Source organism: Fluviicoccus keumensis, from assembly GCF_004217445.1.
Lineage (GTDB): Bacteria > Pseudomonadota > Gammaproteobacteria > Pseudomonadales > Moraxellaceae > Fluviicoccus > Fluviicoccus keumensis.
Map to the genome: position 1 here is coordinate 369,260 of NZ_SHKX01000011.1, position 113,334 is coordinate 482,593.

Annotated in this window: 107 protein-coding genes, 1 other RNA gene and 2 pseudogenes (1 of these 110 running past the window's edge); 62 read left to right on the top strand and 48 right to left on the bottom strand. The window is 60.0% G+C overall.

Features of this window, described 5'->3' with window-relative positions; translation table 11 throughout:
- Together EV700_RS16820 and mutL are read left to right on the top strand one after the other, a co-directional pair.
- Positions 1-285, top strand: a 285-nt coding sequence (locus tag EV700_RS16820) for a LysM peptidoglycan-binding domain-containing protein (protein ID WP_165391365.1), incomplete at its 5' end; no start/stop codon positions are given.
- Complete coding sequence (gene mutL / locus EV700_RS06990) at positions 282-2,129, top strand: DNA mismatch repair endonuclease MutL (protein ID WP_130412149.1); 1,848 nt, start codon at positions 282-284, stop codon at positions 2,127-2,129. The genes EV700_RS16820 and mutL, both read left to right, overlap by 4 nt.
- Before the next feature lie 58 nt (positions 2,130-2,187).
- On the opposite strand, the gene EV700_RS06995 is transcribed toward mutL, so the two are convergent.
- Complete coding sequence (locus EV700_RS06995; protein ID WP_130412151.1) at positions 2,188-3,225, bottom strand: hypothetical protein; 1,038 nt, start codon at positions 3,223-3,225, stop codon at positions 2,188-2,190.
- 181 nt (positions 3,226-3,406) lie between these two features.
- On the opposite strand from EV700_RS06995, the gene miaA reads away from it, so the two are divergent.
- The 3 genes and pseudogenes from miaA to EV700_RS07010 all read left to right on the top strand — a co-directional run bounded on the left by miaA (position 3,407) and on the right by EV700_RS07010 (position 5,861).
- Positions 3,407-4,384 (top strand): tRNA (adenosine(37)-N6)-dimethylallyltransferase MiaA, encoded by a 978-nt coding sequence (miaA, locus tag EV700_RS07000; protein ID WP_130412153.1) that lies wholly within the window; start codon positions 3,407-3,409, stop codon positions 4,382-4,384.
- A 73-nt stretch (positions 4,385-4,457) separates the two neighbouring features.
- Positions 4,458-4,751 (top strand): annotated as a pseudogene (gene hfq / locus EV700_RS07005) (RNA chaperone Hfq); the annotation flags it as partial.
- A gap of 159 nt (positions 4,752-4,910) precedes the next feature.
- Complete coding sequence (locus EV700_RS07010; RefSeq protein WP_130412155.1) at positions 4,911-5,861, top strand: transporter family protein; 951 nt, start codon at positions 4,911-4,913, stop codon at positions 5,859-5,861.
- Positions 5,862-5,882: 21 nt separating this feature from the next.
- Here the strand turns inward: EV700_RS07010 and EV700_RS07015 are convergent, their stop codons facing one another.
- Positions 5,883-6,401, bottom strand: coding sequence for a TlpA disulfide reductase family protein (locus EV700_RS07015; RefSeq protein ID WP_165391366.1), 519 nt, complete (start codon positions 6,399-6,401; stop codon positions 5,883-5,885).
- A 125-nt stretch (positions 6,402-6,526) separates the two neighbouring features.
- Here EV700_RS07015 and hflX point away from each other — a divergent pair, with 125 nt between their 5' ends.
- Both hflX and EV700_RS07025 read left to right on the top strand, forming a co-directional pair.
- Complete coding sequence (gene hflX, locus EV700_RS07020) at positions 6,527-7,855, top strand: ribosome rescue GTPase HflX (RefSeq protein ID WP_130412159.1); 1,329 nt, start codon at positions 6,527-6,529, stop codon at positions 7,853-7,855.
- 3 nt (positions 7,856-7,858) lie between these two features.
- A complete protein-coding gene (locus tag EV700_RS07025; protein WP_242610201.1) occupies positions 7,859-8,215 on the top strand; it encodes a DUF3147 family protein in 357 nt (118 codons plus the stop codon).
- A gap of 67 nt (positions 8,216-8,282) precedes the next feature.
- Here the strand turns inward: EV700_RS07025 and trhP are convergent, their stop codons facing one another.
- Positions 8,283-9,626 carry a prephenate-dependent tRNA uridine(34) hydroxylase TrhP gene (trhP, locus tag EV700_RS07030; RefSeq protein ID WP_130412161.1) on the bottom strand — a complete coding sequence of 448 codons (1,344 nt, stop codon included), beginning with the start codon at positions 9,624-9,626 and terminating at the stop codon, positions 8,283-8,285.
- A 411-nt stretch (positions 9,627-10,037) separates the two neighbouring features.
- Here trhP and EV700_RS07035 point away from each other — a divergent pair, with 411 nt between their 5' ends.
- The 3 genes from EV700_RS07035 to EV700_RS07045 all read left to right on the top strand — a co-directional run bounded on the left by EV700_RS07035 (position 10,038) and on the right by EV700_RS07045 (position 15,306).
- A complete protein-coding gene (locus EV700_RS07035) occupies positions 10,038-14,333 on the top strand; it encodes an NACHT domain-containing protein (RefSeq protein WP_130412163.1) in 4,296 nt (1,431 codons plus the stop codon).
- 155 nt (positions 14,334-14,488) lie between these two features.
- Positions 14,489-14,959, top strand: coding sequence for a transposase (locus EV700_RS07040; protein ID WP_130412165.1), 471 nt, complete (start codon positions 14,489-14,491; stop codon positions 14,957-14,959).
- A gap of 62 nt (positions 14,960-15,021) precedes the next feature.
- Positions 15,022-15,306 carry a hypothetical protein gene (locus EV700_RS07045; protein ID WP_130412167.1) on the top strand — a complete coding sequence of 95 codons (285 nt, stop codon included), beginning with the start codon at positions 15,022-15,024 and terminating at the stop codon, positions 15,304-15,306.
- A gap of 119 nt (positions 15,307-15,425) precedes the next feature.
- Here the strand turns inward: EV700_RS07045 and sph are convergent, their stop codons facing one another.
- Complete coding sequence (gene sph, locus EV700_RS07050) at positions 15,426-16,940, bottom strand: sphingomyelin phosphodiesterase (RefSeq protein ID WP_130412169.1); 1,515 nt, start codon at positions 16,938-16,940, stop codon at positions 15,426-15,428.
- Positions 16,941-17,151: 211 nt separating this feature from the next.
- Between sph and EV700_RS07055 the strand changes: the two genes are divergently transcribed.
- The 6 genes from EV700_RS07055 (at position 17,152) to EV700_RS07080 (ending at position 23,269) form a co-directional block, all read left to right on the top strand.
- A complete protein-coding gene (locus EV700_RS07055) occupies positions 17,152-17,496 on the top strand; it encodes a CidA/LrgA family protein (protein WP_130412171.1) in 345 nt (114 codons plus the stop codon).
- Positions 17,489-18,181 carry an LrgB family protein gene (locus EV700_RS07060; RefSeq protein ID WP_130412173.1) on the top strand — a complete coding sequence of 231 codons (693 nt, stop codon included), beginning with the start codon at positions 17,489-17,491 and terminating at the stop codon, positions 18,179-18,181. Before EV700_RS07055 ends, EV700_RS07060 begins: the two co-directional genes overlap by 8 nt.
- 163 nt (positions 18,182-18,344) lie before the next feature.
- Positions 18,345-19,514 carry an ATP phosphoribosyltransferase regulatory subunit gene (locus EV700_RS07065; protein WP_130412175.1) on the top strand — a complete coding sequence of 390 codons (1,170 nt, stop codon included), beginning with the start codon at positions 18,345-18,347 and terminating at the stop codon, positions 19,512-19,514.
- An 86-nt stretch (positions 19,515-19,600) separates the two neighbouring features.
- The gene (locus EV700_RS07070) at positions 19,601-20,920 is read left to right on the top strand and encodes an adenylosuccinate synthase (protein ID WP_130412177.1); all 1,320 of its coding nucleotides are present in this window, start codon (positions 19,601-19,603) and stop codon (positions 20,918-20,920) included.
- A 193-nt stretch (positions 20,921-21,113) separates the two neighbouring features.
- Positions 21,114-22,895 (top strand): clostripain-related cysteine peptidase, encoded by a 1,782-nt coding sequence (locus tag EV700_RS07075; RefSeq protein WP_165391367.1) that lies wholly within the window; start codon positions 21,114-21,116, stop codon positions 22,893-22,895.
- A complete protein-coding gene (locus EV700_RS07080) occupies positions 22,892-23,269 on the top strand; it encodes a hypothetical protein (protein WP_130412181.1) in 378 nt (125 codons plus the stop codon). The genes EV700_RS07075 and EV700_RS07080 overlap by 4 nt, the downstream gene beginning before the upstream one ends.
- Before the next feature lie 15 nt (positions 23,270-23,284).
- Here EV700_RS07080 and EV700_RS07085 read toward each other — a convergent pair whose 3' ends face one another.
- From EV700_RS07085 to rppH, 3 genes are all read right to left on the bottom strand, one after another.
- Complete coding sequence (locus EV700_RS07085; protein ID WP_130412183.1) at positions 23,285-24,037, bottom strand: class II aldolase/adducin family protein; 753 nt, start codon at positions 24,035-24,037, stop codon at positions 23,285-23,287.
- An 87-nt stretch (positions 24,038-24,124) separates the two neighbouring features.
- Positions 24,125-26,425 (bottom strand): phosphoenolpyruvate--protein phosphotransferase, encoded by a 2,301-nt coding sequence (gene ptsP / locus EV700_RS07090; protein WP_130412185.1) that lies wholly within the window; start codon positions 26,423-26,425, stop codon positions 24,125-24,127.
- A 33-nt stretch (positions 26,426-26,458) separates the two neighbouring features.
- A complete protein-coding gene (rppH, locus tag EV700_RS07095; RefSeq protein ID WP_130412187.1) occupies positions 26,459-26,947 on the bottom strand; it encodes an RNA pyrophosphohydrolase in 489 nt (162 codons plus the stop codon).
- A 113-nt stretch (positions 26,948-27,060) separates the two neighbouring features.
- Between rppH and EV700_RS07100 the strand changes: the two genes are divergently transcribed.
- Both EV700_RS07100 and EV700_RS07105 read left to right on the top strand, forming a co-directional pair.
- Positions 27,061-27,717 carry a histidinol-phosphatase gene (locus EV700_RS07100; protein ID WP_130412189.1) on the top strand — a complete coding sequence of 219 codons (657 nt, stop codon included), beginning with the start codon at positions 27,061-27,063 and terminating at the stop codon, positions 27,715-27,717.
- A gap of 152 nt (positions 27,718-27,869) precedes the next feature.
- Positions 27,870-28,109, top strand: coding sequence for a hypothetical protein (locus EV700_RS07105; protein ID WP_130412191.1), 240 nt, complete (start codon positions 27,870-27,872; stop codon positions 28,107-28,109).
- Here EV700_RS07105 and EV700_RS07110 read toward each other — a convergent pair.
- The 4 genes from EV700_RS07110 to EV700_RS17025 all read right to left on the bottom strand — a co-directional run bounded on the left by EV700_RS07110 (position 28,088) and on the right by EV700_RS17025 (position 29,602).
- Positions 28,088-28,711, bottom strand: a complete 624-nt coding sequence (locus EV700_RS07110; protein ID WP_130412193.1) for a 5-formyltetrahydrofolate cyclo-ligase — start codon at positions 28,709-28,711, stop codon at positions 28,088-28,090. The genes EV700_RS07105 and EV700_RS07110 overlap by 22 nt on opposite strands.
- 1 nt (position 28,712) lies before the next feature.
- A non-coding RNA gene (ssrS, locus tag EV700_RS07115) (6S RNA) lies at positions 28,713-28,915 on the bottom strand.
- Positions 28,916-28,979: 64 nt separating this feature from the next.
- Entirely contained in the window at positions 28,980-29,267 is a 288-nt protein-coding gene (locus EV700_RS07120) for a cell division protein ZapA (RefSeq protein ID WP_130412195.1), read from the bottom strand.
- 17 nt (positions 29,268-29,284) lie between these two features.
- Positions 29,285-29,602: a hypothetical protein gene (locus tag EV700_RS17025; RefSeq protein ID WP_242610202.1), complete on the bottom strand. Its 318-nt coding sequence runs from the start codon at positions 29,600-29,602 to the stop codon at positions 29,285-29,287.
- A 74-nt stretch (positions 29,603-29,676) separates the two neighbouring features.
- On the opposite strand from EV700_RS17025, the gene EV700_RS07130 reads away from it, so the two are divergent.
- The 4 genes from EV700_RS07130 (at position 29,677) to EV700_RS07145 (ending at position 33,311) form a co-directional block, all read left to right on the top strand.
- The gene (locus tag EV700_RS07130) at positions 29,677-30,258 is read left to right on the top strand and encodes a UPF0149 family protein (RefSeq protein WP_130412197.1); all 582 of its coding nucleotides are present in this window, start codon (positions 29,677-29,679) and stop codon (positions 30,256-30,258) included.
- Between the two features lie 12 nt (positions 30,259-30,270).
- Positions 30,271-31,590: a Xaa-Pro aminopeptidase gene (pepP, locus tag EV700_RS07135; protein ID WP_130412199.1), complete on the top strand. Its 1,320-nt coding sequence runs from the start codon at positions 30,271-30,273 to the stop codon at positions 31,588-31,590.
- A 35-nt stretch (positions 31,591-31,625) separates the two neighbouring features.
- Positions 31,626-32,867: a UbiH/UbiF/VisC/COQ6 family ubiquinone biosynthesis hydroxylase gene (locus tag EV700_RS07140; RefSeq protein WP_130412201.1), complete on the top strand. Its 1,242-nt coding sequence runs from the start codon at positions 31,626-31,628 to the stop codon at positions 32,865-32,867.
- Positions 32,868-33,002: 135 nt separating this feature from the next.
- Positions 33,003-33,311: a hypothetical protein gene (locus EV700_RS07145; RefSeq protein WP_130412203.1), complete on the top strand. Its 309-nt coding sequence runs from the start codon at positions 33,003-33,005 to the stop codon at positions 33,309-33,311.
- Positions 33,312-33,354: 43 nt separating this feature from the next.
- Here the strand turns inward: EV700_RS07145 and EV700_RS07150 are convergent, their stop codons facing one another.
- Genes EV700_RS07150 through lptM form a run of 6 tightly spaced genes read right to left on the bottom strand, consistent with a single transcriptional unit; the run spans position 33,355 to position 37,726 of the window.
- Positions 33,355-33,840, bottom strand: a complete 486-nt coding sequence (locus EV700_RS07150) for a YaiI/YqxD family protein (RefSeq protein ID WP_130412205.1) — start codon at positions 33,838-33,840, stop codon at positions 33,355-33,357.
- Complete coding sequence (locus tag EV700_RS07155) at positions 33,837-34,544, bottom strand: HAD family hydrolase (RefSeq protein ID WP_130412207.1); 708 nt, start codon at positions 34,542-34,544, stop codon at positions 33,837-33,839. Before EV700_RS07155 ends, EV700_RS07150 begins: the two co-directional genes overlap by 4 nt.
- Complete coding sequence (locus tag EV700_RS07160) at positions 34,541-35,473, bottom strand: tyrosine recombinase XerC (RefSeq protein ID WP_242610203.1); 933 nt, start codon at positions 35,471-35,473, stop codon at positions 34,541-34,543. Before EV700_RS07160 ends, EV700_RS07155 begins: the two co-directional genes overlap by 4 nt.
- On the bottom strand, positions 35,460-36,302 hold the full coding sequence (gene dapF, locus EV700_RS07165; protein WP_130412209.1) for a diaminopimelate epimerase: 843 nt from the start codon (positions 36,300-36,302) through the stop codon (positions 35,460-35,462). The genes EV700_RS07160 and dapF overlap by 14 nt, the downstream gene beginning before the upstream one ends.
- 44 nt (positions 36,303-36,346) lie before the next feature.
- Positions 36,347-37,591 (bottom strand): diaminopimelate decarboxylase, encoded by a 1,245-nt coding sequence (gene lysA / locus EV700_RS07170; protein WP_130412211.1) that lies wholly within the window; start codon positions 37,589-37,591, stop codon positions 36,347-36,349.
- Between the two features lie 15 nt (positions 37,592-37,606).
- Positions 37,607-37,726, bottom strand: a complete 120-nt coding sequence (gene lptM / locus EV700_RS07175) for an LPS translocon maturation chaperone LptM (protein ID WP_130412213.1) — start codon at positions 37,724-37,726, stop codon at positions 37,607-37,609.
- Between the two features lie 80 nt (positions 37,727-37,806).
- On the opposite strand from lptM, the gene EV700_RS07180 reads away from it, so the two are divergent.
- The 3 genes from EV700_RS07180 to EV700_RS07190 all read left to right on the top strand — a co-directional run bounded on the left by EV700_RS07180 (position 37,807) and on the right by EV700_RS07190 (position 39,608).
- On the top strand, positions 37,807-38,172 hold the full coding sequence (locus tag EV700_RS07180) for an Mpo1-like protein (protein WP_242610204.1): 366 nt from the start codon (positions 37,807-37,809) through the stop codon (positions 38,170-38,172).
- A 92-nt stretch (positions 38,173-38,264) separates the two neighbouring features.
- Positions 38,265-39,284 (top strand): bifunctional nicotinamide-nucleotide adenylyltransferase/Nudix hydroxylase, encoded by a 1,020-nt coding sequence (locus EV700_RS07185; protein ID WP_130412215.1) that lies wholly within the window; start codon positions 38,265-38,267, stop codon positions 39,282-39,284.
- Entirely contained in the window at positions 39,285-39,608 is a 324-nt protein-coding gene (locus tag EV700_RS07190; protein WP_130412217.1) for a cupin domain-containing protein, read from the top strand.
- A gap of 52 nt (positions 39,609-39,660) precedes the next feature.
- Here the strand turns inward: EV700_RS07190 and panD are convergent, their stop codons facing one another.
- The 13 genes and pseudogenes from panD to EV700_RS07245 form a co-directional block, all read right to left on the bottom strand.
- On the bottom strand, positions 39,661-40,041 hold the full coding sequence (panD, locus tag EV700_RS07195) for an aspartate 1-decarboxylase (protein WP_130412219.1): 381 nt from the start codon (positions 40,039-40,041) through the stop codon (positions 39,661-39,663).
- Between the two features lie 144 nt (positions 40,042-40,185).
- Positions 40,186-41,046 (bottom strand): pantoate--beta-alanine ligase, encoded by an 861-nt coding sequence (gene panC / locus EV700_RS07200; RefSeq protein ID WP_130412221.1) that lies wholly within the window; start codon positions 41,044-41,046, stop codon positions 40,186-40,188.
- Positions 41,047-41,061: 15 nt separating this feature from the next.
- Positions 41,062-41,856, bottom strand: a complete 795-nt coding sequence (panB, locus tag EV700_RS07205; protein WP_130412223.1) for a 3-methyl-2-oxobutanoate hydroxymethyltransferase — start codon at positions 41,854-41,856, stop codon at positions 41,062-41,064.
- Between the two features lie 17 nt (positions 41,857-41,873).
- Positions 41,874-42,377 (bottom strand): 2-amino-4-hydroxy-6-hydroxymethyldihydropteridine diphosphokinase, encoded by a 504-nt coding sequence (gene folK, locus EV700_RS07210; protein WP_130412225.1) that lies wholly within the window; start codon positions 42,375-42,377, stop codon positions 41,874-41,876.
- On the bottom strand, positions 42,374-43,705 hold the full coding sequence (pcnB, locus tag EV700_RS07215) for a polynucleotide adenylyltransferase PcnB (protein ID WP_130412227.1): 1,332 nt from the start codon (positions 43,703-43,705) through the stop codon (positions 42,374-42,376). Before pcnB ends, folK begins: the two co-directional genes overlap by 4 nt.
- 543 nt (positions 43,706-44,248) lie before the next feature.
- A complete protein-coding gene (locus EV700_RS07220; RefSeq protein WP_130412229.1) occupies positions 44,249-45,673 on the bottom strand; it encodes a sigma-54-dependent transcriptional regulator in 1,425 nt (474 codons plus the stop codon).
- Positions 45,674-45,675: 2 nt separating this feature from the next.
- Positions 45,676-47,952 carry an ATP-binding protein gene (locus tag EV700_RS07225; protein WP_242610205.1) on the bottom strand — a complete coding sequence of 759 codons (2,277 nt, stop codon included), beginning with the start codon at positions 47,950-47,952 and terminating at the stop codon, positions 45,676-45,678.
- Positions 47,953-47,984: 32 nt separating this feature from the next.
- On the bottom strand, positions 47,985-48,644 hold the full coding sequence (locus EV700_RS17030; protein ID WP_242610206.1) for an SLC5/6 family protein: 660 nt from the start codon (positions 48,642-48,644) through the stop codon (positions 47,985-47,987).
- On the bottom strand, positions 48,634-48,810 hold the full coding sequence (locus EV700_RS16825; protein ID WP_165391369.1) for a hypothetical protein: 177 nt from the start codon (positions 48,808-48,810) through the stop codon (positions 48,634-48,636). The genes EV700_RS17030 and EV700_RS16825 overlap by 11 nt, the downstream gene beginning before the upstream one ends.
- Positions 48,811-48,926: 116 nt before the next feature.
- Entirely contained in the window at positions 48,927-49,838 is a 912-nt protein-coding gene (gene gluQRS, locus EV700_RS07230) for a tRNA glutamyl-Q(34) synthetase GluQRS (RefSeq protein WP_130412231.1), read from the bottom strand.
- Between the two features lie 8 nt (positions 49,839-49,846).
- Positions 49,847-50,254, bottom strand: a pseudogene (gene dksA, locus EV700_RS07235) (RNA polymerase-binding protein DksA); the annotation flags it as partial.
- A 161-nt stretch (positions 50,255-50,415) separates the two neighbouring features.
- Positions 50,416-50,745 carry a Rieske (2Fe-2S) protein gene (locus EV700_RS07240; RefSeq protein ID WP_130412235.1) on the bottom strand — a complete coding sequence of 110 codons (330 nt, stop codon included), beginning with the start codon at positions 50,743-50,745 and terminating at the stop codon, positions 50,416-50,418.
- Complete coding sequence (locus EV700_RS07245; RefSeq protein ID WP_130412237.1) at positions 50,745-51,737, bottom strand: adenosine kinase; 993 nt, start codon at positions 51,735-51,737, stop codon at positions 50,745-50,747. Before EV700_RS07245 ends, EV700_RS07240 begins: the two co-directional genes overlap by 1 nt.
- Before the next feature lie 30 nt (positions 51,738-51,767).
- Here EV700_RS07245 and EV700_RS17205 point away from each other — a divergent pair, with 30 nt between their 5' ends.
- The 3 genes from EV700_RS17205 (at position 51,768) to EV700_RS07255 (ending at position 56,066) form a co-directional block, all read left to right on the top strand.
- A complete protein-coding gene (locus EV700_RS17205) occupies positions 51,768-51,890 on the top strand; it encodes a hypothetical protein (RefSeq protein ID WP_278044900.1) in 123 nt (40 codons plus the stop codon).
- A 106-nt stretch (positions 51,891-51,996) separates the two neighbouring features.
- Positions 51,997-53,037 (top strand): hypothetical protein, encoded by a 1,041-nt coding sequence (locus tag EV700_RS07250; protein ID WP_130412239.1) that lies wholly within the window; start codon positions 51,997-51,999, stop codon positions 53,035-53,037.
- Positions 53,038-53,135: 98 nt separating this feature from the next.
- Entirely contained in the window at positions 53,136-56,066 is a 2,931-nt protein-coding gene (locus tag EV700_RS07255) for an insulinase family protein (protein ID WP_242610207.1), read from the top strand.
- A 63-nt stretch (positions 56,067-56,129) separates the two neighbouring features.
- Here EV700_RS07255 and EV700_RS07260 read toward each other — a convergent pair whose 3' ends face one another.
- The 4 genes from EV700_RS07260 to EV700_RS07275 form a co-directional block, all read right to left on the bottom strand.
- Positions 56,130-57,233 (bottom strand): PAS domain-containing sensor histidine kinase, encoded by a 1,104-nt coding sequence (locus EV700_RS07260; RefSeq protein ID WP_130412243.1) that lies wholly within the window; start codon positions 57,231-57,233, stop codon positions 56,130-56,132.
- Between the two features lie 105 nt (positions 57,234-57,338).
- Positions 57,339-57,881, bottom strand: coding sequence for a GTP cyclohydrolase I FolE (gene folE, locus EV700_RS07265; RefSeq protein ID WP_242610208.1), 543 nt, complete (start codon positions 57,879-57,881; stop codon positions 57,339-57,341).
- A gap of 85 nt (positions 57,882-57,966) precedes the next feature.
- Positions 57,967-60,321, bottom strand: a complete 2,355-nt coding sequence (locus EV700_RS07270; protein ID WP_130412247.1) for a hybrid sensor histidine kinase/response regulator — start codon at positions 60,319-60,321, stop codon at positions 57,967-57,969.
- Entirely contained in the window at positions 60,318-60,980 is a 663-nt protein-coding gene (locus EV700_RS07275) for a Smr/MutS family protein (protein WP_130412249.1), read from the bottom strand. The genes EV700_RS07270 and EV700_RS07275 overlap by 4 nt, the downstream gene beginning before the upstream one ends.
- 167 nt (positions 60,981-61,147) lie before the next feature.
- On the opposite strand from EV700_RS07275, the gene EV700_RS07280 reads away from it, so the two are divergent.
- The gene (locus EV700_RS07280) at positions 61,148-62,230 is read left to right on the top strand and encodes a hypothetical protein (RefSeq protein WP_130412251.1); all 1,083 of its coding nucleotides are present in this window, start codon (positions 61,148-61,150) and stop codon (positions 62,228-62,230) included.
- Positions 62,231-62,435: 205 nt separating this feature from the next.
- Here the strand turns inward: EV700_RS07280 and EV700_RS07285 are convergent, their stop codons facing one another.
- Entirely contained in the window at positions 62,436-64,190 is a 1,755-nt protein-coding gene (locus EV700_RS07285; RefSeq protein WP_130412253.1) for an N-acyl-D-amino-acid deacylase family protein, read from the bottom strand.
- A gap of 158 nt (positions 64,191-64,348) precedes the next feature.
- Here EV700_RS07285 and EV700_RS07290 point away from each other — a divergent pair, with 158 nt between their 5' ends.
- From EV700_RS07290 to aroC, 3 genes are all read left to right on the top strand, one after another.
- Complete coding sequence (locus EV700_RS07290) at positions 64,349-65,131, top strand: dienelactone hydrolase family protein (RefSeq protein WP_130412255.1); 783 nt, start codon at positions 64,349-64,351, stop codon at positions 65,129-65,131.
- A gap of 96 nt (positions 65,132-65,227) precedes the next feature.
- A complete protein-coding gene (prmB, locus tag EV700_RS07295; protein WP_130412257.1) occupies positions 65,228-66,175 on the top strand; it encodes a 50S ribosomal protein L3 N(5)-glutamine methyltransferase in 948 nt (315 codons plus the stop codon).
- Positions 66,175-67,266 (top strand): chorismate synthase, encoded by a 1,092-nt coding sequence (gene aroC / locus EV700_RS07300; RefSeq protein ID WP_130412259.1) that lies wholly within the window; start codon positions 66,175-66,177, stop codon positions 67,264-67,266. The genes prmB and aroC overlap by 1 nt, the downstream gene beginning before the upstream one ends.
- 95 nt (positions 67,267-67,361) lie before the next feature.
- Here aroC and EV700_RS07305 read toward each other — a convergent pair whose 3' ends face one another.
- The 3 genes from EV700_RS07305 to EV700_RS07315 form a co-directional block, all read right to left on the bottom strand.
- Positions 67,362-69,716: a hypothetical protein gene (locus EV700_RS07305; RefSeq protein WP_130412261.1), complete on the bottom strand. Its 2,355-nt coding sequence runs from the start codon at positions 69,714-69,716 to the stop codon at positions 67,362-67,364.
- Between the two features lie 191 nt (positions 69,717-69,907).
- Complete coding sequence (locus EV700_RS07310) at positions 69,908-70,798, bottom strand: alpha/beta hydrolase (protein ID WP_130412263.1); 891 nt, start codon at positions 70,796-70,798, stop codon at positions 69,908-69,910.
- A 233-nt stretch (positions 70,799-71,031) separates the two neighbouring features.
- Positions 71,032-72,165 (bottom strand): PilT/PilU family type 4a pilus ATPase, encoded by a 1,134-nt coding sequence (locus tag EV700_RS07315; RefSeq protein ID WP_130412265.1) that lies wholly within the window; start codon positions 72,163-72,165, stop codon positions 71,032-71,034.
- 149 nt (positions 72,166-72,314) lie between these two features.
- Between EV700_RS07315 and EV700_RS07320 the strand changes: the two genes are divergently transcribed.
- From EV700_RS07320 to nqrM, 9 genes are all read left to right on the top strand, one after another.
- Positions 72,315-73,481, top strand: coding sequence for an MFS transporter (locus EV700_RS07320; RefSeq protein WP_130412267.1), 1,167 nt, complete (start codon positions 72,315-72,317; stop codon positions 73,479-73,481).
- A 123-nt stretch (positions 73,482-73,604) separates the two neighbouring features.
- Entirely contained in the window at positions 73,605-74,939 is a 1,335-nt protein-coding gene (locus EV700_RS07325; protein ID WP_130412269.1) for a Na(+)-translocating NADH-quinone reductase subunit A, read from the top strand.
- A 6-nt stretch (positions 74,940-74,945) separates the two neighbouring features.
- Positions 74,946-76,217, top strand: a complete 1,272-nt coding sequence (locus EV700_RS07330; RefSeq protein ID WP_130412271.1) for an NADH:ubiquinone reductase (Na(+)-transporting) subunit B — start codon at positions 74,946-74,948, stop codon at positions 76,215-76,217.
- Positions 76,210-76,995, top strand: coding sequence for a Na(+)-translocating NADH-quinone reductase subunit C (locus EV700_RS07335; RefSeq protein ID WP_130412273.1), 786 nt, complete (start codon positions 76,210-76,212; stop codon positions 76,993-76,995). Before EV700_RS07330 ends, EV700_RS07335 begins: the two co-directional genes overlap by 8 nt.
- Position 76,996: 1 nt before the next feature.
- Positions 76,997-77,674, top strand: coding sequence for an NADH:ubiquinone reductase (Na(+)-transporting) subunit D (locus tag EV700_RS07340; protein WP_130412275.1), 678 nt, complete (start codon positions 76,997-76,999; stop codon positions 77,672-77,674).
- Between the two features lie 10 nt (positions 77,675-77,684).
- Complete coding sequence (gene nqrE / locus EV700_RS07345) at positions 77,685-78,302, top strand: NADH:ubiquinone reductase (Na(+)-transporting) subunit E (protein WP_130412277.1); 618 nt, start codon at positions 77,685-77,687, stop codon at positions 78,300-78,302.
- 12 nt (positions 78,303-78,314) lie between these two features.
- A complete protein-coding gene (gene nqrF / locus EV700_RS07350; RefSeq protein WP_130412279.1) occupies positions 78,315-79,553 on the top strand; it encodes an NADH:ubiquinone reductase (Na(+)-transporting) subunit F in 1,239 nt (412 codons plus the stop codon).
- Positions 79,554-79,558: 5 nt separating this feature from the next.
- On the top strand, positions 79,559-80,584 hold the full coding sequence (locus EV700_RS07355; protein ID WP_130412281.1) for an FAD:protein FMN transferase: 1,026 nt from the start codon (positions 79,559-79,561) through the stop codon (positions 80,582-80,584).
- A complete protein-coding gene (gene nqrM / locus EV700_RS07360; protein ID WP_207224602.1) occupies positions 80,584-80,814 on the top strand; it encodes a (Na+)-NQR maturation NqrM in 231 nt (76 codons plus the stop codon). Before EV700_RS07355 ends, nqrM begins: the two co-directional genes overlap by 1 nt.
- A gap of 1 nt (position 80,815) precedes the next feature.
- Here the strand turns inward: nqrM and EV700_RS07365 are convergent, their stop codons facing one another.
- Positions 80,816-81,556, bottom strand: a complete 741-nt coding sequence (locus tag EV700_RS07365; RefSeq protein WP_130412285.1) for a glycerophosphodiester phosphodiesterase — start codon at positions 81,554-81,556, stop codon at positions 80,816-80,818.
- Positions 81,557-81,559: 3 nt separating this feature from the next.
- The gene (locus EV700_RS16830) at positions 81,560-81,871 is read right to left on the bottom strand and encodes a hypothetical protein (RefSeq protein WP_165391370.1); all 312 of its coding nucleotides are present in this window, start codon (positions 81,869-81,871) and stop codon (positions 81,560-81,562) included.
- Between the two features lie 144 nt (positions 81,872-82,015).
- On the opposite strand from EV700_RS16830, the gene EV700_RS07370 reads away from it, so the two are divergent.
- The 4 genes from EV700_RS07370 (at position 82,016) to EV700_RS07385 (ending at position 85,224) form a co-directional block, all read left to right on the top strand.
- The gene (locus tag EV700_RS07370) at positions 82,016-82,711 is read left to right on the top strand and encodes a TetR/AcrR family transcriptional regulator (RefSeq protein ID WP_165391371.1); all 696 of its coding nucleotides are present in this window, start codon (positions 82,016-82,018) and stop codon (positions 82,709-82,711) included.
- A gap of 66 nt (positions 82,712-82,777) precedes the next feature.
- Entirely contained in the window at positions 82,778-83,494 is a 717-nt protein-coding gene (ung, locus tag EV700_RS07375) for a uracil-DNA glycosylase (RefSeq protein WP_242610209.1), read from the top strand.
- The gene (locus EV700_RS07380) at positions 83,491-84,606 is read left to right on the top strand and encodes an enoyl-CoA hydratase/isomerase family protein (protein ID WP_130412291.1); all 1,116 of its coding nucleotides are present in this window, start codon (positions 83,491-83,493) and stop codon (positions 84,604-84,606) included. The genes ung and EV700_RS07380 overlap by 4 nt, the downstream gene beginning before the upstream one ends.
- 3 nt (positions 84,607-84,609) lie before the next feature.
- Positions 84,610-85,224 carry a class I SAM-dependent methyltransferase gene (locus EV700_RS07385; RefSeq protein ID WP_130412293.1) on the top strand — a complete coding sequence of 205 codons (615 nt, stop codon included), beginning with the start codon at positions 84,610-84,612 and terminating at the stop codon, positions 85,222-85,224.
- A gap of 1 nt (position 85,225) precedes the next feature.
- On the opposite strand, the gene ygfZ is transcribed toward EV700_RS07385, so the two are convergent.
- Positions 85,226-86,197, bottom strand: coding sequence for a CAF17-like 4Fe-4S cluster assembly/insertion protein YgfZ (gene ygfZ, locus EV700_RS07390; RefSeq protein ID WP_130412295.1), 972 nt, complete (start codon positions 86,195-86,197; stop codon positions 85,226-85,228).
- 103 nt (positions 86,198-86,300) lie between these two features.
- Here ygfZ and EV700_RS07395 point away from each other — a divergent pair, with 103 nt between their 5' ends.
- Positions 86,301-86,564 carry an FAD assembly factor SdhE gene (locus EV700_RS07395; protein WP_130412297.1) on the top strand — a complete coding sequence of 88 codons (264 nt, stop codon included), beginning with the start codon at positions 86,301-86,303 and terminating at the stop codon, positions 86,562-86,564.
- A gap of 37 nt (positions 86,565-86,601) precedes the next feature.
- Entirely contained in the window at positions 86,602-86,958 is a 357-nt protein-coding gene (locus EV700_RS07400) for a protein YgfX (RefSeq protein ID WP_130412299.1), read from the top strand.
- On the opposite strand, the gene nadB is transcribed toward EV700_RS07400, so the two are convergent.
- Positions 86,959-88,572 carry an L-aspartate oxidase gene (gene nadB, locus EV700_RS07405; protein WP_423201212.1) on the bottom strand — a complete coding sequence of 538 codons (1,614 nt, stop codon included), beginning with the start codon at positions 88,570-88,572 and terminating at the stop codon, positions 86,959-86,961.
- A 120-nt stretch (positions 88,573-88,692) separates the two neighbouring features.
- On the opposite strand from nadB, the gene EV700_RS07410 reads away from it, so the two are divergent.
- The 9 genes from EV700_RS07410 (at position 88,693) to EV700_RS07450 (ending at position 99,650) form a co-directional block, all read left to right on the top strand.
- Positions 88,693-89,124, top strand: a complete 432-nt coding sequence (locus EV700_RS07410; RefSeq protein ID WP_165391372.1) for a SoxR reducing system RseC family protein — start codon at positions 88,693-88,695, stop codon at positions 89,122-89,124.
- Positions 89,125-89,245: 121 nt separating this feature from the next.
- On the top strand, positions 89,246-90,664 hold the full coding sequence (locus tag EV700_RS07415; protein ID WP_130412305.1) for a DegQ family serine endoprotease: 1,419 nt from the start codon (positions 89,246-89,248) through the stop codon (positions 90,662-90,664).
- A gap of 29 nt (positions 90,665-90,693) precedes the next feature.
- A complete protein-coding gene (locus EV700_RS07420) occupies positions 90,694-90,888 on the top strand; it encodes a hypothetical protein (protein ID WP_130412307.1) in 195 nt (64 codons plus the stop codon).
- 223 nt (positions 90,889-91,111) lie between these two features.
- Positions 91,112-93,940, top strand: a complete 2,829-nt coding sequence (locus EV700_RS07425) for a 2-oxoglutarate dehydrogenase E1 component (RefSeq protein WP_130412586.1) — start codon at positions 91,112-91,114, stop codon at positions 93,938-93,940.
- A gap of 18 nt (positions 93,941-93,958) precedes the next feature.
- Entirely contained in the window at positions 93,959-95,176 is a 1,218-nt protein-coding gene (gene odhB, locus EV700_RS07430) for a 2-oxoglutarate dehydrogenase complex dihydrolipoyllysine-residue succinyltransferase (RefSeq protein ID WP_130412309.1), read from the top strand.
- A 58-nt stretch (positions 95,177-95,234) separates the two neighbouring features.
- Positions 95,235-96,671, top strand: a complete 1,437-nt coding sequence (gene lpdA, locus EV700_RS07435) for a dihydrolipoyl dehydrogenase (RefSeq protein WP_130412311.1) — start codon at positions 95,235-95,237, stop codon at positions 96,669-96,671.
- 80 nt (positions 96,672-96,751) lie between these two features.
- On the top strand, positions 96,752-97,909 hold the full coding sequence (sucC, locus tag EV700_RS07440; protein WP_130412313.1) for an ADP-forming succinate--CoA ligase subunit beta: 1,158 nt from the start codon (positions 96,752-96,754) through the stop codon (positions 97,907-97,909).
- A 10-nt stretch (positions 97,910-97,919) separates the two neighbouring features.
- Entirely contained in the window at positions 97,920-98,798 is an 879-nt protein-coding gene (gene sucD, locus EV700_RS07445) for a succinate--CoA ligase subunit alpha (RefSeq protein WP_130412315.1), read from the top strand.
- 240 nt (positions 98,799-99,038) lie between these two features.
- Positions 99,039-99,650 (top strand): OmpW/AlkL family protein, encoded by a 612-nt coding sequence (locus tag EV700_RS07450; RefSeq protein ID WP_130412317.1) that lies wholly within the window; start codon positions 99,039-99,041, stop codon positions 99,648-99,650.
- A gap of 62 nt (positions 99,651-99,712) precedes the next feature.
- Here the strand turns inward: EV700_RS07450 and slyD are convergent, their stop codons facing one another.
- Together slyD and EV700_RS07460 are read right to left on the bottom strand one after the other, a co-directional pair.
- On the bottom strand, positions 99,713-100,201 hold the full coding sequence (gene slyD, locus EV700_RS07455; RefSeq protein ID WP_242610224.1) for a peptidylprolyl isomerase: 489 nt from the start codon (positions 100,199-100,201) through the stop codon (positions 99,713-99,715).
- Between the two features lie 103 nt (positions 100,202-100,304).
- Positions 100,305-101,252, bottom strand: coding sequence for an alpha/beta fold hydrolase (locus tag EV700_RS07460; protein ID WP_130412321.1), 948 nt, complete (start codon positions 101,250-101,252; stop codon positions 100,305-100,307).
- 44 nt (positions 101,253-101,296) lie between these two features.
- Here EV700_RS07460 and EV700_RS07465 point away from each other — a divergent pair, with 44 nt between their 5' ends.
- The 3 genes from EV700_RS07465 to EV700_RS07475 all read left to right on the top strand — a co-directional run bounded on the left by EV700_RS07465 (position 101,297) and on the right by EV700_RS07475 (position 105,174).
- Entirely contained in the window at positions 101,297-103,069 is a 1,773-nt protein-coding gene (locus tag EV700_RS07465; RefSeq protein WP_130412323.1) for a M61 family metallopeptidase, read from the top strand.
- A gap of 19 nt (positions 103,070-103,088) precedes the next feature.
- The gene (locus EV700_RS07470; protein ID WP_130412325.1) at positions 103,089-104,750 is read left to right on the top strand and encodes an AMP-binding protein; all 1,662 of its coding nucleotides are present in this window, start codon (positions 103,089-103,091) and stop codon (positions 104,748-104,750) included.
- 178 nt (positions 104,751-104,928) lie between these two features.
- The gene (locus tag EV700_RS07475) at positions 104,929-105,174 is read left to right on the top strand and encodes a cysteine rich repeat-containing protein (protein ID WP_130412327.1); all 246 of its coding nucleotides are present in this window, start codon (positions 104,929-104,931) and stop codon (positions 105,172-105,174) included.
- Positions 105,175-105,214: 40 nt separating this feature from the next.
- Here EV700_RS07475 and EV700_RS07480 read toward each other — a convergent pair whose 3' ends face one another.
- Both EV700_RS07480 and EV700_RS07485 read right to left on the bottom strand, forming a co-directional pair.
- Positions 105,215-105,556, bottom strand: a complete 342-nt coding sequence (locus tag EV700_RS07480; protein WP_130412329.1) for a zinc ribbon domain-containing protein YjdM — start codon at positions 105,554-105,556, stop codon at positions 105,215-105,217.
- 79 nt (positions 105,557-105,635) lie between these two features.
- Entirely contained in the window at positions 105,636-105,986 is a 351-nt protein-coding gene (locus EV700_RS07485) for a hypothetical protein (protein ID WP_130412331.1), read from the bottom strand.
- 114 nt (positions 105,987-106,100) lie between these two features.
- Between EV700_RS07485 and EV700_RS07490 the strand changes: the two genes are divergently transcribed.
- From EV700_RS07490 to EV700_RS07500, 3 genes are all read left to right on the top strand, one after another.
- A complete protein-coding gene (locus tag EV700_RS07490) occupies positions 106,101-106,442 on the top strand; it encodes an FKBP-type peptidyl-prolyl cis-trans isomerase (RefSeq protein WP_130412333.1) in 342 nt (113 codons plus the stop codon).
- A 52-nt stretch (positions 106,443-106,494) separates the two neighbouring features.
- Positions 106,495-110,376, top strand: coding sequence for an ATP-dependent RNA helicase HrpA (gene hrpA, locus EV700_RS07495; RefSeq protein WP_130412335.1), 3,882 nt, complete (start codon positions 106,495-106,497; stop codon positions 110,374-110,376).
- 167 nt (positions 110,377-110,543) lie between these two features.
- Entirely contained in the window at positions 110,544-111,665 is a 1,122-nt protein-coding gene (locus tag EV700_RS07500; protein ID WP_130412337.1) for a beta-ketoacyl-ACP synthase III, read from the top strand.
- A gap of 95 nt (positions 111,666-111,760) precedes the next feature.
- Here the strand turns inward: EV700_RS07500 and EV700_RS07505 are convergent, their stop codons facing one another.
- Entirely contained in the window at positions 111,761-112,999 is a 1,239-nt protein-coding gene (locus EV700_RS07505; protein WP_130412339.1) for a DUF3108 domain-containing protein, read from the bottom strand.
- A 9-nt stretch (positions 113,000-113,008) separates the two neighbouring features.
- Positions 113,009-113,334 carry the 3' portion of a glutamate-1-semialdehyde 2,1-aminomutase gene (hemL, locus tag EV700_RS07510; protein WP_130412341.1) on the bottom strand. 961 nt of this gene lie beyond the right edge of the window, so the window shows 326 of its 1,287 coding nt (coding positions 962-1,287); its start codon lies beyond the right edge, outside the window; its stop codon occupies positions 113,009-113,011.

Below are 113,334 nucleotides of genomic sequence, written 5' to 3' on the forward strand. Positions count from 1 at the left end.
GACAAGTCGGACAAGTCGGACAAGTCGGACAAGTCGGACAAGTCGGACAAGTCGGACAAGTCGGACAAGTCGGACAAGTCGGACAAGTCGGACAAGTCGGACAAGAAGCCTGCCGTGGCGGCGGAAAAACCCGCCAAGGCCACCACGCATACCGTCAAGGTCGGTGACAGCCTGTCCTCTATCGCGGTGCATTACGGCGTCACGGAAAAGGCCCTGCGCGAGGCCAACAAGTTGAAGGATGACAACGTCATGCTGGGTAAATCCCTGAAGATCCCCGCGCCATGACCGGTCGAATTCATTTGCTGGATACCCGGCTGGCCAACCAGATCGCCGCCGGAGAAGTGGTTGAGCGTCCGGCCTCGGTCATCAAGGAGTTGCTAGAAAACGCGCTGGATGCCGGAGCTACCCAGATCGATATCCAGGTCGAGGAGGGTGGAACCCGGCTGATCCAGATTCGAGATAATGGCGGCGGCATAGACCGTGACGACCTGCCCCTGGCGCTGGCCCGTCACGCCACCAGCAAGATTTCAACACTGGAAGATCTGGACGCCGTAGCGACGCTGGGCTTTCGCGGCGAAGCGCTGGCCTCGATCGCCTCGGTCTCGCGCCTGACCATGACTTCCAGCACCGATGACAGCGGCGTCGGCTGGAGCGTGCATACCGAGGGGCGTGACATGGAGCCGGTGCTGAGCGCCGCCAGCCATCCGCGCGGCACCACCGTTGCTGTCCGCGACCTGTTTTTCAACACGCCCGCGCGCCGCAAGTTCCTGCGCACGGTGAACACTGAGTTGGGGCACCTGGAAGAAGTGGTGCGCCGGTTGTGCCTGTTCAACTTCCAGGTCGGTTTCCGGTTAACGCATAACGGCACGCTGCGCTGGCAATTCCGCCCCGCGCCGGATGAAGCCGAGCAGCGCCGCCGTATCAGCACCTTGTGCGGTCAGGCCTTCATGGACGCAGCCACGCCGTTGCTGGTGGAAACGCATGGCCTCAGCCTGGGCGGGTGGCTGGGCAGCCCGTCCGTGGCGCGCGGTCAGGCCGATATGCAGTATTTCTATGTGAATGGTCGTGTGGTGCGCGACAAGGTGGTCACCCACGCCATCCGCTCCGCCTACAGCGATGTGCTGGCGCACGGTCGTCATCCCGCGTATGTCCTGTTCTTCGAACTGGATCCCGCCGCCGTTGATGTCAATGTCCACCCCACCAAGCATGAAGTGCGTTTCCGTGACCAGCGCGTAGTCCACGAATTTCTGGCGAGGACCATCCATCGCGCCCTGGCGGGGTTGAAAACCGTCGCCCTGACGCCGGAAACCCAAGCCGCTGGCTCCGTCGTTCCGTCAGTTGTGGCCGAACAGTCGTTGTTGTCATTAGCGGTTTCTCCCGGCGCGCCGGGCGCAGGGGTGGCTTGGTCCCCGCAACCGGCAACACCGGTTCCGCGTGAACTTCGCGACAGCCTCTCGGATTATCTGGCTCCGTTGCGGGATTTGCCCGATGACGCCCCGATGCCCAGGCCGGAAGCCTTGCCCGATACGACAGCCGTTCCCGGCATGCCGCCGTTGGGCTATGCGCTGGCGCAACTGCATGGCATTTATATCCTGGCTCAGAATGCCCAGGGGCTGGTGATTGTGGATATGCACGCCGCGCACGAGCGGCTGGTATATGAGCGCCTGAAAGTGGCCTGGGAGACCGGTCGTCTGGCCTCGCAGCCGTTGCTGATTCCGCAAACGGTAGCCTTGTCCCGCACCGAGGCCGAACTGGCCGAGCAGGGTCGGGAATGGTTCAGTCGGCTGGGTTTCGAGGTCGATCGTATTGGTGAAGAAGCGCTGGCGATCCGCGCTGTGCCGGCGTTATTGCCGAAGGCGGATATTCTGCCGCTGGTGCGGGATGTGGTGGCGGACTTGCGGGAACACGGCCAATCCACGCGCGTGGAGGAGGCGATCAATGAGCTTTTCGGCACCATGGCCTGTCATGGCGCGGTGCGCGCCAACCGTTCGCTGACCTTGCCGGAAATGAACATGTTGCTGCGCGACATGGAAGCCACGGAATTCAGCAGCCAATGCAACCACGGCCGTCCGACCTGGCGGCAAATGTCGCTGGCGGAGCTGGACAAGTTGTTCTGGCGGGGAAGGTAGCAGGGCGGGGCGGCACGAATGAAAAAAGGGGCGTACCTGGGTACGCCCCTTTTGATTTTTACTTCACCGAGTCAATGATGTCATTGAATTGGTTGACGTTGATGTTCAGCTTGCGCTCGTCCCAGAACTGGCTGAAGCCGATGGTCGGGGCGCGGCGGCCTTCATAGCGCATCCAGTAACGGTCGGCGATTTCACGCACCTGCATGGAGGCCATTTGGTCCAGCAGCCGGTATTTCGGGTTCAGCGCATCGGCCGGAATGGCTTCAAAACGCTTCAGGGCGTCGCGCAGCAGATCCTGGCGATCCTTGGCGGCGGCCATCGAAGCATAAATGGCGTGGGTCAGGCGAACGCCGCCCTGCAAGCCGACATCGGTAGAAGCCTGCAGGTCTTCCCAGGCCTTGGCCTCGGCGGCGGCGTTCTCGGGCAGGATGGTTGTCAGCGCGGCGCGGATGGCCTTCGGCTCACCCCACCATTTTTCGTTATCCAGGCACTTCATGGCGCGGCCCACCTTGGCGGGAATCCCCATGTCCACATCGATCAGGCGGCCGGAGGCGATATCGTTCTGCAGGGCTTGCAGAGCAGAGGTCGCGCCGACCAGCATCACGTGTTCTTCAAAATCCTTGCTGAATTTCGGGCACTTGTCATCGCCGATTTCATAGCCGTATTTGGTGCGGAAATAGTTGGCCATGTAGGTGTACGACTTCAGCTGGCGGTTGCCGGCGTCGCGGTTCAGCAGTTGCTGGGCAATCCGCGCATCGGTGGCGATCTTCACCCAACCCTGGTTTTGCGCCAGGCTGGACCACAGTTCCTTTTCCACGGCTTCGTGCTCGGTGCACATGGCGGCGCCCGCATAGCTGACGGACAGCATCAGGTCGCTGTTCACATTGAAAGCGTTGTAGCCCAGCAGCAGGGGGACGAAGCTTTCATTGGAGTGACAGATCAGGCTGATGTCGTCCAGCTGCATGGCGGCCGGAACCACATGGTCCTGCGAGAACTTGTTGATTTCGGAGCCGATGAGGTGATTCACCGAGCATCCCGACCCGGCCAGAACGACTCCGGCCAGTGCGGCAGCCTTGAAGAGGCGGACTATTTTCATATTGTTATTCCGTTGGGGGTAGTGTTGTGCAAAATGAAATGAATGTAACAAGACCGAGCCGGTTCGACAATCTTTTTACTGTCAAGTTGTGAGGGTATTACCAAAAATGATGAGATGGAAAACAGGCGGATGGGCTGTCCTGCCATTACAATAACGCCAGTCAATATTACGGAACGCTTTCATGCCTCTCGCCTTGCCGGATCAGCCGCTGCCTCCCGCCGTTTTCCTGATGGGGCCGACCGCCAGCGGCAAGACCGAACTGGCCATTCAGCTGGCGGAAACCGGGCGCTTCGAGCTGATTTCAGTGGATTCCGGCATGATCTACCGGGGCATGGATATCGGCACCGCCAAACCCGATGCGGCCGAACTGGCGCGTGCCCCTCATCGCCTGATCGACGTGATTGATCCGGCCGAGGCCTGGTCCGCCGCCGATTTCCGCCGCGCCGCGCTCTCCGCGATGGAGGAAATTCATGCCGCCGGACGCATTCCGCTGCTGGTCGGCGGCACCATGCTCTATTTCAAGGTGCTGAAGGACGGTCTGGCCGACATGCCCGAAGCCGATGAGGGCGTGCGCGCCGCCATTCTGGCGGATGCCCTGCAAAACGGCTGGCCGTCCATTCATGCGCGCCTGGCCGAAGTGGACCCGGTGACGGCGGCGCGCCTCAAGCCGAACGACTCCCAGCGGTTGCAACGCGCGCTCGAAGTCTGGCTGGTGACCGGCAAGCCGATGTCGCAATGGCACGCCGAACAGCAAAGCCAGTCCCTGCCGTGGAGCGTGCTGGAGCTGGCGCTGATGCCGGATGACCGCGCCGTGCTGCACGAGCGCATCGAGCGCCGTTTCGACCTGATGCTGGAGCGCGGTTTCATTGAAGAAGTGGAGCGCCTGCGCGCGCGTGGCGACCTGTCACCGGATCTGCCGTCCATGCGCTCGGTGGGCTACCGGCAAGTCTGGGAATATCTGGACGGCCAGATGGACCGGGAAGAAATGCGCTATCGCGGCATTGTCGCCACACGGCAGTTGGCGAAGCGCCAGTTCACCTGGCTGCGCGGTTTTGGCGATTCCGTTCACTTTTTGACAACAGAAGCGGTGCCGATTGTTCGACAGAAAGCCTTGCAAAAAGTGGAAAACCACCTCAAATTAGACACTGGCAAGTGCTGATTTTGTCTTGTCTTTTATTTTTGCGCTGATACAAAACCCTTAATGTCTGCCATTTGGCAGAGGAGAAAACATCATGTCGAAAGGGCAAACTTTACAAGACCCGTTCCTGAACGCCCTCCGCAAGGAGCGTATCCCCGTCTCCATCTTCCTGGTGAACGGTATCAAACTGCAGGGCCAGATCGAATCCTTCGACCAGTACGTCGTACTGTTGAAGAACACCGTCAGCCAGATGGTGTACAAGCACGCCATTTCCACCGTCGTTCCGTCGCGCAACCCCCGTCCGGTGGGTGCTCCCGCCGCCGGCGGCGCCATTGGCCCGATGACCAGCGGCACCATGGGCGGCGGTTATCCGTCGCCCTATGACGGTGATGACCAGGATGCTCCGTACTGATCCCGGCCCGTCCGTGGTGATACGCAAAGCCGCCTTCGGGCGGCTTTGTCGTTTCCGGGGTGCGACAACATGTCGCAGTTTGTCGCGCCGGGGCAGCCGGTAGAATCCGCGCATTCAATTTCCCGGTATTCCTTCATGCATCCGCGTTCCTTTGCCTTGTCCTTGCTGGTCCTGAGTCTGGCCGCCGTCAACGCTAAGGCCTGTTCCAGTTGCGGGTGCACACTGAATTCGGACTGGGTCAGCCAAGGGCTGGACAGCAAGCCGGGTTTCGCACTGGATCTGCGTTACGACTTTATCGATCAGACCGCGTTGCGCGAAGGCAACGGCTCGGCCACCGCGCCCGCCATTCCGGCGGCGGAAGAGGTGGAACAACGCACCACCAACCGCTATATCACGGCAACGCTGGGTTATAACCCCAATCGCGCCTGGGGTTTCAGCGTGGTGCTGCCGTATCTGGATCGCTCGCACAGCACCATTGTTGACGGCGATACCGACATCACCACCTCGCATACCCGTAGCCTGGGTGATATCAAAGTGATGGCCCGCTATCAGGGCTTTTCCACAGACGGCGATTCCGGGCTGATTGTCGGTCTGAAGCTACCCACCGGCAGTCGGGACTTCCGGTTCAACGGCGGCCCGCAAGCCGGCACCGATCTGGACCGCAGCCTGCAACCGGGCACAGGCAGCACCGACCTGATCATTGGCGGCTTTCGCACCGGCAGCCTGAACCGGGATTGGGATTGGTATGCGCAAGGCTTGGTGCAAGCGCCAGTTAAGATTCGTGATGAGTTTCGTCCGGGCGCGGTGTTCAGCGTGAATGGCGGTTTCCGCTACATGGCGCTGACCCGGTGGGAGCCGCAGGTGCAGGTCAACGCACTGGAGCGTCGGCCGGATGGCGGCGCTAATGGTGACGCGGCCACCAGCGGCGGACGGTCGTTTTATGTCAGTCCGGGTCTGGCCTATACGCCCGGCAAGAAGCTGAGCGTCTATGGTTTCGTGCAGCTGCCGGTAGTGCAGCATGTGACCGGCCTGCAGCTGGCGCCGCGCTGGTCGGCGGCGGTCGGGGTGTCAACGCATTTCAATTAACGATGATCGGGAGCGTCCACCTCAGGAGGGAGGCGCTTCCGCCAGCAGCGACTTCAACAGTTTCTCCAGCGCCGGAATATCCTCGCTTTGCAGACCCTCGCGGCCGTCCAGTCGTAATTTGCCTTGGCGGTCAATCACAAACAGGGTCGGTACGGCGCGGATCCGCCCGAAACCATCCACAGCGGCGGCATCTTCCAGCGCTACCGGGAACGACAGCCGTTCGGCCACGTGCCGGGCTGCGGCAATATCGTCCTTTTCCTCATCCACACTGACCGCCAGCAACTCCAGCCCTTGTCCGTGATACGTACGGTACAGCTTTTCCAGTTGCGGCAACTCCTGACGGCAACTGGAACACCAGCTGGCCCAGAACACCACTATCCGCACCGGGCCGCGCCCGGCGTTGAAATGCAGCCGTGTCTTGCCGTCGAGCAGGGTCGCCGAAACAGCAGGCGCGATGCCGCCGGTTTGCAGGCGCGCGCTCACCGGCATGGCCAGCAACATCAGCAGGCTGCAGAGGGCGGTGGTTCGAAAGAATGTCATTGCGGAATCCGGGGGAGTGCAGGTGTGCATGATAACCCGTCCTCCGCCAAAAAAATCCCATCCCCGTTTGGCTTTCGTCCGGGCAGCGCTCATAATCGTTTCACGCCTTATCAACGGATATCCCTGTGGAATTTTTTGAACGACATCAGGGTGGCGAACGCGCCATCCTGGTTCACCTGGACCTGAAACAACAAGCCGCCAGTCTGGATGAAGACCTGGAAGAGTTCCTGCTGCTGGCTAAGTCCGCCGGCGCGGAAATCCTGGCGACGGTCACCGGCAGTCGCCAGAAACCTGATGCCCGCCTGTACGCCGGCAGCGGCAAGGTTGCCGAGATCGCCGCGCTGGTGCAGGAAAAGGAAGCGGAGCTGGTGTTGTTCAACCACTCGCTGACGCCCGCGCAGGAACGTAACCTGGAAAAGGAACTGCAATGCCGGGTGCTGGACCGCACCGGTCTCATCCTTGATATTTTCGCCCAGCGCGCCCAGACCTTTGAAGGTAAGTTGCAGGTGGAACTGGCGCAGCTGAGCCACCTCAGTTCGCGGCTGGTGCGCGGCTGGACCCACCTGGAACGGCAGAAGGGCGGTATCGGCCTGCGCGGCCCCGGTGAAACGCAGCTGGAAACCGACCGCCGTCTGCTGAAGAACCGCGTCACCATGCTGAGCGAGCGGCTGGAAAAAGTCCGCCAGAACCGTCAGCAGGGCCGGGCTTCGCGCCAGAAAGCCGCCATTCCCACCGTGTCGCTGGTGGGCTATACCAACGCCGGAAAATCCACGCTGTTCAACCGCGTCACCCACGCCGAGGTGTACGCCGACGACCGCCTGTTCGCCACGCTTGATCCAACGTTGCGCCGCATCGACATGCCCAGCATCGGGCCGGTGGTGCTGGTCGATACCGTCGGTTTTGTGCGCCATTTGCCGCACCAGCTGGTCGAAGCCTTCCGCGCCACCCTTGAAGAAACACTCGAAGCCGATCTGCTGATGCACGTGGTGGATGCCGCCAGCGCCGAGCGCGACGCCCAGATCGAGGCGGTCAATGAGGTGCTGCATGAAATCGGCAGCACCACCCGCATCCTGATGGTCTACAACAAGATCGACCTGATGGGCTCGCGCGAGCCGCGTATCGACGTAGACGACCAAGGATTGCCGGTGGTGGTGTGGATGTCGGCAATGACCGGCATCGGCGTGCACGAATTGAAGATGGCCGTTACCAGCCTGCTGGTGGGCGACCTGCGCGAGTTCACCCTGACGCTGCCGCCGGAACATTCCCGCCTGCGCGCCAAGTTCTATGAATTGGGTGCGGTGCTATCGGAAGACAGTGATGAAGACGGCGTTAACCGTATCCGCTTGCGCTTGACGGCGGCCTCGCTGGCGGAATGGCTGGGTCGTAACGGCATTGCCCCGGAAACGGTCGGCCTGACGGCCGAGGAACTGGGAATGGCGAAGGAAGCCTATTGAACGATGGCCATTCCCTATGTGCTGGTGAAGTATCTGGTGACGGCCGCCGTAGTGGTGGCGGTTTCCGAGCTGGCGAAGCGCAGCGACAAGCTGGGTGCGTTGCTGGCCTCGTTGCCGCTGGTGACGGTGCTGACGCTGGTCTGGCTGTATGTGGAACAGCAACCGACGGACAAGATCGCCAATCACGCCTGGTATACGTTCTGGTACGTGGTGCCAACCTTGCCGATGTTCCTGCTGTTTCCGCGCTTGCTGGGTCAGTTGGGATTTGTCGGGGCGCTCGGGGTGTTTGTGCTGGGAACGATGGTCATCTTCGCCCTCTATGCCTGGCTCATGGCCAAAGCCGGTATCGACCTCCTGTAGGTCGGGCTTCAGCCCGACACTATCCTTTGATCGGAGAGAGTTGTCGGGTTGAAACCCGACCTACACATCAAACCAGCCGCGCCAGCAAAGCTCCGTCCAGCGCCTTTTCCAGCGGCATCTTCACCAGAATGCCGTTGCCGGGCGCCACGTCCAGCGCATGGCCTTCCGCGTGCTGCAGTTGCTCCAGCGTGATTTCCCGGTTGCCGGACGGATGGATGATCTCCAGCCGGTCGCCCACCGCAAAGCGGTTCTTCACATCCACCAGCGCCCAGCCGTCGTCGATGGACAAGACTTGCCCCACGAACAGGCTGCGCTTGCTTTCCGAATGCCCGGTCAGGTAGTTCTGCGTGTCTTGCGGCACATGGCGTTGCAGGAAGCCGGGGGTAAAGCCGCGATTGGCCAACCCGTCCAGATCGGCCAGCAGCGACGGGTTGAAAGGCTTGCCCGACCGGGCGTCATCAATGGCCTGACGATAGGCCTGCGCCGTGCGCGCCACGTAATACAGCGACTTTGTCCGGCCCTCGATCTTCAGCGAATCAACCCCGATCTGCACCAGCCGCTCCACATACTCGATCGCGCGCAAATCCTTGGAGTTCATGATGTAGGTGCCGTGCTCGTCTTCCATCACCGGCATCAGCTCGCCGGGACGGTTGGCTTCCTCGATCAGGTAAACGCGGTCGGCATCCGGATGCCGCTCCGCACCGCCGCAAGCGGCAAAACGGCTGTTGGCTTCTTCCAGTTCCTGCGTGAAGTCGAAGCCTTGCAGCCTCACCACATCGCCCTGTTCGGTCTCGGCGGCGTCATGCACCTTGTAGTCCCAGCGGCAGGCGTTGGTGCAGGTGCCCTGGTTGGGGTCGCGGCGGTTGAAATAGCCCGACAGCAGGCAGCGACCGGAATAGGCGATGCACAGCGCGCCGTGGACGAACACTTCCAGCTCCATCTCCGGGCATTCCTGCCGGATTTCGGCAATCTCGTCCAGCGACAGTTCGCGCGACAGGATGATCCGTTTCACGCCCACTTTCTGCCAGAACTTGACCGAGGCGTGGTTCAGGGTGTTGGCCTGTACCGAGAGGTGGATGTTGAGGTCGGGCCAGGCTTCGCGCGCCAGCATGATCAGGCCGGGGTCGGCCATGATGAAGGCGTCGGGTTGGAGGTCCACCACCGGCTGCAGCTGACGGACGAAGGAGCGCACCTTGTCGTTGTGCGGCAGGATGTTGGCGGTGACGTAGAACTGCTTGCCGCGTGCGTGGGCTTCGCTGATGCCTTGCGCCAGTTGTTCCTGGCGGAATTCGTTGTTGCGGGCGCGCAGGGAGTAGCGGGGCAGGCCGGCGTAGACGGCGTCGGCGCCGAAATCGTAGGCGGTGCGCATTTTTTCAAGGCTGCCGGCGGGCAGGAGCAGTTCGGTTTTCATGCGGGGGATCGGGGTAGCGGGGAAAGGCGCGTATTCTACATGGGTATTATGGGAAAGGGGATGGAGGGATGGAGCTGATTTGGCGGGAGGAATTTCGAGGGGGTTGGGTTGACGGGGGTGGGGTTGGCTGATAGCTTTCAAGCAAGTCGTCCCATGGATTTAGTTCGCTTAGCAAGGAAGCAATATATTGCAGGTTGCTAATTTTAAAAGGAACGTATGGGATTAAACCCTTTTTGGTCGAGCGCTCTGTTATGCGAAATCTGTCGCCTAAACATAGTTATGTTTTTTGGCATGGCGGGTTTCGATCCGAAGCGGACAGCTGTGCTGAACGATGCTCTCTTTTGATAGACGGGGTAATTTTATCACTCTGATCCATAATAGCTCTTCATGGGCGGACCATAAGGATATTAAATGGAAGGCCATGTTCCGTTAGATCGCGAATTCTCACCTGTCTACAAAAGTGAAAAAGAAGCGGAGAGTGAGGAATTCCTCTTGGCTTGGGGGCACGCTAAACCGATAACTTGGGACGTGATGGCGGAAAAATACCGCTGCGTCATATTAGCGGAAGCGGGTGCGGGGAAGACGGAGGAGTTGCGGCATCGGGCCAGCTCCCTCGCGGGCGAAGGAAAAGCAGCCTTCTTTCTCCGAATTGAAGATATCGAAACTGACTTCTATACCGCGTTTGAAATAGGTGCAGAAGCCCAGTTTCACGCATGGCTGCAGTCGACGGACGAGGCATGGTTTTTCCTGGATTCTGTAGATGAGGCTCGACTGGAGCACCCGAGAGCCTTTGAAAAGGCTCTTCGCCGCTTTGCCAGGGGGGTCGCAAATGGTGCGCACAGAGCGCATATTTACATCTCAAGTCGGCCCTACGCATGGCGGCCAAAGGAAGACCAAAGACTGGTAGATGAACTTCTGTATCTCCCCGCTGCACAGACAGTAGAGGTTGGGGAAGGTGATCGGCGATCCACTCCGCAAAGCGCCCTCACAGTTTTCACTTTGCGCCCTTTAGATGAAGGGCAGATTCGGCGTTTCTGCGTTGCTAGGGCGGCAGAGAATGTCGACGGCCTGATCAGGGAAATCGATCGTGCCGACCTTTGGAGTTTGGCGGAGCGTCCATTTGACCTTGAAGGCATATTGGCCAAATGGGCTGTGGACAACGCTCTAGGCGGCCGCTTGGACTTGCTCCGTCACAACATCGATAAGCGCCTACGCGATACGCACAGTACTGACAGGGCGCAACGTCAACCCCTGAATCTTGAACAAGCAAGAGAGGGCGCGCGCTGCTTGGCCGCTGCTGTCGTGCTGTCCGGACAAGCGGGTCTTAATGTTCCAGACGCTACGCCGCTTAAACCTGGGATTGACGCAGAAGCAGTCCTTGCTGCTTGGAATCCCGAGGATGTTCGGGCGCTACTTGAGCGCGGAATTTTCAATGACATCATTTATGGGGCAGTACGATTTCGTCACCGGGAGGTCCGCGAGTTACTTGCTGCCGAGTGGTTCTCAGGCTTATTAATGGCGGGCAACAGTCGCCATTTGGTCGAAGCGCTCTTCTTCCGTGAGCAATATGGGCAAGAAATTGTTACCCCTCGACTTCGAGCAATATTGCCTTGGCTCATCCTGTTTGACGACGAGATTCGGCGCAAAGCGCTTCAGATTCACCCTGAAATTGCTGTCGAAGGTGGCGATCCATCACACCTACCATTGGCAGAACGACAGGGGATATTGGCAGAAATCGTCCAGCGCATCACTTCGGATCAGGATGATCGCTCCGCACGAGACAATAGTGCAATCGCGCGAATCGCCAATCTAGACCTCTCGGACAACGCTCAGCAGCTCATAACCGCCTATGCCGACAATGATGATGCCATCTTCTTTCTAGGCCGGCTGGTCTGGCAAGGAGAAATGGCAAGTTGCGTGGCCTCTTTGCTTCCCATTGCAGCAGATGGTTCTCGGGGAATTTACGCCCGAATAGCATCGGCACGCGCGGTGATGACTTGCGGGGCTGCAGAGCAAAAACAAAGTTTGTGGCAACAACTCATCGATGGCGTTGACCCGATTCCCCGTGAACTGCTCGCAGAGCTGGTGGTAGAAGCTTCGCCTGATAGTGAAGTTGTTGGAATGCTGGTGGTTGCACTGGGCAAGTTGTCGCCCGATGAAAGGTACAAGACCTCCGGCCTTGCTGGTGCTCTACACGGCTTTGTGGAACGCTTGTCGATTGCTGAGGAGCATCAGGCCATCGCTCGATTGATAAGTGGCCTACATGCTTATCTGGAACAGTCACCTTATGTCGAGAGGCGAGAGTGCCATGTCTCGAAGGAATGTGCATGGTTGCTAGGACCAGCCTCTCACGCAGTAGAAAAGCTGGTTGCCGCTCGAAGCGACGCCGCTTTAAGCGAAACATCTCTCTCCATCATGCTAATGGTCACAACCTTGCGTCATTGGCAAGACGAAGACCTCAGGGAGTACAAAACCAGGCTTCATGCGCTTGTACCCGCATGGCCGGAGCTTAACGATTCCCTTTATTGGTTCAGCATTGAACAAGCTCGATTAGCGCAGGCGGAGCGTACAGGTGACTCCTTGACTGATGATTGGCCAGCTTCATGGCTAGGCCCATTCTGGAAGTTCGATTCTGACAGTTTCCCAAGGTTACTCGAATATATTGGCTCCCGCGCGGTGCACGACGATAGATTGGTCGCGCTTAGTACAGCGTTTCAAGTTTATGCGCGAAATGACCTGCCGGTGGAAATTCTTGCCCAACTAGAAAGTGTCGTTGCCGTAGATTCTGAATTGACAAAGAAATTGGGACTGCTGGTCAATCCGCCGGTATCGGAGACGGTTCGGAGGCATGAGGAGGAACATGCAGAATACCTACAGAGGCGCAGTGAGGAGGAAGAGCGACAAAAGCAGCAGCGAGCCGAGTGGATAGCGGAGTTACGTGCCAACCCAGAGCGGGTCCGCACCCCGCCTGAAATGGAGCCCGGTACGTTCATGAACGATCAGTACTGGCTTATGCACGAGTTGCAGGATAGTGGCTTAGCTACAAGCCGCTCTGAGTACGCTAACTGGAGGGCGCTGACTTCAGATTTCGGCGAGAGCGTCGCGCAGGAGTATCGTGATGCAGCCTTAAACCATTGGCGGTGCTACGTACCATCCCTAAGGTCCGCGGGAGCCCCAGGTAACAGCACCCCATGTTCTCTAATCTTTGGACTGGCCGGACTGGAAATAGAGGCCACCGAGAACGCGGATTTCCCAGGCTCTCTGGATGAAGCACAAGCACGTCAAGCTATACGCTATGTCACTTGGCAGCTTAACGGATTTCCCGCGTGGTTCGAGAGGATGCACCAGGCATTCCCGGGTTTGGTCGAAGAGGCGGTGACCAATGAATTGGTCTGGGAGCTTGAGAACACCGGCTCAGACGAGCCCATGCACTACATTCTCCATGACCTGGTCTATCATGCGCCTTGGCTACATGCCCGCATCGCTCCCGCAATACTCGAGTGGGCCGAGGCCAATCCCTCACTTATCAACGCCAACCGACAGTACTGCTTACACATCTTAGTTAATGGCGGCACAGATGCAGCAAGACTTGCCGAATTGGCAAATCACCAGATAGCTCAAACAACAGACGCGAACAGTATTGCATGGTGGTATGCGCTTCGCGTCGATTGCGATCCGGATAATGGCATCCCTGAACTTGAACAGTGGCTTTCAGGCCTTGACGAGGAAGTGGCAACATCTGCGGCTCAGGTATTTTTCACCACACTTGTGAATGGGCGCCGATTGAGAGAGAGCAGCCCTAAGTTCGGTCACTTCCAAACAGCAGAACATCTGAAATCACTATATATCCTGGCACACCGTAATATTCGGATAGAGGATGAAATCAACCGCGCAGGCGGGGGCACGTATTCTCCAGGGCCGCGCGATGATGCCCAGGATGCGCGAGGCAGCTTATTCAACCTCCTATCGGAAATACCAGGCAAAGCCACTTACACGGTCATCGAACAATTGATCCGCGAGCACCCGGACCCAAATCGTCGCCCATGGATGGCCAAACTGGCATACAAACGCGCTGAACAAGATGGCGACCTTGAGCCTTGGACCGCTGAGCAGGTTTACGCGTTTGACCGGTCTCAAACAATAACACCGGCAACACATTATCAACTCTTTGACCTGGCCATACATCGCTTGAAGGACCTTAAGAACTGGCTGGAACGGGGAAACGACAGCCCCTGGAGAACCTGGCAGCGTGTCGACGGCGAAACCGAGATGCGCACCTTAATAGCTGGTTGGCTCAATCAGCACTGCCGAGACCAATACACGACTGCTCAAGAACCTGAACTAGCCAATAGCCAGCGCATGGACATTTGGTTGCAAAACACAAAAGTGCACTCACCAGTTCCTATCGAGCTAAAACTGCTAGACAAAGGGTGGAGCGGGCCAGATCTTTGTGAGCGCCTACGAAATCAGCTGGCAGGTGATTACCTCAGAGAGGAAAGCGCAAGATGCGGCGTAATGCTTTTGGTATGGCAAGGAAATACCGCCGTTAAACGATGGATGATTAGTGGGCAACTTGTTGAATTAAACGAATTGGGCAGTGCCCTAAAAGGGTATTGGCAAGAGATTTCAGCCGATTTCCCAGGTGTGGACGCGATCGAAGTCATGGTCATAGACCTGACATTACGTGAACACGCCTCAGATTCATAAGTGGCAAGGCCTAAGGGCTCGAAGCAGGAACTAAATCGAAGCTCAAAGCATGCTCGCTACTGATTCTGGAACTTCTAGCAGGGTGTTGAAAAACTCTGCTGCCACAACCTGACTGATGCAACAGTAGCACATCTGCTTTCATCACGACCTTTGCCATGCGTGGTTCCGACTCCCGGCAAGGTGCGCTGTTCAGCTTCGTCGATCTGGACAGCCGCATCACCGCCAAGCATTCCATCCGTAAGCTGCCCCAGATCGTCGACACGATCCTGACCACGCAGGACAGTGAATTTTTCGCCCGCTATTCCGAGACCGGCCGCCCGTCGATCCCGCCGGAACAACTGCTGCGAACATTGCTGTTGCAGGTCATGTACTCCATCTGCAGTGAGCGGCAACTGGTCGAGCAACTGGATTACAACCTCATTTTCTGCTGGTGCGTCGGTATCGGCGTCGATGATCCGGTCAGTCCCACTCCTCGTTTACCACTGCAAAGTGGGGGCTTTCAAGCTAGTTTCGAGTGTATGATGACAGCAAAAATTGCATCGCTGAATTCAATGCCCAACTTGCGCTTGAAGCGCGATAATGGCCCAGCTGATTACGGGGCAATTTTTTTGTTGGGGTTGAGGTAATCTCAGCTTCTAATTTTGCTGTGGGGCGTTACGCCTTCAGCTGGTAGTTGGGAGTCACAAGCATGAACCAGTCGATCACACTCAATCTGCCTAATGACCTTGCTGATTTCGAGTGGGCGAAAGTCATGGCGGTCTACGAAACGATGGATGCCTGGGTGGCTGGGCAGGAACTGCCATGCTGGTTTGGCCCACTCGACAGTTCTAGGTATCTGGCGGCTTCTGTCGAGCCAAGTGGTCTTCTACTTGAAGGAAATCTAGAGCCGCTAGTTTTTCGGGGTTGGGTAACTAAGCTCTGCGCCAAGTTGACGCTCGCACTTGGGCGAGAGGTCTATGACGCAGAGGTGTAGCGGCCAAGACGCCCAATTTTAACGTTATCCCAATTTGACCATCGCTCTACCTGATTGATAATGCTGCTACTCTGTCAAACCGGCGTCATTCCCGTCCCCCCGGAAATGACGCCTCCCCCTCAATACAGCAAGTTGCTGAAAGTCTGATAAACCGGCGCACTCACCCCCTTCACCCGGAATTTCTCTGCCGCGCCGATACTTCCGGACCACAGGTAAAGATGATTGGCCCACGACCCCGACTCCCAGCGCTTCAGATAATAATCCGACCCGCTCACTGTCGACGTATCCCGAAACGCCACCAAATCCCCGTCCTGCAAGCATTCCGACGCCGCCCGCGACAGGTTCTCCACCCGCAGCCGGTTCGAACTGTCGCCCTGTTTCGGATAATAGGCATAGTTGCCGCCACCACCGCCCAGCCACCAGTTCCACAGATAGCCCGGATACTTGCGCGACTCGATCTCGATCATGTCGCCGGTTTGCAGGCAGCCGGTTTGCGGATAGTAGAAATCGCGCACCTGCCAGCGGCTCTCCAGATTGGCGCTGTTACCGGTGGCGGTAATCCAGGCCGTGGCCGAACTACCGGTGCGCAGCGCCAGGTTGTTGACGGTGCTTTCAATCGCCACATCGCCGTAACGGGCATTCACCGGTTTGAAACTGCGGGTGGGTGTGGTGGCGTCGGCCTTGGCGAAAGCGGCGACCGGGTAGTGATCGGAATAATCCTTGAACTGGTAGCGCTCCACACCACCGCTGACTTCCCAGCGCGGTGACACCACATCCCGCGCCTGATTCTGCCAGGAGGAGGGTTGGGCGTAGTTCTTTGCGACCAGGATGTAATCCAGATATTCACGCGCGGCCGTCGGGTAGTTGTAGTTGGCGATGCCGTTGGTGCGCGGGTCCCAGGTGTAGTCAACGCCGACATAGGCCGTGGGGGCGTTGACATCCAGCGTACTCAGCATGCTGGCGTATTCCGGGCTGGTGCGCACCACGTTCATGTCGCCGCCAATCAGCACCACTTCATTGGCAGGAATGCCTTTACCGGCCAGAAAATAACGGATATTGGTGAATTGCTGACGACGGACTGCTTCCGGTTGTCCGGCGCTGCAACTGCTGTCCTGCGCCTGCACATGCGTGCCGACGATGTGGTACTTCTGGCCGTTGCGGTTGATGCGCACATAGACGAAACCCTTGTTGGACAGGGCGTCCGCCCCGCAACCGGCGTTATAGACAAACTGCACCTTTTCCTCGATCGGCCACTTGCTGACGATAGCCACGCCGCCGTCTTCCGGGGTCATGGACGAGTAAGCGCCCAGCGTGGCGTTCCAGCCTGCCGTATTACGGCCCAGCACCGGCGTCTGGTAGGGGTACTGCGTGGCCAGTCCGTTCAGCAAGGTTGCCGAGGCGGTGTTGTCGAAAGCTTCGTTGAGAATCACGACATCCTGATTCTTCAGGTAGTCGGCCTGCGCGATCATCGACGCCCGCACGTTTTGGCCCCAGTTGGGATAAAGGTTGGTCGACAGCATGTAGACGTTGTGGGTCAGTACGTGCAAGCCGTCGGTGTAGGCATCGGCCAAGGCGATGGCGGGGGAGAGCAACAGCGGCAGCAGCAGGCCGCCGGTGGTCAAGGTTGTTTTCATGAAGCACCCGGTGTTGTGATGGTTGTTATGGGTGTGCCGAGCTTAGAAGTGATGCCGGAGAGGGGACAGAGCGGGCAGGGCCAAAAAGGGGATATTGGCGGCCAGTCGACGGACGGTTGGCGCGGCTTGCGAATGATCAAGACTAATGGGTCATTGCCAGATCAGGACTGGCGGGTAGAATGCCCTTTTTATCGATATTGCGCCTGCCACCATGCCCGCCATCTTTCTGTTGCTGCTGTTCCAGTTGCTGGGTGAACTGTCGGTCCGCCTGCTGCCGATTCCGCTCTCCGGCAATCTGGCGGGCATGCTGCTGCTGTTCATTTTCCTGGTGATCCATGGCCGCGTGCCGGAAAGTCTGGCGACCTTTGCCCCCAAGTTCCTGCAACACCTGACGCTCTATTTCCTGCCGGTCTCGGCCGGGGTGATGACGCTGGGAGCCTTGCTGGCGGCGGAAGGATTGCGCATTAGCCTGGTGATGGTGCTGTCGACGATCATCCCGCTGGTGGCGGTGGCCGCCTTGCTCGATTTCCTGCTGAAGGGGCGCAAGCATGTCTAGTTTGATGCATTCGCCCTTGCTGTGGCTGACGGTGACGCTGACCTGTTATCAGGCCGGTTTCTGGTTGCACCGTCAGCTACGTGAGCCATTGTGGTTCCCGCCGATGCTGATCGCGCTGTGCCTGCTGATCGGCGGTCTGCTGGCGTTCAACGTGCCCTATGACACCTATTTCCAGGGCAACCAGTTCATCCATTTCCTGCTGGGTCCGGCCACGGTGGCGCTGGCGGTGCCTTTATACCAATCCTTACCGCGCCTGAAGGCGGCGGCGGGACCGTTGGGGCTGACGCTGGTATTCGGTTCGGTGTTGGGCGTGGCTTCGGCCATGAGCCTGGCCTGGCTGCTGAACCTGTCGCACGGCAGTGTGCTGGCCTTCGCCACCCGCGCCGTGACCACGCCGATGGCATTGGGCATTGCCGAAAAGGTCCATGCGCCGCTGGCGCTGGCGTCGGCCATCATCATCATTTCCGGCATCATCGGCGCCATGCTGGTGGAGCCGCTGCTGGGCTTCATCCGTACCGACATGGCGCGCGGTTTCGCGTTGGGCATGGCGGCGCACGGCGTCGGCACGGCGCGGGCCTTGCAGATAAGTCCCACCTGTGGCGCCTTTGCCGCCTTGGGCATGAGCCTGAACGGCGTGCTGACAGCCTTGTGGCTCCCGGCCGCTATCGGAATGTGGTTACGCTGAGTCCTCCGGAGCCATTCGTTTTATGGCGATGCGGCTCCATTCCTGCTATGATTGGCCAGCCGAGTAAGAACTCGGTTTTTTTGTGTCCGGTCAACCGGAAAAATTCCCGCTTCATCCCTGTACCGGGGCTGGAGTCTTTTGCTTTTCATAAGGTGAAAATCGGATGCCAAGGCCCGCCGAGACCTGGTTGTTGCCCGATGGGGTGCAGGATGTCCTGCCCGCCGAGGCCGCGCGCCTCGAATCGCTGCGCCGCCGTTTGCTGGACCTGTTTGCCGTCTGGGGCTACGAGCTGGTGTTCCCGCCGCTCATGGAGTACCTGGAGTCGCTGCTGACCGGTTCCGGCCACGACCTCGACCTGATGACCTTCAAGATTACCGACCAGCTCAGCGGTCGCCTGATGGGCGTGCGCGCCGACATCACGCCGCAGGTCGCCCGTCTGGACGCGCACTGCCTGCCGCGCCCGCACGCGGCCCGTTACTGCTATTCCGGCACGGTGCTGAACACCCGTCCGCAATCGCTGGAAGCCTCGCGCAGCCCCATCCAGATCGGCGCCGAGCTTTACGGCCATGCCGGAGTCGATGCCGATATCGAAATCCTGCGCCTGATGCTGGACATGCTGGATGCCTCGGGTGTGCGTGAAGTGCATCTGGATCTGGGTCACGTCGCCATCTTCCGTGAACTGGCCGTCGCCGCCGGGCTCAGCCCGGAAACCGAAGCCCGCCTGTTCGATATCTACCAGCGCAAGAGCCTGCCGGAGTTGCAGGACCTGCTGCCGCAATTGCCGCACGGGGAATGGTTCGCCGCACTGGGTGCGCTGTCCGGCGATGCCTCGGTGGTGGAAGACGCGGTCAAGCGCCTGGCGGGTGTGCCGTCCGCCGTGTCGCAAGCGCTGGCTGATCTGCACGCGGTGATTGCCGCGCTGCGTGATTCTCATCCGCAGGTGCGCCTGTCGCTGGATCTGAGCGAGCTGCGCGGTTATCACTATCACACCGGTCTGGTGTTCGCGGCCTATGTCAGCAATTCCGCCACCGAAATTGCCAAGGGCGGCCGCTACGACCGCATCGGCGAAGCGTTCGGCCGGGCGCGTCCGGCCACCGGTTTCAGCGCCGACCTGAAAGCGCTGCTGGCGCACGCGGACGCACCGGAACTGCCGCAACGGATTCATGCCCCCGCCGGACACGGCGCGGCGCTGCGGGATGCCATCCGCCATCTGCGCGCCTCAGGCAATATCGTCATCCAGGCCCTGCCTGGCGACGCCGCCCAACCGGCCGACCTCGGCTGCACGGCGGTGTTGACGGAACAGGACGGGCAGTGGATCGCCACACCATTGTAAAACCTTGGCGTCCGGCTTTCGGGCCGTGCGTCAGTCAACGTGTTCCAGGGCGCAAGCCCGACCAACTGTAACAAGGGTCAGAAACCATGGGTAAGAATGTTGTCGTGCTCGGCACGCAATGGGGCGATGAAGGCAAGGGCAAGATTGTCGACCTTCTCACGGACAATGCGGCGGCTGTAGTGCGCTACCAGGGCGGCCACAATGCCGGTCATACGCTGGTGGTGGGTGGTGAAAAGACGGTGCTGCACCTGATTCCGTCCGGCATCCTGCGTGATGGCGTGCTCTGCCTGATCGGTAACGGCGTGGTGCTGGCGCCCGACGCCCTGCTCAAGGAAATGGCCACGCTGACCGCCAAGGGCGTGCCGGTGCGCGAACGCCTGCGCATCTCGCCGAACTGCCCGCTGATCCTGCCGTATCACTGTGCGCTGGACAAGGCGCGTGAAGCCGCGCGCGGCAAGGCTGCCATCGGCACCACCGGTCGCGGCATCGGCCCGGCCTACGAAGACAAGGTGGCCCGTCGCGGCCTGCGTCTGGGCGACCTGATTCGCGGTACCGGTTTTGCCGAGAAGCTGGCCGAAGTCATGGAATACCACAACTTCCAGCTGGTGAACTATTACAAGGCCGAGCCGGTCAGCTTCGAACAGACGCTGGCGGACGCGCTGGCCTGGGCCGAGCAGATCAAGGATCTGGTCGCCGATGTGCCCGGCATCCTCCATCAGTTCCGCCGCGCCGGCAAGGACATCATGTTCGAAGGCGCGCAGGGCTCGCTGCTGGACATCGACCACGGCACCTATCCCTTCGTCACGTCCTCCAACACCACGGCGGGCGGCACCAGCACCGGTTCCGGTTTCGGTCCGTTGTATCTGGATTACGTGCTGGGCATCACCAAGGCCTATACCACCCGCGTTGGCGGCGGCCCGTTCCCCACGGAACTGGTCTACGATGCCTCGAAGGATGAGGGCGATGCCATCGGCAAGCATCTGGGCGTGAAGGGCCACGAGTTCGGCGCCACCACCGGCCGTCAGCGCCGTTGCGGGTGGTTTGATGCCGTCGTGCTGCGTCGCGCGGTTGAGCTGAACTCCATTTCCGGCCTGTGCCTCACCAAGCTGGACGTGCTGGACGGGCTGGATTCCATCAAGGTGTGCGTGGACTACAAGTCCCTGAAGCCGGGCACCATCGAGTGCCTCAGCTCCGACGCCGAGTCCTTCGCCCATGTCGAACCGGTCTATGAAGAGCTGCCAGGCTGGGAAGGCTCCACTGTCGGTGCAAAGACGCTGGAAGAGCTGCCCGCCAATGCCCGTGCTTATCTCAAGCGCCTGGAGGAAGTCGTGGGTTGCCCCATCGACATTATCTCCACCGGTCCGGACCGCGATGAAACCATCATCCTGCGGCATCCCTTCCAGTAAGCTATGCTGATAAAGGCGTCTGCGGACGCCTTGTTTTTTTATACGTTCACGGGGAGGGAAGCCCATGCATTTCGTTTTTCGCGCTATTTGCCTGATGCTGGTCAGTCTGCTGCTGGCTTCCTGTGGTGGTGGCGGCGGTGATCCCCTCGCCGGAAATACGCCTTCACCCACGGGGGAGGCCGAATGGACCTACATGGTCTATATCGCGGGTGACAATAATCTTTCCGCGTCAGCCATTGCCGATATCAACGAAATGGAAGCCGTGGGTTCGTCCGCCAAGGTTAACGTGGTGGTTCAAGCGGAATTCAGCCCGCAATACACGCCAAATGTGCCGGGTGTGACGAAATCATCGTCCCGTGATGGCATTCCCCTCGATATCCTGAATCCAATATTGCCCACCGCTTCAATCTCCACGTTGCCGACCGTCCGTGGCCGCATCACCAAGGATGCGGATCCTGCATTCATCAGCAGTACCCTGAACAGCATGGGTTCCAATCTGGATATGGGTAAACCGGAAACCCTGACGGCGTTCATTCAATGGGCCAAGCAAACCTATCCGGCCAAACATTATGCGCTGGTGCTCTGGTCACACGGCGATGGCTGGAAAGTAAGACGTTCCACCGGCGGTCTTATCACGCGTGGCGCGCTGGCGGATGATACCTCGGGCAGTTTCATGTCGGTTCCCGATATCGCCAAGGCTATTCGTGATTCCGGCGTGCCGATCAGCGTTCTGGATTTTGACGCCTGCCTGATGAGCATGTACGAAGTCGCCCATGCCTTTATCGGGCTGGTGGATTACATGGCGGCCTCCGAGGAAGTCGAGCCGGGTGATGGCGATGATTATCAGTCGCAGCTTGCCCAATTGCAGGCCAGACCGGATATGTCCGCCGTGGACCTGGCCAAAACGACGGTGACCGCCTATCGGCAATTCTACGCAACCGGGTCGGCGCGCTCCGATGCTGTGACCAAGTCTGTTCTGCATATACCGTCTATCCCCGCCTTGCAAGACACCGTCGAGGCGTTTGCCCGCTATGCCGCCGATCATATCAACGACCAACGGGTTGCCTTGCAGGCGGCCCGTGCCGCCAGCGTGGCCTACGAAAACAAGCATAGCCATGATCTGGTCGATTTTCTGGATCAGTTAAGCGCCCAGACTTCGGTCAAGGCGGACCCGGTTTTCCTTTCCCGGATCGACGATGTTCGGCAGGCCGTGAAAAACACGGTGGTCGATAATCAGTTTTATGCCCAATCGGCGGTTAACCCCATCGGGCGCTCCCGGGGTATTGCCATCTTCCTGCCCAGCAACTCCCAGATCACGCAGGATGAATTGCTGTTATACGACGTGCAAACCAGTAATCTCAATGGCAAAACCGCGTGGCATGACTTCGTTAACCTGATGGTGAGCGGTGACACCGGAGCCATGCTTGAAAAGGTTCCGGGTAATTTCGCGTTCACGTTGCGCTGGGATGATCCGGCCGTGGATCTGGATCTCTATGTTTATGAGCCCGAAGATTTATATGCTCCGTATATGGGGGTTCGCACGCCTAATGGCTTCTTTACGCCGGATTCCAGTGAAAGCGGATTGGCGATGGAAGGCTACGTGGCGGATGAACAGGTGCAGAAGGGCGATTACGAAGTCTATGTCAATTATTATTCGGGCGCCAAACCGACCACAGCCAATTTGTTTTATGCCGATGCTTCGACCGCGGAGCACCAAGTGGGGAGTCTGACACTGCCTGTTGCCGGATTGGCGTATGCTCCGGCAGGAAGCAGCCCGTTGAATGACGCCGGCATCGCGGCGGGAAGCTATGCGGACTGGTGGTTTCCGGGCGGCGTCACCCGTAGCTTGGGGGGGGCGTCGATCAGTAAGTCTTACCGTCTGCCGAATGGCAAGACGGTCGTGGTGCGTTTCAACGAGCGCCGCGCCAAACTCAAGCGCATGCAAGCACAACGCCGGACAGGAGCCTCATCATGAATCGCATCCTTGTTACCATGACCGTCCTGATGGCGGGCCTGCTCTCAGCCTGTGAAGCGACGCAGGGACCGGGAACGTCCGAGGCCATGAAGTCACCGGTTGTACTGACCGTGCCGGGCTTGCTGGCAACCGCCAAACGGTATCAGGGCATGGTGGTTCAGGTGCGGGGCTTTGACGCAGGCTGGCAGGGGGAGTGCCGGTCAGCCCCTCCGGTCAGCCGGTCGGACTGGCATTTACAGGACGGCGGCAAGTGCCTCTATGTGCATGGCCCGCATCCCGAACCCCGCGCCGACGGAGATAAACCGCGTCTGGTCAAGGTTAACGGGGTTGTCCGGGTAACGCCTGAAGGCGTCTGGTATCTGGACGCGCCCTGAATCGGTCGCTTTCCCTCAGCTGCGGTATCCCGGATTGACGCGGTCCAGCTTGCGCAACAACGCGGGCCAGGCCAGTGACCCGCCCATGCCAAGAGTGACCTGAGTGATCTGCGCCGGAGCCATATCCAGAATTTTCTGCGGAATAAGCACCAGCTCGCCACCGCCGGACTGGGCGCGAACCTGAATCATGCAGGTTGCTTCAAAGATATACATACCCAAAAAGGCCTCAGCGACGGAGGAGCCGACCGTCAGCAATCCGTGATTGCGCAGCATCAGGAATCGCTTGTCACCCAGGTCATGCACCAAACGCGGCTTTTCGTCCTCCAGCAAAGCTACCCCTTCGTAATCATGATAAGCGAGCGAGGACAGCACGAAGAAGGATTGCTGGGAGAGCGGCAGGACGCCGTTCTTCTGGGCGGAGACCGAAACACCGTTGATTGAGTGCGTATGCATCACGCATTGGGCGTCGTGGCGGGCGGCATGCACGCAACTGTGGATGGTAAAACCGGCCGGGTTGACGGGGTAGGGCGACTCCGAAACCTTTTCGCCCGAAAGATTGATCTTCACCAACGAGGATGCCGTGATTTCCTCAAACATCATGCCGTACGGGTTGATGAGGAAGTGCTCGGTACCGGGAATCTTGATGGAGATATGGGTAAAGATCAGGTCATCCCAGCCGTAGAGCGCAACCAGCCGGTAGGCGGCGGCCAGATCGATGCGGGCTTGCCATTCTTCGGGGGAAACAAGGTTTTGCAGGGAATCCGTCATGGGGCATTGCTCTTGGTGAAAAACAGGGGCTGATGAGTCAGTGCCGCCCTTTCTGGAAGGCATTCCCAGCCAGGGGACAATCCCGGTTCAACTGGGCAGTTTGCCGCCAACCGGGCGTTGTGTCGGGCGCACAATATCCCACAGCCCCAGATTATTCAGCTCCAGTTCCATCATGCTGCGAATGACGGCGGCGTTATCAACGCCGAGCGCCTGGGTCAGCAGCCGTTTGCCGGTGGCCAATGGCACGGTGCGCACTACCTTTCGTATTTTCAGCAGGTTACTGGCGCTCATGCTCAGTGAGTCAAAACCCATCGCCATGAGCAGGATCGCCGTACCCGGGTCACCGGCCATTTCACCGCAGATGCCAACGGTCTTGCCGATGGCGTGGCATTCGTTGACGATGTACTGCAAGGCCCGCAGCACAGCCGGGTGATAGGGGGTATACAGGTCGGCCACGCGTGAATTGTTGCGGTCGACCGCCAGCAGGTACTGGGTCAGGTCATTCGAGCCGACCGACACGAAATCCACCAGACTGGCCAGATCGCGAATCTGCAGCAGCGCGGCGGGAACCTCAATCATGATGCCCAGCTTGGGCATCGGAATCTCGACTTTCTCTTCTTCCTGAACCTCGGTCAGCGCCCGATGCACCAGATGCTGGGCCTCTTCGATCTCGAATACCGAGGACACCATCGGCAGCATGATCTGCAGGTTGTTGAGACCGATGGAGGCCTTCAGCATGGCGCGCATCTGCACCAGGAAGATTTCCGGATGATCCAGAGTAATCCGGATGCCGCGCCAGCCCAGCGCCGGATTGACTTCGTTGATCGGGAAGTAGGGGAGATCCTTGTCGCCGCCGATATCCAGCGTTCGCATGGTGACCGGACGCGGTTCAAAGGCTGCCAACTGCTGCCGATAGATGGTGCGTTGTTCTTCCTCGCTGGGAAAACGGTCGCGCAGCATGAACGGGATTTCGCTGCGATAGAGGCCGACGCCTTCCGCTCCGCGGTCACGGGCGCGGGCCACATCCGCCATCAGGCCGGTATTCACGTACAGTACGACCTTGTGGCCATCCGGAGTCTCGGCGGGCAGATCGCGATAGGCGTCCAGGCCTGCCACCAGTTGCCGTTCTTCCCGGATGATTTCCTTGTAGCGCTTGCGCAACTCCCGTGAGGGATGGACATACACACGGGACTGGTAGGCATCGACGATCATTTCGGCATCGTCAAGGCTGGTCACCGGTAATTCGGCGACGCCGACCACGGTGGGAATGCCCAGCGCGCGCGCCACGATGGCCATGTGCGAATTGGCGGCCCCGGTGGTGGTGACAATGGCGGCAATACTCTCAATCGGGATTTCCACCAGCGTCGCGGTGGAGATCTCCTCACCGATCAGGATGCTGTGTTCCGCGAAATCGCGGCTGGTCGTACTGGTTTGCCGTTGCAGGTGGGCAAGTATGCGGCGTCCCAGATCACGGACATCCGCCATGCGCTCGCGCAGGTAAGGGTCGTCCATAGCCGCAAAGCTTTGCATGTGTTCATCAATAACGCCACGCAGCGCGCCCTGGGCCCAGTTCCCGGCATGAATCTTCTCGACGATCTCCCCGCCAAGCGCGTTGTCATCCAGCATGCGCAGATAGACATCGAACAGGGCGCGCTCTTCCGGCATGAGCGATTCGGTCATCTTGTTGCCGAGCATCTGCATTTCGGCGCGGACTGCATTCAAAGCCTGGTTGAGCTGCGTCAGTTCGCTGTCAATGTCTTCCACCGCGCGGTCGGGAACCGAGTCGATGTCAGCGGGCGGATAGATAACGACCGCACGCCCCATGGCAATGCCGCTGGCGCCCGCAACGCCCTGAAAAATGCGCGGGCTGTTGACGTTCTTGGGGGCATGCAGGTTGTCGAGCTGGCCCAGCGCGCGGGCATGAGCCACCACCCCGGAAATCTGGGCGGAGAGGGTGACCAGGAAGGCCTCTTCGGATTCGCCGAAACGGCGTTTGTCCTGCTGCTGCACCACCAGTACGCCCAGCACCTTGCGGCGGTGCATGATGGGCACGCCAAGGAATGAGTTATAGCGCTCCTCCCCGGTTTCAGGCAGGTAGCGGTATTTGGGGTGGGCGGCCGCCTCTTCCAGATTGATCAGCTCTTCACGTTGCCCGACCAGGCCTACCAGACCTTCGGAAAGCCCGAGCGATACAACGCCAACCGCATCGGGATTCAGGCCGCGGGTGGCCATCAGGACATAGCGGTTGCTGCGCTCATCCAGCAGGTAAATCGAGCAGACTTCTGTGTTCAGGGCATCCTGGACATTTTCGACAATCACATCCAGCGCCGACAGCAGCGTGGAGGCGGAGTCCACCTCCTGGACGATCTTGCGAAGTATGTCGAGCATGCGTCATCCCCTTGTGAATGCTTGGCGGCCGGGTTAACCGGCGTCGTGGGTCGAAGGAATGCGCGGAGCCAGCTCCAGCAGGGCCTTGCGATAGACTTCGCGCTTGAAGGAGACCACCTGGTTCAGCGGAAACCAGTAGCTGACCCAGCGCCAGTCATCAAACTCGGCGGGGCGGCAGCTGTCCAAGCGGATACGCTCCGGCTTGGACGCCAGCTTCAGCAGGAACCATTTCTGCTTCTGGCCGATGCAAACCGGAGCGGAATCATGGCGGATATAACGGCGGGGCAGACGGTAGCGCAGCCAGCCCCGGGTTTGCGCCAGGATACGCACATCCTGCTTTTCCAGCCCCACTTCCTCCCACAACTCTCGATACATCGCCTGTTCCGGGGACTCGCCGGCGTTGATGCCGCCCTGTGGGAACTGCCAGGCATCGTGGCCGTTGCGCCGGGCCCACAAAACCTGTCCTTCATCGTTGGCGATGATGATGCCGACATTGGGTCGGAACCCTTCAGCGTCAATCACGGTGAATACCTAAAAAATATAAAGACTTGCGCTATTGATAACCCATACCGGCGCAAGGCGGCAAGCCTTATCTGTTATCATTTGGCAATTGTGTGAACATTCAGCGGAAAAACATGAGACTGGCGATTTTTGATCTCGACAACACCTTGCTGGCCGGGGATTCCGACCATGCCTGGGGGGAGTTCCTGGTTCAGCGGGGGCTGGTGGACCCGGTTTTCTACAAGGCGCAAAACGACCGTTTCTATGCCGATTATTGCGAGGGCAAGCTCGATATCATCGCTTACAGCGAGTTCGTCTTTTCCTTTCTGGCCCTTCATGATGCAGAAACCCTGCGACGGCTTCATGATGACTTCATGGCGACGGTCATCCGGCCGATGATGCTGCCCAAGGCGCAGGCGCTGGTGGACAGCCACCGCAGACAGGGGGATGCGCTGCTGATTATCACCGCCACCAACCGATTCATTACCGAACCGATCGGCATTGCCTTCGGTATCGACCAGTTGCTGGCTACCGAGCCTGAACAGGTTGATGGACGCTACACCGGCAAAGTGAAAGGCGTTCCTTGTTATAAGGAAGGCAAGATCAGCCGTTATCAGGACTGGTTGCAGCAGCAGGGCCGGGTTTTTAGTGAAACCTGGTTCTATTCGGATTCCCGTAACGATCTTCCCCTGCTGGAGGTCGTGAACAAGCCGGTGGCCGTCAATCCGGATGAAGTGCTGCATGCCCATGCGGTACGGCAGGGCTGGCCAGTGCTGGATTTGCGGACATAAGTCGTTCCGACGACCTTTGGTCGGCCAGTTCCGGGCATTCGTCCTGTAGTGTGATTGATTGATTGATTGTCGGACATTATCGTTCTCAATCCGGACAGCTGCTTTGCTACTTTTTGCACAAGTAGGCAATCAGTGCTGAGCGGAGAACGGACATGGCCATGACCCAGAGTCTGGATAGGGCAGGCGATTCGGCAGAAAATTCAGAAGATTTCATCCTGCAGACCCGCTTTTATGTGGCGTTGCGCCGCGCCAGCGGCCGTGTGATCGACCTGGTATGGTTCCGGCAGAACAAGGATTATGCCAACGCCGTCCTGGATTTTGCTGAAACCATTTCGGACCGTGAAGTACGTGATGCCGCCCGCCGTCTGCGTTATCCGGAGTTTTTCCGCTGACGCGGCGTCAGGCGTCGGCTCGGTCTTGAGCCGAATTCCTCCAGGCCGGACGGTGTTGCCGCAGCATGCAGGGAAATGTCCCAAGGACATGACGGTACGCTGACGACCTTCTGGCAGTCATGCGCCAGTCCGACGCGAAAAGCCCTGTTGGCGATCCCGGCCAGTGTGCGGTCGTAATACCCCCCTCCCATACCCAGTCTGTTGCCTTCTCCGTCAAAACCGGTCAACGGCATGAAGATCATATCCAGAGTATTGGCCGCACATCCGCGACCTTGCCGCGGCTCACGAATGTTCCAGCGTTGCCGAAACAGGCGTTGGCCAGGCCGGTACCGCACAAAAATCAGCTTGCCGGTCGGGAAAAGGCGTATGACCGGCAAAAAACAGGTTTTGCCCAGATGCCGAGCCAAGTGAATGAGGGGGAGGGGGCTGATCTCGCCGTTGACCGGGAGATAGAAGGCGATTCGACGGGCTTGCCGGAACGGCGCCCAGAAACGCAAACGCCCGACAAGGAGTCGGGCGTTTGCAGACTGTTGCTGCTTGGACAGAGAACGGCGCAGTTGGCGTAATTGCTTACGAAGGGCGTCCCGCTGTGCAGTGTACAATTCAGGCTCCAGAATGCCGCTACCCATCTTGACCCTTGAACCCAAAGGTTCAAGGGGGAAGCCAGTATGCGGTATCAGGCTTTCTGCGGGCCCCGGACGAACCGGACGCTGCGACAGACGGCTCACAACCACATCAGTACCGCTTCCCATGGAGATGATATCGGCTCAGGGGACGCGATAGGTTGGCATGCATCCTAGAGATGGCTTCAGTATACCGCAGGCATTAGGTGATGCAATGCCTGAAATGTTTTATTACCAACTCAACCGGTCAGCTTGCGATCACACGGTCGATTTTTCCGATCAGCAGTTGCAGGGCTTGGGCGAACTTGGACGTGTCTTCGGCCTGCTTTCCGCGCGTGAACAGTTCATGGCAGATATTGAGGGCGGCCAGCACGGCGACGCGCTCGGTTTCCATGTTCTTGCCCGCGTTGCGGATTTCCCGCATTTTCTTGTCCAGGTACTCAGCCGCCTGCTTGAGGGTGGCCTGCTCGCTGGCGGGGGAATTGATACGGTAGATCTTGTCCAGAATGTTTACTTCAACGGTTTCAACCGACATGTCAATGACTCTCGTGCTCAGGCTTCAGGAGTTTCCAGGGCCTTAAGGCGCAGGATAATGGCTTCCACGCGGGCGCGGGCCAGGTCGTTCTTGCGCGAGAGTTCGTCGCGCTCGCCGGCCAGGGCTGCTTCCTTTGCCCGGAGGCTATTGTTTTCGGCATTCAAAGCTTCTACCTTTGAACGCAGTTCCTGAACCTCGCCGCTGGCGGCGTTGCGCAGGTTCTGGACTTCGCCGGCGGCTGCACGAAGCCGGGCATTTTCGGCAGTGACGACCTGGAGTTTCTGGATCAGGCTGTCAATGCGGGCGTTTAGTGTGCGGAGTTCTTGTTCAAGCATTTTTTCAGTCGCACTCGGGGAGTTTGGCGGCTAATATAGTTTTTTAAATCAATCAGGGTCAATCGGGATTTATCATGCATCCAGCTGCAAATGCCCCTTCTTTGCCGGAATTAAACCAGTTGTTACAAGATTTGCAACTGAATTGTTCCGCACCCGAAATTCACGGGGTCATGACCGGCCTGCTGGCCGGCGGCGTGCGCTTCAATCGCCAGCAACTGGTCAAGATGCTGGAGGCCCATACCGAGACCGACCAGGCCTTCGACGACAATCTGGTCGCGGCTTTGTGGCAACTGCAATTGAAGTCGCTGGAGACGCTGGGAGCCAGCGATCTGGACTTCAAACCGCTGGTGCCGGACGATGATGCTGCGTTGTCGGAGCGCCTCGAAGGTTTGGCCGACTGGTGCCAGGGCCTGCTCGCCGGTTTCGGCCTGGCGGTGCGCGGCGACGATCTCCGCCTGCGGGAAGGGGATATCCAGGAGACCTTGCAGGATCTGGTGCATATTGCCAACGTCAGCAGCGAGGGCGGTGCGGCGAATGAAGAGGATGAACAGGACTTCATGGAGATTTACGAGTTTGTCCGCCTGGCGGCCATTCATCTCTTTGAGGAAATGTCCCCGACGGAAGAGCATCGTCCCGCCCACGAACAATTGCACTGATCGCAGACGCCCATGAACTCCCTGTTGCCCAAATCGTTATTCGCCCAGCGCCGCGCTTCCCTGATGGAGTGGATGGGCCCCGATTCGATCGCCATCCTGCCCGCCGCGCCGCAGGCCGTCCGTAATCGCGACGCCGATTACCGTTACCGCCAGGACAGTGATTTCTATTACCTGTCCGGTTTCGGCGAACCGGAAGCGGTGATCTGCATTATCCCGAACCGGCCGCAGGGCGAGTTCATCCTCTTTTGCCGTGAACGCGATCGCGAACGGGAAATCTGGGACGGTTACCGCGCCGGGGTGGAGGGGGCCATTGAGCTTTACGGGGCCGATGACGCCTATCCCATCGCCAAACTGGATGAAATCATTCCCGGCCTGATGGAAGGTAAGAAGAAGGTTTACTTCAACCTGGGCGCCCAGCATGAGTTTGATACCCGCGTGATGAACTGGGTGGCGCATTTGCAGGGACGCGCACGTCAGGGCGTGAAGGCGCCGGGTGAGTTCCTGATGCTCAGCCACCTGCTGCACGAACTGCGCCTGTACAAGAGCGCCGATGAATTGAACGTGATGCGCCGTGCAGGCAGCATTTCCGCGCAGGCGCATATCCGCGCCATGCAGAAAGCCCGGCCCGGCCTGTTTGAATACGAACTGGAAGCGGAAATCCTGCACGAGTTCTACCGTAACGGTTGCAGTGCGCCGGCCTATAACACCATCGTCGGTTCCGGCAGCAACGCTTGTATCCTGCATTATGTGGAAAACCGCCGGCAGATGCAGGCTGGCGATCTGGTATTGATCGACGCGGGCGGCGAGCTGGATCACTATGCGGCCGACATTACCCGGACCTTCCCGGTCAACGGCCGTTTCAGCGGCGAGCAGAAAGCCATCTATGAACTGGTGCTGGCGTCGCAGGAGGCCGCCATTGAAAGCGTGCATCCGGACAACCACTGGAACAAGCCGCATGAAGTGGTGGTGGATATCCTGACCCGGGGTCTGCTGGATCTCGGGCTGCTGAAGGGCAGTTACGAAGAGAACATCGAGAAGGCGTTGTACCGCGAGTTCTTCATGCACCGCACAGGCCACTGGCTGGGTATGGATGTGCATGACGTGGGTGATTATAAGATTGCCGAGGAATGGCGGCAGCTGGAGCCGGGCATGGTGCTGACCATCGAGCCCGGATTGTATATTGCGCCGGATTGCGAAACAGTGGATCCGCGCTGGCGCGGCATCGGCGTGCGCATCGAGGATGACATCCTGGTGACACGCCAGGGCCATGAAATCCTGACGCTGGCCGCGCCGAAGTATGTGGCCGACATCGAACAGGTAATGCGGGGCTGACCCGACGGCATTTCCACAACAGGCGGGAAGGGCGAGTGAAAGCTGATATCGTGATTGTCGGGGCGGGCATGGTGGGCAGTCTGCTGGCCGCCGCCCTCAAGGATCGGGACCTGGATATCCTGCTGATCGACACGGCCGTCGTGACGCCTCCGGCTCCGCAAGATCCCTATGAGCCCCGCGTTTCCGCCATTTCCCGCGCTTCCGAAAATATGTTCCGCCATGTCGGAGCCTGGGAGAAAGTCACGGCCGTCCGTCATTCCCCCTATACCCGCATGGAAGTGCGCGAAGAGGAAGGGCGCGCGGAGCTGGCGTTTGCCGCTGCCGATATCGGGGAAAGCCACTTGGGTTGTCTGGTGGAAAACCGGCTGATGCAGTGGGCGCTGACCACGGCGGCGCTGGAAGGTCCGCGCGTCCGCCTGTTGGCTCCGGCCAGGGTGACCGGTCTGGAACGTTACAGTTCGCATTGGCGGGTACAACTGGACTCCGGTGAAGTCATTGAAACCAGGCTGGTGGTGGGAGCGGACGGCGCGCAATCGGCGGTCAGGCGGCTGGCGCCGCTGTCGATGGATGTCTGGGACTACCATCAGAAGGCGATTGTCTGCACGGTGCGCACGTCGCGTCCGCATGACGCCACCGCGCGACAGATATTCCTCAAGACCGGCCCGCTGGCTTTCCTGCCGCTCCCCGATCCTCATCTTTGCTCCATTGTCTGGTCGGCGATCCACGAGCGGGCGGATGCCATCCTCAAGCTCGAAGACGAGGCCTTTTGCCGGGAACTGACCACCGCATTCGGGGATTCGCTGGGAACCGTGGAGTGGGCCGATCGCCGCTTTGCCTTTCCGTTGGTGGCGCGTCATGCCGAGCGCTATACCTTGCCTGGCCTCGCCTTGATAGGCGACGCCGCGCATAACATCCATCCGCTGGCCGGGCAGGGCGTGAACCTGGGCTTTCTGGATGCCGCCGTGCTGGCCGAGGAAATCGGGCGTGGACTGGATCGCCGCCTGTCGCCGGGTCACGAGGCGGTGCTGGGACGCTATGCGCGTCGTCGCCGCGGCCACAACGCCCTGATCATGCACAGCATGACCGGGTTGGAACGGGTCTACGCCGCGCACTGGCCATGGCTGATCCAGCTGCGTAACGATGGAGTGGGCATGGTTAATCGTTTCCTGCCGCTGAAAGCTTTCTTTGAGCGGCAGGCGCTGGGATTGGAAGGCGATTTACCCGCATTGGCGCTGGCCTGTCCCGGTAATCCCGGCATTTATCGGGCGACCGCTTGATTTTTCGGCGTCAGTGACTAAAAAGGTAGGCAACAGCCGGTTGCCTTACCATGTAACGTCGCCTAGCTCAAGGCTGGTAATTCCCGCGTAAAATCGTAAGAATCTTCCTCAGGTATTTGTTCAGTCGAGGTTTTTATGTCTAACAGCGATTTTGATGATGAGTTTGATGAAACCGCTGATCCGGTGGATGAAGAGCCGGATACCGGCGATGAACCGGCTGAAGCTCCTGCTGAAGGGGCGGCCCCGGCCAGCGATGGTGCGTTGAGTGATGTCGCCGAGGCGGAGTCGTTGACGGTATCCAGCAAGGAGGCCCTGCGCCGCCAGCTGGAAGAGGAAATGGAACGCTTCCTGTCGCGTGGCGGCAAGATTGTCGAAGTCCCTGCTGATGAAACATCCGATCCGCCCCGCAAGCCGGTGAGCAGTTACGGATCCAAGCCCATTTAGGGTAATTAAGTGATAAAGGCAGCCGAGGCTGCCTTTATCACTTTCAACTGTCGGATGGGTCTGTTTCCCGTTCCTCCGGTTTTTTCCAGTGCCGCGCCAGAAACCGGTCAAGCTGGTTGGAAAACGCCTGTTTGTCCTTGGGGCCATAACCGGCCGTATAGCTTTGCACCTGACCGGTTTCCCGCAGTTCCGTCATCAGGTTGCGCATCATTAGCCGGTTGCCGATGCTTTCCGGCGTGTAGAACTCACCGCGCGGATTCAGCGCAAACGCCTTTTTCGCCACCACGCCCGCCGCCAGTGGAATATCGGCGGTAATCACCAGATCCCCGGCGCTGCATTCCTGCACAATGCGGTTGTCCGCGACATCGAAACCGGCCTCCACCTGGATGGCGCGGATCACTTTCGATGGCGGGGTGCGAATCCACTGGTTCGCCACTAATGTGCAGGGAATTTGCAGTCGTTCCGCCGCACGGAACAGCACTTCCTTGACCACCAGCGGACAGGCGTCCGCATCCACCCAGATTTTCACCGCTTGTTCCGGGACGCGTTGATCTTGGCAATCACCTGCGGCAGATCTTCAAAATGACTGATGATGCCGTCCGGCGGATTGGTCAGCGGCCAGGGATGGTTGAACCAGTTGACCCAGATGGTTTTCATACCGACTTCCTGCGCTGCCTGGACATCCTGGATAGGATGATCGCCGATATGGATGGCTTCGTGCGGTTTGGCGCCAGCGTGCTGCAGCGCGCGCTCGAACATGGCCGGATGCGGCTTGGCAAAGCCGACCGATCCGGCCGAATAGTGTTCTTCAAAGAGGTGGCCGATGCCGATCTTGTGAATATCGGCATTGCCATTGCTGAGCGCGTAAAGCGCATAGTCCTTGGACAGGTCTTCCACCACTTCGCGGGCATAGGGGAAATACTGCACGATATTGCGCTGCTCGTGGAAAACCTCATAGGCCTTCTTGACGATACCGGGGATATCGCCCTTGACGTGGCCTTCCAGCACCTGGCGCAGCGTGGTGAGGCGCAGTTCGGTCAGGTCGTGGCTGATTTCGGGGTGTTCGTTGGCGATCTTGTTCTTGTATTGCTCGAACTGCACCAGGCTGATGCGGAATCGCAGTTCGGGGTAGTGTTCATACAACCATTCCATCATCGCGTTTTCGGCGCGGATGATGATGGGGTCGACCGACCAAAGGGTGTTGTCGAGGTCGAAAGTCAGCAGCTTGATCATTGTTTTCGGGCTCGGGGATGGGCCTGGTCATACACGCGCGACAAATGTCCGAAGTCGAGGTGGGTGTAAATCTGGGTGGTGCTGATGCTGGCATGACCCAGCAATTCCTGTACCGCCCGCAAATCCTGCGATGACTCCAGCAGGTGTGACGCAAAACAGTGCCGCAGCAGGTGCGGGTGCAGGTGCTGGGGAATACCCGCCCGCAGCGCCTGCTCCTCCAGCGCGCGCTGGATGCTGCGTTCGCCCAAGCGGTCGCCGCGGGTGTTCAGGAACAGCCAGCGTTCGCTGTCCGGACGGGCATAATGCGCCCGCACCGGCAACCAGTCAGCAATCGCCTCGCGCGCCTTGCGGCCGACCGGCACCACCCGCGTTTTGCGACCCTTGCCGAGCACGGTGACCAATCCGCCCGAGGCGTCATAGTCCTCAAAACGCACATGGCTGAGTTCCGAGACCCGCAGGCCGCTGGAATAGAGCAGTTCCATCACGGCGCGATCGCGTTTCCAGCGGCGGGCGGCTTCCGTCTCTTCGGGCGCGGGGGCGTCCAGCAGGGCATTGATGAGGTCGCTTTCCATCACATGCGGCAATTCGCGCGGCGGCCGCTTGATGCTGAACGTGCGCGCGGGATTGTGGCTGACCAGTCCCTGAGCGTTGAGCCAGTCGTACAGGCTGCGCAGGCTCGACAACAACCGCTGCACGCTGGCGGGCAGCAGGGCGTTGGTGCCGAGCAGTGGGCTGATGAAGCGGGTCAGGCGGTCGCGGTCCAGTTCGGCCCAGTCGGTGCAGCCGCTTTCGGCCAGGAAGCGCTGGATCTTGACGATGTCGCGGCGATAAGCCGCCAGGGTGTGTGCGGAAACCTGACGCGTCTGCAAGGCGCGCAGCCAAGCCTCCACCGGCGCTTCCAGACTGGAAACCTCCTTAGCGCCACTCATAGAGGCGCAGCACACCGTCAAAGACCCGCGCGGTGGGGCCGGTCATCCACACCGGTTCTCCCTGACCTTGCCAGCGGATGTCCAGTTCGCCACCGGGCAGCTTCACGCGCACACGCTCATCCAGCAAGCCGCGCAGGATGCCGGAAACCACCGCCGCACAGGCGCCGGTGCCGCAGGCCAGCGTTTCGCCCGCGCCGCGCTCGTAGACACGCAGGTTGATGTTCTGGCGGTCGACCACTTGCATGAAGCCGACATTGACCCGTTCGGGGAAGCGCGGATGGCTTTCCAGCAGCGGGCCGACGGTTTCCACCGGCGCGGTCTCGACATTGTCGACCAGCAGCACGGCATGGGGGTTGCCCATGCTGACCGCGCCGATTTCCAGGGTGCGGCCGCCGACCTCGATATCGTAGGTCTGGCAGTGCAGGTCGGCCTTGAACGGAATTTCCGCCGGTTCCAGCCGGGGAGCGCCCATGTTGACGCGCACCCAGCCGTTGGCGTTGACGAACAGCTCGATGATGCCGCTGGCGGTTTCCACCACCAGTTTGTTCTTGCGGGTCAGGCGGCGCTCACGCACAAAACGGGCGAAGCAGCGCGCGCCGTTGCCGCATTGCTGAACTTCCGATCCGTCGGCGTTGAAGATGCGGTACTTGAAGTCCACATCGGGACGCGTTGGCGGTTCCACGATCAATAGCTGATCGAAGCCCACGCCGAAATGGCGGTCGGCAATCTGTCTGATTTGCGGTGCTTCCAGACGGACTCGCTGGGTGACCAGGTCGATCACCACAAAATCGTTGCCGAGGCCATGCATCTTGGTAAATTCCAGACGCATAAAGGCACTCTCTGTAAATACTTGACGTTGCGGCTATATTGGCCTTAAGGCAGCACGGATTCAAGTGCCAGCAAGTCCGCCAGCGTTTCCCGACGGCGAACGGTGTAGGCATGGTTGCCGTCCACCAGGATCTCCGCCGCGCGGCCGCGCGTGTTGTAGTTCGAGCTCATCACGAAGCCGTAAGCACCCGCGCCCATCACCGACAGCAGGTCGCCCGGCTCCAGCGCCAGCTTGCGCTCCTTGCCGAGGAAGTCGCCGGTTTCGCAGACCGGACCGACGATGTCATAGGGAACGCGTTCGGCGTCGCGCGGGGTGACGGCGACAATGTCCATCCAGGCGCTGTACAGCGAGGGACGGATCAGGTCGTTCATGGCGGCGTCGACCACGGCGAAGTTCTTGTGCGCGGACGGCTTCAGGAACTCGACGCGGGTCAGCAGTACCCCGGCGTTGGCGGCGATGGCGCGGCCCGGTTCCATGTAGATCTTCAGGTTGCGGGTTTTCAGGCGCGGCAGTAGCGCGGCGGCGTATTCGGCCGGGGTCGGCGGCACTTCGTCACGATAGCGCACGCCCAGGCCGCCGCCGATATCCAGATGTTCCAGCGTGATGCCGTGTTCGGCCAGCTGGTCGATCATGGCCAGCACGCGGTCCAGCGCGTCGGCGAAGGGCAGGGTGGTGGTCAGCTGCGAGCCGATATGGCAGTCAATGCCGACAATCTTCAGGCCGGGCAGCAATGCCGCGCGCTGATAGACGCGGATGGCGTCTTCAATGGCGATGCCGAACTTGTTTTCCTTCAGGCCGGTGGAGATGTAGGGGTGAGTGCCGGCGTCGACGTCGGGGTTGACGCGCAGTGACACCGGTGCTGTCAGGCCCAGTCGGGACGCCACGGCGCTGATGCGATCCAGTTCGGCGTCAGATTCGACGTTGAAGCAGGCGATACCGGCCTTCAGCGCGTCCTCGATTTCGGATTCCTGCTTGCCGAGGCCGGAGAACACTACCTTGGCCGGGTCGCCGCCCGCCGCCAGCACGCGGGCCAGCTCACCGCCGGAGACGATGTCGAAGCCGCTGCCGAGTCGGGCCAGCACGTTCAGCACGCCGATATTGGAGTTGGCCTTGACGGCATAGCAGACCTGATGGGGAATGTCGGCGAAGGCTTCGTCAAAGGCGCGGTAATGGGCTTCCAGCTGGGCGCGGGAATAGACATATAGCGGCGTGCCGAAGCGTTCAGCAAGTTCTTGCAGCGGCAGGTTTTCGACAAAAAGGGTGCCGGTGCGGTAGGTAAAGGCGGTCATGGCGTACTCGGATAATCAGGGTTGGGACGTCGGTTGCACGGGAGCCTGGGCGGGCTTTTCGGGCAGGTAAAGCGCCCCTTTCTGGCCGCAGGCGGAGAGCAGTCCCAAGGACAGCAGCAACAAAGCGATTCGCATGGTTTCAGGGCAGCATGGACAGACGGAAATAGCCTGCTATGCTAGCGGAATTGCCGCCATAAAACAAAAAGGAGATGGCCATGACTTCACACGCATATCCCGCCGAACTGATGGTGTCCGACGCCGCCTCGAACGAGGATTTCCCCGAGGTTTTCAACAGCTTCGAGGAGTTCTACCCTTTTTACCTCAGCCAACATGAGAACCGTACCTGCCGCCGTCTGCATTTTGTCGGCAGCACGCTGGGACTGGCGGGACTGGGGGCGGCGATGCTGACCGGCAAGAAACGCTATGTCGCCGCCGGGATTGCCGCCGGTTACGGCTGCGCCTGGGTCGGCCATTTCTTCTTCGAGCATAACAAGCCCGCCACCTTCAAATATCCGGTCTACAGCTTCATGGGCGACTGGGTGATGTACAAGGACATGTTGACGGGCAAGATTCCGTTCTGAGTCCGTGAACCGGCCGCTCCGGCAGCGGCGTTACGGCAAGACATACCGGCGCTCTTCGGCAGCGCCGTTTTCATTTCCAGCAGGAGAAGGTTTTGTACGATTTCCTGGTCTTCATCGGCCGCTTCCAGCCCTTCCATGTCGCCCATCTGGCGGTGATCCGCGAGGCCTTGCGGCAGGCCCGTGAGGTAATCGTGCTGGTCGGGTCGGCCGGTCAGTCACGCAACCTGCGCAATCCCTTCACGGTCGATGCACGGATGGCGATGATCCGTGCCTGCCTGACTGAGGATGAGAAAGTGCGGGTGCACCTGCAACCCTTGCGCGACAGCCTCTATGACGACGATCGCTGGGTAGAAGACGTCCGCACGGCGGTAGCGATTGTGCTGGAACGCTCGGCGCGCGGGTCGGACAGCCGCGTCGGGCTGATCGGTCATGACAAGGATGACACCACCTATTACCTGAGCCTCTTTCCCGGGTGGGGCAGTGTGCCGGTGGACAACATCGACGCCATTTCCGCGACACCATTGCGAACAGCCTATCTGCTCGGCGATGCGGTGGATGAGTCCCGCTTCCCGGAAGGCGCGCTCCGTTTCCTTCAGGATTTCCGTCAGACGAAACACTGGTCGGAATTGCAGGCGGAAGCGCGGTTTGTCCGCGAGTACAAGGCCGCGTGGAACAAGGCCCCGTATCCGCCGGTCTTCGTGACGGTGGATGCGGTGGTGGTGTGCAATGACCATATCCTGCTGATTGAGCGCGGCGGGCGTCCCGGCGTGGGGCAGTGGGCGCTGCCCGGTGGATTTCTCGATCAGGAAGAAACCTTGCAGTCCGCCTCGCTGCGGGAGCTGAACGAGGAAACCTGTCTGGAGGTCCCGCGTGAGTTGTTGAAGGCGTCGTTGGCCGGGGTGCGGGCCTTTGACGATCCCTATCGTTCGGTGCGCGGCCGCACCATCACCCATGCGTTTCATTATGACTTGCCGGTGATGCCCCGGTTACCGGCGGTCAACGCGGCCGATGATGCGCGCGCGGCGTTCTGGGTGCCGCTGTCCGAGGTGACGCCGGAACGGATGTTCGAGGATCATTACCACATTATCCGGGTCATGACCGGGAGGCTGTAAATGCGGATTGGCCATCTGCTGGAGCACGCCGGTAATTCGGAAGGGGAGTCATTCCAGGCGCTGGTGGACAGACCGGGTGTTCGCGTCGAGCGGATTGTCTCAAGCGGCATGTGCCCTTCGCCGGCGGGCTTCTGGTACGAGCAGGCGGAAGCCGAGTGGGTGATGGTGGTGAGCGGGGAAGCCCGGTTACGCTTTCAGGACGGTGAACGGGTGGTGCATTTGCGACCGGGAGAATGGGTGGACATTGCGCCGGGGGAAAAACACCGGGTGGACTGGACGCTGCCCGAGGGCGTCACCGTATGGCTGGCGGTGTTTTACGCATAAAAAAGGCCCGGCTTCCGAAGAGGCCGGGCCTTTGAAATTCTGCGGGGCTTAATCAGGCAACCTGCACCGGAATGGCATTGGCGCTATGGCTGACCGTGTTGTCGGCGTTGCAGTACACCAGACGCGGCTTGAAATTGATCAGCTCGTTGGCGTTATAGTTGGCGTAGGCGCAGATGATGACACGATCACCGGGACGGGCCTTGTGGGCAGCCGCGCCGTTCACCGAAATCATTTGCGAACCTTCTTCGGCACGAATGGCGTAAGTCGTGAAACGTTCGCCGTTGGTGACGTTATAAATCTGGATTTGTTCATATTCCAGAATGCCCGCCAGATCGAGCAGATTGCCGTCAATGGCGCAGGAGCCTTCATAGTCCAGTTCGGCATGAGTCACACAAGCGCGGTGCAGTTTGGCTTTAAGCATGGTGCATTGCATGGCGGTGGCCTCCGGGTGGGGGTAGCGCGGGCATATCAAAAGCCCATTTCAGGGGCGAAATGGCGCGCCATTTTGCCCCAAACTTTACTCGGGTTCAATCATCCGCAACCCAAAAAAGATACATATCGTCCAACAAGTGTGTTTTCAGGCACCTGCCGGAAGGTCAAACGCCAGGTTGTCGATCAGTCTTGTCTTCCCTAGACGGGCGGCGACCAGGATCACCAGCGCGGTGTCTTCCGCAGTGGCGGGCAGCAGGTCGGACGCACGACGAACCGATACATAGTCTGGCTCAAATCCCGATTTTTGCAAGTGCAGGCAGGCAGCGTCGGTCAGCATGGCGTAGTCACGCTGGCCGTAGCTGATGGCGTCGCGCAGCTGGCAAAGCATGCGGTACAGCATCGGCGCCTGCTTGCGTTCGCTGTCACTGAGGTAGCCGTTGCGCGAACTCAGCGCCAGCCCGTCCTCGGCCCGCGCGGTAGGGACGCCCACAATCGTGATTGGGAAATTCAGTTCGTGGGTCATGCGGCGGATGATCGCCAACTGCTGGAAGTCCTTCTCGCCAAAAAAGGCGGTATCGGGCTGCACGATGTTGAACAGCTTGCTGACCACGCTGCTGACGCCGTCAAAATGGCCGGGACGGTGCGCGCCGCAGAGTTCCTTGCCCAGTTCGGCGACATGGACAATCGTGCTCTGGTTCAGGTCGTTGGCATACATTTCACTGGCGGCAGGGGCGAACAGGAAATCGCACTGCGCGGCGGAAAGCAGTTGGCTGTCGGCTTCCAGGGTGCGCGGGTAGGTGCCGAAGTCTTCGTTCGCACCGAACTGCGTAGGATTGACGAAGATACTGGCGACGACGATGTCGCACTGCACCTTGGCGCGTTCCACCAGCGAGATATGACCAGCATGCAGGTTGCCCATGGTCGGCACGAAGCCGATGGTCTTGCCGTCACGGCGGGCCTGGCGCAGTTGCTCGCGCAGTCCCTGGATGGTGTGTTCTGTTCTCATGCGCGGATCTCCGGATTACTGGCTGAAGCCATGCTCGGGGGCGGGGTAGGCGCCGGACTTGACTTCCTGCACATAGGCGGTCAGGGCATCCTTCACCGAGTCACGGCCTTGCAGGTAGTTCTTGGCGAAACGGGCGGGCTTGCCTTGATACATGCCCAGCAGGTCGTGCAGCACCAGTACCTGGCCGTCGCAGTGCGGGCCCGCGCCGATGCCGATCACCGGAATGCCGACGGCTTCGGTGACCTGCTTCGCCACCGGGGTCGGCACGCATTCCAGCAGCAGCAGCGCCGCGCCGGCCTGTTCCAGCCGGCGTGCATCTTCCACCATTTTCGCGGCGGCTTCGGCCGAGCGGCCCTGCACCTTGTAACCGCCGAAGACGTTCACGGATTGCGGTGTCAGCCCCATGTGCACGCAGGCGGGAATACCGCAGCGCGCCATTTGCGTGACGGTGTCGGCCAACCAGCCGCCGCCTTCCAGCTTGACGGCATGGGCGCCGGCCTGCATCAGGTCGCCGGCGTTCTTCAACGCGTCGTTGACGGTGGCATAGGACATGAACGGCATGTCGGCGACGATGAAGGACTGGCTGTTGCCGCGCGCGACGCAGTGGGTGTGATAGACCATGTCGGCCATGCTGACCGGCAGGGTGGAGTCATGGCCTTGCAGCACCATGCCCAGCGAGTCGCCGATCAGCAGGCATTCCACGCCGGACTGGTTCATGGCTTGAGCGAAGATGGCGTCGTAGCAGGTGATCATGGCGAACTTTTCGCCACGCTGCTTCAGGTCGCGCAGGGTGGTCAGGGAGACAGGCATGCGGGCACCTCACGGATTCAGGGTTGCCACCAGCCGGAGTCGGCCAGGACGTGCAGGTCCGGACCGGGCGTGGCGGCCTGTAGGCTAGCGGCTTTTAGCCCGTTTGGCAAAACCGCCTCGGGGTCGATGTCCAGCAGCGGGACGAGCACGAAGGCGCGGTTGACCATTTCCAGATGCGGAACAGTCAGGTTGGCGGTGCGGATTTCATCCCGGGCGTAGAGCAGCAGGTCGAGATCCAGCGTGCGCGGACCCCAGTGCCGTTCGCGGATGCGCCCGGCGTTGTTTTCAATGGCTTGCAGCTCAGCCAGCAGCCGGTGTGGCGTCAGTCCGGTTTCCAGTCGGGCAACGGCATTAACGTAGTCGGGCTGGTCCTGCGGGCCGACCGGCGCGCTGCCGTAGAGGCGGGAAACCCCGGTGATACGGGTATGCGGCAGGCCGCTCAGACATTGAATCGCCTCGATCAGCTGCTGTCGGGGATCGCCCAGGTTGGCGCCCAGGCCGATGAAGGCGGTGTAGCTCATGCCTCGCCGGATTCCGGAGCGGCCGGGGCGGCCGGGGCGGCAGCATGCGCCGGTTGTTTCTTGCCGGGCTTGCGCTTGCTGGAAGCGGGGCGGTCAAGCTGGCGCAGCATCTGTTCACGATGGTCGTCGTGGGCGGTCTGGTATTCCTCCCACCATACCGCCATGCCGTTGGTGTTCTTGTCGCCGGTCATTTCACGCAGCAGCAGGAAATCGAAGGCGGCGCGGAAGCGTGGGCTGGCCATCAGTTCCGGCACCTGACGCGACTTCGGGCGTTGCAGGCGCGGCTGCATTTCCCAGATCTCGCGTACTGTCTGGCTGGCGTGCTTGGGAATGGCGGTTCGCTGGTACTGTTGGCCCAAGGCCTGGATGGCGGCCTGCTGATAAGCGGCCAGCAGCGGTTCGCCGGCATCCAGTCGTTGTTGCAGGATGTTCTGTTGCAGTTCCCACAGCAGCACGGCGTAGAAGAAGGCGGGATTGACGGTCTTGCCCTGACGCAGGCGCTCGTCGGTATTGCGCGCGGCCAGCGTTACCAGCGCGGGCAGATGACCGCTCTCGCGAATGTGCGGAAACAGTTGCGACAGCAATCCGGAGAATTGCAGGCCAGGCAGCAGCACATCCAGATGGCCGCAGCTGAACAGCTTAAGGCTTTCATCGTACAGCCGGTGGTGCGAGATGCTGCCCAGCAGGTAGGCCAGGCTGCGGATGGGCGCGGCGGTGCCTTTCTCCAGGGAGAAGCCCAGCTTGGCGGCGAAGCGCAGCGCCCGCAGCATGCGCACCGGATCCTCACGGTAACGCACGGCGGCGTCCCCGATCATGCGCAGTTTTTTCGCGCGCACGTCCTTCATGCCATCGGCGAAGTCGAGGATTTCCCCGGTGAGCGGCTGGTAATACAACGCGTTGATGCTGAAGTCGCGGCGTAAGGCGTCCTGATCTATGCGGCCCCAGACATTGTCGCGGGTAATCATGCCGTGGTCGGAAGTCTGGCCGTGGCTGCCTTCATGGTGCGGGGCGCGGAAGGTGGCGACCTCGATCATGTGGCGGTTGTGATAGACGTGGGCCAGCAGGAAGCGACGGCCGATGATCTGGCACTGACGGCCGAACACGTGCTTGATCTGGTCAGGCGTGGCATTGGTGGCGACGTCGAAATCCTTGGGGTGCAGGCCGAGCAGGCTGTCACGCACACTGCCGCCGACAACATAGGCGGCATAACCGGCCGCATCCAGCTGTTTGACGACATGGTGGGCGGCATCGCTGAAATCGTTGATGTCCAGACCGGACTCGGTGTCACGGTAAATGACGGGCTGCAGTGGGTGGCTGTGTCTGCTCATGAAACGGGAAGGTTTCCTGCGTTGGGGTGGATCAAGTCCCGAATAATAGCAAGTTTTTAACGGTATCGGGCCGGTAACGGATTGATGGTGTTCGAGGTGCTTGAAAGGACTGGCGGGCAAGGGAGACAGAGGAGGCGCGGGGACCGGAGTCCCCGCGTGCGCTAGTTTTGACCTCTATTGTTTTTCTTGGATGGATTTTCTTGTTGTGTAGTGCTGATCGGCGCGTTGGTGTTGTTATTCGCCATCGTCTCAGCATGCGGATGGCGTTCGCCATGCGTCATTGTTGTTTTCGGTTCTTGTTATGAGTGCGCCGTATTTTTAGGGTTGTTGGCGTCACGCTATAAATAATGCAGAAGCCGTGCCAACTTCATGAAAATAATTTAAAGGCTTTAATTTCAGTGGGTTGATGAAAAAGAATGAACAGGGCGGTGGTGAGGAAATTGTTCCCGGTAACATCCTGACAATGTCAGGGTAACAAAGCCGGGTGAAGCGGTAACAGTGTGGTTACACCTGTTACCGTTCCCCAGCGGTGTGTAACGCAGTTCAGGCGTCACTGTCCGGCGCGTTGGTGGAGCGGCGGCGGGGGATGCCCAGGCGCTGGCGGCGTTCCCACAGCGATTTGCGGCTGATGCCGAGCTTGCGCGCCAGTTCGGTTTCGGACATCTGTTCCTGATGCGCCAGCACGAAGCTCTGGAAGTAATCTTCGAGCGACAGTCCGGCGGGGGGCTCGGCAACATCGGAAACCGGGCTGGGGGTGTTTTCCGCCACGGTGTCGTGATGCCGCGAGGACGGGTGTCCGGGCTCGTCCAGCATGGGCACATCCACTTCGATCGCCAGCAGGTCGGGCGTGATTTCTGTGTCATCCGCGAGAATGACAGCGCGCTCGATGGCGTTTTCCAGTTCGCGGACATTGCCGGGCCATTTGTAGGCCAGCATGGCGGTGAGCGTGGCGGAGTGGAAGCTCAACGGCCGCACGTTCAACCGCTCGCAGGTCTTGGCCAGCAGGAACCCGGCAATTTCGATGATGTCATCACCGCGTTCGCGCAGCGGCGGCAGCGTCAGTTCGACCACGTTCAGGCGGTAATACAAGTCTTCCCGGAAACGGCCTTCGGCAGCCAGCTGCTTCAGGTTGCGGTGCGTGGCGGCCACCAGCCGGACATCCACCAAGCGGGTCTGGGTGGCGCCCAGGCGGCGAACTTCCTTTTCCTGCAGCAGGCGCAGCAGACGAGCTTGAGCTTCCATTGGCAGTTCGCCGATTTCATCCAGGAACAGCGTGCCGCCATCGGCAGCTTCCACCAACCCCTTGCGCTGGGTATTCGCGCCGGTGAAAGCGCCTTTTTCATAACCGAAGAGTTCGGCTTCGATCAGCGACTCCGGAATGGCGGCGCAGTTCACCGAGATCAGGGCGTTGTCACGGCGGGGGCTTTGCTGGTGCAGCGCACGCGCCACCAGTTCCTTGCCGGTGCCGGATTCGCCGCGCACCAGTACGGTGGAGGACATCGGCGCTACCTTGCTGATGCGGCGGAAGAGTTCCTGCATGGCGGGCGAACTGCCGATGATGCCGCTTTCCGGGACGGCGACCGTCTGCTTCAAGGCTTCGTTTTCGTTGCTCAGCTTCTGTTCGCGCAGGATACGCGAGACGCTGAGCAACATTTCATCATGGTCGAAAGGCTTGGAAATGTAATCGACCGCGCCTTGCTTCATGGCGTCGACGGCGGATTTCAGTGTGCCGAAACTGGTCATGATCAGCACCGGCGCAGGCTTGGCCAGTTCGATCAGCGCGGTGCCCTGTTCGCCGGGCAGACGCAGGTCGGTGATGACCAGGTCGAACTCGGGCAGGCGGTGGTTGTCGATGGCCTCACGGACGGAGCCGGCTTCGCTGACGCGGTAGCCGTTGCGCTCCAGCAGCCGTTTCAGGCTGCTGCGGATAATGGCTTCGTCTTCGACAACCAGGATGTGATGATTCACCTTCAGCGTTCTCCGGTAGCAGCATCCGCCTCGGCGGCGGGCAGGGTAAGTTGCACGATAACGCCATGTCCCTGGTCATAATCCGCCTTGTCCATCAGCTGGATGCGCCCGCCATGTTCGCCGATGATGCCGTGCACCAGCGCCAGGCCCAGGCCGGTGCCCTTGCCGGTTTCCTTGGTAGTGACGAAAGGCTCGAACAGGCTGTCGCGGATGGTGCCGGCAGGCAGTCCGTGTCCGAAGTCCTCGACTTCAATGTGTACCGTCGGCCCGTTCGGCCGGGCTTCCACCAGGATATGGCTGCCGGGCGGGCTGGCGTCGCGGGCGTTGTTGAGCAGGTTGATGAACACCTGCGTCAGGCGCGGGCCGTTGCCGCGCACGATCAGGTCTTCTGGGCAGAAGTTATCGAAATGGTAGTCCTTGCTGCCGGTCAGCATCAACAACTGGATCGCTTCCCCGACGACGTGGTAAAGGTTGACCGGGCCATAGCTGTAGGTGCTGATCTGCTGGTCGGCGCGCGCAAAGCCAACCAATGACTTCACGATTTCGCTGACGCGCTTGGTCTGGGTCAGGATCTGTTCGCTGGCTTCGCGGGTTTCATCCTCGGCGCTTTCCGCTTTCAGGTTTTGCGCCAGGCAGGCGATCCCGGTAATCGGGTTGCCGATTTCATGCGCGACCCCGGCGGCCAGGCGACCGATGGCGGCCAGGCGTTCATTATGCGCCAGTTGCGCCTCCAGGCGATCGAGTTCGGTCACGTCCTCCAGCACGATCACCTGGCTGCCGCCCATGTCCTCGCTGTGGGCGTCCTCACCGATATAGGCGCGATGCAGGTTGATGCGGCGGTTATGGCCGTAACCTTCGACTTCCTGGTTGTACAGCTGCACGCTGGGGCTGTGCAGGAAGTCATTGAGCAGGCGTTGCCATGGTTCCGGCAGGCTGCTGAGGCGCGAGCCGATCACGTCTTCGTCGGAGATGCCGGTCATTTCCATCAGCGTGCGGTTCCAGCTGAGGATTTCCAGATCACGGCCCAGCGAGCAGACGCCGATCGGCAGGTCATACAGCGTCTGGCGGTGGAAACGGCGCAGGGCATCCAGTTCGGCGGCCAGACCGGACAGCTTGTGCCGGTATTCTTCCAGCCGTGATTCAATGTAATGGATATCTTCGCCGCCCGCGTTTTCCGGACGAATCTGGTAGGGCAGGTGGGCGTCGAGGATTTCATGGGCCACCGACGGTCCCAGCAGGCCGGACAGGTTTGATTCAATCTGGTCGCGCAGTCGGCGCAGGGCGTAGGGGCGCTTCTCGTCACGGATCATCGACAGGTCATGCAAGGCCTGATTGACCTCGCGTTCGGCGGCCAGGTTGCCCAGCGCCTTGGTCAGGGCGATGCTGAAGTCGTCAACATCGCGGGCTTTCAGCGACCAGCGGTAGGGGCGGCGCAGGTTGTCGACCGCACAACTGTTGGCGGCCATCTGTTCCGAAGCGCTTTGCTGGGTGGTGAGCGACACCACCACCATCAACACGGCATTGACGACGGTGCTGCCCAGACCGACGTGGTGCCAGTACACCGGGTCGGCAAAAAAGGAGAAGTCATAGTTCGCCAGATGCGGAAACAATGCAGGCAGATCCAGCAGGTAGGGCATGACCAGCACCACGAACCACAGCAATAGTCCCGCCACCAGTCCCGAAACAAAACCGGCGCGGGTGGCGCGCGGCCAGAACAGCACACCGATCAGTCCGGGCGCGAACTGGAGCGTGGCGATGAACGTCAGCATCGCCATTTCGGTCAGGCTGTGGTCACGGGTGAAGAGGCTGTAAAACAAGTAGGCCAGCACCGTGATCAGGATGATCAGTCCGCGCCGCACCCACAGCAGCCAGCGATACAGATTGTATTCCGGGGCGGGCTGGGTGAACGGCAGCACCATATGATTCAGCACCATCGAGGACAGCGCCAGCGAGGTCACCATGATGGTGCCGCTGGCGGCCGCCACCCCGCCGACAAAGACCAGCAGCGGCAGCCACGGCTGCTGGCTGGCCAGCGCCACGCCCATCGTGAAATATTCCGGAGTGGTGACCAGAGACAGCTTGATCCCCGACCAGAGGATGATCGGCACGGTCAGTGCAATCAGGAACAAGTAGAAGGGGAGGCCCCAGCTGGCGGTCAGCAGCGAACGCGGCTGGAAGTTTTCGGTGAAGGTCATGTGGTACATGTAGGGCATGACCACAGCGGAAAAGAGGAAGGCCAGGATCATGCTGTGCCAGATACCGCTTTCCTTGAGCGGCACGTACAGCAGTTCCAGGGCGTCCGGATGCTGGGTCAGCCACTGGTCCAGGCCGAGGCGCCCCCGAAAACAAAGAACAGGGCGTATCCGGCCAGCACCAGCATGGTAATCAGCTTGATGACCGATTCCACCGCGATCGCCACCACTAGCCCGTCGTGCTTGTATTGCGTGGTCAGGGGTTTTGCCCCGAACAGCAACGTGAACAGGGTGATGATGACGCAGAAGGTGATGGAAATGACATGGTGGTGCAGGCTTTGCGTCAGGATTTCGGCGGAATCGGCGACGGTGCGAATCTGCAGCGCCAGTAACGGCAGCATGCCCAGCACCATGGCGATGGTGGTCAGCGATCCAGCCGCCTGGCTGCGGTAGCGATAGGCGAAAAGGTCGGCCATCGATCCCAATTGATGATTTTTGGACAAGCGCAGGATCGGGCTGAGGAGCACCGGAGCCAGCAGGAAGGCGCCGGACACGCCCAGATAGAAGGCGAGAAAGTTATAACCGGTTTCATACGCAAAACCGACCACGCCATAGATGCCCCAAGCGCTGACATAGACGCCCAACGACAGGACATAGACCACCGGATTGCGGATCCAGCGGGTGGGAATGATGCCGGTTTCACTGAAATGCGCGGCCAGGAACAGGATCAGCAGATAGCCCAGCCCCAGCGTCAGCAGGATGGACGGTTCAAAGATCATGGAGGTCGCGGCTCTTGCCGATCCAGAAGCTGAGAATGATCAGGATGAACCAGATCAGGTAGGGGCGCATCCAGGCCGTGCCGCCCATGCTCCACCATTCGATAATGGCGGGGGAGAGCAAATAGGCTCCGAGGATGAAGATCAGCACCAGTCGGTCGATATACATGACTTGTCTCGGGGGTGGCCGGGCGGTCGCGTCGGCTCTTGGGGTTATCTGCTAAGGATAGCGTAGGCGCGTGTTGGGGGGAATGCGCGTTTGCAGCGCGTCCGCAGGATCACCGGCTAATGGTTGTAGGCGTCATCGACCGGCACACGTTTGTCCGCAGGCAGTTGCAGGCCCGACGGTACGCGCGTGATCTGCCAGCGGCGGACAGCCTCGGTGAGGATGACGGTCGGCGTTTCGCGAGCCAGCGCGGCATCGGGCGACTGTCCCAGCAGATCCAGCGCCAGCCAGATCAGCTTTCCGGCATGGGCGGCGTCCAGGCCCAGGGCGCCGGTTTGCTTCGACAACTTTTCCCCTTTCGCATTCACAATCAGGGGGATATGCGCATAATCCGGTGTGGAATAACCCAGGCGCTGCTGCAGATAGATCTGGCGGCAGGTGTTGTCCAGCAGGTCGGCCCCGCGCACGATGTGGGTGACGCCTTGCTCGGCATCATCGACCACCACCGCCAGCTGATAGGCAAAAAAGCCGTCGCGTCGGCGGATGACAAAATCACCGGTAACGGCGGCGACATCTTCCCGTTGTTCGCCTAAGACACGGTCAGGAAAATGCTGCGGGCAGGGCGCGGGTACGCGCAGGCGCACGGCAGCATTGTTCAAGGGGGAAGTATGCAGACGGCACAGGCCGGGATAGACAGATTGTCCGAAACGGGCGAGATCGCTGCGGGTGCAACGGCACCAGAATACATCGCCCTGACGTTGCAGTTGTTCGAGGGCGGCCTGATAACGCGCCTTGCACCGGGATTGCACACGGACCTCCCCATCGTGGGTCAGGCCGAAAGCGTCAAGGGTGCGGAGGATGTCGTCGGAAGCGCCGGGGCGGGTGCGGACTTCGTCCACATCTTCAATGCGGACCAACCAGCGGCCGCCGGCGGCGCGGGCATCGCACCAGCCGGCAACAGCCGTCAGCAGGGAGCCAAAATGCAGCGGGCCGGTTGGCGAGGGCGCGAAACGGCCGGTGTAGTCGGGCATGGGAGGCGTCAGCCCCCCATCTGCTTCTCTTTGATTTCAGCGAGGGTTTTACAGTCGATGCACAACGTGGCGGTGGGGCGGGCTTCCAGGCGGCGGATGCCGATTTCGACGCCGCAAGCCTCACAGAAGCCGTAATCGCCGTCGTCAATGCTCTTGATGGCTTCGTCGATCTTGCGGATCAGCTTGCGTTCACGGTCACGCGCGCGCAATTCCAGCGAGAACTCTTCTTCCTGGGTGGCGCGGTCATTGGGGTCGGGCAGGTTGGCGGACTCGTCCTGCATGTGGTGCACGGTACGGTCGACTTCCTCCATCAGTTCGCGCTTCCAGGCCTCAAGGATGCCCTTGAAGTGCGCCAGTTGCTCCGGGCTCATGAACTCTTCGCCGGCTTTGGGCTGATACGGTTCAAAACCGTAGATCAGCATGCTTTCTTTTTCTTTTCGGGCGGCGGCTGTTGCGGTCATTATTGACCCTCCTCAAACAGGCAAAAACAGAAACGTTAATCTATAAGCTATAACAGGAAGTCAGGATTCCTGCAAATTCGGGGCCGGTCCGGATGGCTGCCGGAAATGTCTGGATACTAATTTCCGGGAAGCAGCCAGACAACGCCGTTTTCAGTCACCACGTCCTTGCGGCGCAGCGATTGTCCGCTACAGGGACCATGGACGCAATAGCCATCTTCAACGCGGAAGAGTGCACCGTGATTGGAGCACAGCAGGTAGCGCTGCGTCAGCTCCATGAAGACATCCGGCTGGAAATTCAGACAAATACCGATATGAGGGCAGCGATTCTGGTAGGCGAAGACCTCGGTGCCGCGGCGGGCCACGACGACCTCGCCCTGGCTGGTGCGGAAACCCCGGGCATCATGATCCGGGATTTCCGCCAGCGTGCACAACCGCTCCCGGCTCATCACACGTGCGCCTTCAAGACGGCCGCATAGCCGGCGCTGTCCAGGCGCGGGCCGAAGCGGCTGACGACCTGGGCGGCGGTGCGCGACGCCAGCCGTCCGCAGGCGTCGAGCGGCCAGTCGCGGCTGAGTCCGTAGAGAAAGGCGCCGGCAAACGCATCGCCCGCACCGTTGCTGTCCACGGCGTTAACCGGGAAAGCGTCAATGGCAGTGTGTTCACCATGATGGCTGATGACGGCGCCGCGCCCGCCGCAGGTAACCACGACCAGCGGGCTGAGGCGGTGCAGGGAGGTAATGGCGTCATCCAGCGACTCGACGCCCGCCCAGAGCGTGGCCTCGGTTTCGTTGCAGAAGAGGATGTCGACGCCGTCAGCCAGCATTTCGGCCAGACCGTCGCGGGCGTATTGCACCATCGCCGGATCCGAAAAGGTCAGGGCCGTGCGGATACCGCGGCGGCGTGCGATATCCCTCGCGGTGGCGACCGCATGACGGGCGCTGGCCGAGGTGGACAGATAGCCTTCAATATAAAGGAAGCGCGCCTGTTCCAACGCTTGCAGGTCCAGTTCGCCGGCGCTCATTTCAGCCGTAATGCCCAAGTGGGTGTTCATGGTGCGCTCGGCGTCCGGAGTCACCATGACCACGCACGTACCGGTAACGCCGCCCGCCACCCTGGCGTGCGCCGGGGCGCTGACACCGGCAGCTTGAAGATCGTGCAGGTAGAAGGCTCCATTGTCGTCATCCGACACCTTGCAGGTATAGAAAGCCCGACCGCCAAAGGCGCTGAATGCAATGACGCTGTTCGCCGCCGAGCCGCCGGATGCGCGCTTGGCGCAGCGGAATTCGCGATCCAGCGCCGCCAGCAGTCCTGCCTGACGATCCCCGTCAATCAGGGTCATGCAACCCTTTTCAATGGATTGGGACGCCAGGAATTCGTCCGTCACGAGGTATTCGCTGTCAACCAGGGCATTGCCGATAGCGTAGAGTTCAAGGGTCATGGGAAGCCTTGTGTGGAGGGGTTTTCAGGAATGCGCCTTTATACCGCAAACATCCCGGCGGCGCAAAAGACAAACCCGGATAATGTCGGCCTTGACCCGAATCCCGACGAGTCAATCTGGCCGATCCGTCAAATTGTCGATAATATCGGCTAAATGTGACAGAATGTTTCGTAGTGGAGATATGTGCGCTAAACATATGATCCGCTGCATAAACATAAAACCAGAAAAACAGGACTGCGCGTCCGGCAGGGATTTCGTCATGACAGACACACGTTTGCGGAACCGTCTTTCCGGCTTGTGGCAGGGCAGTGCTGCCCTTTGGCAATCCGGCGTCGAGCGGCGTCATCCTGATATCGCCTTCCAGAGCGGCGTGTTGCGTGCGGTCTCCGAACTCCGGCAGTGTGAGTCCGGTTCCCGGGAGTTGTTGGCGCGCTGGCGGTACGCGGTCGAGGCGGCCGCCGATTTCCGCAAGGATCTGGAACAGGCGTCTCTTCAGCTGGAGCAATGCCCGCTGGACAGCACGGACCGGCGCGTGCTGGAAAACCGTCGCGGTTATTTGGAAGTCCGGCTGATTTCCGCGCTGACGGCCAAAAGGGCGGCGGTGGCGGAGGCCGGAACTCTGGAGGCGCGGGTCAGTGCGCTGGTCGGACAGTACCGGTTGCTGCAGCAGCAGCGATCCCAGGCCGGAAAATGGATTCCGGATGAAAAAATCCTGAACGCCCTGGATGCCAAGCTGGATATGCTGGCCCAAGCGGAGCGGATGCGGAATGAACTGGCATCCGTGATCACGGATAACGATCGCGATCACAGTGAAGGCTTGGCCGGCTCCGATGAAGTCGCTGAATGCGCAGACTTCGACGTGGCGCTGAGCGATGGCGAAATGACGTTGGCTACGCGGGCGATGCTGTTCATGGCGCGGGTGGATGGTCCTCATCCCCAACAGATCGACCTGATCCGGCGCTTTTTTGAAACCGGTGTCGAAACCGACGGCTTGCCCCTCTTCGATGATGTCCTGGCCGGAGTCGGCCGTGTTCCCGCCATGGATGCCGCCCGGTTCTGCGCGGTCGCCAGCCGCGAGCTTATCCTGAAGTTGTGTGTGTTGACGGCCTATGCCGACGGTGATTGCTCGCCGGCGGAGTGCCGGACGTTGAAGGCGCTGGCGACGGATCTGGATATCAGGCCTGAGCGCCTGGCGGAACTGCATGACGACGTCAAGCACGCCCTGCTGGACCGGCTGTCCGGTTTGCCAGACACGCTGTCCGTGGCGGCGGTGGCACGGGAACTGGGCTGTCCGTCCTGATAATGTCCGGTCATTACCGGCATCTACTTGCACCCCGCCACATTCGTCCCCATTATCCCGCCATAGCAGTCTTGCGTTTTTGTCTCCGGAGTCCCCCTGTGTCAGCTCATCCCGCTTTTGAATGCCTCAGAACCGTGCCAGTCCCGTCCCTGAATCTGGTGATGGAGGAATACCGGCACCGCAAGACCGGGGCCTTGCACTACCATCTGGCGGCCGACAATCCGGAAAACGTCTTCCTGGTGGCGCTGCGCACCATGCCGATGGACTCCTGCGGGGTCGCCCACATCCTGGAGCACACCGCGCTTTGCGGGTCGAAAAAGTACCCCGTGCGCGATCCGTTTTTCCTGATGATCCGGCGCTCGCTGAACACCTTCATGAATGCGTTTACCTCGAGCGACTGGACGGCCTATCCCTTTGCCAGCCAGAACCGTCAGGACTTCGACAACCTGCTGTCGGTATATCTGGATGCGGTATTTTTCGCCCGCCTGGACCCGCTTGATTTCGCTCAGGAAGGCATCCGCGTCGAGTTCAGCGAACCCGAAAATCCCGCCAGTCCGCTGACATATAAAGGTGTTGTCTATAACGAAATGAAAGGTGCGATGAGTTCCTCGCACAGCATCCTGTCGGATGTGCTGAACAAATACGTGTTTCCGACAACGACTTACCATTTCAATTCCGGCGGTGATCCGGCCAGCATCCCCGATCTTGGCTATGACGACCTGCTTGCCTTTTATCGCAAGCATTACCACCCCAGCAACGCCGTATTCATGACCTATGGCGACATACCGGCCGTTGAACTGCAGGCCCGTTTCGAGGAACTGGCGCTGCAGTCCTTTGAGGCCGGGGAACCGGTGCGCGGTCGTGACGAAAAGCGCTATCTGGCGCCGGTGACCGTTGAGGAATTCTATCCGCTGGATGAAGGCGACGACGGTCGCAAGAGCCACGTGGTGCTGAGCTGGCTGCTGGGGCAAACCGCCGACGTGCGCGATCGTCTGGCGATGCATTTGCTGAACGGGGTGCTGCTGGAAAATTCGGCATCGCCGCTGCGTCATTACCTGGAAACCTGCGGACTGGGGGAGTCGCCGTCACCGATGTGCGGGCTGGATGACAACGGCCGCGAGATGAGTTTCAGCTGCGGACTGGAGGGCTGCTCCACCGATCAGGTACAGGCGATTGAGGACGGCATTCTGAACGTGTTGCGTGACGTGGTTGAAAAGGGCGTGCCGCAGGAGGATGTCGAGGCGGTGCTGCATCAGGTTGAGCTGTCGCAGCGTGAAATCGGCGGCGATTCTTACCCCTACGGCTTGCAGCTGATCCTGAATGGTCTTGGTGCAGCTTTGCAGGACAGTGACCCGCTGGCACTGTGGGATGTGGATGCCGTGCTGGCCGAATTGCGGCAATCCATTCAGGATCCGGCGTTTATCGGCCGGTTATTGCAGGAAAAGTTGCTGGATAACTCCCATCGGGTTCGCCTGACCCTGAAGCCGGACACCGGTCTCAGCGCCCGTCAGCAGCAAGCCGAAGCGGCGCGGCTGGCAAGGCTTCAGGCTGCCTTGAGTGAGGCCGAGAAGCAGGACATCCTGGCGCGCACCAAGGCGCTGGCCGAGCGTCAGTCCATGGAAGACGATGTCAGCATCCTGCCGAAAGTAGGGCTGGCGGACGTGCCCGCCGACCTCAAGATTGCCGAGGGTCGCAGCGCCACGGTGCAGATGGGCGGCCAGGCGGTTCCGTTGACGACGTTTACCGCCGGCACCAACGGACTGTTCTATCACCAGATCATCATCGACCTGCCGGAACTGGATGACGAGGAGCAGGCCCTGCTGCCGCTTTATGCCGGACTGGCCGGGGAACTGGGGGCGGGTTCGCACGATTATCTGGCCATGCAGCAATGGCAGTCGCGCGTCAGCGGCGGCATCCGCCTGGGACTCAGCACCCGCACCAGCCTGAATGATCCGGGGCAGGGGTTGGGCCATCTGGTGTTGTCGAGCAAGGCCTTGCATTACCACGCTGACAGTTTTGAGCTGGTGCGCACCACTCTGCAGGAGTTGCGCTTCGATGAAGGCGACCGGGTGCGTGAGTATCTTGGGCAGCGCAAGGCCCGCTTTGAGGCCGGGATTACCGATAGCGGTCATGCCTTGGCCATGCAAACCGCCAGTCACGGCATGAGCGCTGTGGCTTCCCTGGAGTACCGTATCTCCGGCTTGCCCGCGCTCTTGCGCTTGCGCCGGCAAGTACAGGCGGTACAGGAGGAGGACGGCCTGAATGCGTTGCTGGCATCCTTGCAAGCCCTGCACGCCAAGGTGCTGGCTGCGCCCCGGCAGTTGCTGCTGATTGCGGAGGAAGAGCGTCTGCCCGGCTTGATGGCGGCTTTGCAGGCGACCTGGCGCGATGAGCCGGTTAAAGCGGCGGTGGCGGGTCAGCCAAACCCGGTGATCCGTCAACTGGCGTCAGCCCCGCCCAGCCTGGCGTGGTTGGTCAACAGCCAGGTCCAGTTCTGCGCGGCGGCTTATCCGGCGGTTCCGGCGGATCATCCCGATGCTCCCGCCTTCATGGTGCTGGGCGGATTCCTGCGCAACGGTTTCCTGCATCGCGCCATCCGCGAGCAGGGCGGGGCATATGGCGGCGGCGCCGGTTATGACGGCAATGCCTGCGCATTCCGGTTCTATTCTTACCGCGATCCCCGGCTGGAAGGCACCTACGCCGACTTCAAGGCCAGTCTGGACTGGCTGCAGTCGAATGCCCATGAGGAGCGGCAGCTTGAAGAAGCCATTCTTGGCATTATCGCGTCGCTGGACAAGCCCTTGTCGCCTTCGGGTGAAGCGCGCAGCGCCTTCCATAACGCCTTGTACGGCCGTACGCCGGCCCAGCGCCGCAAGATGCGGGCCGCGTTGCTGCAAGTGAGGATTGCTGATTTGCAACGGGTGGCGGCCGCCTATCTGCGGCCCGAGGTAATGACCCGGGCGGTGCTTGCTCCCTATGGTCAGGCGTCTGCGCTGGAAAAGCTGGGTTTTACGCTGGAAAAGCTGTAATCACGTAGCCATCATCCCAAGCCTGCCCCGCCAAAGGGGTGGGCGGGGGATCGTGATTCCGGTTCAGGCAACGCTCAGCCGGGCAGTCTCCAGACCTTGCGCCCCGGGGATGTAAAGCCGCATCGTGGTGCCTTTGCCCAACTCGCTTTCAACCTCAACGCGGCCGCGTTGCCTTTCGGCAAAATCCTTGCACAGCAGCAGCCCCAGGCCGCTGCCCATCTCACCGTCCGTTCCGGGTGTCGAAGACTTGCTTTCCAGCCGGAACAACTTCTCCAGACGGCTTTCGGGAATGCCGATGCCGCTGTCCTGAACCTCGACTTGGACATAATCCCCGCACTCGCGGGCGCGCAGGCGGATTTCGCTATCGGGATGACTGTACTTGATGGCGTTGGCCAGCAAGTTGCGCAGGATGGTGGAGGTCATCTGCAGGTCGCCGCAGATCAGCAAGTTGTCCGGGCAACCCACTTTCAGCACAATCCGTTTCGCCAGCAGGGCAGGATGCACCAGCTGGACGCTTTCCTGCACCATGGCCGCCAGCGGCAAGCGGCGGGGCTCGAATTCCAGCAGGCCGGTTTGGGATCGCGCCCAGGTCAGCAGGTTGTCCAGCAGGTTGTGCAACACTTTGGTGGTCTGGCCGATCAAGCGGATTTCTTTCTGGACTTGTACGGACGGAGCCGTATCAATATCGTCCATCAGCAACTCGGTGAGGCCGATCAGGCCGTTCAGCGGATTCTTGAGGTCATGCGCAATGATGGAGAAGAACTTGTCCTTGGTCTGGTTGGAAATGCGCAGTGACTCTTCCAGACGCTTGCGTTCGGTGATGTCGGTGGAAATGCCGCCGGTGCCGCAGAGCAGGCCCTGACGGTCGTAAACCGGAAACTTGATGGACTGATGCACGACAACAGACCCGTCCGGGGCGATGACCCGCTCCTCAAAATCCGTGGACTGCATGGACTGGATGACTTGCAGGTCGTTATTCCGGAACAGTCCCGCCCATTCGGGGCCGAACAGGTCGAAGTCGGTCCGGCCGATGACAAGATGCTCTGACAAGCCGCACAGGCGCAGCCATTCGCGGTTGACGAAGGTGTAGCGCCCTTGCAGATCCTTGAAGTAAATGAGCCGGCTCGTGTTGTTCATCAACGCGTCCAGCATGTTCTGGCTGTTCATGGTTTCTTGTAGTTATAGGCGCAATGGCCGACAACCAGAATAGCAGGGATAGGGCATGCGTGCAGCATCCGGCCCGGAATTTGATCCGGGCCGGGAGGAGGGAGTCTAGCCGGCGATCAGGCTGAGGTATTCGTTGCGGGTTTGCGGATTCTCGCGGAAGCGGCCCAGCATGACGGAGGATTTCATCACCGAATTCTGCTTCTCGACGCCGCGCATCATCATGCACATGTGCTTGGCCTCAATGGTGACCGCCACGCCCTTGGCGCCGGTGACTTGCAGCACGGCATCGGCGATCTGCTTGGTCAGGTTTTCCTGGATTTGCAGGCGGCGGGCGAACATGTCGACAATGCGGGCGAATTTGGACAATCCCAGTACCTTGCCGTCCGGCAGGTAGGCGACATGGCATTTGCCGATGAAGGGCAGCAGGTGGTGCTCGCACAGGGAATACAGTTCGATGTCCTTCACAATCACCATTTCATCGTTGTCCGAAGGGAAAATGGCGTTGTTGACCAAGGTGTCCAGATCTTCGTCATAGCCCTTGCAGAGGTACTGGAAGGCTTTGGCGGCGCGCTTGGGCGTGTCGGCCAAACCGGGACGGGTCAGGTCTTCGCCAATGGCGCTGATGATCGAGGCGTAGGCTTTTTCCATGATTTGTCTCATACAAATGGGCGGATGGCTGCACCGTAGCGGAAAGCGGGCACAGGGTAAAGGTTACAAACCCTGAAATCCAGCTTCAGCTGTCGACCGGATGCCGTAAATGCCGTTCCAGTTCCATCAGCACTACCGGTTTCGCCAGATAGCTGTCCATGCCCGCGTCACGGCAGCGCTGACGGTATTCCGGCATCACGTGTGCTGTCAGCGCGACCACCGGCAAGTGCGGGCGGTCGAGTTCCCTTTCCCATTTGCGCAGGGCGCGCACGGCGCTCAGTCCATCCATGACCGGCATTTCGCAGTCCATCAGCACCAGATCCCACTCATTATGGCGCTCCGTCATCAGGGTCAGGGCGTCGGAACCGTTGGTGCACAATTCAAAGCGACGCACGCCCAGCCGTGTCAGCATGGCGGAAATGATGGTGCGGTTGACGGTGTTGTCCTCGCAAACCAGCACGCACAGGTCTTCCGGAAGTCCCGCCGCCAGTCCGGAGCGGGAAGACGGGGCCGGTTCAGGAACGACCGGCAGCGTCAGGTTCAGTACAAATACCGAGCCTTTGCCGGGTGTGCTTTTGACTTCCAGTTGCGCTTGCATCAGGTCGGCCAGCTGCTTGCTGATGGCCAACCCCAGCCCGGCGCCGCCGTATCGGCGGGTAATGGAAGCGTCAGCTTGCCGGAACGAGGTGAACAGGCGGCTGATCTCCTCGGGACTCATGCCGATGCCGGTATCCTCGATCAGGAATCGGCACAGGGCTTGCCGGGGTTCCTGATCCTGAAACCATTCCACGGTCAACGAGACCTGTCCGGATTCGGTGAACTTGACCGCATTCCCCAGCAGGTTGAACAGGATCTGGCGGAAGCGGGTGGGATCGCCCAACACCCATTCCGGCAGGGCGGGGTCGTAACGGGTGTGAAACGCCAGCTCCTTTTGTCGGGCCTGCATGGCGAAAAGATCGGCCGTTTCCTTCAGCAGCGAGGGCAGGTGGAACGGCAGCCGCTCCAGTTCCAGTTTGCCGGCCGTGATCTTGGAATAATCGAGGATGTCATTGACGATGTTCAGCAACTGCTCGCCGGAACTGCGCAGGATGTCCAGCTGTTCCTGCCGGGCCGGGTCGTGTTCGCGCCCGATCATCAACTGGCTCACGCCCAGCATGGCGTTCAGCGGCGTGCGGATCTCGTGGCTCATGCGCGCCAGAAACTCGCTTTTGGCGGCGCTTTCCGCCTTGGCCGAGCGATTCTCCTGCTCCTGCGCGGCGTTGCGTGCTTCCAGCAACCGCACCTGCTGCGCCAGTCCGATCGACAGCAGGATCTGCTGCGCGGCGAAGGCGGCTTGGGCGCAAAGGATCAACGAAGAGATGCCCGGAATGCCCAGGTTCAGCATCACGATGAAAATCGAGCCGGTCAGCAGCAACAGTCCCCAGGCGATCAGGAACAGACGGGCTTCAGCACGACCTTGTTGCCAGCGCAGCACGCCCAGCAGCATGACGCCGCTGATGGTGGCCAGCGCGCAGACGGAATTGAACGGCGCGATCCATCCGCCGGCCAGCCAGGGGTGAATGACGGCCAGCAGGGTGAATATCGCGGCAATGGCGGCCAGGCCCCGGTGCAGGCGCGGATATTCGGCGGTACCCAGATAGCGGCGCGAGAACATCAACGCCGTGGCCAGCATCAGGAAGGAGGCGGTGTAGAGGAAGGCGTTGTTCCAGGCCGGAGCGTGCGGCCAGAAGCGGAACAGCGAACCCTGCTCCATGCTGAAAAAGCAGAAGGTGAAGAACACGTACGACAGGTACCAGGCCTGCATCCGGTCGCGGTTCATCAGCCACAGCACCAGATGGTAAAACAGCAGACCCAGTGCGATGCCATAGAACAGACCGATCACGGCGTCGGTGAACATCGCGGTTTCCAAAAACACGCGGCTGTCGGAAAGACGCAGCGGCAGGTACAGCGTGCTGGTGGTTTCGGCGCGCAGGTAGATATCGCGCGATTCGCCCGCCGGAAGCGTCAGCGGGAAAGCCAGTGTGCGAGTCTTCAGGGAGCGGACATCGTAGGCAACGGCGTCACCGCTGAGTTGCCGGTCGAGTAACCGTCCGTCCGGCCCGACGACATACATCTCCAGTCGGTCGATGATATTAAAGTCAGAGGACAGGATCAGGTCGGCTCCATCGGCGCGTCGGTTTGACAGCCGGGTATGGAACCAGCAGGCGGGCTGGCGGAAGCCCAGCGAGATTTCCGGCTGGCGGTCCGGTTGGAAGGCCAGCCTGCGTACAGCATCCAGCGTCAGCCGTCCGCTCGGGTCACACAGGCGGTCGGTATGCGGCGCCAGTTTTCCGGAGGTGTAGCCATCGCCGATGACCAGATCGGCCCGCGCCGGAAGCATCACCAGCAGGGTCGACAGTAACAACAGGCAGTGCAGAATCGTCCTTGAAATCCGGGTCATTGGCGCGGAGAGTCCGTGGGAGGGGGTTGTCGTTTTAATAGCACCAATACCGCGCCCGTGCCACCGTCTTTGGATGAAGCGCTGCAGAAGGCGAGGACCGCCGGATGCTGCTGCAGCCAGCCGTTGACGCAGGTTTTCAGCAGCGAGCCGCCGGTTTCCTGGCTGTAGCCCTTGCCGTGCACGATCTTGATGATGGTGATGCTTTCCTCGCGGGCGTCGGCGATCAGTTGCAGCACCGCCAGCCGCGCCTGCTCGACGGTGCAGCCGTGCAGGTCCACCGCCGCTTTCCACGGCAATTGGCCGTCCTGCAATTTCTTGAACTGCCCCACCTGCACGCCCACGCGGCGGAAAGCCAGCTGAGCCTCGCTGGCCACCGGGTTCAGCAAGGCCTGGGTGTCGGAGATGCCCAGATTGTCCAGCTCGCGGTCACCTTCGGCGCGGGCGCGGCGCATCAGGGCTTCCTGCTTGTCGGGGCGGGGCATCTTCAGCGGCGCGGTGGCCTCGGTTTCCAGCGGTTTGACACCGGTCAGGGCGCGCTGCCACAGCACTTTCTCGTCCGTCTCTTCCGGCTTGGCGACAGTTACCGGTGCAACCTTGATTACCGGTTTCTGTTCGGAGGCCAGGCTTTTTTTCAGGTCATTCAGCAGTTTGCTTTTCATGGGGCAGGGGGGCGGCGGGCAGAATATATCAGGGACTCCATTCTAACCCATGCGATGCTGAGCAGGCCAAGCCGACAGGGATTGTCCGTCACACAATCTTGATCGCCTCCCGTCCGCATGGTTATGCTGCCCCTCAAGCTTCTCCCCGAAATGGACACAAGAACACCATGAACGGTCACTATGTATTTGCCTGGGACGCCCGTCGTCACGGTTTGCCAAAGGACTATGCCTCTGCTGCCGCGATGGCCAAAGAGCTGTACGACAAGCAGGATGGCGAGCCTGGCGAAGGCTTGCCGTTGTTTGCCGATGCGGTGGATGCCTATTTGCGGGAATACGGTGACGAAGACTGCCTGGAACAGTTCCTCTGGGATTTGCCGAAGCGGGCGCGCAACAATGGCCGGGCGGCTATGCGTATGGAGATGCCGTACGAGGATTGGGAACACATTCTGGTGAAGATGGTGGAGGAGGCGGCCAGGCATCAGGTGGTGTTGGTTGATGAAGAGATGGTGATGGTTTTTTTGCCGGACGGGAAGGTGTTGCCGGCGGCGCGGAAGAAGGCTTGGCAGGGGATGTGTGCGGCATGGAGGCAGGACGCGGAGTTTCCGAAGAGCAAAGGGCAGTTCAAAAAGTGGTTTGAGCCACAGTTTTTGATGGTGCTGGGAAAGTACGGAGAATTTAAACGGAAAAAAATGACATGGCTGGGTGAATCAACATCATATAATGGACTAATATCTGATGATGTTGTTCTTTACACGGATTTTAATATTGATGGCAGTGACGGAAATTATGATGTAGATGTGTGGCTATCAGTCTCTCAGCCTGCTGTATCAGCAGTTTCACACAAATTTAAGTTTATTTTTCCTGAAATTGTATTTTGGGGGAAAATATTCAGCGAAATAATCGGTGGTCCATATGAGGGAAGAAGAGTAAGTAATATTGAAGATGCTAAGTTAATGCTCAGAGATTTAGAGGGATTTTTATCAAGGGTTTTGCCACTATGTTTGGGTGTTAAAACATTGGATATGCTTTTGAATGGTGATGCTGATATAAGATTTCGTGATCATTTCCATAATATGATTCATATGCCCCAATGCCTGATTGTTGCCCGTTTGGCCGGGAACCCGAATTTTGAGGAGCTGGTGGTGAAACTAGGTTCAACAGATGGTTGGTACGCTAATGGGGAATACAAGGAAAGCGAGTGGCCAAAATTGGTCGAATATCTCCGCAACGAAGTCAAACCCATTGTTTAAGGCGAAATGCCGTTAACAAGTGAAATCCTTCCCTCCTGTGGAACAGGGGGGATGTCACGCAGTGACAGGGGGGTTGCGGAACGTCAACGAACAGTGACTCCGTTACTGAGAGCCTGTTAAGCCCTCCGCCGCTGCCCCCCCCCTGGCCCCTGCGGGCCTCCCCCCCTGCTTTGCAGGAGGGGTAAAGGAAAATAGTCGCCGGGATTCACCGCGCCGCCAAAAACTCCCCATAATTCCGTTCCTTCCCGAAATCCTCCGCAAACTCCCTCTGCCTGAACGCCACCCGCCCGTTGACCAGCACCGTACTGACCGCCCCATCACTACGGTTCACCATGCGCTGCAAACCGTTCAAACCCTCCATCGGCGCTTCGTGATACGCCTCCAGCCGTTCATCCAGTGCTTCGGGATTGATGATGACCACATCCGCCCGGTCGCCTTCGCGCAGATGCCCGGCGTCGATGCCGAACCAGTCGCCCAGTTCGCCGGTCAAACGCCAGACGGCGGTTTCCAGCGGCATGAAGCGTTCACCGGACCGGTCGCTGTCGCGCACCAGCTTCAGGAAGCGCAGCGGGAAATTGTAGAAGGCCATGTTGCGGATATGGGCCCCGGCGTCGGAGAAGGTCACGATGGTGGCCGGTTCCTTCATGATCCGCTTCACCGCCTGCGGCCGGTGATTGGCCAGCACGGTATGCCAACGCAGGGCCTTGCCGTATTGCGTTACCAGATCGAGGAACAGGTCAACGGGATGCAGGCCGCGCTGGTCGGCAATTTCGCCAAAGCTGCGTCCGACCAGGCTCTTGTCCGGGCAATCGACAATGTCGGAATCATGCAGGTCGCGGTGCCAGACGCGCGGTCCCCATTTGCGTTCGTAATCCTTGCGGAACTTGCGCCGATAGGCCTCGTCGGCAAACAGGGCGTTGCGCTCGACCTGTTCGCTCAGGTGCAGGGCCGCTTCGCCCGCGCCGAATTCTTCAAAAATGACCAGATCGATGCCGTCGGCATAGACCTCGAATTGCACCGGCAGCGCCTGCCAGCGGAAATCCGATACAGTCAGCTTGTTCCACCAGTTGGTGAATGGTCCGACCACGCGGTGCAGCAGCGGATTGGCCTTGATGTCCATCAGCGTGATCAGCGTCGTTTTCAGTTTCGGCCGCCACAACGAACCGGCGCTTTCCGCCAGGAACAGGAACATGTTCAGCTTGGTGACAATGTTCGGCGCGCCCTGATGGATGGCGCGGCGACGGCGCAGGATGCGGTTCAGCCGCCGGAATTCCCCCCAGCCCGCGTAGGTGGAGGGCAGGGACTTCGAACGCTGGCGGTCGCCGTCCAGCTTGTCCCATTTGGTGGTCATGGTGGACAGGCCCAGCAGTCCGGCGTCCAGTCCTTCTTCCAGCCATTGCTCCATGCGCGTCAGTTCGGCTTCGGTCGGCTTGGACTTGCTGTCCACGGCGCGGTCCAGGCCCATCGCCGCCACCCGCAGGTCGGAATGACCCAGGAACGAGCAGACGTTCGGCCCCAGCGGATGCTGTTTCAGGAAGTCGACATACCCCTTGGGCGTGTTCCAGGTCTTGCGTTGTTGCAACAGCGGCAGCACCTGCTCACGCGGTACCGACTCGACGCGGGTAAACAGGTCGGAACAGTCTTCCGCCGCGGACAGGATCATGCTGATGGAGCAGGAACCGATGGTGACGGTGGTGACGCCGTGCCGCACCGATTCCGACAACGAAGGCGCGGCCACCACTTCAGCGTCATAGTGGGTATGGGTGTCCAGAAAGCCGGGCATCACCCATTGGCCTTGCGCGTCGATCAATGTCGGGCAGCCGGTCTCGTCCAGCGGCGTGCCGGAGACCGTGACCAGCCGCTTGCCGCGAATGCCCAGATGACGCATGGCGCCCGGTTTGCCGGTGCCGTCGAAGTGAAAGCCGTTCTTGATGATGACGTCATAGGCGGGGCGGGACATGATGCAATTCCGGTTGGATTTATTATTGGTACGAAAGTACCGGAAAGAGTTGTTTCCGGCAACATAGATAGTTTTCACAACCTAAAATTCTGTCCACGTGCATTCCCGCGCCAAATCGTTTAGTTTCGGATTTTCCCGCAAAAACACGGAGCATTCTGATGAACAAGGCATGGTTACTCGGACTCAGCCTCGCGGCCGGACAAGCCCTGGCGGCATTGCACGGTAAAGACGTGACCTATAACGGCGGCGGCGTCAGCATGAAGGGTTACATCGTTTACGACGACCAGTTCAAGGGCAAGCGTCCCGCCGTGCTGGTGGTGCATGAATGGTGGGGGCTGAACGACTACGCCCGCGCGCGCGCCGACCAGCTGGCCAAGGCCGGTTATGTGGCGATGGCGGTGGACATGTACGGTGACGGCAAGAGCGCCAATCACCCCGACAACGCCATGGCGTTCATGCAGGAAGCCACCAAGGATACCGAACAGACCAGTGCACGCTTCCGCGCCGCCGAGAAGCTGCTGAAGGCCAACAAGCACACCAATGGCAAGAAGCTGGCGGCGATCGGCTATTGCTTCGGCGGGGCGGTGGTGCTGAACATGGCGCGTCAGGGCGAGCCGCTGAAAGGCGTGGCCAGCTTCCACGGCGCGCTGGGCGCCTGGAAACCAGCCGAACCCGGCAAGGTGACGCCGAAAGTTTTGGTCATGACCGGCGCCGATGACAACATGGTTCCCGCCGAGGCCGTGGCCAAGTTTGACGAGGAAATGAAGGCGGCGAAGGCCGATTACCGCATCATCAGCTATCCGGGCGCGAAGCACAGCTTCACCAACCCCGGCGCGGACGACATCGCCAAGAAGTTCGGCATGCCCATTGCCTACAATGCCGAGGCGGACAAGGCCTCCTGGTCGGAATTGCAGACCTTCCTGCAAGACATCTTCAAGTAAGCCCGCGCCTGTAGGCCGGACATCACCCCGGCCTACAGGGGCCGGGCCTTTGCTGCTACAATCCCATCCTTTATTTTCCCCATCGAGGAATCCAGCGTGGACGAGGCCGTTACCCTCCCTCAAACCCTTTTTCAGGAAGCGGTTGCCGAACTGCACACCATCCGTGATTTCATCCGTTTTTCGGTGACCTGCCTGCGCAGCGCCGACGTGCATCTGGGCCACGGCAGTGAAGACCCGTTTGCCGAAGCCACCGCGCTGGTGATGCAGACGCTGTCGTTGAGCTGGGATGCCGATGCGGAAATCCTGGATGCGCGCCTGCTGCCCAGCGAACGTCGCCGCATTGTCGAACTGCTGGAAAAGCGGATCAACGACCGCATTCCGCTGGCCTACCTGCTGAACCTGGCCTATTTCTGCGGCCACCCGTTCTATGTGGACGAGCGCGTGCTGGTGCCGCGTTCGCCCATCGCCGAGCTGATCAACGAGAACTTCGCCTCGCTGGGCGTGCTGGACCCGCAACGCATCCTGGATATGTGCACCGGCTCCGGCTGCATCGCCATCGCCATCGCCCATGCTTTCCCGGAAGCGCTGGTTGACGCCACCGACATTTCGCTGGACGCCTTGTCCGTGGCGGCGGTGAATGTGGAACACCATGACCTGCTGGAACAGGTGAACCTGATCGAATCCGATGTCTTCAGCAAGCTGCCTGGCCAGAAGTACGACCTGATTGTCAGCAATCCGCCCTATGTGGATGCCGGCGACATGGCCGACCTGCCGCCCGAGTTCACCCATGAGCCCGAGCTGGCGCTGGAAGCCGGTCCGGACGGGCTGTCGATCACCCGCCGCATTCTGGCTGAAGCCGCCGATTACCTGACCGAAAACGGCGTGCTGGTGGTGGAAGTAGGCAACTCCTGGTGGGCGCTGGATCAAGCCTTCCCGGGCGTGCCGTTCCAGTGGCTGGAGTTTGAAAACGGTGGTTCGGGGGTCTTCGCGCTGACGGCCGAGGCTTGCCGTCAGCACCAGCAACAATTCCGGGAGGCGCTGTAATGGCGGGCAACAGCATTGGTCAATTGTTCCGGGTTACCACCTTTGGTGAGTCCCATGGCCCGGCGCTGGGCGCGATTGTCGACGGCGTGCCGCCGGGACTGGAACTGACGGAAGCCGATCTGCAGGTCGATCTTGACCGTCGCAAGCCGGGCACCTCGCAGTTCTCCACCCAGCGCCGCGAAGACGATGTGGTGAAGATCCTGTCCGGCGTCTTCGAAGGCAAGACCACCGGCACGCCCATCGGCCTGCTGATCGAGAACACCGACCAGAAATCCAAGGATTACGGCAATATCGCCACGACGTTCCGTCCGGGTCATGCCGACTATACCTATACCCAGAAGTACGGTTTCCGCGACTATCGCGGCGGTGGCCGTTCCTCGGCGCGGGAAACCGCGATGCGGGTGGCGGCGGGGGCCATCGCCAAGAAGTACCTGCTGGAAAAGTTCGGTGTGCGCGTGCGCGGCTATGTCGAGCAGATCGGCGACGTGAAGGCGACGGCGCTGGACTGGGACTACGTCAACCAGAACCCGTTCTTCTGCGGTGACCGTGATGCGGTGCTGAAGTTCGAGGAACTGATTACCAACCTGCGTCGTGAAGGCACCAGCGTCGGCGCGAAGCTGACCGTGATTGCCGATAACGTTCCGGTAGGATGGGGCGAGCCGGTATTTGACCGTCTGGATGCCGAAATCGCCCATGCCATGATGAGTATCAACGCCGTGAAGGCCGTGGCCATCGGTGACGGTTTCGAGGTGGTCAGCCAGAAAGGCCATGAAGCCCGCGACGAAATGACGCCGCAAGGCTTTACCGCCAATCATTCCGGCGGGGTGCTGGGCGGTATTTCCAGCGGCCAGCCGATCGTGGTGACCATTGCGCTGAAGCCGACATCCAGCATTACCAATCCGGGGCAAAGCATTGATCTGGAAGGAAATCCGCTGGAAGTGGTGACCAAGGGCCGTCACGATCCCTGTGTCGGCGTGCGCGCCACGCCGATTGCCGAGGCGATGCTGGCGATTGTGCTGATGGATCATTTCATGCGCCATCGCGCCCAGAATGCCGATGTGGTGCCGCCGTTGTCGCCGATTGCGCCCTGAACGATTGCTTCAGTCATAAAAAAGCCCCGCATTTACGGGGCTTCTTTTATGGAATCCCGCCGCTTTCCCAAACCGGGAAAGCGGCGGAACAAGACTTACAGACCTCCGGTCAGGGTGCCGTTCAGCTGGATGGTGGCGGTGCCGGCCGAGCCTTGCGTACGGTTCAGGGTGGCATTGGACAGCGTCACGCTGCTATCGCTGACCGTCATATTCTGACAGGCGGCAGCGCTGGTGCAGCCGTAGCTGACCGCATCGACGCCGCTGCCGGTGTAGAAAAGGAAGTTGGTGATTTGCGAGCTGGCCGTATTGATATCCTGGATCAGGAACTCGATACCCGTGCCGAAGGCAGCACCCAGCTTGCCGGTAATGCTGATGCTGGTTTGACCGTTCGTAAACGGGGCCATGGTCAGTTCCAGCGGAGTAAAGGTAGCTCCGCCGACGTCCAGGGTTCCGGCCGGTTTCAACAATTGCATGTTGCCGCTCATATTGATGCTGCTGCTGTTGTCGTTGGTTTTCAGCAGCAGGTTGGTGAAGGTGACCTGATCCGTAGCCGTATCAATGCTGATGGTGCCTGTGCAGGATGCGGGGTTGATCAGACAGTTGGCCTGCCAGAAGGTATTGCCGCGACTGACCAGAATATTCAACGGCTTGCCGTTGTCGATGGTCAGGTCAACCGCCGAGCCGTCCATCATGCCGGTGTTCATGCGCACCTTGAAACGGCCGGCAATCGTGGCGTCCAAGGTTGAGGTCACCGAGTTGCCGGTCAGCGTGCCCGAGGATGCGCCCGACAAGGTGATGCTGCCGGTATTCGCTTGGGCAACGATGTTGACATGGTTCTGGATAAAGCTGCCCACAGTGTTCTTGGTGATGTCATCGCCCGATACGGTAATGCCGTTGAACGGGGGATGGAAGAAGTCCAGCGCCTGGCCGGTCGTGAAATAGACGGTGACGCCGATCGGGTTGTTTTGCAGGTCCGTATTCTGGCAAACATCCTGCGCGTGGACGGTCGTGTTACCGACAGTCACATCACCCGCAGTGGTCAGCTTCAGGGTCGTGTTCAACAGGATATTGGTCGGATCGGTCATGATGTCGACGTTATAGTCGCCGGCATAAATGGCCAGATCGTTCAGGGTCAGTTTGGTTTGCGTGCCGCATCCGCCACCGCCGCCGGACGATTGGGTAATGGTGTATGCGCCCAGCACCAGTCCTTCGGTCGGAGTCACCAGGCGGCCGGTATCACGGACAATCAACGCGCTGAACGCGCCGCCCTGGCCGTTGTCAGTCAGGATGTATTGCAGGTTGTGCGCGGCATCATTCCAGAACAGCATGTGGTCGTTGGTGATCGTCCCGAATTTCTGGTAGTACGGGTTGGTCAGCGTGACGCCGTTGATTTGCAGCGAGCCGTTCGCATTCACGACCGCCGTGGCAGTCTGGTTATCGGCGATGGGGCTGGTGATGTTCGGCGTTTTGTGGAAGGTCAGGCTATAGCTCTTGGCCAGCGCCGCATTCACCGTGCCCGGCACCGTGGTGAAGAATTCCGGTGTCGGTGTAATCGTGATGTTCAATCCGTTGACAATATTCTGGATATTGGCGGGCAGGGTCGCGTTCAGCGCCTGCAAGTCAGCCACCAGTTGGGTCAGGGCATTCTGCAGCGCGGTGCCCAGGGCAACGTCATCGAACGGGAAGGCGGAGGGAACGTTGACTCCGGTGGGAACCTGATGGTCCAGCTTGCCGTCGGCCAGATCGGCAGCCAGCGCGTTCAGCAGCTGGAGGGCAGGCTGATTGTTGCCACCCGCGCCCAACTGGGTCTGTGCATGTTGCATCAGGGCCGCCAGTCTCAGCGCATAGGCATTGGCGGCATTGGCGGCGGCGGCAAACAGGGCGTTGTAGTCACCCGGCGCGCCGATCAGGGCCGGAGGCGTCAGGATGTTGTTGATGCCGAAAACCTGGGCGATCTGGGTGTTGGCGGTCTGGATCAGGGTCGGGGTAATCGGATTACCGGCGCCGCCGGCCTGTACTTCGGCGAATCGGACGGCGGCTTCGGTCAGCGGCGTGACCCCGACAACCGGGCTGGGGCCGACCAGAGGCGTCACGGCGCGCAACTGGGTGCTGGCGGGCAGCGGCTGGAAGCTGTTCGTGGCTTCGTCAAAGTATTCGGCGTTGGCGTCAGGAACCACCTCGACCAGCGCGTTGGCGGTGCCGGCGGGAACAGTGACCTGGGCAGAGCCGTTGGCGTTCAGCGGGGCGGAGCCAAGCACGTTGTGGTTCAACGGGTTATGCAGCACCACGCGGGCATTCTTGATCCGTCCCAGCGACGGGGTTACGGTAACCGTCGTGGTGGTGGAGGCGGTCGAACCTTTGGTGTCATCATTACTGTTGGTGTTGCAGCCACTCAGCATGATCGCGAGAGTGATGGAACTCAGCGCGAATCCTGTCCTGATCTTGTTCATCTTTTTTTCTCGATATTCCAGACGGCATTGGGATGTCCGGTTATCCCCTTAACACTCCTGAACTATAGCGCCGGACATTTCAAAATCACACCCGGAAAACACGGGGGATTGACAAGTATTGGAAAGTGAATATTTCAGGCGAGGAGACCGCTGCTTCCGGTATATCGGTTCCCCGGAAGCAGCGACCGGCGTTATTGGATCAGCTTGGCCTTGGAATTGCCGATGAGGTTGGAAAGGTAATATCCGCCGGGATAGTAGGCATCATCATGAGTGCCATTGGCGATATCGGCAACCCATGCGGCGGATAAGGTTCGCAGATAGCCGGTGTTGGCTGCCTTGGGCGCCAGGCTCAGGCAGGCGCTATAACCCAGGAAGTCGGTATTGTCGCCTTCCGAGTCCACGTGCGTGGAGCTGCTGGTCAACTGGACGCCGGTAAAGCTGCTCTTGCCCGCGCTGGCGGCAAATTGCTGGATCTGCCGCAAGGCGCCGTAGGCGTTGTTGTACATGTTGCAGATATTGCTGTTGGCGGTTACGGCCAGAACCGGGCGGCTGCCATTCATGGAAATGGCCATCAGGTTGTCGGTAAAGCCGCTTTGGGCCACCGGATCGAACAGGACCGCTCCCTTGAGATACGGGTAGCCATAGGCGACCAGTTGTTTCCCCAGCTCAGTCGCGAAATGCCCGCCGGCGGAATGCCCGCCGACAATGATCGGCGCGGGCAGAGGGATATTGCCCGGCGCCAGCACGTTGCGAGACGCCAGCAATTGGGCGAAGGACTTGGCCAGGGCAGGGTTGCCGCCCGACATCGAGGCGTTCACGCAAAGCACCATGACGTTTTTACGCATGATGTTCAGCGAGGTGTTGCGATGATTGCCGCAGCCCCGGCTGAAACCGTGCTGGTAAGTCATCAGGGCGGTTGGCGTTGAAGAGGGCAGATACCAGTCGACACTGTAGGCCGTGCCGCCGATCGACAGTTTGGCGTTGATGACTTTGCCGTCGGCGGCATCGTAGACGACGGTGTCCGCGAGGGCGCTGGTCAGGGGGTTCAGGGTAAGCATCAGGGCGAGCCATGCATGTTTCATGTTTTTCTCCTTGTTCCGGACCGGAGGTCCAACGTTGCAGGGGCGCGCGGATCCGTGACGCACGGAGCTAAGGCCCGACCTTGCAGAGGTTTTTTTGTTTTAAACCGCTCAAGCGGTCATGGGCTTGGCGGTGGATGTTTTTTAGCCTGAGTCAGCCTCGTCCGCTATGTGAAAAAAGGACAATATGAGCATTGATTAGGCGGAATTTGATTTTTGGCGCTGGAAAACCGCCGTTAGTCGGCAGCGTTTTCAGGTTTCAGATGCAGATCCGGTGAGGCGGGCTGGTGGCCCGGCGTTAATCGTATGCGCAGGGACAGGTCGGTTTTGGAGTCGGCATTCTCAATCGCCTGCTCCATGGAAATTTCACCCCGGGCGTACAGATCGTAAAGGGATTGGTCAAAGGTGTGCATGCCCACCTCCTGTCCCTTGGACATCAGATCCTTGATCTGGTCGGTCTGACCCTTCTGGATCAGTTCGGAAATGTAGGGCGTCAGGACCAGCACCTCGGTCGCCGGCACCAGTTGGTCGCCGTTGCCGCGAATAAGCCGCTGGGCGATGACGGCTCTCAGGTTCATCGAGAGATCCATCAGGATCTGGCGGCGGCTGTCTTCCGGGAAGAAGTTGATGATGCGGTCGATGGTCTGGTTGGCGTTGTTGGCATGCAGCGTGGACAGGCAGAGATGGCCGGTTTCGGCATAGGAAATGGCATGCTGCATGGTCATCTGGTCGCGAATCTCGCCGATCATGATCAGATCGGGCGCTTCCCGCATGGCATGACGCAACGCTTCCTCGAAGGAATGGGTGTCCAGGCCGACTTCGCGCTGATCGATCAGCGAGCGCTTGTGTTGATGGACAAATTCGATCGGGTCCTCAATGGTCAGGATATGGCCGGTTGCGTTTTCATTCCGGTGTTCCAGCATCGCCGCCAGCGTACTGGACTTGCCGGCGCCCGCCGAGCCGACCACCAGGATCAGGCCGCGCTTCAGCATCACCAGGTGTTCCAGAACCTCCGGCAGCTTCAATGTCTGAATGGTCGGGATGCGAGTCTTGATGCGTCGGGCCACCACGGCGGTCTCCCCGCGCTGCATGAAGATGTTGAAGCGGAACCGGCCCAGATTCTCGATGGTAATGCCCAGGTCGCATTCCAGATGGGCTTCGAACTGACGGGTCTGGGCTTCCGTCATGATGGAGTACGCCAGGGATTTCACCAACGGGGATGTCATTGGAGGCAGGTTGATGGCGCGCACCACGCCCTGCACCTTGATATTGGGCGGCGCGCCGACGGTCAGGAACAGATCGGAGGCGTCCACATCCACCATCAGCTTGAGAAGCGCGCCCAGATCGTAGTTCGACGGATCGGTTGTCATGCCATAGTCCTGAATTGCCATGATTTTCCAATTAACGTTAACCTATCTCGGTGCCTGCGGCTATCCTGTGGCCTGCGGTTCCCCTCCGGCCCCGAGTCCGGAATTGATTTAAGCCCGATTTTTGCGAGGGAAGCCGGTTTTCCGCGTCCATGACTGTCCAGAAACTGCCGTATTGGCGACTTTCGCTGTTCTATTTTTTCTACTTCGCCGTACTGGGCGGATATATGCCCTATTGGGGACTGTATCTCGACAACCTGAAATTTTCGGCGGCGGAAATCGGCCAGCTGACCGCGATCGGCATGCTGACGCGGATATTCGCCCCCAACTTCTGGGGCTGGCTGGCCGACAGCACCGGCAAGCGTATCGAGCTGGTGCGCTTCGGGGCGTTGATGATCTGCTTTTTCTGGGCGGGCATCTTTTTTGTCGGCAGCGATTTCCGATTGATGGCGATGGTGCTGTTCGCCTACAGCTTCTTCCAGAACGCCATCCTGGCGCAATTCGAGGCAGTCACCATTGCCCATCTGGGCGCGGAGCGTTCCCGCTACGGCAATATCCGCTTGTGGGGCTCGCTGGGGTTCATCGCTACGGTGGCCGGTTTCGGCTATCTGTTCGATCGGCTGTCCGTGCATTACCTGCCGGCCCTGCTGCTGGCCAGCGCCGTGATTGCCGCCTTGTTCAGCTTGGCGGTGCCGCATCCTCCGGCCATGGCCGCCCATCGCAGCCGCGAGCCGTTCCTGCATACCCTGCGCAAGCGGCCGGTCGCGGGTTTTTTCGTGGTGCATTTCCTGTTGCAGTTGTCCCACGCACCGTACTACGGCTTTTTCAGTCTCTATCTGGAAGCGCACGGCTACAGCCGGGGCGTTATCGGTCTGCTGTGGTCGCTGGGAGTGCTGGCGGAAGTGCTGGCGTTCACGCGCACCCACTGGCTGCTGGCGCGCTTTTCGGAAACCGGACTGGTGCTGGCTTGCCTGGCGCTGGCGGCGCTGCGCTGGCTGGTGATCGGTTGGGGAGTGGATCATCCGGTGCTGGTCTGGAGCGTTCAGGTTTTCCACGCCTTCAGTTTTGCCGTGTTCCACGCCGCCGCCATGCAGCTGATCTTCCGGGAGTTCAGTCCGGGCCAGCAAGGGCAAGGGCAGGCGGTCTATAGCGCCTTGTGGGGGCTGGGCGTAGCCCTGGGCTCCTGGCTGGCCGGGGCGGCCTGGTTGCAGCTGGGGGCAGCCTGGGTTTATACGATAGCGGCCGCGGTTTGCGTCACGGCCATTTTGATCCTGATCAAGACGCGGCCCGGTGTGCCGGATCCGGTCGGGCCGGGCTGACAAATTAGTCTTGCGACATGGAGAAAGCGGCGGAATCTTGCCTATAATCGGCGGTTTGCGGAAGGGCGATCCATACGCCCGCCGTATCTTTTTGCCCCTGCGGGCGTCTGGGTGCTGTGTACGATGGTCAAAATAAAACGCGGTCTGGATATCCCGATCTCCGGGGCTCCCTCTGAACAGGTCAGTGTGGTTTCCTCCATCCGTTCGGTGGCGCTGATTGGCGCGGACTACCACGGCATGATGCCTTCCATGAAGGTGGCGGAAGGGGACCGGGTCATCCAGGGGCAGCCGTTGTTCACCGACAAGAAGAATCCGCGCGTGCAGTTCACCGCGCCGGTGACCGGTCAGGTGCGCGCCATCAATCGCGGCGAGCGCCGGGTCTTCCAGTCGCTGGTGATTGATGTGGAGCCGGGCGCGCAGGACATCATGGAGTTCCGCAGCTACAACCGCGCCCAGATCCAGAACATGGATCGCGAATCAGCCATTACCCAGCTGCTGGCCTCGGGATTGTGGACCGCCATTCGCACCCGGCCGTACAACAAGGTCGCCGATCCCGACACGACGCCGTCGGCTGTTTTCGTCAATGCGATGGATACCAATCCGCTGGCGGCGGACCCGGCCCCGATCATCCGCGCGCAGCAGCAGGCCTTTGACGACGGGCTGTCGCTGGTGTCCCGGCTGGCTCCGAAAATCTATGTCTGCAAGGATGCCCGCGCCGACTTCCCATGCGGCGCTTTCAATCCGCACGAGTTTTACGGGCCGCATCCCGCCGGTCTGGTCGGCACCCACATCCACTTCCTGGATCCGGTTTCCGCTCACAAGACGGTCTGGCATCTGGATTACCAGGACGTGATCGCCATCGGCAAGCTGTTCTCCACCGGCTTTCCGGACCATACCCGCATCGTGTCGTTGGCGGGTCCGGCGGTAAAGCGTCCGCACCTGGTCAAGATTCATCAGGGATCGTCGCTGATGGACCTGACAACCGGCGAGCTGACCGGCAGCAATAATCGCATCATCTCCGGCTCCGTGCTGTCCGGACGCACCGCGCAAGGCGTTGAAGCCTGGCTGGGCCGTTATCACCTTCAGGTTTCCGTGCTGCCCGAAGGCGTGGAGCGCGAGTTCATTCACTACCTGAAGCCCGGCGTGAGTCGTTTTTCGCAGTTGGGCATCTATCTGGGCAAATGGCTGAAGCAATCGTTTCCCATGAGCACCAGCACCAACGGCAGTCCGCGCGCCATGGTGCCGGTGGGGGTGTACGAAGAGATCATGCCGCTGGACATCCTGCCGACCCAGTTGCTGCGGTATCTGCTGGTGGGCGACTCCGACATGGCGCAGGCTTTGGGTTGCCTGGAGCTGGATGAGGAAGATCTGGGATTGTGCACATTTGTCTGTCCCGGCAAATATGAATATGGCCCCATCCTGCGGGACATGCTGGAACGTATCGAGAAAGAGGGCTGACCGACCATGAAATGGATGCGACAAACGCTTGACCGCATGGCCCCGCATTTCGAAAAGGGCGGGCGCTACCAGAACTGGTATCCCCTGTTCGAAGCAATCGACACATTCCTGTACAGCCCGCCGTCGGTGACCCATGCCGCCGCGCACGTCCGCGACTCGGTCGACCTGAAGCGGATCATGATCCTGGTCTGGATGGCGACCTTTCCGGCCATGTTCTTCGGCATGTGGAATGTCGGGAATCAGGCGCTGGGCGCGCTGGCATACGCCGCCCCGCACGGGGTGACGCCCGCGCTGGCGGTCGAGGGCTGGCGGCATGCGCTGATTGCCGCCATCGCCGGGTTCGATCATGCCAGTCTCTGGGATTGCCTGGTTTATGGCGCGACTTTCTTCGTCCCGGTGTATCTGGTCACCTTCTTGGTCGGCGGTTTTTGGGAAGTGCTGTTCGCCATCAAGCGCGGGCACGAGGTCAACGAGGGCTTTTTTGTCACCTCGGTGCTGTTCGCACTGACGCTGCCGCCCACCATTCCGTTGTGGCAGGTCGCTTTGGGCATCAGTTTCGGCGTGGTGATCGGCAAGGAAGTCTTTGGCGGCACCGGCAAGAATTTCATCAACCCGGCGTTGGCGGGCCGGGCGTTCCTGTTTTTCGCCTACCCCGCGCAAATGACCGGCGATACGGTCTGGACAGCGGTGCAGGCGCAACTGTGGAAGCAGGGGATTGATGGCTATACCGGCGCCACCGCACTCAGCCAGGCCAAGTCAGCCGGCTTTGCGCACATGCAGCATCTGACCGCCGCCGGCCTGCAACCGGTCAGCTGGTGGGATGCCTTTCTCGGGAATATTCCCGGCTCCATGGGTGAGGTTTCAACGCTGGCCATCCTGATTGGCGGCGTCATTCTGCTGGCGACACGCATCGCCTCCTGGCGCATTGTCGCGGGCGTAATGATCGGCATGGCGTCAATGTCCTTCATTTTCAACCAGATCGGTTCCACCACCAACCCCATGTTCGCCATGCCCTGGCACTGGCATCTGGTGCTGGGCGGTTTCGCCTTCGGCATGGTGTTCATGGCCACGGACCCGGTTTCCGCCGCCATGACCAATACCGGCCGTCTGGTCTTCGGCATCCTGATCGGGGTGATGGTGGTGCTGATCCGCGTGGTCAATCCGGCCTATCCCGAAGGCATGATGCTGGCCATCCTGTTCGCCAACCTCTGTGCGCCGCTGATTGACTGGTTCGTCATGCAGGCCAACATCAAGCGGAGGGCACTGCGCAATGTCTAAGGAATCCACCGGCAAGACCCTTCTGGTCGCCACCGTATTGTCCGTGGTTTGTTCGATTGCGCTGGCGGCGGCGGTCACGCTGCTGAAACCCATCCAGGACACCAACAAGTCACTGGAAAAGCAGCGCAAGATTCTGGCCGCCGCCCGCGTGCTGCCCGAAGGCGAGGGCAGCCCCGCCGAGGTGCACCGCCAGTTCCAGCGCTTCCAGCGTTATCTGGTGAAGCTGGATACGGGCGAATACCGGCAGATCAAGGCGGAAGACAATTACGACCAGCGCAAGGCGACCAAAGACCCGAAGCGGTCGGTCGCCCTGACCCAGGCTGATGATATTGCCGGGCTGAAACGCCGCGCCAATGAGGCGGATATCTATGTCTTGCGCGACGCTGCCAGCAAGGCCGAGAGCCTGGTCCTGCCGATTTCCGGGTATGGCCTCTGGTCCACGCTTTACGGCTACATTGTCTTGCAGGGGGATGCCAACTCGGTCGTCGGCATTACCTTTACCGAGCATGGGGAAACTCCCGGTCTGGGCGGCGAGGTTGATAACCCCAAGTGGAAAGCTCTGTGGACAGGCAAGCAGGTGTATGACGCGCAGGGCGCTCCTGTCCTGGGGTTGATCAAGGGCAGCGTTGATCCGGCCAAGCCTGATGCCGTTCATCAGGTGGACGGCCTTTCCGGCGCCACCCTGACCAGTAACGGCGTCACCCATCTGGTGCGGTTCTGGATGGGTGATCTCGGCTTCCGCAAGTTCCTGAACAAAGTCCGTCAGGAGGGCATCTGACATGGCAGAAGAACAATCATCCGTGAAGGAAATCCTGTTCGGGCCGGTGCTGAATACCAACCCGGTAATCTTTCAGGTGCTGGGCATCTGTTCGGCGCTGGCGGTCACCAGCAGCCTTAAGACGGCGCTGGCCATGTCGATCGGCCTGACGCTGGTCACCGCTTTTTCCAATTTCTTCATCAGCCTGATCCGCAATCTCATCCCCAACTCCATCCGCATCATTGTGCAGATGGTGGTGGTGGCGACGCTGGTGATTGTGGTCGACCAGTTCCTGCAGGCCTTTGCTCCCGCCATTTCCAAGCAGATGTCCGTCTTCGTCGGCCTGATCATCACCAACTGCATCGTCATGGGCCGCCTGGAAGCCTTCGCCATGAAAAATCCGCCGGTCATCAGCTTCATTGACGGTATCGGCAACGGTCTCGGTTATTCGGCGCTGCTGATCGTGCTGGCGGTTTTCCGCGAGCTTTTCGGTTCCGGAACCCTGTTCGGTTTTACCGTGATTCCCACCATCAGCAACGGCGGCTGGTATGTGCCGAACGGCTTGCTGCTGTTACCGCCGTCCGCCTTTTTCCTGATCGGCCTGATCATCTGGGCGCTGCGCACCTGGAAGACCGATCAGCAGGAAACCACCGAATACAAGATCGCGCCGCAATCCAAGGCGCAGACCAACGGGCATTGAGGAGCAAATCATGGAACATTACCTCAGCCTGTTCATACGCTCGGTCTTTGTCGAGAACATGGCGCTGTCCTTCTTTCTGGGCATGTGCACCTTTCTCGCCATTTCCAAGAAAATCCAGACAGCCATTTCCCTGGGCGTCGCCGTGGTATTCGTGCAAACGCTGACGGTGCCGGTCAATGCGGTGCTGTGGCAATACATGTTGAAGGAAGGCGGGCTGTCCTGGACCGGAATCGCCGGCATTGAAACCGTGGATCTGTCCTTTCTCAGCCTGATGATCTACATCTGCACCATCGCCGCGCTGGTCCAGGTGATTGAAATGGCCTGCGACAAGTATTTCCCGGCGCTGTACAACGCCCTTGGCATTTACCTGCCGCTGATCACCGTCAATTGCGCCGTGCTGGCCGGGGCGCTGTTCATGCAGCAGCGTGATTACGACATTCCTGAAAGCATCGTGTTCGGCTTTGGCTCCGGCCTCAGCTGGGCGCTGGCGATCGTGCTGCTTGCGGCGGTACGCGAAAAAATGAAATACAGCGACGTTCCTCCCGGCCTGCAGGGGCTGGGCATCACCTTCATCTCCGCCGGACTGATGGCCTTGGGCTTCATGTCTTTTTCCGGCGTGCAACTGTAAGCGGGACGACCCATGACAGAACAAGCAGTCATCCTCCTCAGTATGGTGATGTTTGCCGGTACGGTGCTGGTGCTGGTCGCATTCATCCTTATCGCGCGTTCCCGGCTGGTGTCTGCCGGGACGGTGACGATCGATATCAATGACGATCCTGAAAAGCGCATCGAAGTCGCTACAGGCGGCAAGTTGCTGCAAACGCTGGCGGACGAGAAGATTTTCCTGTCCTCCGCCTGCGGCGGCGGCGGCACCTGCGGGCAGTGCCGGGTCAAGGTCAAGTCCGGCGGCGGCGACATCCTGCCGACCGAAGAGCCGCATTTCACCAAGCGTGAAATCCGCGATGGCTGGCGGCTGGGTTGCCAACTGGCGGTCAAACAGCCGCTGTGCCTGCAATTGCCCGAGGAGTTCTTCGGCGTCAAGCGCTGGGAATGCGAGGTTATCGCCAATCACAACGTCGCCACTTTCATCAAGGAGCTGACGCTGAAACTGCCGGAAGGGGCGGATGTGCATTTCCGCGCGGGCGGTTACATGCAGCTGGAAGCCCCGGCTTACAGCGCGGATTACAAGGATTTCGACATTGAGGAACAGTATCGCGGCGACTGGGAAAAATTCCGGCTGTTTGACCTGAAGTCGCAGACAACGGAGCCGACCATTCGCGCCTATTCGATGGCGAACTATCCGGAAGAGAAGGGCATCCTCAAGTTCAATATCCGTATTGCAACGCCGCCGCTGCGACAGATGCATGAGGTTCCGCCCGGCAAGATGTCCTCGTGGGCCTTCAGTCTGAAGCCGGGTGACAAGGTGACGGTGTTTGGGCCCTTTGGCGAGTTCTTCGCCAAGGAAACGGACGCCGAGATGATCTTCATCGGCGGCGGCGCGGGCATGGCGCCGATGCGCTCCCACATTTTCGACCAGCTGAAACGGTTGAAAAGCCAGCGCAAGATCTCGTTCTGGTATGGAGCCCGGTCGTTGCGGGAGACCTTCTATGCCGACGAATATGACCGGCTGGCCCAGGAAAATCCCAATTTCGAATGGCATCTGGCCTTGTCGGAACCCCAGCCCGAGGACAACTGGAACGGCCTGACCGGCTTCATCCACAATGTGCTCTACGAAAACTACCTCAAGGATCACCCCGCGCCGGAAGACTGCGAATTCTATATGTGCGGTCCTCCCATGATGAATGCCGCCGTCATCCAGATGCTGCTGGATCTTGGCGTTGACCGCGAAAATATCCTGCTGGATGATTTCGGCGGGTGAGGAAAATGCAACGCATTTTCGGCGCCGGCGCGCTGGCCCTGTTGCTTGCCGCCTGCCAGCCTGCGCCTCCGGAACCGGTAACGCTGTCGGGCCTTGCGTTTTACAGCATGCCCTGGCAGGTGAAAATCAGCACCGTTCCCGCCGGTCAGTCGCCCGTGGCCTTGCAGTCGCTTTTGCAAGCCCGTCTGGATGAAGTCAACCGCACGCTGTCCACCTACCAGCCTGATACCGAGCTGATGCGCTTCAACGCCACCCCGGTCGGTAAACCTTTCCGGGCCGGGAAGATGTTGTGTCAGGCCGTACAGACCGCGCTGGCCGTCAGCGCCGCCACCGGGGGAGTCTATGACGTCACGGTCGGGCCCTTGGTGAACTTGTGGGGTTTCGGTCCCGATGCGGTGCCCGATAAGGTTCCTTCGCAAGCCATGATTGAGGCCTCCCGACAGCGGGTCGGCTGGCATTATCTGGAGGTACAGCCATCAAGCTGTACGCTGGTCCGGCGTCGCGATATTGCCGTTGACCTTTCTTCGATCGGTGAAGGCGTGGGTGTGGATGCGCTGGTGGAATCACTGGAGCATCTGGGAGTGCGGGATTACATGGTTTCCGTGGCCGGGACCCTGCGCGTCAATGGCCGCAAGCCGGACGGCGGCCCCTGGCGGATCGCCGTGGAAAAGCCCGACGCCAGCGGTTTGCCCCAACAGTTGCTCAAGCTGGAGGGTGGCGCAGCGGTTTCCACATCCGGCGCCTATCGCAATTACCATGAAATTGACGGCGTGCGCTATTCGCATACGCTGGATCCGCGCACCGGTCGTCCAATCACCCACAAAGGCGTTTCCGTATCGGTGGTCTTGCCGGGAGCAACCGCGACCTACGCCGATGCCTGGGCGACCGGATTGAATGCCCTGGGACCCGACGAAGGCTATCCGGTGGCGGTGCAAGCCCACATTCCGGTCTATTATCTGGAGAAGACGCCGTCGGGCTTTCAGGAAAAGCTCAGTCCGGCCTTCCAGCCGTTTCTCGGGGAGCGCATGTGATGCTGCTGTTTCTGGTTTCTTTTGCCGTGATCATGTTGATGATCGGCCTGATGGCCGTTGGCGTTTGGCTGGGTAAGCGAGCGCCACTCAAGGGAACCTGCGGCGGCCTGAACCGCTTTACCGGCGACAAGGAGTGCCCGGTTTGCGGCGGTGATGCCGCCAAGTGTGATAGCGCCGAATCGGCAGAAAAGACGGCATCGGGTGATGATGTCGGTCAGTGGAAGCCGTGATTCAGGCCAGCACGCGCCTGGCCAGTTGCGGGTAATCGGTAATGATGCTATCCACACCCATGTCGCGCAGCTTCAGCATGGTTTCCGGATCATTCACCGTCCACGTGGAAACCCTTAATCCGGCAGCGTGAGCCCGGCGTATCAGTTCCGGCGTGCACAGGGAAAAGTGCGGACCGATGCTCACGCAACCCAACGCCAAGGCAGCGGCGGTCACGTCATCGGAGTAGTCCTTTTCCACCAGCAGCCCGCGCGGCAACGACGGGGCGGCGTCACGAATCCTTTCCAGATACGACACATTGAACGAGGTTGTGACAGCCCGTCGCCCAAAGGGTTTCGCCATCTCCGGAAGCAGGCGCACAACCGTGGCGACATCGGCTTCAGCGGCGGCCTTGACCTCCAGTTGCAAGTGGGTGAAATCCGCCAGAACCGCCAGGACCTCCTGAAGTTGCGGAACGCCGTCAGATTCCGGCCAGTCAGCGGGGTGGCCGGAAGCATCCGGGAACTGACGGTGATGGCAGGCATCCAGACGGGCGAGCTGCGGAGCGGTAAAGGCGGAGAGGGGACCGGAGCCAGAGGTGGTGCGGTCCACCGAGTTGTCGTGAATCACAACCAGAGCGCCGTCACCGGCAACCTGGATATCAAATTCAACGGCGCGAAAACCGGATTGATACAGGTGTCTGAAACCGCTGAGGGTGTTTTCCGGGGCCTCGCCGCGCGCGCCCCGGTGACCGGCAATTTCCAAGGATTACTTGACGTCGACGCTGAGTGAGGCTTCGCCCTTGCCGGATGTGGCGGCCGGAGCGGCAGCGGGAGTCGCCGACGGGGCGGATTCGTTCTTGACGACCATGCTGTGCACCACATGCTTGTATTCAAAAACGACGGTGAAATCCTTGTAAACCCAGCGGGTAATGGGGGGCTTGCCGATCGTCGCGGACTTCTGCAGGGGCGCGCCAAACTGCTTTTGTACGGCGGTCATGCTCATGCCTTGGGCGGGCATATCGGCGGCCATGACGGCGTTGGACAGAAACAATGCACTCAGGAACAGCCAGTTTTTCATGTCGCGCTCCGGCGAATATGTTATATTTTCAGTCATATTAGAGAGTTAGCCGCATTAATTCAAGAACCGTCAAGGTCTGTATGCGTGCTGGCTGTTTTGGCGGGATTTCCTGTCCCCTTTATTCTTTCTCCAGGCCGGAAAGATATGTCTGCCAATACCACTAGCCGGGGCGCGAAGGTCGCGTACCACGGCCGCAAGCCCGCTCGGGAAAGCAGCGAGCAACGCCGGGTCGCCATCCTCCAGGCCGCCTTGCGCGTCATGGTCCGCGACGGTGTCCGCGGGGTACGCCATCGCGCCGTGGCTCAGGAAGCCGGCGTCCCGTTGTCCGCCACGACCTACTATTTCAAGGATATCCATGACCTGCTGGCCGATGCGCTGACGCTCTACGCCCGCGATGTCATGGAAAATGTGGTTAACCCGTTTTGGGTGAAGGTTCGGGAATGGCTGTTCGTGACCTTCCCGCTGTATTCCGGAACCGATATCCGCGCACAATTGCCGCAAATTGCCGACTTCGCGGTAAGCCATGCCGTTGATGACATTATCGACCGTCTGACCAATCACCGCGAACGGCTGATGGTCGAGCAATCCTTCTGGTACGCCATTCTCCAGGATGAACGCCTGCATTCGCTGGGGCTGGATTACAGCATGGCCGTACTGCGCGACGCGACGCAGATGCTGACCTTCATCGGAGTCGAACAGCCCGCCAATGCCGCGCGATTGATCCTGATGACCATCAAGCAGCTGGAAGTGGAAGGTTTGCTGAAGCCGCTGGAAACACTGGACCGCGAGGCCATGAAGCGTCTGTTGATGTACCAGGTGCGCGCCATCTGCAAGATTTGAGGGCGTCATTCGCATTGTCAGGGCCCGGCCAGCGCCGGGCTTTTTTACGGGTTTTTCGGAATGGATATGTCGCAATTTTCTCCGGAACAGCAGGAAATCCTGAATCGCGTCCAGTTGGTGGACGAGTGGAAGCAGCCCTTGGCTCAGGCCTTTTTGTCTCCTTACATGACGGCGCTGCGCCAGTTTCTCGCCGAAGAGCGCCGGCAAGGCAAAACCATTTTTCCTCCGCCCGCCGAATACTTCAACGCCCTGAATACGACACCGTTGTCCCAAGTGAAGGTGGTGATTCTGGGCCAGGATCCTTATCACGGCCCCGGTCAGGCGCATGGTTTGTGTTTTTCCGTGCGCAAGGGCGTGCCTGCGCCGCCCTCGTTGCAAAACGTCTTTCGCGAAATCCATATGGATCTGGGCATTCCGCCGTCGCGTCATGGCGAGCTGACCCACTGGGCGGAGCAAGGAGTACTGTTGCTCAACAGTGTGCTGACCGTTGAAGCCGGCAATGCCGCGTCCCATCAGGGGCGCGGCTGGGAACAGTTTACGGATGAGGTGGTGCGGGTGCTGAACGATCAGGGGGATCACCTGGTGTTCCTGCTGTGGGGAAGTTACGCCCAGCGCAAGGGCCAGATCATCAACCCGGAGAAACACCTGGTGTTGAAAGCCACTCATCCGTCACCCATGGCGGCGAATCGCGGCGGCTTTTTCGGATGCCGTCATTTCTCGCAGGCCAACGCCTGGCTGGAAAAGCACGGTCGCCAGCCGATTGATTGGGCGTTGCCGGCATGAGTCAGGATACTTGGGTCATTTTTGACGAAATCGCGGGGGCGGATGGCCATCGCATCGGGGTGGCCTGCATCAACAGCGAAAAGACGCTGAACGCCCTGAATATCCCGATCATTGCCCGGCTGCTGCCGCAATTGCGCGCTTGGGCGCTGGATGACGGTATTGCGGCGGTATTCCTGCATGCGGCGGGTGAAAAGGCCTTCTGCGCCGGTGGCGATGTCAAATCCATCTGTGTGGCCGTCCGCGCCAATGGCGTGGAGGATTCAACGGCCTTCGATCTGTTTTCGCAAGAATACCGGCTGGATTTCCTGATCCATGATTATCCCAAGCCATTGATTGTGTGGGGCACGGGTTATGTCATGGGCGGCGGTATCGGCCTGCTTTGTGGCGCGTCGCACAGGATAGTGACCGAGACATCACGATTGGCAATGCCGGAAATCACCATCGGCCTATATCCGGATGTCGGGGGCTCCTGGTTCCTGGCGCGTCTGGGCAAGATCGGTCTTTTCCTTGGCATGACCGGAGCGATGATCAATGCGGCTGACGCCCTCGCCACCGGATTCGCCACCCAGGCCGTTGCCGCCGGTAAGCGGCACGAGGTTCTGACGGCGCTGGCCGCGTTGAGCTGGGGTAGTCCTGAATCCCGCCATGATCAGGTCAGCGCCTTACTGGATGGTTTCGCCCTGACCGATCTCGCGGCAGGGCATATTGAACAGGCCGGGGCTGAGTTGAGCGAACGCCTGCAAGGCGAAGAACTGGCGGATTTATATGCCGCCCTGACCGCGCCCAGCGCCAATCCGTGGCTGGACAAGGCCGCGAGAACGCTGAAGGCCGGTTCTCCCACCAGCGCTGCGCTGATTTATCGGCAATGGCAAAACGGCAGCCGCATGAGCCTGGCGGACACCTTCCGGCAGGAGCTGATCCTGTCGGTGCAATGCGCCCGCCATCCGGATTTTATTGAGGGCGTCCGCGCCTTGCTGGTAGACAAGGACCAGCAACCGCGCTGGCATCCGGCGACGCTTGCCGAGGTCAGCCAGGCATGGCTGGACGGACATTATGCGGCACCCTGGCAAGGCCGGCATCCCTTGTCAGATCTTGAAAACTGGCAGGGGTGAATCATGTCTCTTTATGGCGATTATATTTTTCCGCATGTGCTGGATTTTGCGACGCGGCCATTTTGGCCACAGCGAAAGGAAGTCATTGCCGAAGCTTGGGGACGGGTGCTGGAAATCGGCATTGGCGCCGGGGCCAACCTTCCGCATTATAGCCGCGATGTCACTGAAATCGTCGGGATTGAACCTGACGCCGCCATGCTGGATCGCGCCCGCAAGACGGCGGCGGGGCTGTCGCTCGCAGCACCGCTGACGCTGGCGGTGGGCGACGCCCAAGCGCTCGATTTTCCCGATGAAAGTTTCGATACGGTCCTGATGTGCCTGGTGTTGTGCACTATCCCCGATCCCTTGAAGGCCTTGCAGGAGGCGCGGCGGGTGTTGAAGCCGGGCGGACAGGTCATTTTCCTGGAACATGTGCGCTCGCCGGATGCGGCCGTGGCGCGCTGGCAGGACCGGCTGACTCCAGCGTGGAAAGTCCTGGGTTGCGGCTGCCATCTGAACCGCGATACGGCGGCCACCTTCAAGGAGGCCGGATTCCGCTTTCACCGCATCCGCCGCTACGAACACCCGAAGATGATGCGTCTGGGCAGCGCCATCATTCAGGGTATCGCCCTGAAGTAATTCACTCGCGCGGCTCAATGGCGTAGGGCAAGTCCAGTACCGTCAGTGCAGCGGCGGGCTGGTCGGCCGGATGCAGTCCGGACAAGTCGTCATGACGGGCCACCGCCAGCAATTCGAACCGGTGGCTGTCCGCCCGCGCGGCAAGAATGACGTGTCCGGCGGTCTGGCCTTTCTCATTGCAGATGGCGGAACCGATCGCCGGCGGCAACATGCTGTCGACACTGAACCGATGCGCCCACTGCTTCAGCTTGCCGCGGAAATAGAGGCGTGCAACGATTTCCTGGCCTGTATAACAGCCCTTGTTGTAACTGATGCCCTGATGCACCTGCAGGTTGAGTTCCTGGGGCTGGAACAACTCGGCCGCACCGGCGAGCACTTGGCATTCTCCGGCGCGAATCTGGGCCAGACGCCAATCGTTAATGTCGCCAACCGCTGCGTCGGCGGACAGTTTTGCCCAAAGTTCCGAAAGTATTCCCGCATCCGCCAGCACCAGATAGCGTCCTGCGCCGGGCAGCCGCACGATCGCGGTTTTGTCATCGCCCCAAACCTGTCCCTCGCCGTCGGGCAATGAACCGAAATGCTGTGCAACCCAGGCATCGGCGCCCTGACCCACGATGCCGAAAACGGCGGTGTCCGGGGTCGCCAATTGCGCCTTGGAGAATATGATGTATTTCTTCAAGGTGGCGTGCAGGCTGTCCAGCAGAGCGCCGTCCGTCACAAGCTGGTAGCTGTCACGCCAGAACAGCGCCCGGTAACTGACCGTCGCCCGTCCTTTCAGGTTGCACAGGCAACCGGGGCGGGCGGTTGATGCATTCACGTCACGAAAATCGGTTGTGGTCTGTCCTTGCAGGAATTTTTCACTGTCCGGGCCGGTGACTGTCAGCACCGATTCACCGGGGAGGGGAATCAGCTTCACAGGAGCATCGCTTCCGGTTGCGGGATTGACGGGTAGGAAGGACCAGAGGGCGGACATGATGCGAACCTCGATTGAGAACGGAATGCCCCTGAAATATGGGGTCGCGGCAGGCAAAAGCAAGGATTCAGGGTAGAATAATCAATCGCTTGTTGGATGTGAAATGATTATGCGCGAACTGACCACTGAAGAACGCAAGCTGTTCTGGCATGCCCGCCGCGGCCTGAAGGAGCTGGATGTCTTCTTCGAACCCTTCATGCAGCAGCATTACCTGCAACTGCCCGAGAACGAACAGCAGATGGTGTTCAAATTGATGGCCTGTGAAGACCCGGACCTGTTGTCGTGGGTCATGGGCTATGAACATCCCGCCGATCCCGATATCGCCCACATCATCAAGGTCATCCATGAGCGCGTGGGACCTCAATAGTCCGGTCACTCCGTCAAGGGTCCGTCTTCAAATCCGGATGGCCGGTTATCTGGCGGCCGGTGCGGCGATTTGGCTGGCCGTCATGCCCCTCGCTGTGCAGATTGGTCTGTCGGTGTTGCTGGCCATTCTGGCGGGTGTGGCGATGCTGCGTGGTCGCGCGGCGGCGGAACCTGTCCGTGAGTTAAGCTGGATCGGCGATCAGGCATCGCTGGTGCTGGCGAATGGCCAACGGGTGCGCGTGCAGTGGACGGGTGTTGCGGTGTGGCGTTATCTGGTGGTGCTCAAATTCCGCGCCACCGATATTGAATGGACCGACGAGTTGGTCCTGTTGCCGGACTCCATTCCGGCACAGGACTTCAGGCGTCTCAAGGTACGCTTGCTGGCGAGCGGCTGATCAGCCGACTTCCGGGCGGCTGACCTCGAATTGCGGCGGCGTCAGGATCGTATCACGCACCACCGGATCCATCTCCGGATAGTCCAGCGTGTAATGCAGACCACGCGACTCATGCCGCGCCAGCGCCGACCGGATGATCAATTCCCCGACCAGCACCAGGTTACGCAACTCCAGCAGGTTGTTGGAGATGCGGTAATTGCTGTAGTACTCCTGAATCTCGCTTTGCAGCAGTTCCACGCGATGCAGCGCGCGCTCCAGCCGCTTGTTGGTGCGAACGATGCCGACATAATCCCACATGAACCGGCGCAATTCTTCCCAGTTATGCAGGATCACCACGTCTTCATCCGGGTTGCGCACCATGGATTCATCCCAGTCCGGGCATGTCGGGGAGGGAGGGGTGATCGCCAGCTTGGATTCGATGTCCTGAGCCGCCGACATGGCGAAGACAAAGCATTCCAGCAGCGAGTTGCTGGCCATGCGGTTGGCGCCGTGCAGGCCGGTAAAAGAGGTTTCGCCGATCGCGTAGAGATTCTCGACATCGGTCTGGCCCTTCAGGTTGACCTTGACGCCGCCGCAGGTGTAGTGGGCGGCGGGGACGACAGGAATCAGGTCCTTGGTGATGTCGATACCGAACTCTTTCAGCCGTTCATACAGCGTCGGGAAGTGATGGATAACGAAATCGGCCGGTTTGTGGGTAATGTCCAGATATACGCAGCGCAGGCCGAGGCGCTTCATTTCATAGTCAATGGCGCGGGCCACGATATCACGCGGGGCCAGTTCGGCGCGTTCATCAAAGCGCGGCATGAAGCGCTCGCCATCCGGCAAACGCAGGTAAGCGCCTTCACCGCGCATTGCCTCGGTAATCAGGAAGGAGCGGGCTTCCGGGTGATACAGGCAGGTCGGGTGAAACTGGTTGAACTCCATGTTGCCCACGCGGCAACCGGCGCGCCAGGCCATCGCGATTCCGTCGCCGGTAGCGATGTCGGGGTTGCTGGTGTAAAGGTAGGCCTTGCTGGCGCCGCCGCAAGCCAGAATCACGAATCGGGCGCGGAATGTCTCGACCCGGCCGCTGGTCTTGTTCAGCACATAGGCGCCAACCACGCGGTTGGGTCCAGGCTGGCCCAGTTTGCCGGTAGTGATGACATCGACCGCCACCCGGTTCTCCAGCAGCGCGACATGGCGAGACTCCTTGACCCGGCTCACCAGCGTTGTGGAGATGGCGTAACCGGTGGCATCCGCGGCATGGATGATGCGGCGGTGGGAATGGCCGCCTTCGCGCGTCAGGTGCAACTGGTCGGCCTCGTCCAGCGTAAAGCGCACGCCCTGATTGATCAGCCAGCGGATTGCGTCCGGACCGTTTTCCACGGTAAAGGCTACCGCATCCTCATGGCAAAGACCGGCGCCCGCAATCAGGGTGTCTTGCACATGACTGTCGGTGGAATCGGTTTCATCCAGAACCGCGGCGACGCCGCCCTGGGCATAATAGGTGCTGGCTTCGGTCAGCTCGGCCTTGGACAGCACGGCGACTTTCAGGGTGTCGGGCAGTTTCAGGGCGAGGGTCAGGCCGGCAGCGCCGCTGCCGACGATCAGCACGTCGTATTCGAATTGGCTCATGGACTTGTCAGTGTCTGTCATGAAATTGACTCGCGCAGAGTATAGGGCAAGCATATGCTCGGTCATAGCACAATGCGGGCCAATGTCTCTACAATGGAACAACCTGCTTGGAGAGTGAGCATGCTGGAAGAAACCGGGACGGTCGTCGGCATTGAAGAGGAAGGCCGGGTGAGGGTCGCCACCCGGCGGCAGCGCGCCTGCGGAGGTTGTCAGGGCGAAAATTCCTGTGGCGCCGGATATTTCGCCGGACAGGCCGCGCCTGCGCACATCATTGAAGCCCGAGCCAACGGTTACCGGCTGTCTCCGGGTGACGAAGTTGTGCTGGCGATTGAACAGCGCGTGATCTGGACGGCGCTGCTGCTGCTGTATGTGCAACCGATACTGTTGCTGGCGCTTGGCGGTGTGCTGGGGCAATTGGCGGCGGGTGAGTCCGGAGCCGTCATCGGAGCCATCGGCGGGTTGGCGGCGGGGTTGCTGTTGGCCCGGTGCGGGTCTTCCCAACAACAGCAAGACAAATATTTACCGATTGTTATCAAAAGGGCTTCGTCTTAACAAAAGCCTCATGGCAAGCCCGAGCAGGACTGAATACCGTAACGTGGTCCATTCATTCCTACCGGCAGCAGCCTGAAGAGCAGCGCCGCCTGCCGGTTTTACAATCGGGAGAACAACAAGCATGCAAACCGTGCAATCCACCGCGCGTCGTTGGCTGGTCGGGGTCGTCTGCGCCGTCGGAGTCCAGGCGGCTTGGGCATCAGCCTCTGCCGTCGACTTTTCGGATCTGGTCGAGCAAAACGCCAAGGCCGTTGTCAACATCAGCGCTTCGGCCAAGGCTGTGCGCAGCAAGCCATCCCTGCAGCAGCAACAGCAAATCCCCGATATTTTCAAAAAGTTTTTTGGTGACGATTTCGGTATGCCGCAGCAGCGTGACCGCCAGTCATTTGGTTCCGGTTTCATCATCTCCAAGGATGGTTATGTCCTGACCAACAACCATGTGGTGGTGGATGCCGACAAAGTCGTCATCCGCCTTAACGACCGTCGCGAACTGGAAGCGGATGTGGTTGGTACGGATGAACGCACCGATGTCGCCTTGCTGAAGATCAAGGCTGATGATCTGCCGACCGTGAAAATCGGTAATCCGGACAAGCTCAAGGTCGGTCAACCGGTGCTGGCGATCGGCTCACCGTTCGGTTTTGACTACTCAGCCACGGCAGGCATTGTCAGCGCCAAATCCCGCGCGCTGCCCAACGAGTCTTATGTCCCCTTCATTCAGACGGACGTCGCCATCAATCCCGGTAATTCAGGCGGTCCGTTGTTTAATGCCGACGGTGAAGTGATCGGTATCAATTCCCAAATCTACAGCCGCTCCGGCGGCTACATGGGCCTCGCCTTCGCGATTCCCATTGATGTTGCCATGGAAGTCGCCGACCAGCTGAAGGCGGGCGGCAAGGTTTCGCGCGGTTATCTGGGTGTGGTGGTGCAGGATGTCGATCGCGATCTGGCTGAAGCCTATGGACTGGCCAAGCCGGCCGGCGCCCTTGTCGCCAAGGTGATTCCTGAAACTCCGGCTGAGAAAGCCGGGCTGAAGGAAGGCGATGTCATCACCGCGTTTGATGGTCATGATATCGGGCTGTCGTCCGAACTGCCGCAGATGATCGGCCGCGCCAAGGTCGGCAAGAAGACTCCGCTGACCGTCCTGCGCGATGGCAAACCGCAAACCCTGACATTTGAAGTCGCCAGTTTGCCCAACGATGCTGATGATGATGGCGGCAGCACCAGCGGCGAGCCGGATATCGATAGCTTGCACATCAGCATTCGCAATCTGAATGATCAGGAAAAGGCGCAGTTGAAGGTAGACGGCGGCGTCGTCGTCATGCAGGTGGTGGACGGTGTGGCGGCGGATGCCGGGGTGCGTCCGGGCGACATCATTCTCAAGCTGAATGGTCAGGCAATCAAGGAAACCAAGGATTTTGTCGCCATTGCCCGCAAGCTGCCGGTAAACAAGGCCGTGCCGATGCTGACCTTGCGTCAGGGACAGCCGAAGATTCTGGCGATCCGTCTGGAAGGCAAGGAGACAGAAAAGAAGAAGCGTTGATCCGGGGTTTGGATACAAGGGGCGCATTCATGCGCCCCTTGGCGTTGATAAATGACCCGATAGAGTGGCCTGTTTCGCTGATTAATGACAAGGCGCTGGTTATTCCGGGGAATATTCACTATAATAATCAACGCATCTGCTATTCCTCTGCCAACGTCGGCAGGGCTATTTTTCTAAAAAATAGCCCACATTTACCGCTTTATTTCCCTGTCTTTTTTGCTTAGTCTCTCCCAATGCTGGTAGCAGACAGAACGCGAAGCCGTGTTCAATGGCTGCATGGCGGTCGTTTGTCCTCACCCAGGTCAACCGGCTCCACCCAAACAGTCAGTTTGCCGCTATACACCGGCGGTGACGATGGTTGCAGGCAGCTTACCCAGTTGCTTGCGTGTCATTCATAGGTCGCTTCCGAACGGAAAGCGAGGAATTGAAACCATGCAAAATGGAAACATGCTGCAGCAGTGGGGGCTGTCCCAGCTCTCGGCTGAAAATGCAGCCTATGTAGAAGATCTATACGAGCAGTATTTGCTCTCTCCCCAGTCTGTCCCTGATGACTGGCGCAGTTATTTCGACAAGTTACCCCGCATCAACGGCCTTGAGCAGGACATGCCGCACAAGAATGTGCGTGAACAGTTCCTGTTGCTGGGGCGCAATAGTTCCCGCGTCCAGCCGATGCAGGTCAGCAGCGTCAGCACCGAACATGAGCGCCGCCAGGTTGGCGTCCTGCAACTGATTGCGGCCTATCGTAATCGGGGTCACCAGAAGGCCCGCCTGGATCCGCTGGGCCTGATGCAGCGCGAAGCGGTTCCCGACCTCGAACTCTCCGCCCACGGCCTTTCCCGCTCCGACTTCAATACGGTTTTCCAGACCGGCAATCTCGCAATCAACAAGACTGAAGCAACCCTCGGTGAAATGGTTGAGGCCATGGAGGCGGCCTATTGCGGCTCCATCGGCGCCGAGTACATGCATATTGTCGATACCGCCGAGAAGCGCTGGATCCAGCAGCGCCTGGAAAGCGTGCGCGGCAAGCCGAACTTCACCCCCGAAACCCGCAAACATATCCTGGAGCGCCTGACGGCTGCTGAAGGCCTGGAAAAATATCTGGGTAACAAATATGTTGGCGCCAAGCGTTTCGGTCTGGAAGGCGGCGAAAGCTTCATTCCTTTGGTGGATGAAATCATCCAGCGCTCCGGCGGCCTGGGCACCAAGGAAATCGTGATCGGCATGGCCCACCGCGGCCGTCTGAACCTGCTCGTCAATATCCTGGGCAAAAACCCGGCCGACCTGTTTGACGAATTTGAAGGCAAGACCTTCAACAAGCATGGATCCGGTGACGTGAAATATCACCAGGGCTTTTCTTCGAACGTGATGACCCAGGGTGGTGAGTTGCACCTGGCCTTGGCGTTCAACCCGTCGCACCTTGAAATCGTCTCGCCGGTGGTGGAAGGCTCGGTGCGCGCCCGCCAGATGCGGCGCAAGGATATGGACGGCCGTCTGGTGCTGCCGGTCATCGTCCACGGCGACGCCGCCTTCGCCGGTCAGGGCGTGGTGATGGAAACCTTCCAGATGTCGCAGACACGCGGTTACAAGACCGGCGGTACCATGCACATCATCATCAACAACCAGGTGGGCTTCACCACCAGTTTCCGTGATGACGCCCGTTCCACCGAATACTGCACCGACATCGCCAAGATGGTTCAGGCCCCCATTTTTCATGTGAATGGTGATGACCCGGAAGCGGTCTTCTTCATTACGCAGGTGGCGCTGGATTACCGGATGCAGTTCAAGAAGGACGTGGTCATCGACCTGATCTGTTATCGCCGTCGCGGCCATAATGAGGCTGATGAACCGTCCGGTACCCAGCCGTTGATGTATCAGGTCATTGGCAAATTGCCGACCACGCGCTCGCTGTATTCCGATCAACTCGTCTCCTCAGGCGTCATGACCCGCGCTGAAGCGGATGAAATGGTTGAAGACTACCGCACTGCGCTGGAGGAAGGCCGACATGTTGCCCGGGCGCTGGTGCGCCAGCCCAATACCGAGTTGTTTGTCGACTGGCGCCCCTATCTGGGACATCAGGTGATTGATGACTGGGAAACAGGATTGCCACTGTCCCGGCTGACCGAGTTGGGAATGAAGCAGTTGAACATTCCCGAAGGTTTTGTACTGCAACGTCAAGTACAGAAAGTCATGGATGATCGCGCCCAGATGTTCAAGGGTGAGATTGACCTGAACTGGGGAGCGGCTGAAGTCCTGGCGTATGCCTCGTTGCTGGAAGACGACTTCGTAGTCCGTCTGACCGGTCAGGATGTAGGGCGCGGCACGTTCTCCCACCGCCACGCCATCCTCCATAACCAGAAGGATGACAGCACGTACGCGCCGTTGCAGCATCTGTCACCGACGCAGCAGCGTTTCGCCATTTTTGATTCGCTGCTGTCTGAAGAAGCGGTGCTGGCCTTCGAATACGGTTACGCCACCACGATTCCCAAGTCGCTGGTGATCTGGGAAGCGCAGTTCGGCGACTTCGCCAACGGCGCGCAGGTCGTCATCGACCAGTTCATCTGTTCGGGTGAAACCAAGTGGGAGCGCATCTGCGGCCTGACCATGCTGCTGCCGCACGGTTTTGAAGGGCAGGGTCCGGAGCATTCTTCCGCGCGTCTGGAGCGTTTCCTGCAACTGTGCGCCGAGCACAACATGCAGGTCTGCACCCCGACAACGCCGGCGCAAATCTTCCACCTGTTGCGTCGTCAGGCGGTTCGTCCGTTGCGCAAGCCGCTGATTGTGATGACGCCGAAGAGTTTGCTGCGCCACAAGCTGGCCGTATCCAGCCTGGCTGAGCTGACCACCGGTGGCTTCCAGACTGTTATTCCCGAGGTCGATGCTATTGATCCTGCTTCCGCAACCCGCGTGGTGCTGTGCGGCGGGAAGGTGTATTACGACCTGCTGGAAAAGCGCCGCGAACTTGGCCGTAACGATGTCGCCATCATCCGCATCGAACAGCTGTATCCGTTCCCGGAAGAGCGGTTGATCGAAGTGCTGAAGCCCTATGTCAATGTGGAACATATCGTCTGGTGTCAGGAAGAGCCAATGAATCAGGGCGCGTGGTACAGCACCCGTCATCGCTTCCAGCGCGTGACCGCGGCCTGGAATCCCGCCCGGGAAATCCGCTATGTCGGCCGTCCGGCTTCCGCCGCGCCCGCCTGCGGTTCCGCCTATCTGCATGCCGCGCAACAGACCGCGCTGCTGCATGACGCCCTTAACCTGAACACCCATCTTTAAGAAGAAGGAATAACGAACATGGCTATCGAAATCAAAGCGCCCGTTTTCCCGGAATCCGTAGCGGACGGCACGGTCGCTACCTGGCACAAGAAAGTGGGTGAACCGGTTACCCGTGATGAAGTCCTGGCGGATATCGAGACCGACAAGGTTGTGCTCGAAGTGGTTGCGCCCGCCGATGGCGTGCTGACCAGCATCGCCAAGCCCGAGGGTGAGACGGTCCTCAGTCAGGAAATCCTGGCGATTTTTGAAACCAGCGCCGGTAGCGCCGCCGCTTCCACGCCTCCCAGTGTCGCGGCTCCCAAGGAAGCAGTTGCTTCGTCGGCGGCCGTTGCCGCTGCGGCTCCGGCCGATCTGGCTCCCGCCGTGCGCAAGGTGGTTGCCGAGAATCAGGTTGACCCCTCGCAGGTCAGCGGTTCTGGCCGGGGCGGTCGCATTACCAAGGAAGATGTGCTGGCGCATCTGTCCGCCGCCGCTGCGACGCCGGTGCCAGCTCCGGCCGCCGCGCCGTCGATCGCCATCAGCACTGCCGTTGGCGAGCGCATCGAAAAGCGCGTACCGATGACCCGCTTGCGCGCCAAGGTGGCGGAACGCCTGCTGCAAGCCAGCCAGCAGACCGCCATGTTGACCACGTTCAATGAAGTCAACATGAAGCCGATCATGGAGATGCGCAAGGGCTACGGTGAGCGTTTCGAGAAGCGCCACGGTATCCGTTTGGGTTTCATGTCCTTCTTCGTGAAGGCGGCCGTGGAAGCCCTAAAACGCTTCCCGGCGGTTAATGCCTCGATTGACGGTGGTGATATTGTTTATCACGGCTATCATGACATTGGGGTAGCGGTGTCTTCCGACCGCGGTCTGGTCGTTCCCGTTGTTCGTGATGCCGAGCGCATGAACCTGGCCGAGATCGAAAAGAACATCATTGATTACGGCAAGAAGGCCCGTGACGGCAAGCTGGGCCTGGAAGACATCACCGGCGGCACCTTCACCATTTCCAATGGTGGCGTGTTTGGCTCGCTGCTGTCGACGCCGCTGCTGAATCCGCCGCAAACCGCCATCCTTGGCATGCACAAGATCCAGGATCGTCCAATGGCCGTCAACGGTCAGGTCGTGATCCTGCCGATGATGTATCTGGCGTTGTCCTATGACCACCGCCTGATTGACGGCAAGGAAGCGGTCAGCTTCCTGGTGACGATCAAGGAACTGGTGGAAGACCCCGCGCTGCTGCTGCTGGATCTGTAATTGCTGCAAAACCCTTCCCTCTGACCGGGGGAAGGGGAATCAGACAGGAAAAGAACACATGTCACGCGAATATGATGTAGTCGTCATCGGCGGCGGACCCGGCGGATATGAATCCGCGATCCGCGCCGCGCAACTGGGCCTGAAAGTGGCCTGTATCGAAAAACGCATTCATAACGGCAAGCCGTCTTTGGGCGGAACCTGCCTCAATGTGGGTTGCATTCCCTCCAAGGCGTTGCTGGACTCTTCGCACCGCTACCATGACACTAAGCACAGCTTGGCCGTGCACGGCATCAGCACCGGCGATGTTGCCATTGATATCGGCACCATGCAGGCGCGCAAGGATCAGGTGGTCAACCAGTTGACCGGCGGCGTGGCGCAACTGCTCAAAGGCAACGGCATTGACTGGCTGCAAGGCACCGGCAAGCTGTTGCCGGGCAAGCAAGTCGAGTTTGTCGCGCATGACGGCGCCACCGAAGTTGTCCAGGCCACCAAGGCGGTGATCCTGGCGGCCGGTTCCGAACCGATCAACATTCCGGTTGCGCCGCTGGTGGATGACATCGTCGTCGATTCCACCGGCGCACTGGCCTTCACCGCCGTGCCGAAGCGTCTGGGCGTGATTGGCGCGGGCGTTATCGGTCTGGAGCTGGGGTCGGTTTGGGGACGTCTGGGCGCGGAAGTGACCGTGCTGGAAGCACTCGATACTTTCCTGCCGATGCTGGACAAGATCAGCAGCAAGGAAGCCTTCAAGATCCTGACCAAGCAGGGCCTGAACATTCAGCTGGGTGCGAAAGTCACCGGTTCCAGCGTGAACAATGGTGTCGTGACGGTTTCCTATACCGATAAGGATGGTGACAAGACCGCCGAGTTCGACAAGCTGATTGTCGCCGTCGGCCGTCGTCCAGTCAGCCGCAATCTGCTGGCCGAAAGTACGGGCGTTGAAGTTGACCAGCGTGGTTTCGTGGTCGTGGACAACCAGTGCCGTACTTCTGTGGAAGGCGTCTGGGCGATCGGCGACCTCGTGCGCGGCCCGATGCTGGCGCACAAGGCGATGGAAGAGGGCATGATGGTGGCGGAACTGATCGCCGGTCATTATGCCCAGGTCAACTACGACACCATCATCGGCGTCATCTACACCCACCCGGAAATCGCCTGGGTCGGCAAGTCGGAAGACGTCGCCAAGGCTGAAAATATTGACGTCAAGACCGGCATGTTCCCCTTCCAGGTGAACGGCCGCGCCTTGGCCGCCAATGATACCCAGGGGCTGGTCAAGTTTGTCGCCGACAACAAGACCGACCGTTTGCTGGGCATGACCGTGATTGGCCCCAACGCCGGGGATATCGTGCATCAGGGCATGATTGCGCTGGAGTTCGCCTCCAGTGTTGAAGACTTGCAGCTGATGACATTTGCCCACCCGACGTTGTCGGAGGTGGTGCATGAAGCCGCGTTGTCGGTGGACGGGCGCGCCATTCACGCCATCCAGCGTAAACGCAAGTAAATGACGAAGCGCGGTGAACCCGCGCTTTTTGTTGGTGACACGAGCGTACCGGCTCGAAACACTTCTTCAGAAGGTGAAAAATGAATCTACACGAGTATCAGGGGAAGCAGCTGTTTGCTGAATACGGACTCCCCGTTTCCCGCGGTTTCGCCGCATCGACTCCCGAAGAGGCCCGTCAGGCCGCCGCCCAGATCGGCGGCGATATCTGGGTCGTCAAGGCGCAGGTACATGCCGGCGGTCGCGGCAAGGCCGGCGGCGTCAAGCTGGTCAAGACTCTGGATGAAGTGGAACAGTTCGCCCGCGACAAGCTGGGCACCCGCCTGGTGACCTACCAGACGGACAGCCGCGGTCAGCCCGTCACCAAGATTCTGGTGGAAACCTGCACCGACATCGCCAAGGAACTGTATCTGGGCGCGGTGGTTGACCGCGCCAGCCGTAGCATCGTCTTCATGGCCTCCACCGAAGGCGGCGTGGAAATTGAAACCGTTGCCCACGAAACACCCGAGAAGATCTTCAAGGTTACCATTGACCCGCTGATTGGCGCACAAGCCTACCAGGGTCGTGAAGTGGCCGGGAAACTGGGGCTGAACGCTACCCAGACCAAGCAGTTCGTCAAGATCTATCTGGGTCTGGCCCAGATGTTCGAGGATTGCGACCTGGCGATGATTGAAGTCAACCCGCTGGTCATCACCAAGGAAGGCAACCTGCATTGCCTCGATGCCAAGATCGTGGTCGACTCTAACGCCCTGTTCCGTCAGCCCAAGCTGAAGGCCATGGACGATCCCACCCAGATCGATGACCGCGAACGCCGCGCTGTCGAATGGGACCTGAACTATGTCGCCCTCGAAGGCAACATCGGCTGCATGGTGAACGGCGCCGGACTGGCGATGGCCACCATGGACATCATCAAGCTGAAGGGCGGCCAACCGGCCAACTTCCTCGATGTCGGCGGCGGCGCCACCAAGGAGCGCGTCACCGAGGCCTTCAAGATCATCCTGTCCGACTCTGCCGTGCAGGCCGTGCTGGTCAACATCTTCGGCGGCATCGTGCGTTGCGACATGATTGCCGAAGGCATCATCGGCGCGGTGCAGGAAGTGGGTGTCAAGGTGCCGGTGGTTGTCCGTCTGGAAGGCAACAATGCCGAACTTGGCGCGCAGAAGCTGCGTGACAGCGGTCTGAACATCATTCCCGCCGCCTCGCTGAACGAAGCGGGCGAGCTGGTCGTCAAACAGGTTTAAGGGGCGAGTCATGAGCGTATTGATCGACAAAAACACCAAGGTGATCTGCCAAGGCATCACCGGCTCGCAAGGCACCCTGCATACCGAACAGGCGATTGCCTACGGCACGCAAATGGTCGGCGGCGTGACGCCGGGCAAAGGCGGCACCACCCACCTAGGCCTGCCGGTGTTCGACACCGTCCAGGAAGCCGTAGCCAAGACCGGCGCGACCGCGACCGTGATCTATGTCCCGGCCTCGCTGTGCAAGGACGCCATCCTTGAAGCTGTCGATGCCGGCATTACCTTGGTGGTTTGCATCACCGAAGGCGTGCCGACCATCGACATGCTGTATGTGAAGGAATACATCGTCCGCAAGGGCGGCGTGCGCATGATCGGCCCGAACTGCCCGGGCGTTATCACCCCCGGCCAGTGCAAGATCGGCATCATGCCCGGCCATATCCACCTGCCCGGCAAGGTTGGCATCGTTTCCCGTTCGGGCACGCTGACTTATGAAGCCGTCAAGCAGACCACCGACCTCGGCTTTGGCCAGTCGACCTGTATCGGTATCGGCGGTGACCCGATTCCGGGCATGACCTTCATTGATGCGCTGGCGCTGTTCCAGAACGATCCGCAAACCGAAGCCATCATCATGGTGGGTGAAATCGGCGGTTCGGCGGAAGAGGAAGCGGCAGCTTTCATCAAGGCCAACGTGACCAAGCCGGTAGTGTCCTACATCGCGGGTGTGACCGCTCCGGCGGGCAAGCGCATGGGGCATGCGGGCGCCATCATCTCCGGCGGCAAGGGTACGGCTGCCGAGAAGTTCGCGGCGCTGGAAGCGGCCGGTGTGAAGACCGTGCGCAACCCGGCCGAGCTGGGCAAGGCGATTGCGGAAGTGACCGGCTGGAAGTAAAGCTCCAGTGGTAAAAAGCGGGCCTTCGGGCCCGTTTTTTTATGTCTGAAATCGGTGCAAACCAGAGTAATTTGCTAGGTTTTGCCTTGTTTTTGGTCACTTTTTTGGCATTTCCCCCGCCATTCGTCCGAAAATAATACACTTAATCTTTATATGCTTACAAAAAGTATGGTGTTTTCGCACAAAGGGGCATATATTCAATCTTGAACATACAGTTTTTTCTGGAAGTTGGAGAAGTTTATGCGTGCATTACCTTTGGTCGTCGCTCTGGGTCTGGTTGCTGGTTTTTCCAATGTTGCTGTTGCGGGTGACTCTCCTTGGACAGTCAAGGTTGGCGTCAGCCAAATCAAGCCGAAGAGTGACGGTGGCCTGCTGGCCGGTGTTGAAGTCAGTAAAGAAGTTAATCTGACTCCGGCGATCGAATACAAGTTCACTCCGAATATTGTGGGTGAAGTACTCTTGGCGCTGCCGTTTACGCATGATGTCACCTTGAACGGCGCGAAAGTGGGCGAGTTCAAACATTTGCCTCCGACCTTCACCGCCAAATACCTGTTTACCCCGGACGCCGCTTTCTCGCCGTATGTGGGACTGGGTCTGAACTACACCAAGACTTGGGGTGAGGATACAACCGGGGCATTGGCAGGCAAGTCGCTGTCTGTTGGCGACAGCTTTGGTCTGGCGGCGACAGCCGGCGCCGAATACCGTTTGCCAAACAGCCCGTGGGGCGTTGCGCTCGATATCCGTTACATCAAGATCAAGGCTGATGTTGACCTGAACGGCGCACCGCTGGGTTCCGGCAGTATCAAGGTCGATCCCCTTGTGGTCGGCTTGAGTGCTGCCTACCACTACTAATCCTTTAGTAGAGTCATAAAAAAGGCGACCATCAGGTCGCCTTTTTTATTCCGGCTTCACCATTAGTGGTGATGATGGCCGTCCGGACCGTGCACGTGGCCGTGAGCCAGTTCTTCCTCGGTGGCGGCGCGGATCGACATTACTTCCACATCAAATGTCAGCTGCACACCGGCCAGGGGATGGTTACCGTCAATCGTGATTTCGTTGGGTTCGACGGCGGCCACGGTCACGACCTGGATGCCATGGTCGGTCTGGGCTTGGAAATGCATGCCGACTTCAATGTTATCGACACCGGCAAACATCTGGCGGGGAACAGTCTGCACCATCTGTGCATCATATTCGCCATAGCCGTCAGCTGGAGCCACGGTCACATTCAGCTTGTCGCCGATCGACTTGCCGGTCAGGGCGTTTTCCAGGCCGGGAATGATATCGCGGGCGCCGTGCAGGTAAACGAGCGGCTCGCCACCGGCGGAGGTGTCAAGGACCGTACCTTTTTCGTCGGTCAGGGTGTAAGCGATAGCGACAACGCTGTTCTGGGCAATTTGCATGATGTTACCTTGAGGGCCACAGGCCGGTTTGAAAGAGGCGGACATGATACTGCATCCGGAGGCTGACTGCGTAATGGTTTGTCAGCGCTCCGGACAGGGGCAGGGGTCAGGCGGGGAAACGTTCCATCATCCAGCCCAGCAAGTCGTAGCGGACTTCGCTGGCGTTGGTTTCGCTCAGCGTGCAGTGACGGGCTTCTTCGTAAAGACGAAGGGTCAGGTTGGCCTTGCCATCCTTTTTCAGGTGTTCCGCCAGCAGTTTCACCCCTTTGCCGTTCTGGCCCACCGGGTCACGGGTACCGGCAAAAACATAGACCGGCAGGTCCTTGCGCATGCGCGCCATCCGCGAAGGCGTATAAATGTCGGCAATAGTGGACAGCATGTCACGCCAGTAGGCGTTGGCCATGCGGTAGCCGCACATCGGGTCGTTTACATACTTGTCGACATACGCCTCATCCCGCGACAGCCAGTCAAAATCGGTGCGGGGGTTCTTGAACGCCTTGCCGAACTTGCCGAAGGCCAAGCCGTGAATGATGTCGCTGCGGCCGTTCTTGCCGCCGCGCCAGTTTTCGATGCAGGCGATACGGCTGGCGATGCGGGCAAACCAGGGGACCAGATAATCGGAGCCGGACAGGGCGAGGGCGCTGAGCCGGTCGGGATGATTCTGGGCAAACCACTGGCTGATGAATGAGCCCATGCTATGGGCCAGAATCATGTAGGGGACGCCGCTGTAGGTAGCGCGCACCCAGTTGTTGATCAGCAGCATGTCCTGCAGCAGCCCCGGCCAGTTTTGCAAGCGGTCAACCGCGCCCAGGGCGTTCTGGTCGGCGACTGACAAGCCGTGGCAACGGTGATCGTGGGCGATGACGGTAAAGCCGTACTGGTTCAGGAACTGCGCCATGTCTTCATAATTGCCGCTGTGCTCCGCCATGCCGTGCACAACATGAACAATGGCGCGCGGGTTCGCGACCGGCCAATGACGTAGTGGAACCCTGTGTCCGTCCGGAGCGGGAAGATAAAGCAGGGCGGGCTCTTGGCTTAGGTGGGGGTTTTTCATTAGGCTGTGATCCTGGATCTTTTCAAAGCGGATAACCGATAACCATGCGCGCTGCCTGCCACTACACAGTCAAGGCCCGTCATCCGGCCAGTCATTTTTTTCAGGTAACCCTGCATATACACCATCCGGACCCGCAGGGACAATTGGTTTGGCTGCCGAACTGGATCGTTGGCAGCTATATGATTCGCGATTTTGCGCGTCATATTGTCAGTTTAAGCGCTAGAAACGCGCAAGGCTTGTTTTTAAATGTCAATAAGGTCGGGAAAAACCAATGGCTGATCGAACCGCACGACGGCGATATCCGGCTGGAATACGAAGTTTATGCCTGGGATTTGTCCGTTCGCGGCGCGCATCTGGACCAGAAGCACGGCTATTTCAACGGGCCCTGTCTGTTTCTGGCGGTCGGCGGGCAAGAAAAGCAGCCGGTGACCCTGCATCTGGAGCAGCCCGAAGGCGTGCAGGATTGGCGGGTGGCGACAGCGTTAAAACCGCGCGCCACGCTGGCCAGCGGCTTTGGTGAATACGAAGCGCCGGATTATGCCGCCTTGCTGGATTGCCCCGTGGAAATGGGTACTTTTGACGAGCTTTCCTTCACGGCCGAAAATGTGCCCCATCGCATGGTGCTGACGGGCCGTCACCGCGCCGACAAGTCCCGATTGGCGCGTGATCTGGAAAAGATCACATCGGCCTGTATCCGTTTCTGGGGGGACAGCGCGCCGTTCAGCGAATATCTTTTTCAGGTAATGATCACTGCGAATGGATATGGTGGGCTGGAGCATGGCAACTCCACCAGCCTGCTGTGCTCGCGGGACGACTTGCCGCTGGCGATGGAGCCGGAGCGGCCCGGCGACAAATACCGGACTTTCCTCGGGCTGTGCAGCCATGAATATTTCCATGCCTGGCTGGTGAAGCGGATCAAGCCCGCCGTGTTGATGGAACCGGATCTGGAGCGGGAAAACTACACACCGCTGTTGTGGGTGTTCGAGGGCTTCACGTCTTACTATGACGATCTGATGCTGGCGCGTGCCGGAGTCATTTCGCCACAGGATTATCTGGAGCTGCTGAGCCAGCAGATAACCCGTTATTTGAAGATGCCCGGCCGGCGTGTGCAGTCCGTGACCGAATCCAGTTTTGATGCCTGGACCAAGTATTACAAACCCGATGAAAACACGCCCAACAGCGTGGTCAGCTATTACATCAAGGGTTCGCTGATTGCGCTGTGTCTGGATCTGAGCCTGCGCGATCGCACACATAACCGCGTGACGCTGGATACGGTGATGCGCCGCTTGTGGCTGGATTTCGGCAAGCCGGGTGTCGGGGTGGAGCCGGACTCGGTACAGCATCTGGTGGAAAGCCTGTCCGGACTGGACTGGAGCGGGGACTGGCGGGACTGGTTGCACGGAACGACCGATCTGCCCTTGAAACCGCTTCTGGAAGCGCGCGGGTTAACTGTCACCCTGAAGGCGGACACGGGTGCTGTCGGACAGACCTGTGCCACGCTTGGCGTGCGCGGTCAGGGCGCGGAGGGCGGTTTCCAGATCCAGACTGTCTGGCGGGGCAGCGCAGCATCGATGGCCGGACTCTCGGCCGGAGATCTGATCATCGCCGTGGACGGTCTGAAAGTAGGCTCGCAACTGGAAAAAGTGATTGCCACTTATGCGGTAGGTGATACTCTTTGCATCCACGCATTCCGCCGCGACGAACTGATGCAATTCGACGTTCGTCTGCAGGCCGCTCCCTTTGAAACATGTGTGCTGACGATGCCGGCCGATGGCGAAGGCCATGACCGCGTCGTGCAGTGGATTCTGGACAAATAACCGAGACAGGAGCCCCCCGATGGAACAGCCGGATTTCTGGAAAGACAAGTATCCCCAAGGCATCGCCCGCGAAATCAACGCCGAGGTCTATCCCACGATCATGCATCTGTTCAAGGATGCCTGCCGCAAGTACGCCAATAAGCCGGCGTTCTCGAACATGGGCCGCACCCTGACTTTCGCCGAGCTGGACAAATACAGCGCCGCCGTCGCCACCTGGTTCCAGCAGAATACCGACCTGCAGCCCGGCGACCGCGTGGCCGTGCAGATGCCCAATGTCCTTCAGTATCCCGTGGTGGTCTTCGGCATCCTGCGCGCCGGTCTGGTGGTGGTGAATACCAACCCGCTGTATACCGCCCGCGAAATGCAGCACCAGTTCAAGGACGCCGGCTGCAAGGCGCTGGTCGCGCTGGCCAATTTCGGCCATATGGTGGAAGAAGTGCTGCCGCAAACCGGCATCCGCTATCTGATCATGAGCGAAGTCGGCGACATGATGCCGCCGCTGAAGCGCCTGCTGGTCAATAACGTGGTCAAATATGTGAAGAAGATGGTGCCGGACTATGACCTGCCTACCGCCATTCCCTTCACCCGCCTGCTGCGCGCCAATCCGCACAAGCTCAAGGATTACACGGCCAAGCCCGAGGATATTGCCTGCCTGCAATACACCGGCGGCACCACCGGCGTGTCCAAGGGCGCCGAGCTGACGCACCGCAGCATCACTTCGAACATGATGCAGACCCACGCCTTCCTCAGCACGGCGTTGCAGCCGGGCCGCGAAGTCATGATCTGCCCGCTGCCGCTTTACCACATCTTTGCCTTCGGTGTGTCCTGCATCGGCATGGTCCTGGGCATGCACACGGTGCTGATCACCAATCCGCGCGACATTCCCGGCTTTGTGAAAGAGCTGAAGCAATGGGACTTCACCGCGATGATGGGCCTGAACACCCTGTTCGTGGCGCTGATGAACAACCCCGAGTTCCGCAAGATGAACTTCAACAAGCTGAAGCTGACCATCGCCGGCGGCATGGCGATGCAAACCGCTGTTGCCAACGACTGGGAAAAGCTGACGGGAAGCAAGGTTTGTGAAGGTTATGGCATGACCGAATCGTCACCCGTGATCACCATCAACCCGCCGACTGCCATCCAGATAGGCACCATTGGCGTACCGGTACCCAATACCGAAGTACGTATTGTCAATGACAACGGTGAAGACATGCCGTTGGGCGAAGCCGGTGAGTTGTGGGCACGTGGCCCGCAGGTGATGAAGGGCTACTGGCAGCGTCCGGAAGCCACGGCTGATACCGTCACCGCCGACGGTTGGCTGAAGACCGGCGACGTGGCGGTAGTACAGCCTGACGGCTATATCCGCATTGTTGACCGCAAGAAGGACATGATTCTGGTGTCCGGCTTCAACGTCTATCCGAACGAGATTGAAGAAGTGGCCGTGCAGCATGCCGGTGTGCTGGAATGCGCTTGCGTGGGCATTCCTGATGCCAAGTCCGGTGAATCGGTGCGCCTGTTCGTGGTCAAGAAGGATGACAGCCTCACGGAAGAAGAGCTGATGATCCACATGAAGAACAACCTGACCGGCTACAAGGTGCCGCGGACGATTGTCTTCAAGACCGAGTTGCCGAAGTCGCCAGTGGGCAAGATCCTGCGTCGGGAATTACGCGACAAGGCTTGAAGCCGGCTTTGCCCGGTGGTCAAGCATGCCTGTCCTCGGACAGGCATTTTTTTTGGATCGGCGGAGCCAATGGCAGGATCGTCGCCAACCGCGGTTGACCGGTTATGGGTTAGGATGGGATATGTCTTGGGAGGATCCGGATCCGGCCTGGGACGCATACTGATAAAGGGGTTTTGAGATGAACAAGATCTATGCGGCGTGCGCGGCGCTGTTGCTGACGACGGCCGGTTGGGCCGCTCCCGGTCCGGCAAAGGATGCTTATGTCACGCCTTGCAAGGCGGATGCCCAGAAATTTTGCAGCGGCTTTACGCCGAGCCAGGGCTTGCGGAATTGCCTGAGGGAACATGTGAATGAGCTTGATGGCCAATGCAAGGCGGCACTGGCAGAACCCGTGACGACGCCACCTCCCGCACCCAAACATTGAAGAACGAAGCCCGTCAACGGGCGGGCTTCGTTCCGGGCAATTACGCCTTTTTGACGAACTCGGACTTCAGCTTCATCGGGCCGATGCCGTCGATCTTGCAGTCGATGTCGTGGTCGCCGTCAACCAAGCGGATGTTCTTGACCTTGGTGCCGACCTTCACCACCAGCGACGTGCCCTTGACCTTGAGGTCCTTGATCACGGTGACGGAATCGCCGTCCTGCAACAGGTTGCCGTTGGCGTCCTTGATGATCCGGACGTCATCGCCGCCTTCGGCTACGGCATCCTTCGACCATTCATGGGCGCATTCCGAGCAGATGACCATGCCGCCGTCTTCGTAGGTGTATTCAGAGTTGCATTTGGGGCAATGGGGAAGATCGGACATGGTCTGCGCCTGGATAGTGGGGGGAGTAAGGGGCGCAAGGGTACAATAATAGCCCTGAAAAATAAATGGGTATGGCTTTTCAGAACACCATCACATGGTCTACCCGATACCGACCGTAGCGGTAGACCAGCACCATTTCCGCCACAAAATCGCCCGGCGCCTTGGTAAAAGTTTGCCGCCAGACTATGGCGGCCGAGTCGGGACGCCTGAAGACGGCGACCGGTTCACGCGTAGCGAAGAAGCCCTTTTCAGCCTGATATTTGCGGCAGACATGGTCCAGATGTTCCGGGGTGACGATCGCCTTGGCGCGATCGGTGAAGTCGCGGACATGGGCCTCGTGATCAATGCGGGTGGAGGCGTCCATCAGGTTGTCCATGATGGGATTGGCGATGGCCAGGATTTCAGCATCGGACAGGGTCTGGAAGTTCATGGGCACACGGCTAAATCGGAAAAGTATTCCCGAAAGATAGCAATCCGAGTGCATCCGCGATAGCTATCGGGGTAAATTCCGGCCTTTCCCTATAACTGATAGCGAGCGTGCAAGATGAGCAATGAACTGGTGATCACCGACATCGTGGTTGGCGAAGGCAAGGAATGCGTTAAAGGCGCGCTGATTACGGCGCATTACACCGGCTGGCTGCTGGATGGCACCAAGTTTGACTCCTCGGTGGATCGCGGCCAGCCGTTCCAGTGCGTGATCGGCACCGGCCGCGTGATCCAGGGCTGGGATCAGGGCATGATGGGCATGAAGGTGGGCGGCAAGCGCAAGCTGACGGTGCCCTCGCATCTGGCCTATGGTGCGCGGCAGATGGGGCCGTTGATCAAGCCGAATTCGGATCTGGTGTTCGAGATTGAATTGCTGGACGTGAAGACGCGCGATGAGTGAGGCGGTTTCCGCTAAACTACGCGCCCGTTTCCGTCCCTGTTGAACTGTCCCCATGCAAAAGGCCGCCTTTTTCGCCGCCCTCGACACCTGCCTGGTCGCTGACCGTCCGCGCCTCATCGGTCGCTGGCAGCGGTTGCGCGGCGTCGCCCCCGAGAAACGCGAGGAGGCGGTCGCGCAACTGCAGGGACTGATCGAACAATCCCAGGCCCGCGTCGCCAAGCGCAACGCGGGTCTTCCGGATATCCGCCTCAACGATGACCTGCCGGTCAGCGCCCGTGCCAATGACATCATCGCGGCCATTCGTGAGCATCAGGTGGTGGTGGTCGCCGGGGAAACCGGTTCCGGCAAGACCACGCAACTGCCGAAACTGTGCCTGCTGGCCGGTCGCGGCCGTACCGGGTATATCGGCCACACCCAGCCGCGACGGCTCGCGGCGCGCAGCGTTGCGGCGCGCATTGCCGAGGAACTGGGCAGCCCGCTGGGCGAGGTTGTCGGCTTCAAGGTGCGTTTCAGCGAGGCCATCAACCCCGACGGCTACGTCAAGCTGATGACCGACGGCATCCTGCTGGCGGAACTGACCGGCGACCGCTATCTCAATGCCTACGACACCCTGATCATCGACGAGGCGCACGAACGCAGCCTCAATATTGATTTCCTGCTCGGGTACCTGCGGCAACTGCTGGACAAGCGCCCCGACCTGAAAGTGGTGATTACCTCCGCGACGCTGGATGTGGAACGCTTCAGCCGTCACTTCAACAACGCGCCGGTCATCAATGTCGAGGGCCGCACCTTCCCGGTGGAGGTGCTGTACCGGCCCATTTCCGAAGAGCCGGTCAAGTCCGACGAGGACGACAGCTTCGAACAGCTGGAAGACGCCTTGCCGCGCGCGGTGCTGGCGGCGGTGGAGGAGTGCGTGGAGCATGGCCGTCGCTCCGGGCGGCCGGGGCACGGCGATATCCTGATTTTCGCCAGCACCGAGCGGGAAATCCGTGAACTGGCGGAAACCTTGCGCAAGTACGGCCCGCAACATACGGAGGTGCTGCCGCTGTACGCGCGTTTGTCGCTGAACGAGCAGCAGAAGATTTTCCACCCGACCGGCAAGGGACGCCGCATCGTCATCGCCACCAACGTCGCGGAAACCTCGCTGACGGTGCCGAACATTTATTATGTGATCGACCCCGGTTTTGCCCGCATCAGCCGCTATTCCTACCGTTCACGGGTGCAGCGGCTGCCGATCGAGGCGGTGTCGCAAGCGGCGGCGAACCAGCGCAAGGGGCGTTGCGGCCGTATCGCGCCCGGTATCTGCATCCGTTTGTACAGTGAAGAGGATTTTCTGGGCCGTCCGGAGTTTACCGAGCCGGAAATCCGCCGCACCCACCTCGCGTCCGTGATCCTGCAAATGCACTCCCTGGGGTTGGGGGACATCAGCCAGTTCCCGTTTGTGGAGCCGCCGGATAGCCGCTTCATCAACGACGGCGTGCGCGTGCTGGAAGAATTGGGCGCGCTGGGTGATGACCACAAGCTGACCAATCTCGGTCGTCAGTTGAGCCGCTTCCCGCTCGATCCGCGTCTGGCGCGGATGATCATTGCCGGAGCGCACAACGGCTGTCTGGACGAAATGCTGATCATCGTCAGCGCCATCAGCGTGCAGGACCCGCGCGAGCGTCCGCCGGAAAAGCAGACACAGGCCGACCAGAAACATGCGCTGTTCCGCGAGCCGGACTCCGATTTCCTGTTCTATGTGAAGCTGTGGCGCAGCTTCGAGGAAGTGCGGGGCGACCTGAGTGAAAACCAGCGGCGGCAATGGGCGAAGACGCACTTCATTTCCTACCTGCGCTTGCGCGAATGGAAGGAAACGCATCATCAGCTGTTGATCGTCTGCAAGGAGTTCAACCTGATTCGCAACAGCGAGCCGGCGAACTACGAAACCATTCACCGCGCCTTGCTGTCCGGCCTGCTGGCGCAGATCGCGCACAAGGGCGATGACCGCGAGTTCATTGCTGCCCGCAACCAGAAGGCGAAGATTTTCCCCGGTTCGATCCTGCACAAGAAGTCGCCGCCGTGGGTGATGGCCTCGGAAGTGGTGGAAACCAGCCAGGTCTACCTGCGCACCGTCGCCAAGGTGGAGCCGGAGTGGATCGAGCAGGAAGGCAAGCACCTGCTGAAACACCATGTCTTCGAGCCGCACTGGGAAAAGGGGCAGGGCCGGGTAATGGCCTACGAGCAGTTGTCGCTGTTCGGGCTGATCGTCAATCCCAAGCGCAAGCTGAGCTACGAGAAGGTGAATCCGGTCGAGGCGCGGGAAATCTTCATTCGCAGCGCGCTGGTGGAAGGCGACATCAACCTGAAAGCGGCTTTCCTCAAGCACAACCGGCAACTGGTGGATGACATCACCCGTGTCGAGGACAAGGTGCGGCGTCGCGACCTGCTGGTGGATGACGAAGTGCTTTATGCCTTCTATGACCGGCTGCTGCCGCTGACCATCGCCAATGCCCGCGCCTTTGACGGCTGGCGGCATGACGAGGAGCGTCAGCATCCCGAAATCCTGTTCCTGAAACCGGAAGACCTGCTGACCGGCGACAGCCTGCCCGCGATTGATGAATATCCCGATCAGCTGGATATCAGCGGCTTGCTGTTGCCGTTGAGCTATCGTTTCGATCCCAGCACGGAAGAAGACGGCGTGACCGTCAGCGTGCCGTACACGGTGTTGCCGCAGATTTCGGCGGCGACCCTGTCGTGGCTGGTGCCCGGACTGCTGGCCGACAAGGTGGAAGCGCTGCTGAAGGCCTTGCCGAAAGCCTTGCGGCGGCAACTGGTGCCGGTGCCGGACACGGTGAAGTTTGTGCTGGAGAAGCTGGCTGGCAAGGAGCATTCGGCCGCCCTGGAAAGCGTGCTCAGCCAGATCCTGATGCTGAAAGGCCTGCGGGTGACGGCGGAAGACTGGCGGGATGCGCTGCAGCAGCTTCCGGTCTATTGCCGCTTCAACCTGCGCGTGGTCGATGAAAAGGGCAAGACGCTGGCGACCGGCCGGGATCTGGAGGAGCTGCGCATCAAGTTTGCCGGGCAGAAAGTGACCGTGCAGCCGGTCACGGACGCGCTGATGACGACTTTCCCCGAAAGCATTCCGCCGGTGATGGAAAAGAAGGTGGCGGGCCTGCCGTCGCGCAGTTATGCGGCGCTGGTGGCGGGGGAGAAGGGCGTCAGCCTGCAATACCTGAGCAGCGAGGCCGAGGCGCAGCGCGAGCACCATCTCGGCATGGTCTGGCTCTGCAAGCACCAGTACGCGGCCGAGTTGAAACAGATCCGGAAATACATCACTCCGGCGCTGACGCTGGATTACGCGGCGTTTGGCAACAAGCAGCAGCTGGAGGAACAGGCGGTCAACGCGGTGTTATGCACGGTCTGCACCCCGGTGCAGGCCTATACCCGCGCCGCCTACGACGCCTGGCTGGCCGGGCTGCGGCCGCGTTTGCTGAGCGAAGCGGCCAGGCTGGTGCAGCAACTCGCCGACACCTACAAGGCATGGCGGGAAGTGCAGAAGGAATTGCAGGCAGTACGGCAGGCGGTCTTTGCGTCCGCCGTGGAGGACATCAAGGCGCAGCTGGAAGCGCTGCATCCGGCCACCTTCGCGGCGGAAGTGCCTTATCCGCGCTGGAAGGAATACGCCCGTTACCTGAAGGCGGTGCAACTGCGCCTGCAACGGTTGCCGAACAACCTGCTGCGGGATACGCAGGGCACGCAGGACATGCAACGGCGCTGGAAGGCGCTGCAACAGAAGCGCACCGACCGCATCGCCCGCGGCCTGCCGCTGGAGCCGGTGGAAGAATACCGCTGGCTGCTGGAGGAATACCGCATTTCGCTGTTCTCGCAGCCGATGAAGACGGCGGTGCCGGTTTCCGCACAGCGCTTGGACAAGATGTGGGCCGAACTCTGACCATCAGTCTTGCCGTTTGTCCGACAAAGCCCTTGCCAGCCTGACAGCTTTGAGGCAAATTGTTACACTTTTGCGGACGGCCGTACCACGGTCGCCCGTCCTGCCTGCCTGCGACCGGTTGACAATCGCCGTGCCGCCCCAAATCGCCACCCGCGAGGAGTTGATGGATGAAGAAGGTCCTGATCAGTGGAACCGGTCTGTTCACCCCGAGTGAAAGCATCAGCAACGAAGAGCTGGTGGAATCGCTGAATGCCTATGCCGAGCTGTTCAATACCCGTAACGCCGAGGCCATCGAGCGCGGCGAACTGCAGCCGGTGAAGGGTTCCACCCCGGAATTCATTGAAAAGGCCTCGGGCATCAAGTCCCGCTTCGTGATCAACAAGTCCGGCGTGCTGGATCCCGAGCGCATGTACCCGATCATTGCCGAGCGCAGTGATGAGGAACAATCGCTGCAATGCGAGATGGCGGTGAAGGCCATTGCCGGCGCGCTGGAACAATCCGGCAAGACGGCGGCCGACATCGACATGATCATTGTCGCCTGCTCGAACATGCAGCGTCCGTACCCGGCGATGTCGATCGAAATCCAGAACGCCATCAGCGCCAAGGGTTTTGCCTTCGACATGAACGTGGCCTGTTCTTCCGCCACCTTCGGCCTGCAAACCGCCGCCGACGCCATTCGCAGCGGCTCCGCGAAGTGCGTACTGATGGTGAACCCGGAAATCTGTTCCGGCCACCTGGAATGGCGTGACCGCGACTGTCACTTCATTTTCGGTGATGTCTGCACGGCGGTGATTCTGGAAACCGCCGACACCTGCACCAATCCGGAAGCGTGGGAAATTGTCGGCACCAAGCTGCAAACCCAGTTCAGCAACAATATCCGCAACAACTTCGGCTTCCTGAACCGCTGCGATGAAAGCGGTGTCGGCGCGCGTGACAAGCTGTTCCGTCAGGAAGGCCGCAAGGTGTTCAAGGAAGTCTGCCCGATGGTGGCGGAACAGATTACCCAGCACCTGGGCGAACTGAACCTGCAGGCCGCGGAACTGAAGCGGATGTGGCTGCACCAGGCCAACAGCAGTATGAACGCGCTGATTGCCCGCAAGGTGCTGGACCGCGATCCGACCCTGGAAGAAGCGCCGATCATCCTCGACCGATATGCCAACACCAGCTCCGCCGGTTCGATCATTGCATTCCACCTGCATCGCGACAATCTCGCCAAGGGCGATCTGGGCGTGATCTGTTCATTCGGCGCGGGGTATTCGATCGGCAGCGTCATGATCCGTAAAGTCTGACGCTTCCTTGATGTGACAAGCCCCGCATTGCCGGGGCTTTTTATGGTGAATACGTAGGCGGCAACTGCAATCGCTTGTCGGTCAGCGACAGGGCTTCAGGGCGCATCCTCGCCGGGAAGGCCTGATGGCTCGGCGGGTCGATAGTCCTTGAAGTCGGGATTTTCCAGCCATTCCTTCGGAATGGCGGTTTCGCTGTCTTCCTCTCCCTTGATGTTTTTGCCGAAACGCATTTGGCCTTCAAAGGCGAGCGATTTCAGACTGAGATCAAGGGACTCTTTACCCCGCGCGATATGGATCTTGGCCGGAAAATTGCGATGTTCTGGCGCCAGCCAGACATCAACCTCAAAAGGCGAGCCCTCCAGGCTTTGTCCGCGAATATGCAGGGTTTTGAGTTCGCCGCCCGGCAGTTTCAGGCGCTCTTCGCCCACCAGCTCCAGCCGGGCGCGGGAAACCCGGGTGCCCGTGGTGAAAAAAAGATCCACCGGTTCCCCGGTAAAGGCCACAGCCAATTGGTAACTCAGACTCCACGGATCATAGATCGTGGTGGTCATGATCTCCGCCTTTTCCCGATCCGGCTTGCCATAGTGGATGACGCCCGCGCTGTAGTCAAAGTTGGCAAAGCGCAGCAGTTTCTTGTTCATCATCACCCGGTATTCACTGGGCTGCAGGCCGCTGTCGGGCGTAATGCCGCCCACGGAGTTCATGCGGAATTTCATGCCGATGAACGTGCTGACGTTTTCAATGCTGTATTCGTAGCCTTCCATGCGCCATACATGTTCCACATCGACCTTGATGCCCTCCACGGATGCCCGGTAGCGGGCTCTCAGTTCAGCAGGAAACGAGGGCGGCGGTTCGTACTTCGGGGCCGGTGGGGCCGTGGCGACGGGAACGGCGGGCTGCGAAACGGGTGCGACTGTCGGAGCCGCTTCCGGTAAAGCATCGCCTGCGGGCGGCGGCGGCGCCACAGCCAACGCCGTGTCGGTGGTGATGGCGGCGACAGCGGCTGCCGGTTTGGCCCGGGCGGTTTTCGGCTCGGGATGAGAAATATCAGACGCCTTTTTGGGGGCGGCGGCCGGTTTTGGCGGCTCTTCGAAGGTCAGGGTAACCTGCGGTCTGCCCGGGGTGCCGGCAGGCCGGGCAGAGGGCATCACCGACAACCGGACCTTGGGAACAACATGGGCCTTTTTGCGGTCCAGGACACGATCAGGGTCTTCGGGGCGAAGCATGTCGGTCAGGGACGCAAGCTCGCCATCCCACAGCATGGCCAGATGCGCCAACAGGGACAGCAACAGGGCTGTCCCCAAGGTATGGCGTCTGAACCAGGCGGCGGTCACCGGGAATGCTCAGCGCACCAGGCGAGCGAAGGCCCGCTCGGCGGCATCCAGAGTGCGCTGGATGTCGGCATCGGTATGGGCGCTGGAGATGAAACCGGCCTCGAACGCCGACGGAGCAAGGTAGACGCCTTCATCCAGCATGGCGTGGAAGAACTGCTTGAAGTGCTCGATGTTGCAGGTGGTGGCTTCGGCGTAGCTGCGCACGACTTTCTTGTCGGTGAAGAAAATGCCGAACATCGCCCCGACCTGTGCGGTAGTGAACGGGATGCCCGCCGCGTCGGCGCGGGCCTGCAGGCCGCTGAGCAGGGATGCCAGCTTGGTGGTCAGGTTGTCGT

What these genes read in the sequence shown, in the direction of transcription:
- nadB (WP_423201212.1), bottom strand. Translation starts at nt 88,572, where the DNA reads ATGAGCCAATTCGAATACGACGTGCTGATCGTCGGCAGCGGCGCTGCC.
- hrpA (WP_130412335.1), top strand. Translation starts at nt 106,495, where the DNA reads ATGCAAAAGGCCGCCTTTTTCGCCGCCCTCGACACCTGCCTGGTCGCT.
- EV700_RS07260 (WP_130412243.1), bottom strand. Translation starts at nt 57,233, where the DNA reads ATGAACAGCCAGAACATGCTGGACGCGTTGATGAACAACACGAGCCGG.
- EV700_RS07380 (WP_130412291.1), top strand. Translation starts at nt 83,491, where the DNA reads ATGAGTCAGGATACTTGGGTCATTTTTGACGAAATCGCGGGGGCGGAT.
- EV700_RS07190 (WP_130412217.1), top strand. Translation starts at nt 39,285, where the DNA reads ATGCGGATTGGCCATCTGCTGGAGCACGCCGGTAATTCGGAAGGGGAG.
- nqrM (WP_207224602.1), top strand. Translation starts at nt 80,584, where the DNA reads ATGCTGCTGTTTCTGGTTTCTTTTGCCGTGATCATGTTGATGATCGGC.
- EV700_RS07475 (WP_130412327.1), top strand. Translation starts at nt 104,929, where the DNA reads ATGAACAAGATCTATGCGGCGTGCGCGGCGCTGTTGCTGACGACGGCC.
- EV700_RS07370 (WP_165391371.1), top strand. Translation starts at nt 82,016, where the DNA reads ATGTCTGCCAATACCACTAGCCGGGGCGCGAAGGTCGCGTACCACGGC.
- EV700_RS07315 (WP_130412265.1), bottom strand. Translation starts at nt 72,165, where the DNA reads ATGACAACCGATCCGTCGAACTACGATCTGGGCGCGCTTCTCAAGCTG.
- trhP (WP_130412161.1), bottom strand. Translation starts at nt 9,626, where the DNA reads ATGAAAACCGAACTGCTCCTGCCCGCCGGCAGCCTTGAAAAAATGCGC.
- panC (WP_130412221.1), bottom strand. Translation starts at nt 41,046, where the DNA reads ATGAGAACAGAACACACCATCCAGGGACTGCGCGAGCAACTGCGCCAG.
- ung (WP_242610209.1), top strand. Translation starts at nt 82,778, where the DNA reads ATGTCGCAATTTTCTCCGGAACAGCAGGAAATCCTGAATCGCGTCCAG.
- ygfZ (WP_130412295.1), bottom strand. Translation starts at nt 86,197, where the DNA reads ATGTCCGCCCTCTGGTCCTTCCTACCCGTCAATCCCGCAACCGGAAGC.
- miaA (WP_130412153.1), top strand. Translation starts at nt 3,407, where the DNA reads ATGCCTCTCGCCTTGCCGGATCAGCCGCTGCCTCCCGCCGTTTTCCTG.
- odhB (WP_130412309.1), top strand. Translation starts at nt 93,959, where the DNA reads ATGGCTATCGAAATCAAAGCGCCCGTTTTCCCGGAATCCGTAGCGGAC.
- EV700_RS07075 (WP_165391367.1), top strand. Translation starts at nt 21,114, where the DNA reads ATGGTCTATATCGCGGGTGACAATAATCTTTCCGCGTCAGCCATTGCC.
- EV700_RS17025 (WP_242610202.1), bottom strand. Translation starts at nt 29,602, where the DNA reads ATGCTTGAACAAGAACTCCGCACACTAAACGCCCGCATTGACAGCCTG.
- EV700_RS07080 (WP_130412181.1), top strand. Translation starts at nt 22,892, where the DNA reads ATGAATCGCATCCTTGTTACCATGACCGTCCTGATGGCGGGCCTGCTC.
- EV700_RS07180 (WP_242610204.1), top strand. Translation starts at nt 37,807, where the DNA reads ATGACTTCACACGCATATCCCGCCGAACTGATGGTGTCCGACGCCGCC.
- pepP (WP_130412199.1), top strand. Translation starts at nt 30,271, where the DNA reads ATGAACTCCCTGTTGCCCAAATCGTTATTCGCCCAGCGCCGCGCTTCC.
- EV700_RS07025 (WP_242610201.1), top strand. Translation starts at nt 7,859, where the DNA reads ATGGCCATTCCCTATGTGCTGGTGAAGTATCTGGTGACGGCCGCCGTA.
- pcnB (WP_130412227.1), bottom strand. Translation starts at nt 43,705, where the DNA reads ATGAGCAGACACAGCCACCCACTGCAGCCCGTCATTTACCGTGACACC.
- EV700_RS16830 (WP_165391370.1), bottom strand. Translation starts at nt 81,871, where the DNA reads ATGAAAAACTGGCTGTTCCTGAGTGCATTGTTTCTGTCCAACGCCGTC.
- lpdA (WP_130412311.1), top strand. Translation starts at nt 95,235, where the DNA reads ATGTCACGCGAATATGATGTAGTCGTCATCGGCGGCGGACCCGGCGGA.
- EV700_RS06995 (WP_130412151.1), bottom strand. Translation starts at nt 3,225, where the DNA reads ATGAAAATAGTCCGCCTCTTCAAGGCTGCCGCACTGGCCGGAGTCGTT.
- sph (WP_130412169.1), bottom strand. Translation starts at nt 16,940, where the DNA reads ATGAAAACAACCTTGACCACCGGCGGCCTGCTGCTGCCGCTGTTGCTC.
- EV700_RS07040 (WP_130412165.1), top strand. Translation starts at nt 14,489, where the DNA reads ATGCGTGGTTCCGACTCCCGGCAAGGTGCGCTGTTCAGCTTCGTCGAT.
- EV700_RS07410 (WP_165391372.1), top strand. Translation starts at nt 88,693, where the DNA reads ATGCTGGAAGAAACCGGGACGGTCGTCGGCATTGAAGAGGAAGGCCGG.
- EV700_RS07400 (WP_130412299.1), top strand. Translation starts at nt 86,602, where the DNA reads ATGGCCGGTTATCTGGCGGCCGGTGCGGCGATTTGGCTGGCCGTCATG.
- EV700_RS07015 (WP_165391366.1), bottom strand. Translation starts at nt 6,401, where the DNA reads ATGACATTCTTTCGAACCACCGCCCTCTGCAGCCTGCTGATGTTGCTG.
- EV700_RS07325 (WP_130412269.1), top strand. Translation starts at nt 73,605, where the DNA reads ATGGTCAAAATAAAACGCGGTCTGGATATCCCGATCTCCGGGGCTCCC.
- nqrE (WP_130412277.1), top strand. Translation starts at nt 77,685, where the DNA reads ATGGAACATTACCTCAGCCTGTTCATACGCTCGGTCTTTGTCGAGAAC.
- EV700_RS07415 (WP_130412305.1), top strand. Translation starts at nt 89,246, where the DNA reads ATGCAAACCGTGCAATCCACCGCGCGTCGTTGGCTGGTCGGGGTCGTC.
- EV700_RS07035 (WP_130412163.1), top strand. Translation starts at nt 10,038, where the DNA reads ATGGAAGGCCATGTTCCGTTAGATCGCGAATTCTCACCTGTCTACAAA.
- EV700_RS07470 (WP_130412325.1), top strand. Translation starts at nt 103,089, where the DNA reads ATGGAACAGCCGGATTTCTGGAAAGACAAGTATCCCCAAGGCATCGCC.
- lptM (WP_130412213.1), bottom strand. Translation starts at nt 37,726, where the DNA reads ATGCGAATCGCTTTGTTGCTGCTGTCCTTGGGACTGCTCTCCGCCTGC.
- EV700_RS07105 (WP_130412191.1), top strand. Translation starts at nt 27,870, where the DNA reads ATGGCCATGACCCAGAGTCTGGATAGGGCAGGCGATTCGGCAGAAAAT.
- dapF (WP_130412209.1), bottom strand. Translation starts at nt 36,302, where the DNA reads ATGCGTCTGGAATTTACCAAGATGCATGGCCTCGGCAACGATTTTGTG.
- panD (WP_130412219.1), bottom strand. Translation starts at nt 40,041, where the DNA reads ATGCAATGCACCATGCTTAAAGCCAAACTGCACCGCGCTTGTGTGACT.
- EV700_RS07320 (WP_130412267.1), top strand. Translation starts at nt 72,315, where the DNA reads ATGACTGTCCAGAAACTGCCGTATTGGCGACTTTCGCTGTTCTATTTT.
- aroC (WP_130412259.1), top strand. Translation starts at nt 66,175, where the DNA reads ATGGCGGGCAACAGCATTGGTCAATTGTTCCGGGTTACCACCTTTGGT.
- EV700_RS07290 (WP_130412255.1), top strand. Translation starts at nt 64,349, where the DNA reads ATGAACAAGGCATGGTTACTCGGACTCAGCCTCGCGGCCGGACAAGCC.
- EV700_RS07145 (WP_130412203.1), top strand. Translation starts at nt 33,003, where the DNA reads ATGTCTAACAGCGATTTTGATGATGAGTTTGATGAAACCGCTGATCCG.
- nqrF (WP_130412279.1), top strand. Translation starts at nt 78,315, where the DNA reads ATGACAGAACAAGCAGTCATCCTCCTCAGTATGGTGATGTTTGCCGGT.
- EV700_RS07465 (WP_130412323.1), top strand. Translation starts at nt 101,297, where the DNA reads ATGCGCGCTGCCTGCCACTACACAGTCAAGGCCCGTCATCCGGCCAGT.
- mutL (WP_130412149.1), top strand. Translation starts at nt 282, where the DNA reads ATGACCGGTCGAATTCATTTGCTGGATACCCGGCTGGCCAACCAGATC.
- ptsP (WP_130412185.1), bottom strand. Translation starts at nt 26,425, where the DNA reads ATGCTCGACATACTTCGCAAGATCGTCCAGGAGGTGGACTCCGCCTCC.
- EV700_RS07500 (WP_130412337.1), top strand. Translation starts at nt 110,544, where the DNA reads ATGAAGAAGGTCCTGATCAGTGGAACCGGTCTGTTCACCCCGAGTGAA.
- sucC (WP_130412313.1), top strand. Translation starts at nt 96,752, where the DNA reads ATGAATCTACACGAGTATCAGGGGAAGCAGCTGTTTGCTGAATACGGA.
- EV700_RS07285 (WP_130412253.1), bottom strand. Translation starts at nt 64,190, where the DNA reads ATGTCCCGCCCCGCCTATGACGTCATCATCAAGAACGGCTTTCACTTC.
- EV700_RS07420 (WP_130412307.1), top strand. Translation starts at nt 90,694, where the DNA reads ATGCGCCCCTTGGCGTTGATAAATGACCCGATAGAGTGGCCTGTTTCG.
- EV700_RS07250 (WP_130412239.1), top strand. Translation starts at nt 51,997, where the DNA reads ATGACAGACACACGTTTGCGGAACCGTCTTTCCGGCTTGTGGCAGGGC.
- EV700_RS07450 (WP_130412317.1), top strand. Translation starts at nt 99,039, where the DNA reads ATGCGTGCATTACCTTTGGTCGTCGCTCTGGGTCTGGTTGCTGGTTTT.
- EV700_RS07070 (WP_130412177.1), top strand. Translation starts at nt 19,601, where the DNA reads ATGGGTAAGAATGTTGTCGTGCTCGGCACGCAATGGGGCGATGAAGGC.
- EV700_RS07240 (WP_130412235.1), bottom strand. Translation starts at nt 50,745, where the DNA reads ATGAGCCGGGAGCGGTTGTGCACGCTGGCGGAAATCCCGGATCATGAT.
- EV700_RS07485 (WP_130412331.1), bottom strand. Translation starts at nt 105,986, where the DNA reads ATGAACTTCCAGACCCTGTCCGATGCTGAAATCCTGGCCATCGCCAAT.
- lysA (WP_130412211.1), bottom strand. Translation starts at nt 37,591, where the DNA reads ATGACCGCCTTTACCTACCGCACCGGCACCCTTTTTGTCGAAAACCTG.
- gluQRS (WP_130412231.1), bottom strand. Translation starts at nt 49,838, where the DNA reads ATGCCCGACTACACCGGCCGTTTCGCGCCCTCGCCAACCGGCCCGCTG.
- EV700_RS07395 (WP_130412297.1), top strand. Translation starts at nt 86,301, where the DNA reads ATGATTATGCGCGAACTGACCACTGAAGAACGCAAGCTGTTCTGGCAT.
- EV700_RS07490 (WP_130412333.1), top strand. Translation starts at nt 106,101, where the DNA reads ATGAGCAATGAACTGGTGATCACCGACATCGTGGTTGGCGAAGGCAAG.
- EV700_RS07045 (WP_130412167.1), top strand. Translation starts at nt 15,022, where the DNA reads ATGAACCAGTCGATCACACTCAATCTGCCTAATGACCTTGCTGATTTC.
- EV700_RS07275 (WP_130412249.1), bottom strand. Translation starts at nt 60,980, where the DNA reads ATGAAAAGCAAACTGCTGAATGACCTGAAAAAAAGCCTGGCCTCCGAA.
- sucD (WP_130412315.1), top strand. Translation starts at nt 97,920, where the DNA reads ATGAGCGTATTGATCGACAAAAACACCAAGGTGATCTGCCAAGGCATC.
- EV700_RS07310 (WP_130412263.1), bottom strand. Translation starts at nt 70,798, where the DNA reads ATGAAACATGCATGGCTCGCCCTGATGCTTACCCTGAACCCCCTGACC.
- EV700_RS07085 (WP_130412183.1), bottom strand. Translation starts at nt 24,037, where the DNA reads ATGACGGATTCCCTGCAAAACCTTGTTTCCCCCGAAGAATGGCAAGCC.
- EV700_RS07305 (WP_130412261.1), bottom strand. Translation starts at nt 69,716, where the DNA reads ATGAACAAGATCAGGACAGGATTCGCGCTGAGTTCCATCACTCTCGCG.
- EV700_RS17030 (WP_242610206.1), bottom strand. Translation starts at nt 48,644, where the DNA reads ATGATCTTTGAACCGTCCATCCTGCTGACGCTGGGGCTGGGCTATCTG.
- panB (WP_130412223.1), bottom strand. Translation starts at nt 41,856, where the DNA reads ATGCCTGTCTCCCTGACCACCCTGCGCGACCTGAAGCAGCGTGGCGAA.
- EV700_RS07280 (WP_130412251.1), top strand. Translation starts at nt 61,148, where the DNA reads ATGAACGGTCACTATGTATTTGCCTGGGACGCCCGTCGTCACGGTTTG.
- EV700_RS07160 (WP_242610203.1), bottom strand. Translation starts at nt 35,473, where the DNA reads ATGAGTGGCGCTAAGGAGGTTTCCAGTCTGGAAGCGCCGGTGGAGGCT.
- EV700_RS07245 (WP_130412237.1), bottom strand. Translation starts at nt 51,737, where the DNA reads ATGACCCTTGAACTCTACGCTATCGGCAATGCCCTGGTTGACAGCGAA.
- EV700_RS07065 (WP_130412175.1), top strand. Translation starts at nt 18,345, where the DNA reads ATGCCAAGGCCCGCCGAGACCTGGTTGTTGCCCGATGGGGTGCAGGAT.
- EV700_RS16825 (WP_165391369.1), bottom strand. Translation starts at nt 48,810, where the DNA reads ATGTATATCGACCGACTGGTGCTGATCTTCATCCTCGGAGCCTATTTG.
- EV700_RS07385 (WP_130412293.1), top strand. Translation starts at nt 84,610, where the DNA reads ATGTCTCTTTATGGCGATTATATTTTTCCGCATGTGCTGGATTTTGCG.
- EV700_RS07100 (WP_130412189.1), top strand. Translation starts at nt 27,061, where the DNA reads ATGAGACTGGCGATTTTTGATCTCGACAACACCTTGCTGGCCGGGGAT.
- EV700_RS07055 (WP_130412171.1), top strand. Translation starts at nt 17,152, where the DNA reads ATGCCCGCCATCTTTCTGTTGCTGCTGTTCCAGTTGCTGGGTGAACTG.
- EV700_RS07425 (WP_130412586.1), top strand. Translation starts at nt 91,112, where the DNA reads ATGCTGCAGCAGTGGGGGCTGTCCCAGCTCTCGGCTGAAAATGCAGCC.
- EV700_RS07120 (WP_130412195.1), bottom strand. Translation starts at nt 29,267, where the DNA reads ATGTCGGTTGAAACCGTTGAAGTAAACATTCTGGACAAGATCTACCGT.
- EV700_RS07480 (WP_130412329.1), bottom strand. Translation starts at nt 105,556, where the DNA reads ATGTCCGATCTTCCCCATTGCCCCAAATGCAACTCTGAATACACCTAC.
- folE (WP_242610208.1), bottom strand. Translation starts at nt 57,881, where the DNA reads ATGGAAAAAGCCTACGCCTCGATCATCAGCGCCATTGGCGAAGACCTG.
- EV700_RS07155 (WP_130412207.1), bottom strand. Translation starts at nt 34,544, where the DNA reads ATGATCAAGCTGCTGACTTTCGACCTCGACAACACCCTTTGGTCGGTC.
- EV700_RS07010 (WP_130412155.1), top strand. Translation starts at nt 4,911, where the DNA reads ATGCATCCGCGTTCCTTTGCCTTGTCCTTGCTGGTCCTGAGTCTGGCC.
- EV700_RS07270 (WP_130412247.1), bottom strand. Translation starts at nt 60,321, where the DNA reads ATGACCCGGATTTCAAGGACGATTCTGCACTGCCTGTTGTTACTGTCG.
- EV700_RS07330 (WP_130412271.1), top strand. Translation starts at nt 74,946, where the DNA reads ATGAAATGGATGCGACAAACGCTTGACCGCATGGCCCCGCATTTCGAA.
- folK (WP_130412225.1), bottom strand. Translation starts at nt 42,377, where the DNA reads ATGAGCTACACCGCCTTCATCGGCCTGGGCGCCAACCTGGGCGATCCC.
- EV700_RS07060 (WP_130412173.1), top strand. Translation starts at nt 17,489, where the DNA reads ATGTCTAGTTTGATGCATTCGCCCTTGCTGTGGCTGACGGTGACGCTG.
- EV700_RS07460 (WP_130412321.1), bottom strand. Translation starts at nt 101,252, where the DNA reads ATGAAAAACCCCCACCTAAGCCAAGAGCCCGCCCTGCTTTATCTTCCC.
- EV700_RS07340 (WP_130412275.1), top strand. Translation starts at nt 76,997, where the DNA reads ATGGCAGAAGAACAATCATCCGTGAAGGAAATCCTGTTCGGGCCGGTG.
- EV700_RS07130 (WP_130412197.1), top strand. Translation starts at nt 29,677, where the DNA reads ATGCATCCAGCTGCAAATGCCCCTTCTTTGCCGGAATTAAACCAGTTG.
- EV700_RS07355 (WP_130412281.1), top strand. Translation starts at nt 79,559, where the DNA reads ATGCAACGCATTTTCGGCGCCGGCGCGCTGGCCCTGTTGCTTGCCGCC.
- EV700_RS07335 (WP_130412273.1), top strand. Translation starts at nt 76,210, where the DNA reads ATGTCTAAGGAATCCACCGGCAAGACCCTTCTGGTCGCCACCGTATTG.
- EV700_RS17205 (WP_278044900.1), top strand. Translation starts at nt 51,768, where the DNA reads ATGCGCCTTTATACCGCAAACATCCCGGCGGCGCAAAAGACAAACCCG.